Here is a 113,155-nt window from a genome sequence, read left to right as displayed (position 1 = left end):
ACAATCGCCTTCACTCGAACGCGGTTCCAATCGCTCATTTTCAGGCCTCCTGGATCTTGACGGGATTGCTCGCCGCCTGCTCGGCCTTATAAGCCTTCGCCACAAGCCATCTGAAGTATGAAAGGGCCGCATCCGCTCCGATCGGGATCATTTTGAAATCAGACGTCAGCTTCAACATGCGGTCTTGCGCATGAATCATGTCGCTGTCTTCTTCGAACGCGGTGATGACTTGGTCGTGAATCGCCTGCGTCACCGCTGGATCGTCGATAGCGAAGTTGTGAGGCTGCGAAAAGAAATAATGCGTGGATTCGTCCGTCTCTGGCGTGAGCGCCTGAGTGCTGCGGAACTCTGCCGCATTGACTCGATTTCCCTCCTTGGCATTGTGCCCACTGGGCTGCATGCCCGAATCCATCAGGAAGATGCTGGGCAACAGGAAATCGTAGATATTCCACCGATCAACCGGTCCCGGATAATTCTTAATCTTCTGCACGAAAGGCGCCGGTTTGATGCCTTCGCCCCAACGCGTCACCCGAACACCGTTTTCCAACTTTTCGACCTGAGGTATACAGGCCGCATAAGCCTCATCACCACCCAGCGTGTTTGGATGAACGTAGGGCAAATGGGCGAGGTCGAGCAGGTTGTCAGCGATCAGAAGATAGTGGGTGGTGTAATAGGTATACCCCTCCAGACTTCTCCACTGCGGGTCATCCAGCCAATGGGTATCGGGAATCTGCGACGGGTCCGCCAGGCTGGCATCACCCACCCAGATCCAGATCCACTTATGTTTCTCCACGACGGGGAATGTGCGTACCTTCGCTTGCGGCGGAATGCGTTCTTGTCCGGGTATTTCCACACATTGCCCGGCTGTATCAAACAGCAGGCCATGATACATACAGCGAAGCTGATCGCCCTCCAGGCGCCCTTTAGACAGCGGAGCCCCGCGGTGGCAGCAACGGTCCTCAAAGGCGACCACCGCTCCAGTACTGTCACGCCACAGCACTACAGGCACATTAAGAATCGTTCTTGCGAGAAGCTCGTCGACCGGAACCTCACTCGACCAGGCGGCTACATACCAGGCATTACGAAGAAGCATGACGTTATCCTCATTTCTTGTTTTTGTTTTTTCTCACTTGCTGACGCCATGCTAGGGGCGGATCATGTATGCGCCTAGATCATAGAGCTAATACAGATCATGCATACCCTTCATGGCAAGAAATTCGATTTGAACCTGCTACTTGCGTTCGATGCGCTTCTGCGAGAGCGCAACGTATCGCGGGCGGCGGAGCATCTTGGCTTGACGCAAAGCGCCATGAGCCATGCACTACGACGTCTACGGGAGTTCTATGAAGACCCCCTCTTCGTCCGTATTGGCGATTCGATGAAGCCGACGCCTTTCGCCGAGAAGATGGGGGATTCCGTTCTGGAGATCGTATCCGCCATACAGCACAAGCTGTTGGCGCAGGCCAGTTTCGACCCGATGACATCCACCAGAGTCTTCAGCCTTTGCATGACGGATATGGGTGAGTTGGTCTTTTTGCCCCGGCTGATTGAGAAACTTCAGGACGTGGCCCCCCATTGCCGAATACGGACGTCGCAGTTACCCACCGAGCATATTGCGAATTCACTGGAGAGGGGTGATACAGATCTGGCTATTGGGTCCCATTACATTCAGGACCCTAACCTTTTTCAACAAGCGCTGTTCATGCACTCTTTTTGCACCATTGTCAGTTGCACCTACCCTGGCGACGAAGTAAACCTTGAACAGTTCCTGGGCATGAAGCATGTTTCCGTCGTCCTGTCAGACCGTAGTACCCGCTACGACCAGTTCATCGATGAGTTGGGACATCGCCGAGAGATTTACCTTACAACCCCACACTTCATCACGGTGCCGATGATACTAGAGAAAAACCCGACTTTAATTGCTACCGTCCCCAGTGAACTGGGGAAAACTTTTCTACGCTACCATGCGGTCAAGGTGATAAAAACCCCGATCCTGTCTCCCAGCTTGCACCTGCGGCAGTATTGGCACCCGCGCTATCACCACGACCCTGGGAATAGATGGCTGCGCCAGTTGGTTAAGCTTCTTTTCGATAGGTATATGAGCTGAAAGGCCGGGTGTTGGCCACAAGGAAGTTCATCCCGTTACTGTTCGTTTCCAATCGCCGGGCAAAGGCCGGGTTGCGAAGAAAGAAAATCTATAAAGGTGCGAACCTTTGCGGATCTATTTCTTCGAGAAACTTATTTCTACGTACGCTTCCAGAGCGTAAACATATACGCTTAAGAAACGAACCCAACGTTTCATCAGGGTAGCTTTTTATTTTCACTGTTAACAGTCACTGAGGTCCGCCCTCTTGGAGAGGGCGGACAGACTATATTCCTAGTGGACGGACTCTATTAATTTTCATCACACTGGATTTAGAAAATCCCCTCCTCACTCCACCGTCACCGACTTCGCCAGATTCCGTGGCTGGTCCACATCCGTGCCCTTGAGCACCGCCACGTAGTACGACAGCAGTTGCAGTGGCAGGGTGTAAAGAATCGGTGCCAGGGTGTCGCTGATGTGCGGCATCGAGATGACGTGGGTGCCTTCGCCGTTGTGCAGATCGGCTTTTTCGTCAGCGAAGACGATCAGTTCGCCGCCACGGGCGCGCACTTCCTGCAGGTTGGACTTGAGCTTTTCCAGCAGTTCGTTGTTGGGGGCGACGGTGACCACCGGCATGTCGGCATCGACCAGCGCCAGCGGGCCGTGCTTGAGTTCGCCGGCCGGGTAGGCTTCGGCGTGGATGTAGGAGATTTCCTTGAGCTTCAGGGCGCCTTCCATTGCCACCGGGAATTGCGCGCCACGGCCCAGGAACAGGGTGTGGTGCTTCTCGGCGAACAGTTCGGCGACCTTCTCGACCACGGTGTCCATGGCCAGGGCTTCGCCCAGGCGCACCGGCAGGCGGCGCAGTTCTTCGACCAGACCGGCTTCGACGCCCTCTTCCAGGGTGCCCTTGACCTGGCCCAGCGACAGGGTCAGCAGCAGCAGGGCCACCAGTTGGGTGGTGAAGGCCTTGGTGGAGGCCACGCCGATTTCCGGGCCGGCCTGGGTCAGCAGGGTCAGGTCCGACTCACGCACCAGCGAGCTGGTGCCGACGTTGCAGATGGCAAGGCTGGCCAGGAAACCCAGTTGCTTGGCGTTGCGCAGCGCGGCCAGGGTGTCGGCGGTTTCGCCGGACTGGGAGATGGACACGAACAGGGTGTCGGGTTGCACCACCACCTTGCGGTAGCGGAATTCGCTGGCGACTTCGACTTGGCACGGAATGCCGGCCAGGCCTTCGAGCCAGTAACGGGCGACCATGCCGGCGTGGTAGCTGGTGCCACAGGCGACGATCTGCACGTTGCGCACCTTGGCGAACAACTCGGCGGCCTCGGGACCAAAGGCATGCACCAGCACCTGTTGCTGGCCCAAGCGGCCTTCCAGGGTGCGCTGCACGACCTTGGGCTGCTCGTGGATTTCCTTGAGCATGAAGTGCCGGTAGGCGCCCTTGTCGGCCGCTTCGGCGCTTTCGCGCACCTGCATGACTTCGCGCACCACCGGCTGGCCGTCGACGGTCCAGATCTGCACGCTGTCACGGCGGATCTCGGCGATGTCGCCTTCTTCGAGGTACACGAAACGGTCGGTGACCTGGCGCAGCGCCAACTGGTCGGAGGCCAGGAAGTTTTCCCCCAGGCCCAGGCCGATCACCAGCGGGCTGCCACTGCGGGCGGCGAGCAGGCGATCAGGCTGGCTGGCGCTGATCACGGCCAGGCCATAGGCGCCATGCAGCTCCTTGACCGCCGCTTTCAGGGCCACGGCCAGGTCGGGGGTGTCCTTGAGCTTGTGGTCGAGCAGGTGGACGATGGTCTCGGTGTCGGTGTCGGACTCGAACACATACCCCAGCGCCTTGAGCTGCACGCGCAAGGCTTCGTGGTTTTCGATGATGCCGTTGTGCACGACCGCCAGATCAGTGCCGGAAAAATGCGGGTGGGCGTTGCGCTCGCTCGGGGCACCGTGGGTGGCCCAGCGGGTGTGGGCAATGCCCAGGCGGCCGGTCAGCGGCTCACCGGCCAGCGCCTTTTCCAACTCGCTGACCTTGCCCAGGCGGCGGCGACGTTCAAGACGACCTTCATTGTTGAAGATGGCCACACCCGCGCTGTCGTAGCCGCGGTACTCCAGACGCTTGAGGCCTTCGATCAGGATGGCTGTAATGCTGCGCTCAGCAACGGCGCCAACGATTCCACACATGGTTCTACTCCTGGCTGGCAGCGGCACAAATCAATGTGATGCCGCGGGCTTTGATCTGTTCGCGTGCCTCGGTGGGCAGGCGTTCATCGGTAATGAGGGTGTGGATACTGCTCCAGGGCAGTTCCAGATTGGGGATTCTGCGACCGACCTTGTCGGCTTCGACCATCACCACCACTTCGCGTGCAACCTCGGCCATGACCCGGCTCAGGCCCAGCAGCTCGTTGAAGGTGGTGGTGCCGCGTTGCAGGTCGATACCGTCGGCACCGATGAACAACTGGTCGAAGTCATAGGAGCGCAGCACCAGTTCGGCGACCTGGCCCTGGAAGGATTCCGAATGCGGGTCCCAGGTGCCGCCGGTCATCAGCAGCACCGGTTCAGGCTCCAGTTCGTTCAGGGCACGGGCAACGTTCAGTGAGTTGGTCATGACCACCAGGCCGGGCTTGTTGCCCAGTTCCGGGATCAATGCCGCCGTGGTGCTGCCGCTGTCGACGATGATGCGGGCATGCTCACGGAGGCGCTGGGCAGCGGCGCGGGCGATGGCCTGTTTATAAGTCGAGGCCGGCTGGTTGTGCTCGACAATCAGCTCCTGGGGCACTGTGACAGCCCCGCCATAACGGCGCAGCAACAAGCCATTGCCTTCCAGCGCAGCCAGATCCTTTCGAATCGTAACCTCGGACGTTTCGAAACGGCGGGCCAGGTCGTCCACGGTCACCTCGCCCAATTCATTGAGCAGGCTGAGGATATTGTGGCGACGCTGGGGTGTATTACGTTTCGACATTTTTTAGTTAAGTTTCGTTTCGAAAGATAAGAACGCAATCAAAACCTATTCATGAGCAGGCGTCAAGCCTGTGAATAACCTGAAGGGGATAAACGGGCGGGATAACTCAATAATCACTGTATAACTCTACAGCCTGGTGGCAGCAGAGTTATACAGCCGGGCATTGTGGATAACTTCAGGCCTTTGGAACCTTGACCGGACGCTTCCAGCCTTCGATATTGCGCTGCCGTGCGCGGGCCACGCCCAGTTGTTCGACGGGCACATTTTGGGTGATGGTCGAACCCGCAGCCGTGGTGGCGCCGGAGGCGATATCCACAGGCGCCACCAACGAGTTGTTGGAACCGATAAAGACGTCTTCGCCCATGGTGGTCCTGAATTTGTTGGCGCCATCGTAATTGCAGGTGATGGTGCCGGCGCCGATATTGGTGCGTGCACCGATTTCGGCATCGCCCAGGTAGGTCAGGTGGCCGGCCTTGGCGTCCTCACCCAAACGAGCGTTCTTGAGTTCGACAAAGTTACCCACATGGGCGCGCGCACCCAGCTCGCTGCCGGGACGCAGACGGGCAAAGGGACCGGCATCGCTGCCCTCGCCCAATACCGCACCGTCGAGATGGCTGTTGGCCTTGATGATCACGCCCTTGCGCAGGGTGCTGTCCTTGATCACGCAGTTGGGGCCGATGACCACGTTGTCCTCGATCACTACACGGCCTTCGAGAATCACGTTGATGTCGATCATCACGTCGCGGCCGACGCTGACATCACCGCGCACATCGAAGCGTGCCGGGTCGCGCAGGGTCACGCCGGCGGCCATCAGGCGACGGGCTTCGCGCAGCTGGTAGTGACGCTCCAGTTCGGCCAGTTGGCGCCGGTCATTGGCGCCCTGCACTTCCATTGGATCGTGCGGCTGCTCGGTGGCGATGACCAGGCCGTCGTTGGCAGCCATGGCGATTACATCGGTCAGGTAGTACTCGCCCTGGGCGTTGTTGTTCGACAGCCGCCCCAGCCAGTCGGCCAGGCGCTTGCCGGGTACGGCGAGAATACCGGTGTTGCCTTCCTTGATGGCTTTCTGCGCGTCGCTGGCGTCCTTGTGCTCGACGATAGCGCTGACCTGACCCTGCGCGTCACGCACGATGCGGCCATAGCCGGTGGGGTCGTCGAGGGTGACGGTCAGCAGGCCCAGTTGCTCGGGGGTTACGCGCGTGAGCAGGCGCTGCAGGGTGTCGACTTCGATCAGGGGTACATCGCCGTACAGGATCAATACGGTCTCGGCGCTCAGCACCGGCAAGGCCTGGGCCACCGCGTGGCCAGTGCCCAGTTGCTTGTCCTGCAGGACGAAATTGAGATCGTCGGCCGCCAGTTGCTCACGCACGGCATCGGCACCGTGGCCGATGACCACATGAATGCCTTGCGGCGCCAGTTGGCGGGCGCTGTGGATAACGTGACCGAGCATCGAGTTGCCGGCCACCGGGTGCAGCACCTTGGGCAGGGCCGAACGCATCCGCGTGCCCTGGCCTGCTGCAAGAATGACGATATCGAGAGACATGAAGGATTATCCACTGGGCGGTGCGGGAGCCGCAGAAACAGGAACCGCAGAAAAAGAAAAAGGGTAGCCGAGGCTACCCTTTTACTCAATCGCGCATGGAACGCGGCGGGATCAACCGCCGTATTTCTTGCGAATCTGCTGGACGGTGCGCAGCTGGGCTGTCGCTTCGGCCAGGCGTGCAGCCGCGGCGCTATAGTCGAAATCCGCGCCTTTTTCGTTCAGGGCCTTCTCGGCAGCCTTGACGGAATCCTGTGCGGAAGCCTCGTCCAGGTCGGCAGCACGTTGCACGGTATCGGCAAGCACCTTGACCATGTTCGGCTGCACTTCGAGGAAACCACCGGAGATGTAGAACACCTCGCGGTCACCGCCCTGCTTGGTCAGCGTGATCGGACCTGGCTTGAGATTGGTGATCAGTGGCGCGTGGCCCGGGGCGATACCAAGATCACCCAGGTTGCCGTGCGCAACTACCATCTCGACCAGACCGGAAAAGATTTCTCCTTCCGCGCTGACGATATCGCAATGGACTGTTATAGCCATGTGCTTGCCTCAACCTGATTGGCGCCCCTTGCGGGGCACCGGGATTACAGTTTCTTGGCTTTCTCGATCGCTTCTTCGATGCCGCCGACCATGTAGAACGCTTGTTCTGGCAGGTGGTCGTAGTCACCGTTGAGGATGCCTTTGAAGCCAGCAATGGTGTCTTTCAGGGAAACGTATTTGCCTGGAGAACCGGTGAAGACTTCAGCCACGAAGAACGGCTGGGACAGGAAACGCTGGATCTTGCGAGCGCGGGATACCAGTTGCTTGTCGGTTTCGGACAGTTCGTCCATACCCAGGATCGCAATGATGTCCTTCAGCTCTTTGTAGCGCTGCAGCACGTACTGAACACCGCGAGCGGTTTCGTAGTGCTCGTTGCCGATCACGTTCGGGTCCAGCTGGCGCGAAGTCGAGTCCAGTGGATCGACCGCCGGGTAGATACCCAGGGAGGCGATGTCACGGGACAGTACGACGGTGGCGTCCAGGTGGGCGAAGGTGGTCGCCGGCGACGGGTCGGTCAGGTCGTCCGCAGGTACGTAGACGGCCTGGATCGAAGTGATCGAGCCGTGCTTGGTGGAGGTAATACGCTCCTGCAGCACGCCCATCTCTTCAGCCAGGGTCGGCTGGTAACCTACTGCCGAAGGCATACGGCCCAGCAGTGCGGATACTTCGGTACCGGCCAGGGTGTAACGATAGATGTTGTCGACGAACAGCAGAACGTCGTTACCTTCGTCACGGAACTTCTCGGCCATGGTCAGACCGGTCAGCGCTACGCGCAGACGGTTTCCCGGTGGCTCGTTCATCTGACCGTAGACCAGGGCTACCTTGTCGAGAACGTTGGAGTCCTTCATCTCGTGGTAGAAGTCGTTACCCTCACGGGTACGCTCGCCCACACCGGCGAACACGGAATAACCGCTGTGCTCGATGGCGATGTTACGGATCAGTTCCATCATGTTTACGGTCTTGCCGACACCGGCACCACCGAACAGACCGACTTTACCGCCCTTGGCAAACGGGCACACCAGGTCGATAACCTTGATGCCGGTTTCCAGCAGGTCGTTGCCGCCTGCCTGCTCTGCGAACGAAGGCGCGGCGCGGTGAATGCCCCAACGCTCTTCTTCGCCGATTGGACCGGCTTCGTCGATCGGGTTGCCCAGGACGTCCATGATGCGGCCCAGGGTCGCTTTACCGACCGGGACAGCAATGGCAGCGCCACTGTCGACAACATCCAGACCGCGCTTGAGGCCTTCGGTGGAGCCCATCGCAATGGTACGCACCACGCCGTCGCCCAGCTGCTGCTGGACTTCCAGGGTGGTTTCCGCGCCTTGTACTTTCAGCGCGTTGTAGACACTCGGTACCGCGTCACGTGGGAATTCCACGTCGATGACGGCGCCGATGATTTGAACGATACGTCCGCTACTCATAGCTGGATCCTCTGAATATGTGAACCGTTAAACCGCGGCAGCGCCGCCGACGATTTCCGAGATCTCCTGGGTGATCGCAGCCTGACGCGCCTTGTTGTAGATCAGCTGGAGGTCGCTGATCAGGTCACCGGCGTTGTCTGTGGCGTTTTTCATGGCGATCATCCGGGCAGCCTGTTCGGCCGCATTGTTCTCGACCACCGCCTGGTAGACCTGCGATTCCACGTAGCGAACCATCAAGCCGTCGAGCAGCTCCTTGGCGTCGGGTTCGTAGAGGTAGTCCCAGTGATGCTTGAGGCCTTGATCCGGGGTTGCCACCAACGGTACCAGTTGCTCGACCGTCGGCTGTTGCGTCATGGTGTTGATGAACTTGTTCGAGACAACCGACAGGCGATCGATACGACCGTCCAGGTAGGCATCGAGCATGACCTTGACGCTGCCGATCAGATCATTGATCGATGGCTCTTCGCCCAGGTGGCTGACGGCTGCCACGACGTTGCCGCCGAAGCTGCGGAAAAACGCCGCGCCCTTGCTGCCGATCACGCACAGGTCGATTTCAACGCCCTGTCCGCGAGTCTCGTTCATGTCCTTGACCAGCGCCTTGAACAGGTTGGTGTTCAAGCCACCGCACAGACCACGGTCACTGCTCACGACCACATAACCGGCGCGCTTTACAGGGCGTTCGATCATGAAGGGGTGGCGGTATTCCGGGTTGGCGTTGGCCAGATGACCGATCACCTGGCGGATACGCTCCGCGTAAGGACGGCTAGCAGCCATGCGCAGTTGAGCCTTGCGCATCTTGCTGACCGCCACTTTTTCCATGGCGCTGGTAATTTTTTGCGTGCTTTTGATGCTCGCAATCTTACTGCGAATCTCTTTTGCGCCTGCCATGTATCACCTATCAGGTTAGCAAGCGGGGGCATTGAGCCCCCGCTGCGGCTTACCAGGTTTGGGTGGCCTTGAACTTCTCGATACCGGCTTTCATGCCAGCGTCGATTTCGTCGTTGAAGTCACCCTTCACGTTGATCTTCGCCACCAGGGCGGCGTGATCGCGGTGGAAGTAGGCAATCAGCGCTTGTTCGAAGCTGCCGATCTTGGTGATTTCGACGTCGGTCAGGAACCCACGCTCGGCGGCATACAGCGACAGCGCCATGTCAGCGATCGACATCGGTGCGTATTGCTTCTGCTTCATCAGTTCGGTAACGCGCTGACCGTGCTCGAGCTGCTTGCGGGTGGCTTCGTCCAGGTCAGATGCGAACTGGGCGAATGCCGCCAGTTCACGGTACTGAGCCAGAGCGGTACGGATACCACCGGAAAGCTTCTTGATGATCTTGGTCTGGGCAGCACCACCGACACGCGATACCGAAACACCGGCGTTCACTGCAGGACGGATGCCCGAGTTGAACATGGCCGATTCCAGGAAGATCTGACCGTCGGTGATGGAAATCACGTTGGTCGGAACGAACGCGGAAACGTCGCCAGCCTGGGTTTCGATGATCGGCAGAGCGGTCAGGGAACCGGTTTTGCCGGTCACTGCGCCATTGGTGAACTTCTCTACGTACTCTTCGGAAACGCGCGATGCACGCTCCAGCAGACGGGAGTGGAGATAGAACACGTCACCTGGGTAAGCTTCGCGGCCCGGTGGACGGCGCAGCAGCAGGGAGATCTGACGATAAGCCACGGCCTGCTTGGACAGGTCGTCGTACACGATCAGGGCATCTTCGCCGCGGTCGCGGAAGAATTCACCCATGGTGCAACCGGCGTACGGAGCCAGGAACTGCAGAGCAGCCGATTCCGATGCGCTTGCCGCGACGATGATGGTGTTGGCCAGTGCGCCGTTTTCTTCCAGCTTGCGAACCACGTTGGCGATGGTCGATTGCTTCTGACCAATGGCAACGTAGACGCAGAAAATGCCGCTGTCTTTCTGGTTGATGATCGCGTCGATCGCCAGAGCGGTCTTGCCGATCTGACGGTCACCGATGATCAGCTCGCGCTGGCCACGGCCGACAGGGATCATGGCATCGACAGCCTTGTAGCCAGTCTGTACAGGCTGGTCTACCGACTTACGCCAGATCACGCCCGGAGCAACTTTCTCGACCGCGTCGGTCTCGGTGTTGTTCAGCGGGCCCTTGCCGTCGATCGGGTTGCCCAGTGCGTCGACAACGCGACCCAGCAGTTCCTTACCTACAGGAACTTCCAGGATGCGGCCGGTGCACTTGGCGCTCATGCCTTCGGCCAGGGTGGTGTACGCACCCAGGACCACTGCACCCACGGAGTCTTGCTCCAGGTTCAGGGCCATGCCGTAGACGCCGCCAGGGAACTCGATCATTTCGCCGTACATAACGTCGGCCAGACCGTGAATCCGCACGATACCGTCAGACACGCTGACGACAGTGCCTTCATTGCGGGCTTGGGAGGCTACATCGAGTTTATCGATGCGGCCCTTGATGATTTCACTTATTTCGGAAGGATTGAGTTGCTGCATTGCTCTGCTGCCCCTTCAAACTCAAGATTTCAATGCTTCGGCCAGCTTCGCGAGTTTGCCGCGAACTGAGCCATCGATAACCAGGTCGCCGGCGCGGATAACGACGCCACCGATAAGGCTGGCATCCTCCGCAGCATGCAGGCGCACTTCCCGGCCGAGCCGTGCACTGAGAACCTTGGCGAGTTTGTCTTGCTGTTCTTGGTTCAATGCGAATGCACTGGTCACATCAACGTCTACCGATTTTTCCTGTTCAGCCTTGTACAGCTCGAACAGGGCGGCAATCTCCGGCAACAGCAGGAGACGGTCGTTTTCGGCTACGACATTGATGAAATTCTGTGCCTTCTCATCAACCTTGTCGCCGCACACTTCGATAAAAGTGGCGGCCTTTTGTGCGCTCGTCAGTCGCGGGGCCTTGAGCAGGCGCTGCATGGTGTCATCTTGTGACACCGCACCAGCCAGGCCGAGCATGGCTGACCAATTGGCCAGTTGCTGGTGAGCCTGAGCGTGCTCGAAGGCCGCCTTCGCGTAAGGTCGGGCCAACGTGGTCAGTTCTGCCATGATCGCCCTCGCTTAAATTTCAGCAGCCAGTTTATTGACCAGCTCTGCGTGCGCGTTTTGATCGATTGTGGAGCCCAGGATCTTCTCGGCGCCACTGACGGCCAGGGTACCCAGTTGGGCACGCAGCGCGTCCTTGACACTGTTCAGTTCTTGCTCGATCTCGGCCTGAGCCTGAGCCTTCACACGGTCCGCCTCGACACGAGCCTGTTCACGGGCCTCGTCGACGATCTGGTTGCCGCGCTTCTTGGCTTGCTCAATGATCTCGGCTGCTTGAGCCTTGGCTTCGCGCAACTGGTTACCGGCCTTTTCTTGGGCCAGCTCCAGGTCGCGAGCAGCTCGAGAGGCAGCGTCCAATCCATCCGCGATCTTCTTCTGACGTTCGCGCAAAGCCGTGATGACCGGAGGCCACACATACTTCATGCAAAACAGTACAAAGATCGCGAACGCAATGCTCTGGCCAATCAAGGTTGCATTAATGTTCACGCCAACACCTCGCTCTTACGTTGTCCATCCCACCCATCAACTCGAAGACTCGAGTGATTAGCCAGCGAGTTGACCAACGAAGGGGTTTGCGAAGGTGAAGAACAGAGCGATACCAACACCGATCATGGTCACGGCGTCGAGCAGGCCTGCGACGATGAACATCTTGACTTGCAGCATTGGAACCATTTCTGGCTGGCGAGCTGCGCCTTCCAGGAATTTACCGCCCAACAGACCGAAGCCGATTGCAGTACCCAGTGCGCCCAGGCCGATCAGCAGTGCAACAGCGATAGCGGTAAGACCAACTACAGTTTCCATCTTTCCTCCCGACTTTTACGTCGTATTGGTTAGGTTTTTTAGTTTGAAGCGATAAAACGAATCGTCAGTACATCAGCCCTCGCGGGCACCCTCTCACCGCAGCGAGAGGGTTCAGAAACGCCGCGAGGCGATCTTAGTGGTTATCTTCGTGAGCCATCGACAGGTAGACGATGGTCAGCATCATGAAGATAAAGGCTTGCAGGGTGATGATCAGGATGTGGAACACCGCCCAGGCCCATTGCAGCACGACACCCAGGCCGCTCAGCCACAACAGGCCGGCGCCGAACATCACGGCAATGAGGATGAAGACCAGTTCGCCGGCGTACATGTTACCGAACAGACGCAGTGCCAGAGAGATTGGCTTGGCGATCAGGGTCACGAACTCCAGCAGGAAGTTCACCGGGATCAGCAGCGCCTGAACGAAGACGTTCTTGCTGCCGAACGGGTGCAGGGTCAGTTCGCCGATGAAGCCGCCGATGCCCTTGATCTTGATGCTGTAGAAAATGATCAGTGCGAAGACCGACAGGGCCATGCCCAGGGTCGCGTTCGGGTCAGTGGTCGGTACGGCACGGAAGAAGATGTGCTCGTTGCCGCTGATCTTGGCCGCCAGGACCGGAATCCAGTCCACCGGCACCAGGTCGATGGCGTTCATCATGAACACCCAGGCGAAGATGGTCAGGGCCAGGGGCGCGATCACGGCACTGCGGCCATGGAAGCTGTCCCTCACGCTGCCATCGACGAACTCGACCAGCACTTCGACGAAGTTCTGCAAGGCACCCGGCTGGCCGGATGTGGCCTTCTTGGCGGCCATGCGGAAAATGAGAATGAAAAGGGCGCCCAAAGCGACCGACCAGCCGAGTGTATCGACGTGGAAGGCCCAAAAGCCCATTTCCTTTGCTTCTGCTGCGGTGTGGGCAAAGCCCCAGTTGCCATCAGCGAGCCGACCGAAGGTCAGGTTCTGCAAGTGGTGCTGGATATAGCCCGAAGCGGTTTCTGCTGCCATGGTTGCCTCAAACGCCCTTAGGTCTGGAAAGTCTTGTTCTCATCAGCAGGGGTGCGAACCAGTTGACCGCCTGGATCAACATGAACACGCCAAATACAGCCAGTGGCGCCAATGGTTTCACCCCTGCGAACGTCAGTGCGAAAAGCACCGCCGTCAAAATCAGTTTGCCTGCCTCGCCGGCATAAAAAGACCGGACGATGGCTCTGGCGGCTCGGGCCCCGGTGAACCGGAATGCCTTGTGAGCAAAATACACATTGGGCAGCCACGCTATCAGGCCCCCACAAAGCCCCGAATATCCGGCTACGACTCCCTTCCACTGCCACAGCGCCAAGGCAGCCAGCAGAACGACGATCAACTGCGCCAAAAGAACCGGGAAAACCGCAAGGCGGTGGAACGGCAGGCGGTCTGGCTTGCGTGATTCCATCGCAATAGCTCCTCGGTTGTCGGTCGCCATCATCGTTAACTTGGCATAATTTGTGCCGACAAAATGCGCGCAGAGTATAGGGGCGGTTCAGCCCTCGTTCAACTCCAAGGAACTGATTTCCGACTACACGCTACAACGCAATTGTTTCAGCGGATGTGGGCAAGGACACCCTGCAGCTCATCCAGCGAGTTGTACCGGATCACCAGTTGACCCTTGCCCTTCTGCCCGTGGCGGATCTGCACCGAAGACCCCAGACGCTCTGCCAGACGCTGTTCCAGTCGACTTATATCGGGATCGGGGCGTGTCGCTTCGACCGGCTCCGGGGCACTGCTCAACCACTGCCTGACCAGCGCTTCGGTCTGGCGTACTGTCAGACCCCGTGCGACAACGTGTCGCGCCCCCTCGACCTGCCGTTCTTCAGGCAAACCGAGCAATGCACGGGCATGTCCCATCTCCAGGTCGCCATGCGACAGCATGGTCTTGATGACGTCCGGCAAGGTGGTCAGGCGCAGCAGGTTGGCCACGCTGACCCGCGACTTGCCGACCGCATCGGCCACCTGTTGCTGGGTCAGCTGGAATTCCTGCTGCAACCGCTGCAGTGCCATCGCCTCGTCGACCGAATTGAGGTTCTCGCGCTGGATGTTCTCGATCAGCGCCATGGCGATGGCCGTTTCGTCGGGCACGTCGCGGACCATGGCCGGAATCGTCTCGACTCCGGCCTGCTGGCTCGCGCGCCAGCGGCGTTCACCGGCGATGATTTCAAAGCGGTCGTCGCCGATCGGACGGATCACGATCGGCTGCATCACGCCCTGGGCACGGATCGACTGGGCCAGTTCTTCCAGCGCCACAGGATCCATGTCACGACGCGGCTGGTACTTGCCGCGCTGGATCTTGTCCAGGGGCACGTGCTGCAGCTCGCGCTGATCGATCTGGCTGGCCTGTTCTTCCAGCAACGGGATGGTCGGTATGCTGTTCGGACTGCTCAGCAGTGCGTCCAGCCCGCGTCCGAGACCTCTTTTCTTGACGGCCATGGTTTCCTCAGGCGGGCTTGGCAGCTTTTGGACTGCGACGTTGACGACGGACCAGCTCACCGGCAAAGGCCAGGTAGGCCAGCGCGCCACGTGACGACTTGTCGTAACTGAGTACCGGCATGCCGAAACTCGGCGCTTCGGCCAGACGGACGTTGCGCGGTATCACGGTGTCGTAGAGCAGGTCACCGAAATGTTCCTTGAGCTGGGCCGAGACATCGTTGCTCAGGCTCAGGCGCGGATCGTACATGGTGCGCAGCAGCCCTTCGACCTTCAGGTTCGGGTTGAGCAGCTCGCCGATACGCTTGATGTTATCCACAAGGTCGCTCAGGCCTTCAAGGGCAAAGTACTCGCACTGCATGGGGATGATCACGCCATCGGCGGCCACCAGGGCGTTGAGCGTCAGCATCGACAGCGACGGCGGGCAGTCGATGAGAATGAAGTCGTAGTTCTCGCGGATCGGCGCCAGCGCATTGCGCAGGCGACTTTCCTTCATCTGCATTTCCAGCAGGACCACTTCACCGGCCGTCAGGTCGCGGTTGGCGGGCAGCAACTGGTAGCCACCGTGCTCGGAAAACCGCATGGCCTGGGCCAGGTCGCATTCGCCGATCAACAGATCGTAGACCGAATGCTCCAGCGTGTGTTTATCCACACCGCTGCCCATGGTGGCATTGCCTTGTGGATCGAGATCGATCAACAGCACGCGGCGCTTGGTCGCGACCAATGACGCGGCGAGGTTGATGCAGGTGGTGGTCTTGCCCACTCCACCCTTCTGGTTCGCTATTGCGAATACCTTAGCCATTCTTGCTTGTGTTCCCAATCATGCCGTGCGGCGCAGTATCAGCAGATGGCGCTGGCCTTGGCAACCTGGAACGGCCAGGGCCCGAGCGCTATCGAGACGAAAATCTGTCGGCAATGCTAACAGTTCCTCACTTGGATGCAGCCCTTTCATTGCCAGCCAGCGTGTTTGGGTGTCACCCATGTGACGTGTCCACCCGGCAAAATCCTCAAGACTGCTGAACGCCCGGGAAATGATCCCGGTGTACGGCGCCGCAGGCTGCCAGGTTTCGGCACGGCTGTGGATAACCTCGAGGTTGTCCAGCTTCAGCTCCAGCTTGACCTGGGTCTGGAAACGACTTTTCTTGCCGTTGCTGTCGAGCAACGCAATGTGCGCCTGCGGAAACAGGATCGCCAGTGGAATGCCCGGCATGCCGCCGCCGCTACCGACATCCAGCCAGCGCGAGCCGTCGATGGTGGCCGTATCGCCGGACGATGCGATGACAGACGGCACCACGCTGAGGCTGTCGAGCAGGTGTCTGGACACCATTTCGTCAGGGTTGCGCACCGCCGTGAGGTTGTAGGCCTTGTTCCATTTGATCAACAGGGCCAGATAGGCCAGCAACTGGCTGTGCTGACTGTCACTGAGCTCGATGCCCAGTTCACGTGCCCCTGTGGATAATTCTTCGGCGTGTTGCGGTGTCACCATGGCACTCAAGCGCTTTGCTCCAGCTCACGGCCTGCGCCGCGTTTTTTCAGGTGAATCAGCAGCAGGGAAATCGCTGCCGGCGTGACGCCGGGAATACGCGAAGCCTGGCCCAGGGTCTCAGGACGAGTTATCCCCAGCTTGGACTGGATTTCCTTGGACAATCCGGAAATCGACACGTAGTCGATATCCACAGGCAGGCGCGTGTCTTCGCTGGCGCGCAGCCGGGCGATTTCGTCTTGTTGCCGTTCGATGTAACCGGCGTATTTGGTCTTGATCTCGACCTGCTCGGCCACTTGTGGATCGCTGCAACCTTCCCCGGTCAGCGCCACCAGGCTGGCGTAGTCGATTTCCGGGCGGGTCAGCAGGTTGAGCAGGTTGTATTCGTGGGTCAACGGTGTGCCGAAACGTTCGGCAATCGCATCACCGCGCTCGGTACCAGGGCGTACCCAGGTACTTTTCAGGCGCTGTTCTTCGCGCTCGATGCTTTCGCGCTTGGTGCAGAACGCCGCCCAGCGGGCATCGTCGATCAAACCCAGCTCACGCCCTTTTTCGGTCAGGCGCAGGTCGGCGTTGTCTTCGCGCAGGATCAGGCGGTACTCGGCCCGGGAGGTGAACATCCGGTACGGTTCCTGGGTGCCCAGGGTAATCAGGTCATCGACCAGCACGCCCAGGTACGCCTCGTCGCGGCGCGGGCACCAGCTTTCCTTGCCCTGCGCACGCAAGGCGGCGTTGGTTCCGGCCAGCAGGCCCTGGGCGCCAGCTTCTTCGTAGCCGGTGGTGCCGTTGATCTGCCCGGCGAAGAACAGGCCGCCGATGACTTTGGTTTCCAGGCTGTACTTGAGGTCACGCGGATCGAAGTAGTCGTACTCGATCGCATAGCCGGGACGCACGATATGGGCGTTTTCCATGCCCTGGATCGAACGCACCACCTGCAATTGCACGTCAAACGGCAAGGACGTCGAGATACCGTTGGGGTACAGCTCGTGGGTGTTCAGGCCTTCGGGCTCGATGAACACCTGGTGGCTCTGCTTGTCGGCAAAGCGATGGATCTTGTCTTCGATCGACGGACAATAGCGCGGGCCGACACCTTCGATCACACCGGAATACATCGGCGAGCGATCCAGGTTGGCGGCGATGATCTCGTGGGTCCGCGTATTGGTGTGCGTGATCCAGCAACTGACCTGCCGCGGGTGCTGTTCCTTGTTGCCGATGAACGACATCACTGGAATCGGCGTGTCGCCCGGCTGTTCGCTCATGACCGAAAAGTCGACCGAGCGGCCATCGATACGCGGTGGCGTACCGGTCTTCAGGCGCCCGACGCGCAGCGGCAGTTCACGCATGCGGTGGGCCAGGGCAATCGACGGTGGATCACCGGCACGGCCACCGGAATGGTTCTGCAAACCGATATGAATCAGCCCGCCCAGAAAGGTGCCGGTGGTCAGCACCACTGAATCGGCAAGAAAACGCAGGCCCATCTGGGTCACGACGCCACGCACCTGGTCCTGCTCGACGATCAGGTCGTCGCAGGACTGCTGGAAAATCCACAGGTTGGGCTGGTTTTCCAGGATTTCGCGGATGACGGCCTTGTAGATGGCCCGGTCGGCCTGGGCGCGGGTGGCACGTACGGCTGGACCCTTGCGACTGTTGAGCACACGGAACTGAATACCGGCCATGTCCGTGGCCACAGCCATCGAGCCGCCGAGGGCATCGATTTCCTTGACCAGATGGCTTTTACCGATGCCACCAATGGCAGGGTTGCAGCTCATGTGCCCAAGGGTTTCCACGTTGTGCGTCAACAGCAGCGTTTTAACGCCCATGCGTGCCGAGGCCAGTGCCGCCTCGGTACCGGCATGACCGCCACCGATGACGATCACTTCAAAACGGGAAGGGAAATCCACCACGCACCTCGTGCCTGTTGTAGATGAAAAATCGGGATAGCTGACAAGTATAGGGACTTCACCCACCTGAATGAAACCCGTTGAACAAAAAATGACCAGCTGTGCAAAAAGGCGGGATGTGTAAAAAAATTAGAAAGAAAGAAATCTTTTAAAACCTTGTTTTTAATGCTTATGTTACTGAGGCACCTTTCTGTGGATAGATCTCTGTAAGCCACGTTTTACAATGTGTACAGCGTTTCAAAAGTCTGTGTTCATGTACCTCTGGGGGCTTTGGATAACTCTGTTTGGCCTGTGGATTAAAGTACGATTTGTCCACAGGGGCAGTTGTGCCCAGTTTTCGAGCCTGCTTATCAACCGGGCTGAAGGCGGGTTATGCACAGGGCTTATTTATGCATGCACAGGCAGCTGAAATACTCTGTTCATGCTTCTCAAGTGCCCGGAAACAGGCGCTTTCGATGATTTTTTTCCATGTGGATAACTTTTTTTGAAGAACATCACGAAAATCTGTGAGCTCGTCATGAAAAAGGACCCTTGTCGTAGCCCCGGTCGTGAATGAATAATAGCGATTATCATTCACTGGCTCAGAATCCCCCTCATGCCCTCTCCTTCCCATACGGCAGCGGTTCAGTCGATCTATGAACAGCACCACTCGTGGCTGTATGGCTGGCTCAAGGGCAAGCTGTCCAACACCTGCGATGCGGCTGATCTGGCCCATGACACCTTTGTGCGCATCCTGGCTGCCCGCAATGCAGCCGATATTCGTGAGCCCCGCGATTACCTGACGACCATTGCCCGCGGCCTGGTCATTGATCGCTATCGACGCCGCACCATCGAGCAGGCGTGGCTGCAAAGCATGGCGGCCCGACCCGAAGCAGTAGCGATCAGCGAAGAAGACAAGGCGGTGATCATTGAAACCCTGATGGCTGTGGACAAGACCCTGGCTGGCCTGGGCGCACGCACGCGCAGGATTTTCATGATGACCCAGGTCGACGGCCTGACTTACCAACAGGTGGCCGATCAGTTGGGGCTGTCCCTGAGCAGCATCAAGAAGCACATGATCCGTGCCTTGACCGAATGCTCCGTACTGATGGCAACGCTGTAATGGCCAGTCCGGTCGAGCGTCGGGTGCTTGAAGCGGCGGCCACCTGGTACGTGCAGTTTCAGTCCGAGCCGCCTGACAATGCGCAGCGCCAGGCCTGGCTGCGCTGGCTGGCCAGCGATCCGGCGCATCAGGTCGCCTGGCAGCAGATGGAGCTTTTGCAGCGCAGCCTGGGCACCCTGCCCGGCCAGGCAACCCGCCAGGCCTTGTCGGCCAGTGGCCAACGCCGTCAGGTGCTCAAGTTGTTGTTGCTGCTTCCCGCTGCAGGCCTTGTTGGCTGGCAGGCACAAGACGCGGTGGATAACTGGGCCGACTACCGCACCGGCACAGGCCAGCAACGCCGGATCGAGCTGGCCGACGGTAGCCGGGTCGACCTCAATACCGACACGGCGCTCGATATACGCTTCGATGCCAGGCAGCGGCTGATGCATCTGCGCAGCGGGGAGATCCTGGTGCGCACCGGCAAACGCGGTGATCAGCGGCCTTTGCGGGTGGTGACGCAACACGGATCCATTCAGGCCCTGGGCACGCTCTTCAGTGTGCGCCAGCGTTCGGCGCGGACCGAGGTGGGCGTGCTGGAGGACAGTGTGCGCATCCATCCCGAGGCGGCGGTGGATAAAGTCGCCGTGCTCAAGGCCGGAGAATGCACGGCATTCGATACTCGCACCATCGGGGCTGTGGACAAGTATCAGCCTGCGCAGGTGGCCTGGGTCGAAGGCCGCTTGATCGTGCTCGATGCCCGGCTGGGGGATGTGCTGGCCGAACTGGGCCGTTACCGTCATGGCGTCATGCGCTGTGACGAGCGCGCTGCCAGTCTGCGGGTGTCCGGTACCTTTCGCCTGGATGCGCTTGAGGCGGTACTGGCCAACCTGCAGGCCAGCCAGCCCATCACCGTGCGCTGGTTTACACCTTATTGGGTATCGGTCAGTTACAGCGCTTGAGCGTCCCTGAACATTTTTTGCAAGCAGGGTGATCTTTTTTGAACCTGACACGGCCCTGCTGATAATCGCGATCAACGCGAATCCTTGCCATTTTCAGGGTCACACGTCATGCGCTTCGCTCCGATTCCGTCCTATGTTCGCCAACCGCTGTCCAGGCACTGTATCGCTTACAGCCTGTTGATCGGCGGCGCCGTGATTTATCCACTGCTGGCCTGCCAGGTCCAGGCTCAGCCTGCAATGACCGTGCAACGCTTTGCTGTGGCCGCAGGGCCTGTGGATAACGCCTTGAGCCAGTTTGCAGCCCAGGCCAATGTCATCCTGTCATTCTCTCCGGCCCAGACCGCAGGCCGTCGTACAGCAGGTCTGCAAGGCGAGTTCTCGGTGGACCAGGGCTTTGCCCGGTTGCTGCAGGGTTCGGGGCTGCAGGCCGTGTCTCAGGCGCCTGGCAGCTATACGCTGCAGGCGCTGCCAGCCACCGGCGCGATGACGCTGGACGAGACCCGTATCAGTGGCAGCGGTGTCGACCCGTTTGTCCGGGACAGCGCCAGCGACAGCGGTTACAAGGCCGGCGCCAGCCGTGCCGGGACCAAGACCAGCACACTGTTGAGCGAGACACCGCGCTCGGTATCGGTGGTGACCGAACAGCGCATCAAGGACCAGAAAGCCCAGACGCTTACCGAAGTGCTCGGCTATGTGCCAGGCATTTTCGCCCCGCCTTTTGCGGCCGGCGATGGCCTGGCGGGCGACCTGTTCTTCATCCGCGGCTTTAACGCCACCGACTACGGCTATGGCTTGCTGCGCGACGGGCTGCGTGTGCAAGGCAATCGCTATGACACCACCACCGACACGTATGGGCTGGAGCGGGTAGAAATCTTCCGCGGGCCGTCCTCGATCCTGTACGGCGAGAATGCGCCCGGCGGTCTGGTGAACCTGGTCAGCAAGCGCCCCACCGCTACCCCCAAAGGTGAGGTACAACTGAGTTACGGCTCCAATAACCGGCGGCAACTGGCTGTGGATATCTCCGGTCCCCTTAACGACAGTGCCACGGTCCAGGGCCGGGTGGTGATGCTGGGGCGCAAGGCGGATACCCAGACTGACCATGTGCCGGATGATCGCCTGTACATCGCGCCGTCCCTGACCCTCAATTTCGACGACGCCAACCAGTTGACCCTGCTCAGCCATTACCAGAAAGACCACACCAATATGGAACTGGGCTTGCCGGCCGCCGGCACCCTGCTGGATAACCCCAATGGCAAGCTCGACAAGGACACCATGCTGGGCGTCCCCGGCTGGAACACCTTCGAGCGCGAAACCTGGAGCCTGGGCTATGAATTTATCCACAGCTTCAACGAAGACTGGCAATTCCGGCAGAACTCGCGTTATCAACAATCGCGTATCAATCGCCATGAGACCTGGCCGGGCAGTCTGAACAACGCAGGCTTCGGCACCCAGTTGAATGTCACTGCCTACGACCGGGGCAACAAGTCGATGGTGTACTCGCTGGATAACCAGCTGGAAGGCAAATTCAGCACCGGCGCTGTGGATAACACCTGGCTGGTGGGCGCCAGCTACGACCGTACTTCATTCAGCCAGGACTGGGACGCCGGTTTTGCCGGGCAGATCAACATTTTCGATCCGGTCTATGCAGGTGATCCGATAACCGCCATTGCCGTGCAGAACACGTTGCTCGGTCAGCAGATGCAGGGTGTCTACACCCAGATGCAAAGCACCTGGAACAACTGGATCTTCCTGCTGGGCGGTCGCCAGGACTGGGTTGAAAGCGATTTTCGCAACAAGCTGGCGCCTACCGGCGATATCAATGGCCATGACCACAAGTTCACCTGGCAGACCGGCCTGATGTACCGCTTCGACAATGGCCTGACCCCTTATGCCAGCTATTCGACCGCCTTTGTACCGGTGCAGCAGATCTCCAATGGCGGCGCGCCGCTGGACCCGATCACCAGCTCGCAGATCGAAGTGGGTGTGAAATACGAGCCGGCCGGCTGGAATACAGCGATGACCGCGTCCGTTTTCGACCTGCGCAAGGAAGATGACACCTATCTGGACGCCACCACGTCCACCTACCGGCAAATCGGCGAAAGCCGGGCCAAGGGCGTGGAGCTGGAGATCAACAGCGATATCACCCGCCACCTGAACCTCACCGCCGCCTACACCTACACCGATGCCCGGGTGACCAAGGATGCTCCAGGCTCGCTGATCGAGGATCATCAGGTGACCGGGGTACCACGCAACCAGGCTTCGGTCTGGACCAAGTACCGCTTCCTGGACGGCGCATTGAACGGCCTGTCGATCGCCGGCGGCGTGCGCTACTTCGACAGTACTTTCGCCTACACGCAACCGAGCCTGTACGGCCGGCTCGATTCCGGCGACGTCACGCTGGTGGATGCCGCCATTGGTTATCAGGTCGACCGCCACTGGTCGGTGGATCTGAACGCCCGCAACCTGTTCGACAAGGAGTACGTGTCAGGTTGCAACGACGCCGGTCGCTGCTACTGGGGTGACAGCCGCACCGTGTTGGGGACGGTTTCGTATAACTGGTAGGCCTGTGCCTGAGAGGTCGGAGTGCTAAGTTAATGACACCCCGACCTGCTCAGGAGCTGTTGTGTTTATCCACAGATCTCGATTCAAACGCCTGCTCGCAGCGGTGCTGCTGACGCTGACGCCCATTGCTCTCGCCGCCGAACAGGCGGCACATGTCTATATCGTCCATGGCTATCGCGCCACGCCCGACGACCACTGGTTTGCCTGGTTGAAGCAACGCCTCGAAGAAACCGGCACCCGTGTGTCGATCGTCGAGCTGTCTCCCGCCGTCAACCCACAGCCACAACAGTGGCAACAGGCTCTGCAGGCGCAGATACCGCACCCGGACGAACATTCGTGGTTTGTGACACACAGTCTGGGCAGCATTGCGCTGTTGCAGTACCTGGCGACGTGCAAGGACTTATCCACAGTGGGCGGCTATGTGCTGGTATCCGGTTTCAATGACCGCCTGCCGAACATTCCACAAATCGACGGCTTTATCCGGCCTGACCTGGATTACCGCAAGCTGATTCAACTTACCCACAACCGTGTGGTGATTGCCGCACGAAATGACGTGGTGGTGCCGCATGCGGTAAGCGCAGCCTTGGCGAAAAGACTCGAAGCGCGGTTTGTTTCACTGCCGGAGGGCGGGCATTTTCTGGAAGCCGAGGGCTTCAAGACCTTTCCACGGGTGCTGGAAGAGCTGAAAAAGGAGATGTCAGTCCGGTAAATGCCTGAGAGCCCCGTTATCCGGGGGCTGACGGGCTTGTGGGTAACTTGGAATGAGCGGTATTAAATTGTGTCAAAGAAAATTAACTAGCTGAATTTAAAGGATTATCCACAAAATTCATGTCTTTTCGGTCAAATTCACAAAGCGCACGCTCATCAAAGACAAAATAACTTATTGATTTTATTTAGTTTAATCCCCATGCCTTGTGGGAGGCGGCTTGCCGGCGATTGAGCGCGGAGCGCTCAAGGCAATTGATGAAACACATCTGCTGCGCAACCGATCACCGGCAAGCGGGCCCCGGCAAGCCGTCTCCCACCGGTCCCAGGTTTGCTGCGTGACAGTGCTCCGCCCTGGAGCGTCGTCAAGGCGGCAGACAGGATTTCTGTCCACAGCGCTTCGCCGGCAGAACCTGCTGCCGGTGTGCAAGAAGAGATCGGATGATAATCGTGGGGCTGTGGACAATTTCTGTTGTGAAACAACGGCCGTTGCGGCCGCTGTTTATCCACACACCGTCTGGGTGTGGTCGCGTACGGCTACTTGCCGATGCAGAAACTGGAAAAGATCCTGCCCAGCAAGTCATCGGAGCTGAACGCTCCGGTGATCTCGCCCAAGGCTTGCTGTGCATGGCGCAGGTCTTCGGCCAGTAGTTCGCCGGCGCCCGCCAGGGTCAGCTGTGCACGGCCGTGCTCCAGGAAGCGGCTGGCGCGGTGCAGCGCATCCAGGTGGCGGCGACGGGCGCTGAAGCTGCTTTCCGATGTCTGTTGATAACCCATGCAGGCCTTGAGGTGCTCTCGCAGCAGATCCAGGCCGGTGCCTGCCGCCTTGGCGCTGAGGCTGATGGTGACATGACCGTCGTCGCTGGTTTCAAGCCTGACCGCATCGCCGCTCAGGTCTGCCTTGTTACGGATCAGGGTAACTTTGGCCGGGTCTGGACGCTCTTCGAGAAATTCCGGCCACAGGGCAAACGGGTCGCTCGCTTCGGGTGCCGTCGCGTCGACCACCAGCAGGATGCGGTCAGCCTCGCCAATCGCCTTGAGGGCACGCTGCACACCGATCATCTCCACCTGATCCTCGGTGTTGCGCAAACCGGCGGTGTCGACCACGTGCAGTGGCATGCCGTCGATGTGGATATGTTCACGCAACACATCGCGAGTCGTTCCGGCAATGTCGGTCACGATCGCCGCTTCACGCCCGGCCAGCGCATTAAGCAGGCTGGACTTGCCGGCATTTGGCCGACCGGCGATCACCACGTTCATGCCGTCCCGCAGCAAGGCACCCTGCCCGGCTTCGCGCACGACTGTGGATAACATCTCGCGCACGCCATCAAGCTTGCCCAGCACAACGCCATCGGCCAGGAAGTCGATTTCCTCCTCGGGAAAGTCGATGGCTGCTTCCACGTACATGCGCAGGCCGATCAACAGCTCGGTGAGTTTATCCACACGCTGGGAGAATGCCCCCTGCAGCGAGCGCAGCGCATTGCGGGCAGCCTGGGCCGAGCTGGCCTCGATCAGGTCGGCGATGGCTTCAGCCTGTGCCAGGTCAAGCTTGTCGTTGAGGAATGCCCGTTCGCTGAATTCACCGGGTCGTGCCAGGCGGCACCCCAGTTGCACACAGCGTTGCAGCAGCATGTCCAGCACCACAGGCCCGCCGTGGCCTTGGAGCTCCAGTACATCTTCACCGGTGAATGAATTCGGGCCGGGAAAATACAGGGCGATGCCTTCGTCCAGCACCTGCCCGTGTGCGTCTTCGAACGGACCGTAATGGGCATAGCGTGGCTTGAGTTCGCGGCCGGTGATGGCGCGTGCGGCCTTGCCGGCCAGCGGACCGGACACACGCACGATGCCGACGCCTCCCCGGCCCTGGGCAGTGGCGATGGCAGCGATGGTCTCACGAGGGGCGTTCATGGCGACTCCTGAAAAACTGACAGATAGCAAAACGCCCCACGAGGGGGCGTCTTGTACAACTTGTTCACAAGGTTAGATCAGACGACTGCTTTCTTGGAAGCCGCTTCGATCTTACGTGTGATGTAGGCCTGTTGCAGGATCGACAGGGTGTTGTTCACAACCCAGTACAGCACCAGACCGGCCGGGAACCAGAGGAAGAAGAAGGTGAAGATGATCGGCATCATTTTCATCACCTTGGCCTGCATCGGGTCCGGTGGTGTCGGGTTCAGACGCTGCTGGATGAACATGGTCGCGCCCATGATGATCGGCAGGATGAAGAACGGATCCTTGATCGACAGGTCGGTGATCCACAGGATCCACGGGGCCTGGCGCATCTCGACGCTTTCCAGCAGTACCCAGTAGAGCGCCAGGAACACTGGCATCTGCACGAGAATCGGCAAGCATCCACCCAGCGGATTGATCTTCTCTTTCTTGTACAGCTCCATCATCGCCTGGGACATCTTCTGGCGATCGTCACCGAACTGTTCTTTCAGCGCAGCCAGCTTCGGTGCCACGGTGCGCATGCGCGCCATGGACTTGTAGCTGGCGGCCGACAGCGGGAAGAACAGACCCTTGATGAGCATGGTCAGGACAATGATCGACCAGCCCCAGTTACCGAGCACGGCGTGGATATGTTGCAGCAGCCAGAAGATCGGCTGGGCAATGAACCACAGAATGCCGTAGTCGACTGTCAGTTCCAGGCCTGGGGATAACTCTTTGAGCACCGCCTGGCTTTTCGGACCGGCATACAGCGTGGCGCCGGTCTGGCCTTGCGCACCAGGCGCTACGGTCACAGTCGGGCTGGTGAAGCCGATGATGTAGTTGCCTTGGCTGTCCTTGCGGGTCTGCATGGCATTGCTGACATTGGACTCGGGGATCCAGGCAGTCACGAAGTAGTGCTGCAGCCAGGCCACCCAGCCGCCTTGCACGGTTTCACGCACCTGACCCTTGTCGATGTCCTTCATCGACACTTTCTTGTACGGCTCCGAAGGTGTCCACAGGGCAGCGCCCAGGTAAGTGGCGGTGCCGGTGGCGGTCGTCGACGATGGATCCGAGCTGGCATCACGCTTCAACTGGCCAAACAGGTTACCCGACCAGGGCTGTGCGCTCTGGTTATCCACAAGGTAGGTGACCTTCAGATCGTAAAGGCCGCGGTCCAGAGTAAAACGCTTGGTGTAATTGACGCCGTTTTCCGAGAATTTCAGGTCGACGACCAGTTCATTCTGGCCGTCAGCCAGTTGATAACTCTTCTGGGTCGACGAATAAACCGGACGACCGGTAGCACGTGCATCCGGACCGTTGGTGCCGGTCAGGCCACTTTGTGCCAGAAAAAGACGTTCGCCCCCGTTATCGAACAGTTGAAACGGGATTTCCGGACGGTCCTGACGACGTGGGTACAGCGGCAAACGCAGCTGGACAACGTCACCACCGACTGGATCGATGGCCAGATCGAGCACGTCTGTGCTGATTTTGATCAGATCCTTGCTGACTGCAACAGGGGTTTCGACAGGCGCCGCAGTGGCTCCGGCCGCAGTCGGTACATCAGCGTTCGCGGCACCATCGGTGGCGGCAGCCGGTACATCGGCATTGGTAGTGGTAGCAGCAACAGTCGGGGTCGGCAAAGCAGCCTGGCCGTAGTCTTCGTTCCATTTCAGAACGCCGACATAGGTCACGATTGCCAGGGCGCCGATCAGGATCGTGCGTTTAATATCCATGATTACTCGGCCATCGAAGAAGATCGGGAGGGAACGGGTGGAACCGGATCATAGCCACCGGGATTCCACGGATGACAGCGACCTAATCGTCTGAGGGTCAGCCAGCCGCCGCGCAGAACGCCATGATGTTCAATGGCTTCCAGGGCGTAGCAGGAGCAAGTGGGGTAGAAACGACAATGACTGGCCATCAATGGGCTGATGGCATAGCGATAGAACTGGATCGGAACGAGTGCCAGTTTACGCATCAGGATTGTCCACCCCTGCAGGTTCGGTTTTCTCTGGAGTCACAGGCCGGCTGCGTGCCAGACGCTTCCAGAGCTTGCCAAAATGCTGGGTCAGTTCTGGATTACCCAGGTCACCCAGCCCTTTACGCGCGACGATCACGATGTCCCAGCCGACCAGGTTGTCCTGGTGCAGGCGAAACGATTCGCGGATCAGGCGTTTCAGGCGATTGCGCTCAACCGAGAGCTTGACGCTCTTCTTACCGATCACAAGCCCGAGACGGGGATGATCAAGGTCGTTGTCGCGTGCAAGGATCAGGAGATTTTTTCCCGGAACCTTGCCGGTGGGGGAGTCAAAGACTGCCTTGAAATGCCGGGGGGTAAGCAGACGCTTTTCCCGACCGTAGTCCTGACTCACCACCTGTACCGGAGAATCAGACGGCCAGACGCTTACGGCCTTTGGCACGACGACGCGACAGAACGGCGCGGCCGTTTTTGGTGGCCATGCGGGCACGGAAACCGTGAGTGCGGGCGCGCTTGATAGTGCTGGGTTGGAAAGTACGTTTCATGGCGTGTTACCTGGTTCGTCGACAACGGGCCGGAATGGCCCCCGTTTTAAGAGACCGGCGATTCTAGAGAAAGCAAGCGGATAGGTCAATTTCCAACCAGCGTTTACTTCAACGAGTTCTCTATAAAGATGCTGCGTGCTGTCCACCAGGTTTCAGCGGTGAGCTGTAAAGCCTGCGTCGTTATAGAAACAAGAAGTCTTTTTATAAAGCTTTTTTGATACAGCTGTTACTCTTACGCACCCCCTTATCTGTGGATAACCTCCTGTAAGCCTTTTGTTACGTGGTGTACAGCGTTTCAAAAGGTTGTCGAGAAGCGGTGCTCTGGCTGTGCTGCGCCTCCGGATAAGCTGTGTATTAAAGTGATTTTTATCCACAGGCAGGTTATGCACAGGCTTGACCCCCTACTTATGCAAAGACCTGAAGGGCGGTTATCCACAGGGCTTAAGTGTTGAGATTTTCAGCAATCGAAGGGGATAAATTTTTTGGATAAAAGACGGTGCGGCCACCTACATGTGGATAAGTCGGTCGGTGATCGCTACAATGGCCGCTGTTTTTGCCTTAGCGGCTTTCAACTCAGGGGATATCCGTGTCAGTGGAACTTTGGCAGCAGTGCGTGGAGCTTTTGCGCGATGAGCTGCCGGCCCAGCAATTCAACACCTGGATCCGCCCGCTACAGGTCGAAGCCGAAGGCAGCGAGTTGCGCGTCTATGCACCCAACCGCTTCGTGCTCGACTGGGTCAATGAAAAGTACCTGGGCCGCCTGCTCGAACTCATTGGCGAGCACGGTCAGGGCATGGCGCCTGCGCTTTCCTTATTAATAGGCAGCAAGCGCAGCTCGGCGCCCCGTGCGGCACCCAACGCGCCTCTGGCCGCGGCGGCTGCAGCGGCCCAGGGCTCGCCAGCCAGCCCTGCACCGGTCAACAGTGCACCGGCGGTGATCACCACGCCGGCACCGGCACCGGTGCGCCAGGCTGAAAGCGACGAGCCTTCGCGTGACAGCTTCGATCCCCTGGCCGGCGCCGCCAGCCAGCAGGCGCCTGTGCGCGCCGAAGGGCGTACCGTGCAGGTCGAGGGTGCGCTCAAGCACACCAGCTACCTGAACCGCACCTTTACCTTCGAGAACTTCGTCGAGGGCAAGTCGAACCAACTGGCCCGGGCCGCGGCCTGGCAGGTGGCCGACAACCCCAAGCATGGCTACAACCCGCTGTTTCTTTATGGCGGCGTGGGCCTGGGCAAGACGCACTTGATGCACGCGGTGGGCAATCACCTGCTCAAGAAGAACCCGAACGCCAAGGTCGTGTACCTGCACTCCGAGCGCTTCGTGGCCGACATGGTCAAGGCGTTGCAGCTCAACGCGATCAACGAGTTCAAGCGCTTCTATCGTTCGGTCGATGCGCTGCTGATCGATGACATCCAGTTCTTCGCCCGTAAAGAGCGTTCCCAGGAAGAGTTTTTCCATACCTTCAACGCACTGCTTGAAGGCGGCCAGCAGGTCATTCTTACCAGTGACCGCTATCCCAAGGAAATCGAAGGCCTGGAAGAACGTCTCAAGTCGCGTTTCGGCTGGGGCCTGACCGTTGCGGTCGAGCCGCCCGAGCTTGAGACCCGCGTGGCGATCCTGATGAAAAAAGCCGACCAGGCCAAGGTCGAGCTGCCGCACGATGCGGCCTTCTTCATCGCCCAGCGTATTCGCTCCAACGTTCGTGAACTGGAAGGCGCGCTCAAGCGGGTCATTGCCCACTCGCACTTCATGGGCCGCGACATCACCATCGAGCTGATCCGTGAATCGCTCAAGGACCTGCTGGCCTTGCAGGACAAGCTGGTGAGTGTCGACAACATCCAGCGCACGGTGGCCGAGTACTACAAGATCAAGATCTCCGATCTGTTGTCCAAGCGTCGTTCCCGTTCGGTCGCCCGCCCCCGTCAGGTGGCCATGGCACTGTCCAAGGAACTGACCAACCACAGTCTGCCGGAGATCGGCGACGTGTTTGGCGGGCGTGACCACACCACGGTGTTGCACGCTTGCCGCAAGATCAACGAACTCAAGGAATCCGACGCGGATATCCGCGAGGACTACAAGAACCTGCTGCGTACATTGACCACATGATGATGCCAGTGCAGTTTATCGAGGCAAGGGACTAGACCATGCATTTCACCATTCAACGCGAAGCCCTGTTGAAACCCCTGCAATTGGTCGCCGGCGTAGTCGAACGCCGCCAGACCTTGCCGGTGCTTTCCAACGTGCTGCTGGTCGTTCAGGGTCAGCAACTGTCGCTGACCGGCACCGACCTTGAAGTGGAACTGGTTGGCCGCGTCCAACTGGAAGAGCCTGCCGAGCCCGGTGAAATCACCGTGCCGGCGCGCAAGCTGATGGACATCTGCAAAAGCCTGCCCAACGACGTTCTGATCGACATCAAGCTCGAAGAGTCGAAGTTGCTGGTCAAGGCCGGTCGCAGCCGTTTCACCCTGTCGACCTTGCCGGCCAACGACTTTCCGACCGTCGAAGAAGGCCCGGGCTCGCTGACCTTCGACCTGGTGCAAAGCAAGCTGCGTCGCCTGATCGAGCGCACCAGTTTCGCCATGGCCCAGCAGGATGTGCGCTATTACCTCAACGGCATGTTGCTGGAGGTCAACAGCGGTGTACTGCGTGCCGTCGCCACTGATGGTCACCGTCTGGCCATGTGCTCGATGGCTGCCGAGATCGGCCAGGCCGATCGTCACCAGGTCATCGTACCGCGCAAGGGCATTCTGGAGATGGCCCGCCTGCTCACCGAGCAGGACGGCATTGTCAGCATCGTGCTGGGCCAGCACCACATTCGCGCCACCACCGGTGAATTCACCTTCACCTCCAAACTGGTCGACGGCAAATTCCCGGACTACGAGCGTGTGCTGCCCAAGGGTGGCGACAAGCTGGTACTGGGCGACCGTCAGGCGTTGCGTGAAGCGTTCAGCCGCACCGCGATCCTGTCCAACGAAAAGTACCGTGGCATTCGTCTGCAACTGGCCAGTGGTCAGCTGAAGATCCAGGCCAACAACCCCGAACAGGAAGAAGCCGAAGAAGAAATCGGTGTCGAGTACAACGGCGACTCACTGGAAATCGGCTTCAACGTCAGTTACCTGCTGGACGTACTGGGTGTGATGACCACCGAGCAGGTGCGTCTGATCCTGTCCGACTCCAACAGCAGCGCCCTGGTGCAAGAGTCCGACAATGACGACTCGGCCTATGTCGTCATGCCGATGCGCCTGTGACCCTCTGATGCATAGCGCAGCCTGATGTCTCTCAGTCGCGTCTCGGTCACCGGGGTGCGCAATCTGCACCCGGTGACCTTCTCCCCCTCTCCGCGTATCAACATACTCCACGGCGCCAACGGCAGTGGCAAAACCAGCGTGCTGGAAGCCGTGCACCTGTTGGGGCTGGCACGTTCGTTTCGCAGTAACCGGCTGCTGCCCGTCATCCAGTATGAACAGCCCAGTTGCACGGTATTCGGTCAGGTCGAACTGATTGAAGGCGGCCATAGCAACCTGGGCATTTCTCGTGACCGTCAGGGTGAATTCCAGATTCGTATCGATGGTCAGAATGCACGAGGCACGGCCCAACTCGCCGAAACCCTGCCACTGCAGTTGATCAACCCGGACAGCTTCCGGTTGCTGGAAGGGGCTCCCAAGATCCGCAGGCAGTTTCTGGACTGGGGTGTGTTCCACGTGGAACCTCGCTTCATGGCCACTTGGCAGCGCCTGCAGAAAGCCCTGCGGCAGCGAAACTCATGGCTGCGGCATGGTACACTTGACACCGCTTCGCAAGTGGCATGGGACCGGGAATTGTGCCTGGCCAGCAACGAAATCGACGAATTCCGGCGCGCTTACATCAAGGCCCTGAAACCGGTTTTTGAAAAGACATTAAGCGAACTGGTCGACCTCGAAGGTCTGACCCTGAGCTACTACCGCGGCTGGGACAAGGAGAAAGAGCTGGGCACGGTGCTCGCCTCCTCCTTGCAGCGCGATCGGCAGATAGGCCATACCCAGGCCGGGCCCCAACGCGCAGATCTGCGCCTGAGACTCGGAGCCCACAACGCGGCCGACATCTTGTCCCGCGGTCAGCAGAAGCTGGTGGTCTGTGCCCTGCGCATTGCGCAAGGCCACCTCGTCAGCCAGGCGCGTCGAGGACAGTGCATCTACCTGGTGGATGACCTGCCCTCCGAACTGGATGACCACCACCGCCGCGCGCTTTGTCGCTTGCTTGAAGACTTACGCTGCCAGGTGTTCATCACCTGTGTAGATCACGAATTATTGATCGATGACTGGCAGACGGAAACGCCAGTTGCCGTGTTCCACGTGGAACATGGCCGTATCACCCAGACCCACGACCATCGGGAGTGATTGCATGAGCGAAAACCAAACGTACGACTCCTCCAGCATCAAGGTGCTGAAAGGACTGGATGCCGTACGCAAGCGTCCCGGGATGTACATCGGCGATACAGACGATGGCAGCGGTCTGCACCACATGGTGTTCGAGGTGGTTGATAACTCGATCGACGAAGCTCTGGCCGGCCATTGCGACGACATCAGTATCATCATCCACCCAGACGAATCGATTACCGTGCGCGACAACGGCCGCGGTATTCCGGTAGACGTCCATAAAGAAGAAGGCGTTTCGGCAGCCGAAGTCATCATGACCGTGCTGCACGCCGGCGGTAAATTTGACGACAACTCCTACAAGGTTTCTGGCGGCCTGCACGGCGTCGGTGTGTCGGTGGTCAACGCCCTGTCCGAACAGCTGCAACTGACCGTGCGTCGCAGCGGCAAGCTCTGGGAACAGACCTACGTGCACGGCGTGCCGCAAGAGCCGATGAAAATCGTTGGCGAGAGCGAAACCACCGGTACCCAGATCCACTTCAAGCCTTCGGCCGAAACCTTCAAGAACATCCACTTCAGCTGGGACATCCTGGCCAAGCGGATTCGTGAGCTGTCGTTCCTCAACTCTGGCGTCGGCATCCTGCTCAAGGACGAACGCTCCGGCAAAGAGGAAATGTTCAAGTACGAAGGCGGCCTGCGTGCCTTCGTCGAATACCTGAACACCAACAAGACGGCCGTGAACCAGATTTTCCACTTCAACGTCCAGCGTGACGACGGCGTGGGTGTCGAGATTGCCCTGCAGTGGAACGACAGCTTCAACGAGAACCTGTTGTGTTTCACCAACAACATTCCACAGCGCGATGGCGGTACGCACCTGGTGGGCTTCCGCTCCGCCCTGACGCGTAACCTGAACAACTACATCGAGCAGGAAGGTTTGGCCAAGAAGCACAAGGTCGCTACCACCGGTGACGATGCTCGTGAAGGCCTGACCGCGATCATTTCGGTCAAGGTTCCGGACCCCAAGTTCAGCTCGCAGACCAAGGACAAGCTGGTCTCGTCCGAGGTCAAGACCGCTGTGGAACAGGAGATGGGCAAGTACTTCTCCGACTTCCTGCTGGAAAACCCGAACGAAGCCAAGGCCGTGGTCGGCAAGATGCTCGACGCTGCCCGTGCCCGTGAAGCCGCGCGCAAGGCCCGTGAGATGACCCGCCGCAAAGGCGCGCTGGACATCGCCGGCCTGCCGGGCAAACTGGCCGACTGCCAGGAAAAGGACCCTGCCCTTTCCGAACTGTACCTGGTCGAGGGTGATTCTGCGGGTGGGTCGGCCAAGCAAGGCCGCAACCGCCGGACCCAGGCCATCCTGCCGCTCAAGGGCAAGATCCTCAACGTCGAGAAGGCCCGCTTCGACAAGATGATCTCGTCCCAGGAGGTCGGCACGCTGATCACCGCGCTGGGCTGCGGTATCGGTCGCGAAGAGTACAACATCGACAAGCTGCGCTATCACAACATCATCATCATGACCGATGCTGACGTCGACGGCTCGCACATCCGTACCCTGCTGCTGACCTTCTTCTTCCGTCAGTTGCCGGAGTTGATCGAGCGCGGCTACATCTACATCGCCCAGCCGCCGCTGTACAAGGTCAAGAAGGGCAAGCAGGAGCAGTACATCAAGGACGACGAGGCCATGGAAGAATACATGACCCAGTCGGCCCTGGAAGACGCCAGCCTGCACCTGAGCGAATCGGCCCCGAGCATCTCAGGTGAAGCTTTGGAGCGCCTGGTCAACGAGTTCCGTACCGTGATGAAGACGCTCAAGCGCCTGTCGCGCCTGTACCCTCAGGAGCTGACCGAGCACTTCGTCTACCTGCCGGCGGTGACGCTGGAGCAACTGTCCGACCACGCCGCCATGCAAGACTGGCTGGCCAGGTTCGAAGTGCGCCTGCGCACGGTCGAGAAGTCGGGCCTGACCTACAAGGCCAGCCTGCGTGAAGACCGCGAGCGTAACGTCTGGCTGCCGGAAGTCGAACTGATCTCCCACGGCCTCTCCAGCTACGTGACCTTCAACCGCGACTTCTTCGGCAGTAACGACTACCGGACGGTCACCGTGCTCGGTGCCCAGATCAGTTCGTTGCTCGAAGAAGGTGCCTACGTCCAGCGTGGCGAGCGCAAGAAGCCGGTCACCGAGTTCAAGCAGGCGCTTGAATGGCTGATGACCGAAAGCACCAAGCGCCACACCATCCAGCGCTACAAAGGGCTGGGCGAGATGAACCCGGACCAGCTGTGGGAAACCACCATGGACCCGAGCGTGCGCCGCATGCTCAAGGTGACGATCGAAGACGCCATTGGCGCCGACCAGATCTTCAACACCTTGATGGGCGACGCCGTAGAACCGCGCCGCGACTTCATCGAAAGCAACGCACTGGCCGTGTCCAACCTGGACTTCTGATGTAAGCGCAACAATGAAAAGCCCCTGCCAGCCTCGCGCCAGGGGCTTTTTCATGCCAGCGCACCGTAGGATCGGCTTCAGCCGCGAACACCCGCCTCCACCATCCCCCGCTCGATCCATCCCGCCAGATCCCGTGGCGCCGGCGAATCGGCATACCCCTGCGCAATCTCGAAAGGATCAACCATTACACCCTGCGGCTCGGCAAACGAAAAGTCCCCTACCCCATACCGGGCAAAGGTCGGCGACCCTGGCACGGTGTCCACCTGCCAACAACCCTGGTAGCGACAGACCAGATACTCGCCGATGAAATAGCCGATGCGTGTAATGAACCAGGTTCTGTTCTGCTCGCTGATGTGCGCGTGACAAAAGCCGTCATCCAATAGCGGCAAGAACCTCTCCGGCCGGATCAGGACCTCATGCGGCTCGGCAAAGCCCAGGCTGGTGCAGAACTCATGCAGCACCGGCAAGCGCTCAGAGCGGAAGGCATCGAACCCGGCGATGCGCCGTGCAAGCAATGCCTCTGGCGTTTCTTCTGGAGCGTTCATGGCGGTTTGCCCTTCTTCAAGAAATACCTATGAGGGTTTGGGTCTACAGTCTGTAGACGTGATACGCGTGTTCAAGAATGGGCTCAGACGAACCTGAGCTTCCAGTAGTCCACACCCTTGGCCCAGTACCGATGCGTATCCGGTATGAGGTAATTGAAATCTGCACACTTGGCCAACCAGCCTGGGTGGGCCAGCGATTCGTGAAACCGGTCCTGATTCATGTGCAGGAAAATCTCACGATCAAAGTTGATGTAGAACAGTGGTAACCGTGAGGCCAGGACATTGGCAAGACAGAAATCTTCACGGCTCAGCGCCACCCCGGACAGATAATGGTCTTCGACTCGTGCCAGCAAGGCCTTGGGGTCGCACTTTGTCGACGGTATGAAAAAATGTTCAAGGCGCTCGCAGACGGCGGCGGTCCCCTGTGGATCATTCAGGTACTGCAGAAAGGTATCGGCCGTAAGCTGTAGCACGCCATTCCTGAATTCCCCGCAGGACCGGGTGTATTGCTCAGGCGTGATATCGCCCTTCTCCAGATAGGCGCTGTAGTCTTTTTCGGCATCAAGGTCGAAATTGTAGGTATGGTCCAGCACCCAATAACACCTGCCTTGATGCACGAAAAAGCAGAGGCTTTTTTCGTGGATAAACAGGTCGGTGAGACAGGACTCATCCAGTTCAGCGGCTGATACCGTGCGAGGGTTCATTGAGGGCTCCTGCTGTTGATCACGATGGTCCCGCCCAGCATGTCGCCCAGGCGCCGACGATGACCAAAGAACACGAAGATCGCGTCCAGCACGCTGAACAGGATTTTCGGGAAATTGCGCAGCAATGATCTGAAAGGCGTGCAGTAGGTCTCGAATGGAAACCCCACGACTGAAATTCGCATCACGCGTTTGCCCGGACTTTGTCCGCGCGGCAGTGCGTCAGCGAACAAAAGATACAGGTAAGGCACCAGAAAAGTGATCGTGAACAGGGTCACTTCGAGTGAGTGTGAAATCGAGACGAAGAACCAGGCTGCCAATAATCCCACTACCTTCTCGGTGACAATGAAAAGAATATGAGCTATCGATACATCAATCATGACCGCGTAAAAACGCTTCATGGGCGTGGCCAGATCATAGGTTGAAGGAGGATAGTCATGCGTATACGTTTTCATCGATAACACCGGATAGAGTGACTGACGCCGCTACACAAGCGGCTCAGACGGCTTGTTGCCGTGATGGTTCCTGCGAACGACCAAAACTGTGGAGCAATACCCATTCTTCAACCGGTGGTGGGATGGGGCCAGACGACCGATTTCCCTACCCGATTTAATCGCGTCCTGCACCGGGATGAACCTTCTTGCCGGTTTGACCCGATGCCAAGTGCGATACGACACGGAGCCTGCCAGCCGATGAAGCTTCTGATTTACTCCGACCTGCACCTGGAATTCGTCGACTTCCAGCCCCCTGCTGTCCAGGCCGATCTGGTGGTGCTGGCCGGGGATATCTCGGTGCGCAGCCGTGGGGTGACCTGGGCGAACGAAACCTTCAACGCTCCGGTGATCTATGCCTGCGGCAATCATGAGTTCTACAAAGGACACATCGATAAGACACTGATCAAGATGCGAGAGACCGCCGCCGGGCATGTGCATGTCCTGGACAACCAGACCCTGATCATTGGCGACACCCGCTTTCTGGTGGCTACGGCCTGGACAGACTTCACCGCCACCGGAAACTATCAGGTCGCAATGGGTGTATGTGCCGAGCGGATGAACGACTTCAAGCGCATTCGGATCGGAGAGCGCTACAGCAAGCTGCGCCCTGTCGACCTCATCGCCCGCAACATCGCTACGCGCCGTTTCCTGGCCGATGAACTTGGTAAGGCATTCGAGGGCAAGACAGTGGTGATCACGCATCACTGCCCGATTCAGGAGGTCGCAGGTAATGATCATGACGGTCACCTGGGCGCGGCCTACTTCAACCAATGGCATGACCTGGTGGCCCAGGCGGATGCCTGGATTTTCGGCCACACCCATCATGCCATCGACACCGTTGTCTCGGGCTGCCGGCTTGTTTCAAATCCGCGAGGCTATCCCGGCGAATGCACGGGGTTTATCCCGGACCTCTTGATTGAAGTCTGAGGCGGTGCGTCTTGAGTCTTTCATGACGCAACGTGTGTGAAACGCGGCTGGCTCATAGGAACCCAGGCCAGCCGGTGTGCAGAGAGAATTAGACCGAGTGTTCCACGTGGAACATATGAGAAATGACCGGGGTGAACAGCATGGCTTTCAGCCTCAGAACGAATACTTCAGCGACAGGATCAGATTCCTCGGCTCGCCATACACGCCGTTATCGGTGATCGAGGCATAGTACTTCTTATCGAGCAGGTTGCTGGCATTCAAGGTCGCTGACAGGTTCTGGTTGATGTCATAGCGGGTCATGGCGCTCAGCAACATGTAGCTGCCCTGTTCAGGGTAGCCTTCACCCTCGAAGCCATAGCGGCTTTTCCAGTTGAATCCGCCGCCGATTGTGAGCCGGTGCAAAGCCCCCGACAGACGATAGGTGGTGAAGCCTTTGACGTTATGCCGAGGTATGCGGCTCATGGCCCGGTTGCCCTGTGCGTCCTCGCTCAGGCTGTAGGCATAGCCGCCCGCAATGTTCCAGCCTTCGCTCAGTTCGCCATTGGCTTCCAGTTCTACGCCTTCGGTGGTGATGCCTTGCAGCGAGCGGTAGGCGCTGAGGGTGCCGTCGTACTCGGCCACGTTGTCCTGCTCGACCTTGAACAGGGCCAGGTTGGCATTGAGCCGGCCGTTGTTGAAGGCGGCCTTTATCCCGACTTCATAGGCGGTGCCTTCCTCCGGTTCAAGCGGACTGTTATTGATGTCGCGGACTGTGGCGCTTTGTGGATTGAATATCTGCGTGTAGCTGCCATACAGCGACCATGTGTCGTCCAGATCATAGATCAGGCCGGCAAAGGGTACGACCACACCGCTTTCAGTCTTGTCCTGCCGGCTGCGCACGCCTGTCGTGGAGACGGTGCGGGCATTGCGTTTCCAGTCCATGACTCGAGAACCGATGATGAGGTGAGTGGCATCGGTCAGGCTGAACCGTGAGGTCAGGTAGGCGCTGTACTGGGTTTCTTCGGTCGTGGTCTTGCCCGTGCGGTTGAAGTCCGGGCGGTTTGCACCGCGGCCATTCCAGTCCCACACATTGCCCAGCGTGCCGTCGTAGTTGCTGTTCCAGCTGTACAGCCAGCCATAGTTATCGGACTTGATATCGGTGTGCGACAAAGCCACGCCGGCGACCAGTTCATGCTCGCGGCCCAGGAACGAAAACGGGCCGGTGGCGTAGGCGTCCAGGCTGTTGACCGTATTGGTTTCAACCCACTTGGCCGGCGCAATACTGCTGCCCAGCCCGGTGGTGGCATCGATCTCGCCATACTGGTAGTAGGAGATCGCATCCTGCTCGTTGCGGCTGCGGCTGATTTCAACCTTGCCGTTCCAGCCGTTATCGAAGGCATGATCCAGCGACACGAAAAGGTTGCTCTGGCGGGTGTCGTAATAGCTCCAGTCCGGCGCATTGTTATACGAACGCGGCAGGTTGATGCGGGTGCCGGTACTGTAGTTATTGTCGTAAAACAATGGCACCCCGCTGCGCAGCGGCTGTTCATTGTCATTGCTCTGGTAGCTGAAACCGACGCTCAGCAAGGTCTGTTCGCTGAGGTCGAACTCAGTGATGCCATAAGCCAGGTCCGCACGGCTTTCATAGCGGTCCAGCCAACTGTTGCGGTCCTTGTGGTCGAGCACCAGGCGGCTGCGAATCGTGCCGGTGCTGTTGAGTGGGCCGGATACATCAGTGCCCACGCCGTACTGGTCCCAGCGCCCTGCCTCGGCACTGACGCTGGCCTGGTTCTGTGCCGTAGGACGCTTGCGAACCATGTTGATGGAGGCGCCCGGGCTGCCCATGCCGCTCATCAACCCGGTGGCGCCACGCACGACCTCGACCCGATCGAACATGGCGGTTGAGGCCTGCAGGCTGAACAGTTTGCTCGACGATTTCGGCAAGCCATCGACCAGATAATTGGAAATCATGAAACCGCGCGAATAGGGCTGGTCCAGGTCGGTGCCAATGCCCTGGTTGAAAGTGCTGATGCCCACCGTCGCCTCCAGCACGTCGGTGATGCTGGACAGCTTTTGATCATCAAGTCGCTGGCGGGTAATCACGGTGACCGATTGCGGTGTTTCCTTGAGGCTCAAGCCCAGTTTGGTGGCGCTGCTTGAGGGGCGTGTCGAAACATACGCGCCAGTCCCTTCACTTTGCAGCTCCAGGCCGGCGTCCTGAATGCGCGTCGCCCCCAGTTCCACCGCCTTTCCCGTCTCGACCGCCACCGCCAGCGCATAATTGCCCCCGGTATTGATCGCCTGCAAACCGGTACCCGCCAGCAGCCTGGCCAGGCCCTCACCCACCCCGTAATTGCCATTCAGCCCTGGGCTGCGTTTACCGGCCGTAAGCTGGGCATCGGCCGACAGCAGAATGCCCGCCTCACTGGCAAAGCGATTGAGCACCTGATCCAGGTTGCCGGCAGGAATGGCATAGCCACGGCTCTGCTCACGGCTGGCCGACGGTTCGCCGGCCGCCAGCACCGGCAGGCCCGGGACGGCAGCCAACAGGCCGGTGAACAGCGCGCTGCGCACGCAAAGACTGAGTCGGGAACGATATGGGATGAGTAGATGCGGCACGCTGGGGATCCTCTGACGAAGGCGGCAGGATGAGTTCAAGAGGTATCCCGAGCGAGCATGCAAAACCGACAAGGCCAATCAAAAAAATTGTTGAATAACTGATTCGCAGGAGCGGACGGGCGGCGATCCGCTTCGGCCGGGAAAGCCATTCCCGGCTGAAGCCGGTCCTGTAAGGTGGTTATTGCGGTGCGCTCACTGTTACCCAATAACGCGTCAGCCGGTGTACTTCGACCGGTAGCGACTGTTGCAACGCCAGCAGCACCCGGTCGGTATCGGCCAGTGGAAAGACTCCGGTCAGTGGCAGCCCGGCCACTGCCGGGTCGCAACGCAGCACGCCCGGCCGATGGCGCGACAGTTCATGGATGAAGCGCCCCAGCGGCATGCGTTCGGCCACCAGCCGGCCCTGGGTCCAGGCAATGGCATTGGTATCGGCTTCGATGACCTGCCCTGCCCGCTCGGTGCTGAACCAGCACTGCTGCCCGGCATACAGGCGTGTAGCCGCTGCCTTGAAGGGGCGCAGTTCCAGCTCACCCTCGAACAGCGTCACACGGCTGCCACCGTCGACCTCGTACACCGAAAAGCGCGTGCCCAGCGCCTGGATCTCACCAGCCGCTGTCTCGACGATCAAGGGTCTGCGGGCCGGATCATGGCCACTTTGTAGAAGGATTTCGCCACTCAATAACTGAATCCGCCGTTCGCCAGCGCTATAGCGAATATCCACCGCCGTGCCGCTGTTGAGGCTGAGCTGGCTGCCATCGACCAGGGTCTGGTTCATCGGCGTGCCGGCTCCACTGCGCAGGTCGGCCATGGCCTCGCGCCACGGCAGGCGGCTCCGGGCCAGGTAACCGGCACCACCGGCCACCGCCAGCAGGCCCAGCAGCTTGAGCGTCTGGCGCTTGTGGGTATCCGGTTGCTGACGCAACACTGCGCCGGCCATGTCGGCTGGCACGCCGCTCAAGGTGCCCTGCAACTGTTCGAAACGCTGCCAGGCCCTGCGGTGTTCGCTGTCGGCCGCCTGCCATGCATGGAAGCGGCGTTGCTGGTCGGCGTCCAGCTCGCCATTCCAGTGCAGCATCAGCCAGTGGCTGGCCTGCTCGACGACCGCCTCATCGATCGGGGCTTCGCGGGCCGGTTTCATTCGGCGTACAACACCTGGTAACAGGCGCTGATGGCACGCAGCATGTACTTCTGCACCGAGCTGACACTCACTTGCAGGCGCTCGGCAATCTGCGCGTAGTCCAGCCCTTCAAAACGCGACAGCAGGAAGGCTTCGCGCACCCGCGCCGGCATGGCGTCGAGCATGCTGTCGATCTGCAACAAGGTTTCGATGACCATGGCGCGGGTTTCCAGTGACGGCGTTTGCGGTTCCGGCAAGTGGGCCAGGCTGTCCAGGTAAGCCCGTTCGATGCGCTGGCGCCGCCACTGGTCGATCACCAGGTTGCGGGCAATCTGCGCCAGGTAGGTACGGCCCTCATCGATAGCGGGCAAGCGGCGGGTGATCAGCAAACGCAGGAAGGTGTCCTGAGCAACGTCGGCAGCGCGTTCATGGTCGCCCAAGCGTTTGCGCAGCCAGCCTTGCAGCCAGCCATGATGATCGCGGTAAAGCATGTCGATGGACGAGGTTTCGATAGGCACCGCGCGGTCCGCCCTGAATGCATTTAAGAATTAGTCGCAATTCTATGATGGCTAAATGCAGATGAGCAATCACGGTACAGATGTGCTGATGACCGGCATAAAAAAACCGGCCTCCGCAAAGGGCCGGTCCAGAGGCTCATGAAAACTTATGCACGTTTTCAGGGTGTTTTGGCCCTTATGAAATAAGTAACCAAATCAATCAGATAGAGCGATTATTTGTGTGTTTCAGAAAATTCGCACACAGGTTATCCACAATTTCACGCAGGGACTTTTTCGTCATTCGTCATCAAGATGGCCGGCGATCCCATGGCCCGTTGCGTGGCTTCGTTCCAGGCCTGGACCCGGTCATTGAGCGCAGCAATGGCGCGGGGTCCGGTGCCTTCAGCGAACATCGGCTCGCCGATCACCACCTCGATGGTGCCCGGCGTCTTGTGCCAGCCTTCCTTGGGCCAGTACTTGCCGGCGTTGTGGGCAATCGGCAGCACCGGCAGGTTGGCGTTCACGGCCAGGGCAGCACCGCCCCGGGAGAATTTGCCGACCTTGCCATAGGGCACGCGCGTGCCTTCCGGAAAGATCAGTACCCAGACGCCGTCCTTGAGCAACTGGTCACCCTTGCGGGCAATCTCCTTGAGTGCCGCCTTGGGGTTGGAGCGGTCGATGGCGATGGGCCGCAGCATGGCCATGGCCCAGCCAAAGAACGGCACATACAGCAGTTCACGCTTGAGCACCTGGCTGAGCGGCTCGAAGTACGCCGACAGAAAGAAGGTTTCCCAGGTGCTCTGGTGATTGGACACGATCACGCAAGGGGTAGTGGGCACGTTGTGCTCGCCCGTCACCTTGATGTTGATGCCCAGCAGCACCCGTGACAGCAACAGGGCAAACCGGCACCAGTTCACGTTGATGAAGCGGTAGCGGCTTTTGAACGATAAAAACGGTGCGATGAAAAAGCTCAGGGTGCACCAGGCGAAGGCGCTGGTGCCCAGCAGCAGGTAAAAGATAGAGATTCTGAGCGTCCGGATGATCGACATGCCTGCTTTTACCTAGGGGCGTGCGCCCGTTGATGGCCCGTGCCCGGAGTTCGCCGGTCAGGGCGTTACCGGTGACGGTTGTGGATAAGTTCTTCGGCAATGGCCGCCAGATCTTCGAAGATCAGCGTCCCGGCCGGTACCTGGCGGTCCATTGTCCGGCGACCTTTGCCGGTCAGCACCAGCACCGGCTGCGCCTCGACGGCCAGCGCCGCCTGCAGGTCGCCGGGGCTGTCACCCACAAACCATACACCGGCAAGGTCGGTGTGGTAATGCCGGGCGATGGTCTGCAGCATGCCCGGCAGCGGCTTGCGGCAGTCGCAGCCGGCATCGGGGCCGTGTGGACAATAAACGATCAGACCCACCTCGCCACCCTGCTCCGCCACTAACATGCACAACTGCGCATGCATGGCGTCCAGGGTGGCCAGGTCGTAATAACCTCGGGCAATGCCGGACTGGTTGGTGGCCACAGCCACCGTCCAGCCTGCCTTGCTCAATGCTGCGATGGCCTCGATGGAGCCGGGAATGGGAATCCACTCCTCCAGCGACTTGATGTAGGCGTCGGAGTCATGGTTGATCACCCCGTCCCGATCGAGAATCAGCAGCTTCACGCTCTACCCCTCAGCCCAGCAACGAGATGTCGGCCACGCCCAGGAACAGCCCGCGCAGACGTGCCAGCAGCGCATAGCGGTTGGCCCGTACGTTGGCGTCCTCGGCGTTGACCATCACCGCAGCGAAGAAGGCATCGACCGGCTCGCGCAGGCTGGCCAGACGCGCCAGCGACTCGGTGTACTTGCGCTCGGCGGCCAGTGGCTGCACGGCGTGGTCGGCCTGTTGCACGGCCGAATACAGCGAGAACTCGCTGGCGTTGTCGAAGTACTTGGGCTCGACGGTCTGGGCAACCTTGCCCTCGGCCTTGGCCAGCAGGTTCGAGACGCGCTTGTTCACGGCGGCCAGGGCCGCCGCCTGTGGCAGGGCACGGAAGGCCTGCACGGCCTGCACGCGCTGGTCGAAGTCCAGTGCCGAGGCCGGCTGCAGCGCACGCACCGAGAGGTACACGGCCACGTCGATGCCTTCGTCTTCGTAGCGTGCACGCAGGCGGTCGAAGATGAATTCCAGCACCTGGTCGGCCAAGCCGGCAGCCTTGACCTTGGCGCCGAACAGCGTGACCGCGAACTTCACGGTCTCGACCAGGTTGAGGTCGTACTTCTTGTCGATCAGGATGCGCAGGATGCCCAGTGCTGCACGACGCAGCGCGTAGGGGTCCTTGCTGCCGGTGGGCAGCATGCCGATGCCGAAGATGCCCACCAGGGTGTCGAGCTTGTCGGCGATGGCCACGGCGGCACCGGTAACGGTGGTCGGCAGTTCGGCGCCGGCACCGCGCGGCATGTACTGCTCGTTCAGCGCCAGGGCGACATCTTCAGGTTCGCCGTCGGCCTTGGCGTAGTAGTAACCGGCGATGCCCTGCATTTCAGGGAATTCGCCGACCATCTCGGTCGACAGGTCGCACTTGGACAGCAGGCCGGCCCGTGCGGCACGCCCGGCGTCGCCGCCGATGCGTGGCGCGATGTAGGCCGCCAGGGTCGAAACGCGCTCGGCCTTGTCGAACACGCTGCCCAACTGGGCCTGGAACACGACGTTCTTGAGGCGCTCGTTGAAGCTTTCGAGCTTCTGCTTCTTGTCCTGCTTGAAGAAGAACTCGGCGTCGGTCAGGCGCGGACGCACGACTTTCTCGTTACCCGAGACGATCTGCGCCGGGTCCTTGCTCTCGATGTTGGCCACGGTGATGAAGCGCGGCAGCAGCTTGCCCTCGGCGTCCAGCAGGCAGAAGTACTTCTGGTTGTCCTGCATGGTGGTGATCAGGGCTTCCTGCGGCACTTCCAGGAAGCGCTCCTCGAAAGAGCACACCAGCGGCACCGGCCATTCGACCAGGCCGGTCACCTCATCGAGCAACTCGGGCGGCACGATGGCGGTGCCCTGGTGCTGGGCGGCCAGTTCGTCGACGCGCTTGGCGATGATCTGCCGGCGCTCGTTGGCATCGGCCAGCACATGCGCGGCGCGCAGGTCGGTCAGGTAACCGGCCGGCGAGCTGATGCGCACGTCTTCAGGGTGATGGAAGCGGTGGCCACGCGAGTGACGGCCCGAGGTCTGGGCCAGGATCGTGCAATCGATGACCTGGTCGCCGAACAGCATGACCAGCCACTGGGTCGGACGCACGAACTCTTCCTTGCGCGCCGCCCAGCGCATGCGCTTGGCGATTGGCAGGTCGTTGAGCGAGTCTTCGACAATGGTCGGCAGCAGCGACGGGGTCGGCTTGCCGGCAATGCTCTGCACAAAACGCAGCTTGGGGCCGCTCTGGTCGATTTCGGCCAGGTCGACACCACACTTCTTGGCAAAGCCCAGGGCGGCCTGGGTCGGGTTGCCCTCGGCATCGAACGCGGCCTGGCGTGGCGGACCGTCGAGGGTCACGCTGCGGTCAGGCTGCTGGTCGGCCAGACCGGTCACCAGCACGGCCAGGCGGCGCGGTGCGGCATACACCTGGCTGGCGGTGTAGGTCAGGCCGGCGCCTTGCAGGCCCTTCTCGATGCCGGCACGAAAGGCTTCGGCCAGGCTGCCCAGGGTCTTGGGCGGCAGCTCTTCGGTGCCCAGTTCGACCAGAAAATCTTGAGCACTCATTGTGCAGCCTCCAGCTTGGCCAATACTTCGTCGCGTAGATCAGGCGCCGCCATCGGGAAGCCCAGGCGGGCGCGCGATTGCAGGTAGCTCTGGGCGACCGAGCGGGCCAGCGTGCGCACGCGCAGGATGTACTGCTGGCGGGCGGTCACGGAAATGGCGCGACGGGCGTCGAGCAGGTTGAAGGTGTGCGAGGCCTTGAGCACCATTTCATAGCTTGGCAACGGCAGGTTCAGCTCGATCAGGCGGGCTGCTTCGCTTTCGTAGAAATCGAACAGCTCGAACAGCTTGTCGACGTTGGCGTGTTCGAAGTTGTAGGTCGACTGTTCCACCTCGTTCTGGTGGAACACATCGCCATAGGTGACCTTGCCGAACGGGCCGTCGGCCCACACCAGGTCATAGACCGAGTCCACGCCCTGCTGGTACATGGCCAGGCGTTCCAGGCCGTAGGTGATTTCGCCGGTTACCGGGTAGCACTCGATGCCACCGACCTGCTGGAAGTAGGTGAACTGCGAGACTTCCATGCCGTTGAGCCAGATTTCCCAGCCCAGGCCCCAGGCGCCCAGGGTCGGCGATTCCCAGTTGTCTTCGACAAAGCGCACGTCATGCACCAGCGGGTCGAGCCCGATGCGCTTGAGCGAGCCCAGGTACAGCTCCTGGAAGTTGTCGGGGTTGGGCTTGAGCACCACCTGGAACTGGTAGTAGTGCTGCAGGCGGTTGGGGTTCTCGCCGTAGCGGCCGTCGGTAGGACGACGGCTGGGCTGGACGTAGGCGGCATTCCAGGTTTCCGGGCCGACGGCGCGCAGAAACGTGGCCGTGTGGAACGTGCCGGCGCCTACTTCCATATCGTAGGGCTGAAGGACCACACAACCCTGCTCGGCCCAGTATTGCTGGAGGGCGAGGATCAAGTCTTGGAAGGTACGCACGGCTGGCGTAGGCTGGCTCACAAAATTCACCTGTGCTGGGCTGCGATTCGAAAGGCGGGGAGTATACCCGATTCGGCCGCGCATCGACCCGTGGGAGGGCTATGACACGCTGCTTTTGGTGCAATGAAGATCCGCTGTACATCGCCTACCACGATCATGAGTGGGGCGTGCCGCTGCGCGATGCTCACCGGCTGTTCGAACTGCTGTTGCTCGAAGGGTTCCAGGCCGGGCTTTCCTGGATCACCATCCTCAAGCGCCGCGCCCGTTACCGCGAAGTGCTGTTCGGCTTCGACGCGCCACGGCTGGCGCAACTGACCGATGCCGAGATCGAGGCGCTGATGCAGGACGCCACGATCATCCGCAACCGCCTCAAGCTCAACGCCGTGCGCACCAACGCCCGTGCGTGGCTGGCGCTGCCGGACCCGGTCGGGCTGCTCTGGTCGTTCGTCGATGGCACACCGAAAATCAACCACTTCAAGGACCGCAGCGAAGTGCCGGCCATCACGCCTGAGGCCCAGGCCATGAGCAAGGCTTTGAAGAAAGCCGGCTTCACCTTTGTCGGCCCGACCATCTGCTACGCCTTCATGCAGGCCAGCGGCATGGTCATGGACCACACCATCGATTGTGATCGCTACCCGGTGCTCAGCCGCTGATTGGGTACAATGCCCGCCTTGAACATGAGGAACTGATTCGTGGAAAAATTCAAAGGCGCCTTGATGGTCGGGGCGTTGCGCCTGTTTGCCCTGCTGCCCTGGCGCGCCGTGCAGGCGGTGGGGTCGGCCATCGGCTGGCTGATGTGGAAGCTGCCCAATCGCTCGCGCGAGGTGGTGCGCATCAACCTGGCCAAGTGTTTCCCGGAGCTGAGCCCCGCCGAGCATGAAAAGCTGGTGGGCCGCAGCCTGATGGACATCGGCAAGACCCTGACCGAAAGCGCCTGCGCCTGGATCTGGCCGGCGCAGAAGTCCATCGACCTGGTGCGCGAGGTCGAAGGCCTGGACGTGCTCAAGGACGCGCTGGCCTCGGGCAAGGGCGTGGTCGGCATCACCAGCCACCTGGGCAACTGGGAAGTGCTCAACCACTTCTATTGCAGCCAGTGCAAACCGATCATTTTCTACCGTCCGCCCAAGCTCAAGGCGGTCGATGAGTTGCTGCGCAAACAGCGCGTGCAACTGGGCAACAAGGTGGCGGCTTCGACCAAGGAAGGCATCCTCAGCGTCATCAAGGAAGTGCGCCGTGGCGGCCAGGTGGGCATTCCTGCCGACCCGGAACCGGCCGAATCGGCCGGCATCTTCGTGCCCTTCTGCGCCACCATGGCCCTGACCAGTAAGTTCGTGCCCAACATGCTCGCCGGCGGCAAGGCAGTCGGCGTGTTCCTGCACGCCATGCGCCTGCCCGATGGCTCGGGCTACAAGGTGGTGCTAGAAGCGGCCCCGGAAGCGATGTACAGCACCGACACCGCGACCTCGGCCGCAGCCATGAGCCAGGTAGTAGAGAAATACGTACGCGCCTACCCCAGCCAGTACATGTGGAGCATGAAGCGCTTCAAGAAACGCCCCGCAGGCGAAGCGCGCTGGTACTGATGTCCATACAAACCCGGTAGGAGCGCGCTTGCCGGTATGCCGGACCACCGCGACCGAGTGCGTAGCGCTCGCAAAAATTGTGTAGACGCTGAAAATTTACGACTGTAAATCTGCGAAACGCTACAAATTTACGACTGTAAATCTGCGAAACGCTACAAATTTACGACTGCTACGCAGCCGGTCGCGGGCAAGCGCGCTCCTACACCAGGGCCCATGCAGGGCTCAGAAGAAGCTCAACCCCACCTGGAACAACCGCTCGGCATCGCGGATGTATTTCTTGTCGACCAGGAACATGATCACGTGGTCGCCCGATTCGATCATCGTGCTGTCATGGGCGATCAGCACTTCCTGGTCGCGGATGATCGCGCCGATGGTGGTGCCGCTGGGCAGGTTGATGTCCTTGAGCGGGCGGCCGATGACCTTGCTTGACTTGGCATCGCCATGCGCCACCAGTTCGATGGCCTCGGCCGCACCCCGGCGCAGCGAGTGCACGCTGACCACATCGCCCCGGCGCACGTGGGCCAGCAGGGTGCCGATGGTCGCCAGTTGCGGGCTGACCGCAATGTCGATTTCACCGCCCTGCACCAGGTCGACATAGGCCGGGTTGTTGATCAGGGTGATGACCTTGCGCGCGCCCATACGCTTGGCCAGCAGGGATGACATGATGTTGGCTTCGTCGTCGTTGGTCAGCGCCAGGAACAGGTCGGTGTCGCCGATGTTCTCTTCCATCAGCAGGTCACGGTCCGAAGAGCTGCCCTGCAGCACCACGGCGCTGTTGAGGTTCTCCGACAGGTAGCGACAGCGCGCCGGGTTCATCTCGATGATCTTGACCTGGTAGCGGCTTTCGATGGCCTCGGCCAGCCGCTCGCCGATATTGCCGCCCCCGGCGATGACGATGCGCTTGTAGTTTTCGTCCAGGCGGCGCATTTCGCCCATCACTGCGCGGATATGCGCCTTGGCGGCGATGAAGAATACTTCGTCGTCGGCCTCGATCACGGTATCGCCCTGCGGCAGGATTGGCCGGTCGCGGCGGAAGATGGCCGCCACCCGCGTGTCGACGTTGGGCATGTGCGCCTTGAGCTGGCGCAATTGCTGACCCACCAGCGGTCCGCCGTAGTAGGCCTTGATCGCCACCAGTTGCGCCTTGCCTTCGCCGAAGTCGATGACCTGCAAGGCGCCGGGGTATTCGATCAGGCGCTTGATGTAGTTGGTCACTACCTGTTCAGGGCTGATCAGCACATCCACCGGAATGGCGTCGTTGGCGAACAGCTCATCTCGGGTCAGGTAGGCCGCCTCGCGCACCCGGGCAATCTTGGTCGGGGTGTGGAACAGTGTGTAGGCGACCTGGCAGGCGATCATGTTGGCTTCGTCGCTGTTGGTCACCGCCACCAGCATGTCGGCATCGTCGGCGCCGGCCTGGCGCAGCACGGTCGGGAACGAGCCCTTGCCCTGCACAGTGCGGATGTCCAGGCGGTCGCCCAGGTCGCGCAGGCGGTCGCCATCGGTGTCGACCACGGTGATGTCGTTGGCTTCGCTGGCCAGGTGCTCGGCCAGCGTACCGCCGACCTGCCCTGCACCGAGGATGATGATTTTCAACCTTTCACTCCAGAGAAAATGCCTTGCCGCAGGATCGGTCGGGCGGTGATCCGCTTTGGCCGCGAAACAGACGGCACCGAGATGCTGTCCTTCGCGGCTGAAGCCGCTCCTACGACGATTGCGACGATTGCGACGATTGTAGCGATGCGGCGATCTTGATCAGTTTGGCGTAGTAGAAGCCATCGTGCCCGTCTTGCCGGGGCAATAGCTGACGCCCGTGTGGCTGCTTGAGGCCGGCAGCAGGCTGGCCTTGCTGGCCGGCGATGTCCAGCTCGCGGGCGCCCGGTGTGCGCGCCAGGAAGGCTTCGATCACCTCGGTGTTTTCGGTCGGCAGCGCCGAGCAGGTGGCGTACAGCAGGATGCCGCCTACTTCCAGGGTCGGCCACAGCGCATCAAGCAGTTCGCCCTGCAGGCTGGCCAGCGCAGGGATGTCGTCGGCCTGGCGGGTCAGCTTGATGTCCGGGTGGCGGCGGATCACGCCGGTGGCCGAGCACGGGGCGTCGAGCAGGATGCGCTGGAACGGCGTGCCGTCCCACCATTGCGCGGTGTCGCGGCCGTCGGCGGCGATCAGCTCGGCCGCCAGGCCCAGACGCTCGAGGTTCTCACGCACCCGTACCAGGCGCTTGGCTTCCAGGTCCACGGCCACCACGGCGCTCAGCGCCGGCTGGATTTCCAGGATGTGGCAGGTCTTGCCGCCCGGTGCGCAGCAGGCGTCCAGCACCCGTTGGCCTGGTGCCAGGTCCAGCAGCTCGGCGGCCAGTTGCGCGGCCTCGTCCTGCACGCTGACCCAGCCTTCGGCAAAGCCAGGCAGCTCGCGCACGTCCTGCGCCTCGGCCAGCACGATGCCGTCCTGGCTGAACGGACTGGCCGAGGCCTCGATGCCGGCGCCTTTGAGGTGCTCAAGGTACTGGTCGCGGGTCTGATGGCGGCGGTTGATGCGCAGGATCATCGGCGGATGGGCATTGTTGGCGGCGCAAATGGCCTCCCAATGCTCGGGCCAGGCGGCCTTGAGGGCCTTTTGCAGCCAGCGCGGGTGCGCGGTGCGCACGACAGGGTCATGCTCCAGCTCGGCCAGCAGGCCTTCGCTTTCGCGTTGGGCGCGGCGCAGCACAGCGTTGAGCAGGGCCTTGGCCCAGGGTTTTTTAAGCTTGTCGGCACAGCCCACGGTTTCACCGATGGCGGCATGCGCCGGCATGCGGCTGTAGAGCAACTGGTACAGGCCGACCAGCAACAGGGCTTCGACATCGGCATCGGCGGCCTTGAACGGCTTTTGCAGCAATCTGGCTGCCAGTGCCGACAGGCGTGGCTGCCAGCGTGCGGTGCCAAAGGCCAGGTCCTGGGTCAGGCCGCGATCGCGCGCCTCGACCTTATCCAGTTGCGCCGGCAGCGAGCTATTGAGCGACGCCTTGCCACTGAGTACGGCAGCCAGGGCGCGGGCTGCGGCCAGGCGCGGGTTCATTGGCCCAATACCGTGCCGCTGGCGAATTTCTCGCGGCGGCTGTTGAACAGGTCGGCAAAGCCCAGGGCCTTGCCGCCGGGCAGTTGCAGGCGGGTCAGGCGCAGGGCCTGTTCGCCGCAGGCGACCAGCAGGCCGTCCCTGCTGGCGTCCAGGATGGTGCCGGGGGCGCCCTGCCCGTCGGCCAGCGTGGCCGCCAGCACCTTGAGCGCTTCGCCATTGAGGGTGCTGTGGCAGACCGGCCACGGATTGAAGGCACGGATGAGTCGCTCAAGCTCGTCGGCCGGGCGGCTCCAGTCCAGGCGCGCCTCGTCCTTGTTGAGCTTGTGGGCGTAGGTGGCCAGGCTGTCGTCCTGGACTTCACCGACCAGCGTGCCGTCGGCCAGTCCGGCGATGGCTTGCAGCACGGCAGGCGGGCCCAGTTCGGCGAGCCGGTCGTGCAGCGTGCCGCCGGTGTCCTGGGCGCTGATCGGGGTGATGGCCTTGAGCAGCATGGGGCCGGTGTCGAGCCCGGCTTCCATGCGCATCACGGTCACGCCGCTCTCGGCATCGCCGGCCTGCACGGCGCGCTGGATCGGCGCCGCCCCGCGCCAGCGTGGCAGCAGCGAGGCATGGCTGTTGATGCAGCCCAGGCGCGGAATATCCAGCACCACCTGGGGCAGGATCAGGCCGTAGGCGACCACCACCATCAGGTCGGGCTTGAGCGCCGCCAGTTCGGCCTGGGCCTCGGCGTCACGCAGGGTCGGCGGCTGCAGCACCGGAATGTCGTGTTGCAGCGCCAGTTGCTTGACCGGGCTGGGCATCAGCTTCTGCCCGCGACCGGCCGGACGGTCGGGCTGGGTGTAGACCGCCACGAGGGTGTGCGGGCTGTCGAGCAGGGCTTTCAGGTGTTCGGCGGCAAATTCCGGAGTGCCGGCGAAAACGATGCGCAGTGGCTCAGTCATGAATGTCTCGTTCAGTAAAAAAGCAAAAGGCCCGTGACAGGCCTTTTGGGGGTGATCGCGGATCAGGCGTTCTGCCTGTGCAGTTTTTCCAGCTTTTTCTTGATCCGGTCACGCTTGAGGGTCGACAGGTAATCGACAAACAGCTTGCCGTTGAGGTGATCGCACTCATGCTGGATGCACACCGCCAGCAGGCCTTCGGCAACCATTTCATAGGGCTGGCCTTCGCGGTCCAGCGCCTTGATGCGCACCTGCAGCGGGCGGTCGACGTTCTCGTAGAAGCCGGGCACCGACAGGCAGCCTTCCTGGTACTGGCCCATGTCCTGGGTCAGGGTTTCAAGCTCGGGGTTGATCAGCACCAGCGGCTCGCTGCGGTCTTCGCTGAGGTCCATGACCACCACGCGCTTGTGCACATTGACCTGGGTCGCGGCCAGGCCGATGCCCGGCGCCTCGTACATGGTTTCAAACATGTCGTCGACCAGCTGACGAATGGCATCGTCCACGACCGTCACCGGCTTGGCGATGGTGCGCAGGCGCGCATCGGGAAATTCGAGAATGTTGAGAATAGCCATATACGTAAGTGCTGCACTGTTAGGGTAAAGTCAGGAACGGCTGCCGGTTTGCGCAAGGCAATGCCCGCAGCCCCTTGAATACCACGCTGTCGGACGATTCGTAACAACTGCGATCTGGCGCACTGCTGCGATTTTCAAGCCGTCTTCTATTGTTGACGCGATGCCACATGATAAAGGGATTCACCGCATGAGGAAAACACTACTCGCCCTGCTGCTGTTGACCGCCAGTGGTCTTGCGCAGGCGCAAGTGCAGCTCAGGGAAGGTCATCCGCAGCGTTACACCGTGGTTGCCGGCGACACGCTGTGGGATATTTCCGGCAAATTCCTGCGCGAGCCCTGGCGCTGGAAGGAACTCTGGCGCGCCAACCCGTCGATCCGGGACCCGGACCTGATCTACCCCGGCGATACCCTGTCGCTGACCTACATCAACGGCGAGCCGCATGTGCAGCTGACGCGTGGCGAGTCACGCGGCACTATCAAGCTGTCGCCGCGCATCCGCAGCACGCCGACGGTCGAGGCCATCCCGAGCATTCCGCTGGGTGCGATCAACGCCTTTCTGATCAGCAACCGCATCGTCGACAGTCCCGAGCAGTTCCAGCAGGCGCCGTACATCGTCGCCGGCAATGCCGAGCGGGTGCTCAGCGGCCAGGGTGACCGCCTGTATGCGCGTGGCGACCTGGATTCTGTGAATCGGGTGTATGGCATTTTCCGCCAGGGCAAGACCTACACCGACCCGGTCACCCGGGAAGTGCTGGGCATCAATGCCGACGATATCGGCAGCGGCGAGGTGGTCGCCACCGAAGGCGATGTCTCGACCCTGGTGCTGCAACGCACCACCCAGGAAGTGCGCCTGGGCGACCGCCTGTTTGCCAGCGAAGAGCGGCCGGTCAATTCGACCTTCATGCCGACGCCGCCGGTCTCGAACATCGACGGGCTGATCATCGACGTGCCGCGCGGAGTGACCCAGGTCGCCGAGTACGACGTGGTGACCCTGGATCGCGGCCGCCGCGATGGCCTCGAAGAAGGCAACGTACTGGCCATCTACAAGACCGGTGAGCAGGTGCGCGACCGTGTCACCGGTGAGCAGGTGAAGATTCCTGACGAGCGCGCAGGGCTGCTGATGGTGTTTCGCACCTATGACAAGCTCAGTTACGCCTTGGTCCTGCACGCCACCCGATCCTTGGCCATTATGGACAAGGTCCGCAATCCATAAACGGGCGTGCCGCTGAGCTGTTTCAGTGGCAAAACCCTCAGTTATCAAATTGTTGTCAACAGAGTTATCCACAGGTTTTGCCGTTGTCGGAAATGCATCACAGATCAGGGACGATCGTATGCCATTGTTTGAAAATACCCCCGTTGCGCCTGCCGAACTGGAAGCGCGGTTGCGTCTGCACCGCCTGCCCGAGATCGGTCCTGCGCGTTTTATCCGGCTCATCGAAGCCTTCGGTTCAGCCTCGGCAGCCTTCAGTGCGCCGGCCAGTGCCTGGCGTTCATTGCGTATTCCGGCAGCGGCCAGCGAGGCGCGGCGCAGCCCTGAAGTGCGCGACGGCGCCAGTGCCGCACTGGCCTGGCTAGAGCGTCCGGGCCAGCATTTGCTGATGTGGGACGACCCGGGCTACCCGGCACTGCTGGCCGAAATTGCCGATCCGCCGCCTTTGTTGTTCATCGCCGGCAACCCTCAATTACTCGACCGGCCACAGCTGGCGATGGTCGGTAGCCGGCGCGCGTCCAGACCGGCGCTGGACACCGCCTGCGCGTTTTCGCGCAGCCTGGCGGCCAGCGGACTGGTGATCACCAGTGGCCTGGCGCTGGGCATCGATGGCGCCGCGCACCAGGCTGCGCTGGACGTCGGCGGGGCCACGATCGGGGTGCTTGGCACAGGGCTGGAAAATATTTATCCACAGAAGCACTGCACGCTGGCTGCGCACATGCGCGAGCAGGGCAGCGCGGTGGTTTCCGAGTTTCCACTGGATGCCGGCCCGCAGGCCGCCAACTTCCCCCGGCGTAACCGGATCATCAGCGGCCTGTCACTGGCCGTGCTGGTGGTGGAGGCCAGCGTGCGTAGCGGCTCGCTGATCACCGCCCGGCTGGCAGCCGAACAGGGGCGCGAGGTGTACGCGATTCCAGGCTCCATCCACCATCCGGGGGCGCGCGGATGTCACCAGTTGATTCGCGATGGCGCCATTCTGGTCGAAAGTGTCCAGCACATTCTCGAAGGCCTGCGCCACTGGCAAGTGACCAGCCCCGGACACCCCGCGCCCGAGGCCGCCCTGCCCGCACCGGCTGACCATCCCTTGCTGGCGCTGCTGCACGCCGCCCCGCAGACCAGCGAAGCATTGGCCCGGAGCAGCGGCTGGCCATTGCCCCGTGTGCTGGGCGAACTGACCGAGCTGGAGCTGGATGGACGCATCAACTGTGAAGCCGGACGATGGTTCGCGTGCGTGCGCTGAGGTTAAACTGCCGCGCATGACTTATCTGGCACGATCTGCACTGGAGAAACGGCAATGATCAGCAGCTGGCGTGTGCAACAAGCCGCCCGGGAAATCCGGGCAGGTGCGGTGATTGCCTACCCGACCGAGGCGGTCTGGGGGCTGGGATGCGACCCCTGGGATGAGGAGGCGGTGTACCGGTTGTTATTGATCAAGTCGCGGCCGCTGGACAAGGGGCTGATCCTGATTGCCGACAACATTCGTCAGTTCGATTTTCTGTTCGAGGATTTCCCCGAGCTGTGGATCGACCGCATGGCCAGCACCTGGCCGGGACCCAATACCTGGCTGGTGCCGCACCAGAACCTGCTGCCCGAGTGGATCACCGGCCAGCACGAAACCGTCGCCCTGCGCGTGACCGATCACCCGGTGGTACGCGAACTGTGCGCCCTCACCGGCCCTCTGGTGTCCACCTCGGCCAACCCGACCGGCCGCCCCGCGGCTCGCTCGCGGCTGCGGGTCGAGCAGTATTTCCGTGGCCAGGTCGACCTGGTGCTCGGCGGCAGCCTGGGCGGTCGTCGCAACCCGAGCGTGATCCGCGATATCGCTACCGGCCAGGTCGTGCGCGCCGGCTAGGCGCGTCATACCCTGGATATGAGCTCGGTACACCACTTGTAGGAGCGCGCTCTGCCCGCGACCGGCTGCGTTAGCAGTCGTAAAATTTCAGCGTTTCGCAGATTTTGCGGCTAACAATCATAAATTTGCAGCGTTTCCGAGATTTCTGCGAGCGCTCCGCACTCGGTCGCGGGCAAGCGCGCTCCTACCTGAGCCGGTGTTTGCGGCACGACAGCGCGCCGCCTTGGCGCGCCGCCTTGGCCCTGTGTCAGTGATACAGGGCGTGCTCCCACAGCGAAAGGCTACGGGATCAGGATCGCGGAACCGGTGGTCCTGCGCTCGGCCAGGTCGATCTGGGCCTGGGCGGCGTCCTGCAGGGGGTACTGCTGGATGTCGTTGACCTTGATCTTGCCGCTGATGAGCATGTCGAACAGCTCGTCGGCCATCGCCTGCAGGTTTTGCGGGTTATTGGCATAGCTGCCCAGGGTCGGGCGTGTCACATACAGCGAACCCTTCTGCGCCAGCAGCCCCAGGTGCACGCCGGTGACCGCGCCGGAGGCATTGCCAAAGCTGACCATCAGCCCGCGAGGTGCCACGCAGTCCAGCGAGGCCAGCCAGGTGTTCTTGCCGACGCCGTCATAGACCACCGCGCACTTCTTGCCGTCGGTCAGTTCCAGCACCCGCTTGGCCACGTCTTCATGGCTGTAGTCGATGGTCTCCCAGGCACCCAGTGCCCTGGCATGGGCGGCTTTTTCCGGCGAACTGACCGTGCCGATCAGGCGCGCCCCCAGGGCCTTGGCCCACTGGCAGGCAATCGAGCCCACGCCCCCGGCAGCGGCATGGAACAGGAAGATTTCGTTGGGCTTGATGGCATAGGTCTGGCGCAGCAGATACTGCACGGTCAGGCCCTTGAGCATCACCGCAGCGGCCTGCTCGAAGCTGATCGCGTCGGGCAGCTTGACCAGGTGCGCTTCGGGCAGCACGTGATAATTGCTGTAGGCGCCCAGGGGGCCGGTGCCATAGGCCACGCGGTCGCCGACCTGGAAGCGCGTCACGTCGCTGCCGACCGCCTCGACCACGCCGGCACCTTCGTTGCCCATGCCGCTGGGCAATGGCGAGGGGTACAGGCCGCTGCGGTAATAGGTGTCGATGAAGTTCAGGCCAATGGCCCGGTTGTGCACGCGCACTTCCTGCGGGCCGGGTTCGGCAGGTTGGTAATCGAGGTATTCAAGGACCTCAGGGCCGCCCGTGGTGCTGAACTGGATACGCTTAGCCATTGTTCTCTCCATGATAAGTGCGACACACAATAGGGTGCCTTTAAAAACGTAGGCGAGGCAGTCAGCGCAAGGCAAAAACAGGTGAGAAAGCGAAGTTTACAGTTGTAAATGAGCATTTCGAGCCTGTTTTTAACGCAGCGATGACAACGCAGGTAGTTTTTAGAGATGCCCAATAGCCCTATCGGACCTGTTCACAGGATGCCCGTCAACTGCGAAGGCGCCTGTCGCGATGGTATGCTACGCGGCACTTTGCCTGTGGCCCCGTATTGTCGGGCTTCAGGGCCGTTTCGAGGATTTTCATGAACAGCCATACCGAAGCCGTCAAAGCCTACCTGCTCGACCTTCAGGACCGCATCTGCGCCGCGCTGGAACACGAAGATGGCGGTGCCCGCTTCGTCGAGGACGCCTGGACCCGCCCTGCCGGTGGCGGTGGCCGCACGCGGGTGGTCGAGAACGGCAAGGTGATCGAAAAAGGCGGGGTCAACTTTTCCCATGTGTTCGGCACCAGCCTGCCGCCGTCGGCCAGTGCGCACCGGCCAGAGCTGGCCGGTCGCGGTTTCGAGGCGCTGGGCGTGTCGCTGGTGATTCACCCGCACAACCCGTATGTGCCGACCTCGCACGCCAACGTGCGCTTCTTCATTGCCGAAAAAGAAGGCGAAGAACCGGTCTGGTGGTTCGGGGGCGGCTTCGACCTGACGCCTTTCTATGGCGTCGAGGAAGACTGCATTCACTGGCATCAGGTGGCCGAACGCGCCTGCGCGCCCTTTGGCGCCGAGGTGTACCCGCGCTACAAGGCCTGGTGCGACACGTATTTCCACATCAAGCACCGCAACGAGCCGCGTGGCATCGGTGGCCTGTTTTTCGATGACCTGAACCAGTGGGACTTCGACACCAGCTTTGCTTTCATGCGCGCCATCGGCGACGCCTTCCTGGAGGCCTACCTGCCCATCGTGCGTCGCCGCAAGGCGGCTGCCTACAGCGTGCAACAGCGCGAATTCCAGGAGTTTCGCCGCGGGCGCTACGTCGAGTTCAACCTGGTCTACGACCGCGGCACGCTGTTTGGCCTGCAGTCGGGCGGGCGCACCGAGTCGATCCTCATGTCGCTACCCCCGCAAGTGCGCTGGGGCTATGACTGGAAAGCCGTGCCAGGCAGTGAAGAGGCGCGCCTGACCGAATACTTCTTGCAGGACCGCGACTGGCTGGGCCTCGCGGTCCATCCGTGATCAACAGGAACCTGTATGGACGCTTACGTTGTCTTCGGTAACCCCATCGGCCACAGCAAGTCGCCGTTGATTCATCGCCTGTTCGCCGAGCAGACCGGCCAACACCTGGACTACCGCACCGCACTGGCGCCGCTGGACGACTTCCCGGCTTTTGCCCGGGCCTTTTTCCGGGCAGGACGCGGCGCCAATGTCACCGTGCCGTTCAAGGAGCAGGCCTTCGCCCTGGCCGACAGCCTGACCGAGCGCGCCCGCCGCGCCGGTGCGGTCAACACCCTGGCCCGGCGCGACGACGGCACCCTGCTGGGCGACAACACCGACGGTGCCGGCCTGGTACGCGACCTGACGGTCAATTGCGGCCTTGAGTTGCGCGGCAAGCGCATCCTGTTGCTGGGCGCCGGCGGCGCGGTGCGCGGGGTGCTCGAACCCTTGCTGGCCGAGCAGCCCGAAGTGGTGGTGATCGCCAACCGCACGGTGGCAAAGGCCGAGCAGTTGGTGCATGAGTTCGCCGACCTGGGCCCGGTGTCGGCCAGTGGCTTCGACTGGCTCGAAGAGGCGGTGGACGTGATCATCAACGCCACCTCGGCCAGCCTGTCCGGCGAGCTGCCACCGATTGCGCCGAGCCTGATCGCCAGGGATCACACCTTCTGCTACGACATGATGTACGCCAAGGCGCCCACTGCGTTCTGCCACTGGGCCGGCGAGCACGGCGCCGTGCGCGCGGTGGACGGCCTGGGCATGCTCGTCGAGCAGGCCGCCGAAGCCTTCCTGCTGTGGCGCGGCGTCCGCCCCGACTCCGCCCCGGTACTGGCCGAGATGCGCCGACAGCTGGCGATGTCCTAGGCACCTCATCTGTGGGAGTCAACACAAAATAAACTACTGATTTTACTGGATATTAAATTCACCGCCTGTAGGAGCGCGCTCTGCCCGCGACCGAGTGCGTAGCGCTCGCAAAAATCTCGAAAACGCCACGAATTTACGACTGTAAATCTGCGAAACGCTGCAATTTTACGACTGCTACGCAGCCGGTCGCGGGCAAGCGCGCTCCTACAAGCCGGCGCCTACTGCACTTTCGAAGCGGATCGGGCAGCGCTCGGGCCCTTCGAGCTTGTGCAGTTCTTCGATCACATGGGGCCTGGCATGGCGCAGGGTCAGGCTGCGGCCTTGCTGGCCCAGCCGGCGGGCTTCCTGATGCAGCATCTCGACCCCTGAGTAGTCGATGAAGTTGATGTGTTGCGCCTCGATCACCACGTGCAGGCCTTCGCTGCGTTGCAGCCGGGTCTGCAAGTAGTGGCTGGCACCAAAGAAGATCGAGCCGCCCACCCGCAGGATTTCCTCGTCGCCTTCGCGCCATTGCTGTACGCGCGGCTGCGAGGTGCGCTTCAGATAAAAGAACAGCGACGCCAGCACACCGGCATAGATCGCCGCCTGCAACTCCAGCACCAGGGTGGCGGCGCAGGTCAGCAGCATGACGAAGAACTCGGCGCGGCTGACCCGGAACAGCGCCGCAATGCCTCGGCGGTCGATGAGCCCCCAGCAGATCAGCAAAATCGACGCAGCCATGGCCGGGATCGGAATGTGCGCGATCAGCGAGGCCCCGGCCACGGCGAACAGCGCCACCCACAGCGCCGAGAACACCCCGGCCAGTGGCGAGCGGGCGCCCGCCTCGAAGCTCAGGGCGGCACGGGTGAAGGAGCCGGCCGACAAGTAGCCGGAAAACAAGGCTCCGGCCATGTTCGACAGACCCTGGGCGCGCACTTCCTGGTTGGCGTTGAGCATCTGCTGCGAGCGGGTCGCCAGCGAGCGGGCAATCGACAGGCTGTTGACCAGCCCGAGCATGCCCACGGCCACGGCGGTGGGCAGCAGGCGAATGATCAGCTCGGCGTCCAGCGGCACCGGGCTGAACGGCGGCAGGTGACCGGCAAAGGCCTTGACCTGTTGCACATGGCCGAACATCGCAGGCCACAGCCAGACCAGCAGGCTGCTGGCCAGCAAGGTGATCATCAGGGTCGGCCACCTGGGCACCAGTGCCTTGAGCGCGATGCCCAGGCCCAGGGTCAGCAGGCCCAGGGTCAGGGATGCGGTATCGATCTGGTGACGGTGCTGGATCAGGGCGGTCAGGCTGTCCAGGGCGGTGCTTTGACTGGGCAGTTCCAGGCCCATCAGATTGGGCAATTGCCCCAGGGCGATGACCACGGCGGCACCCAGGGTGAAACCGATCACCACCGAATGCGAGACGAAGTTGACCAGCGCGCCGAAGCGCATCAGGCCGAGCAATAACTGGAAGGCGCCGGCAATGAAGGTCAGCAGCAGGATAAGGGTGATGTAGTCTTGGCTGGCCGGCACCGCCAGCGGGCTGACGCTGGCGTACAGCACCACGGAAATCGCCGCCGTCGGCCCACAGATCAGGTGCCAGGACGACCCCCACAGGCAGGCGATCAGCACCGGCACGATGGCCGCGTACAACCCGTATTCCGGTGGCAGGCCGGCGATCAGGGCATAGGCGATCGACTGCGGCAGTGCCAGGATCGCCCCGCTCAGCCCCACCAGCGCATCACGGCCGACGCTCTGGCGGGTCTGCTGGGGCAACCAGGCCAGGAAAGGAAAAAGTTTATGGCGCTTGAGCCGGGCCATGAGCCTCTCGTTGTCAATGAATGAGCAAGGTCAGCGTACAACACCCGGCCTGCTGCCCCTACCGGTCGATCAAGAACAACACGGCCCATGTGGGAGGCAGCAACTGCTGGCGATTGCGATTCAGGATGCCGTGCAAATGCGCCGGTATCACTGGCCCGTTCGCGAGCAGAGCTCCCTCCCACAACAATCGGACCCACGTTTGACAGGGCCCGCATCAGCCGTTACAGACTGGCCTTCACCGCCGCCAGCCCGTCCTTGTCGTCGATGGTCTTCACGCCGTCCAGCCATTGCTCCAGCACCGCCGGGTTGGCCTTGATCCAGGCCTTGGCCGCTTGCGGGTTGCTGGTCTTGTTATTGGCCACCTCGGCCATGATGCTGTTTTCCATGTCCAGGGTAAATGTCAGGTTGGTCAGCAGCCTGGCCGCGTTCGGGCAGGCGTCGGCGTAGCCTTTGCGGGTCACGGTGTACACCGAGCCGGTGTCGCCGAAGTACTTCTCGCCGCCCTTGAGGTAGCGCATGCCCTTGACCTGCACGTTCATCGGGTGCGGCGTCCAGCCCAGGAACACCACGAACGCCTTGCGCTTCACGTTGCGGTTGACCTCGGCCAGCATCGCCTGTTCGCTGGACTCGACCAGCTTCCATTGTCCGAGGTTGAATTCGTTGGCCTTGATGATCTCCTGCAACGACAGGTTGGCCGGCGCGCCGGCGCCGATGCCGTAGATCTTGTTATTGAACTTGTCGGCAAATTTCTGCAGGTCGGCAAAATCATGCACGCCGGCCTCCCAGACATAATCAGGCACGGCCAGGGTGAATTCGGTGCCTTGCAGGTTCTTGCTCAGTCGGGTGACGTCGCCGGTGGCGATGAACTTGTCATGAAAGCCCTGCTGGGCCGGCATCCAGTTGCCCAGGAACACGTCAAGCTGCCCGTCCTTGAGCCCGCCATAGGTGATCGGCACCGCCAGCGTATCGACCTTGGCGGTATAGCCCAGGCCCTCCAGCAGCAATCCGGCGATGGCGTTGGTGGCGCCGATGTCGCTCCAGCCGGGGTCGGCCATCTTCACGGTCTTGCAACTCTGCTCGGCGGCCTGCACGGTCAGGCCTGTGAGGGTCATGACACTGGCCACCAGCACTGCGGATAACGTCTTCATCGAGATGCCCTTTGTTGGTTTTCTGGGTTGGCAGGGTTCAAGGCTGTGGAAAGCGTGCGCGGCGCTCCAGGTCGTCCAGGTCAATGTGGTTGCGCATGTACTGCTGGCTGGCGTCGACCAGCGGCTGGTGATCCCAGCTCTTGAGTTTTCCGGTGGCCAGCGCCCGGGCCACCAGGCGGCGACGGCGCTGGCTGGCGAGCACTTGCTGATGAATGGCCGGGATGTCCCATTTGGCCCGGGCCTCGCCCAGCATCTGTTCGAACAGCGCCTGATGCGCCGGCGACTGGCTCAGCTCTTCGCGTTCCTGCGGGTCGTTGTGCACATCGAACAACAGGCAGGGGTCCGACTCGGAGTAGATGAATTTATAAGCACCGCGACGAATCATCATCAGCGGGCTGGTGGTGCCTTCGGCCATGTATTCACCGAACACTTCGTCATGCCCGCCCTCGCCGTTCAGGTGCGGCACCAGCGAGCGCCCGTCCAGCGCCAGGCCACTGTCGGTGTGGCCACCGGCCAGCTCGACCAGGGTCGGCAGCAGGTCGGCGGTGGACACCGCGGCGCTGACCCGCCTGGCTGCGAACTGCCCCGGCGCATGGATCACCAGCGGCACCCGTGCGGCCATTTCGAACCAGTGCATTTTGTACCAGAGGCCGCGCTCGCCGAGCATGTCACCGTGGTCGCCGGAGAAGACAATGATCGTGTCGTCGGCCAGGCCGGTTTCTTCCAGGGTCTGCAGCAGCCTGCCGATGTTGTGATCAATGTAGCTGCAGGCGCCGAAGTACGCGCGCCGCGCATCGCGAATCTTGTCGACGGGCAATGGCTTGTCCCACAGGTCGTAGACCTTGAGCAGGCGCTGCGAATGCGGGTCCAGCGCGTCCTGGTCGGCGTGGGCCACCGGCATCGGGATCTCGTCGTCGCGGTACAGGTCCCAGAACGGCTTGGGAATGGTGTACGGGTCGTGCGGGTGGGTCATCGACACGGTCAGGCAGAACGGCGCATTGCCGTCCTGGCGCACATGGTCGTACAGGTACTGCTGGGCCTTGAACACCACCTCTTCATCGAAATCGAGCTGGTTGGTGCGCACGCAGGGGCCGGCCTGCAGCACCGACGACATGTTGTGGTACCAGCTGGGGCGTACGTCCGGCGCGTCCCAGTTCACCGCCCAGCCGTAGTCGGCCGGATAAATGTCGCTGGTCAGGCGTTCTTCATAGCCGTGCAACTGGTCCGGGCCGCAAAAGTGCATCTTGCCGGCCAGGGCCGTGTGGTAGCCCAGGCTGCGCAGGTAGTGGGCGTAGGTCGGGATGTCGGCGGGAAAGTCCGCCGCGTTGTCATAGGCGCCGATCCGGCTCGGTAACTGGCCGCTGACCAGGGTAAAGCGCGACGGCGCACACAGCGGGCTGTTGCAGTAGGCGGCGTCGAACACCACCCCGCTGGCGGCCAGGCGGCTGAGGTTGGGCAGCTTGATCGGCGACTCGGCATAGATTGGCAGGATCGGCGCGGCCATCTGGTCGGCCATGATGAACAAAATGTTTTTACGCTTCATTGATCCTGCATCCCATTGCCAGGGTTTATGCGAAAGTGCTGCATTCGAGGATGAAGCCCACGCTTTTTCCGGTAAAGCCCATGCACTGCAATGACTAGGATAAGCACAGCTTATGTTTGAATGCCTTGGCACCCTGTCGCTGGATTTGCTGCGTGCCTTCGAGGCGGCCGCCCGCACGCGCAGCTTCACCGCCGCCGCCATTGAGCTGGGCACCACCCAGCCTGCCGTCAGCCAGCAGATCAAGCGCCTGGAAGAGCAACTGGCCACGCGCCTGTTCGACCGCATCTACCGCGGCATTGCCCTGACCGAAGCCGGCGAGGTGCTGTTTGAATATGTGCAGGCGGGTCTGCAGTCGCTTGACCTGGGCCTGGAAACCATCACCGGCCAGCACCAGCATGAGGTCTTGCAGGTCGCCACTGATTTTGCCTTTGCCGCCTACTGGCTGATGCCGCGTCTGCATCGCTTCCATGCCAGCCACCCGCACATCGATGTCAGCCTGGTGACCAGCGAGCGCAGCCACAGCATGCTGCGCAGCGATGTCGACGTGGCGGTCCTGTTCGGTGACGGACGTTTTCGCCAGGGTGAAAGCCGCTGGCTGTTCAGCGAAGAAGTATTCCCGGTGTGCAGCCCGCAACTGCTGGCGGGTCGCGAGCGGCCCTTGCCGCTGGAGGCGCTGAACGAACTGCCGTTGCTGCACCTGCGTGGCGAGGGCAGCCACCAGTGGTTCGACTGGGCCGGGGTGTTCCGCGCACTGGGCATCCAGCAGGCGCCGGTGCCGGGGCAACTGCGCTTTGACAACTACACCTTGCTGATCCAGGCCGCCATCGGTGGCCAGGGCGTGGCCATCGGCTGGCGGCACCTGGTCGACGATCTGCTGGCGCAAGGCTTGCTCTGCCGGCCCATCGAAGCCTGCGCGGTGTCGACTTCGGGATACTACGTGGTGTTGCCGCAGCGCAAGCGCCGGCTGCAACTGATTGAGCAGTTTGTCGACTGGCTGGCCAGTGAGCAGGCGCAAAGCGATCAGCCGTCGTCGTGCGCGACCTTGCCGTCGATTGCGGTGTAAAGCACTGGCATGGCATAACAGGCGCCTGTTCAGGTAGGGAGTACCGCAATGCCGACCATCCAGGGCTATCACGCCCACGTTTACTTCAACGAGCACACCCTCGAGCAGGGCCGCGCCTTGTGCGAGGCGGCCACCGCCGAGTTCGGCATCACGATGGGCCGTGTGCATGAGGGCCTGGTCGGCCCGCACCCGGACTGGAGCTGTCAGCTGTCGTTCGGGCATGAGCTGCTGGCCGACGTGGTGCTGTGGCTGGCGTTCAATCGCAAGGAGCTGGTGGTGTTCCTGCACCCACTGACCGGCGACGACCTGGTCGACCATACCGCCCACGCGATCTGGATGGGTGCGGTACGGCCATTGAATCTTGAGGTGTTCAGGCAGCCTTGACCGCCTTTCCTACAGGGTATTCAGCCCGTCCTGACAGAAGCGTTTCAGCATTGCGGTGAAACTGGATCCTTATTGAATAAGGACATTGCCATGCTGATACCAAAGACACCCGATTGGGCCCCGAGCAAGAAACGACTGGCCACCCTGGCGTTGCCCGTGGCCTTTCTGGTCGCCTCGCCCCTGCTGTTCAACAGCATGTTTTTCTACAACGAAGCCGGCTACATGACCCATGTGCGCACGATCTTCGGCGACGAGAAGATCGTCGATGATGTCGGCTACGCCACCAAGTGGTTCGGTCGCGCAACGGCGTGGAAAAAAGCCATCAGCGTGCAGTCCGTGCTGGTGCTCGACAAGAAGGACGACAACCCCGAGAACGACGCGCTGGGGGCGACCATCGAGACCTTTCCCATTGTCTTTCTGGGCAATGTCGACGCCAAGGTCGAGTCGTCCGCACGGTTTCGCCTGCCCGGTGGCGAAGCCTTCCTGACCATCGCGCAGGAATACCGCAACCCCGACAACTTCATCCGCAGCGCCCTGCTGCCGGCCATCAAGGAAACCCTGCAGGCCACCGCTTCGCTGATGACCGCCGATGATTACTACGCCGGGGCGCGCAGCGAGTTTGCCGCCGAGTTCGAGAACCAGCTCAACGACGGCCTGTACCTGATCAAGCGCCGGGAAATCCGCACCACCCAGGGCACGGTGCCGCGCCAGACCGCCATTCTCCAGGCCGGCACCGAACAGGGCAGTTTTGGTCATAACACCGGCAGCCAGTACGTGACCGAGAAGGTCACCGACGACAAGAACGTTCCTATCCGCAAGCAGCAACAGTTCCGCCGCTTCGGCGTCGAGGTGGTCGAGGCGCGCATTACCCATATCGACCCCAACCCGCAATACCGCGAGCGCATGGTCAAGGTCCAGCAGGCGCTGGCCGAATTGGCGGTGGCCCGGCAGAACCGCTTGAAGGAAGAGGAAGAAAAGCGCTTGGTGACCGCGCGCGGCGAAAAGGAGGTCGAGGCCAAGCGCCAGGAAACCCTGCGCGATCAGATCGAGCGCACCACCCAGGCCGAGACCGAGAAGCAACTGGCGGTGATCAACGCCGAGCGCGAGCGCAGCCGCGCCGAAATCGAGAAGCAGACCGCCGAACTGCTGCGCGACAAGGCCACCACCACAGCGCAAGCCACCCGCATCACCGCCGACGCCGAAGCCCACGCCCGCGAGGCGTCGATCAAGGCCGATGGCGCGCTGCAATCGAAGCTCGATGCGCTGATCGCGATCAACAAGGCCTGGGCCCAGGCAGCCGCCCAGGCCCCGGTGCCCGGCGTGATGATGGGCAGCGCCGGCTCATCCGCCACCGTAGGACGTCAGGATGAACTCAGCCAGTTCATGGGCATCCTGGCCACCAAGGCCGCCCGCGACCTGGCGCTGGACATGAAAATGAATCAATAACAGTTCACCTACCTGCCGTGCATGAAAACCACTGCGCAGAAGCGCCCAACGATCGCGAAGGCTGTCTCGTCTGGCAAGGATGGTATCCGGTTGTACGGCCTATGCCTTTCAAGAGCGGTCAATCGCTGATTGACCGTTTGCGGAACGGCGATTGCTTTTACAAAGGCACGCCGCTTTATAGCCATGGCGAAGATCAACCGTTTATGAATATAAGTGAACACTGCTTTATTAACCATGTGTATAGAGTTTGAGACACCGCTCACAACACGCTTACCTTCGGAATTATCCTACATCCTCATCAGGAAAAGTTTTCTGTCCTCGGGTCGTTAAAGCTAAAGAATTCATACGTCAGAGAACGTCGCCATGAACATCATCGGCATTGCACCTGCCCTCACGTCCATTCAAATGCTGTCCAAGCCCGTCGTGGCGGGCACTGATCAGGATTTACCCGGCACCCAGAAAGCCGAAGATCCCGGGCAGGCTCGGGCAAAAGCGTTTTACAGCCGTGAAGAGGAACCCTGGAAAGGGAAAATCTATTTTTATTCTGAGTTCGGAGGGCCCAAAGAAGAACGTCCACTGACCAAAGAAATGTACCTCGACGACCTTAAATCCTTTTCAAATCTGGAACTCAGGATCCAGCAATCCATCTACGCACGAATAGTGAATGAGTTGGGCGTCTTTAGGCCTGATCTGGCCAGTAAAAACTTCAGCTATACGTTGGGCGATAATGCCGAGATAAAGATTCTGAACCCTGACCGCTCGTTGAGTGAAGGCGATCTGCACGACCTGGAGAAAATATTTAACAGTCATAGAAAATTCAAAGGCAGTGTGAGTGCATACGCCAAGATGGCAATGACCTTGGTTGACCACGATGACAAGGCATTCGGCGGTAAGTATAAACTGGACCTTTCAAATATCCAGAACATCCTTGATTTCGGAAAGCTCATTATGGAAAAGCCGCAAGGTATGGGCGAAGCACTGGTGCGTCAGGTTCTTGAAAAGGGCGAAAAGCGTGATCAGGCGTTGGTTGATGTCATTGTGTGATTGTGAATGGAACGCTCTGCTGACACGCCACCAGCAGAGCGTTGTTAACCAGTCAGTTTCTTGACTAGTTGACCAACCATCGCTTGCAAACATGCCCAAAATCATAGCGATGAGGTTTATCAGCGAGGGCACCGGGCAATACATTAAGTGCTTGATAGGCACCCACCTTGTATCGAGTGGCCCACGTATTTCTGCCATTATTGATATGGACGAACGGTTCAGCGTATTCACCGCCTTCGCAGCGATTGAACTTTATAAGCGCTGCAATCTTTCCGTGACGGTCAGAACTGTACAGCGTTGTATCCGTGTTAACCTCGGCATTGGGACGAAAGGAAAAGGCGACTACCCCACCCTCAAGAGGATGCCCTTTACTGTCGGTAAAACTGACTTCCAGTAGCGCTTCGGTCAATGCCTGAGTGGCTAAAAAAGCCGGTGCGGTCAACCCATGAGGAATAGGCATGAATCCTTTTTCATGATGAAAGTCATAATACATGTGCGGGTAAGAACCGAACGCCAACGTGTAGCCCGCTTTGTCAAACTGGACGCCCCCGACAGCCATCACTCGTAAGCGCTCCATAAACCCCACCAGCTTCACGATGGGCGATGCGCTCAGCTAGGCGAGATGGGTGAGCAGTTCCAAGGCAGCAGCGCTTCGTAATCTTCAACCGATGTCGCCGTTGGCAGGCGTTCCAGTGCGTGGCGCAGCCACGCATAGGGCTCCTGGCCGTTGGCTTTGGCAGTCTCGACCAGGCTGTAAAGTTGAGCACTGGCCGTGGCACCCTTGGGCGTGTCGCTAAACAGCCAGTTCTTTCTTCCGATCACGAAGGGGCGGATCGCGCGTTCAGCGGCGTTGTTGTCGAGCGGTAAGTAGCCTTCCTCGACGTATCGCTCCAGCTTGCTCCAGTTACTTGTGAGGTAACTGATGGCTTTGCCCAAGGCGTTCTGCGCGGTGACCTGTGGCTGCGTCTTTTCGATCCAGCTTTTCAACTGAGCCAATATTGGCAGGCTATGTTCGTGACGGCCGATCTTGCGTTCAGCGTCGCCGCAAGCCTTTAGGTCGTGTTCGATGCCGTACAGCTTGTTGATCAGGTTCAGCGCGATATCGGCACGCCCCGTTTTACCTTTGGGCTGCACTTTCTGTGCTTCAACAAACTTGCGTCGAGCATGCGCCCAGCAACCTAAACGCTCGACTCCAGTTTGGGCGCCCAGCGCGTTGTAACCGGCGTAATCATCGGTCATCAGGTAGCCGCGATAACCTTCGAGCAGGCGCGACGGAACTTCCTGCGCCCGGCTAGTCGAGTAGTCAAAAAGGATCACCGGCTGATTCGGCGGCCCGCCGGTTTGCACCCACATCCAGGATTGGCTGCTCGGTTCTCGATCTGGTTCTTTCAGCACTTGCACGCGCGTTTCGTCGCAGTGGATGACGCGGCTTTCCAGTAGCCGGTCGCGCATCAAATTCAGCAAAGGTTGCAGATGTTCGCCGCACTGGATAACCCAGCGCGCCAAGGTCTGGCGTGGGATATCGATGCCGTGGCGACCCAGCACTTTTTCGAAGCGATGCAGTGGCAGGCCATCGACGTATTTGGTCGTCAGCAACATCGCCAAAACGCTGGGGCTGGCCATGCTTTTTTCAATCAGTTGAGCAGGCTTGTCCGCGGTGACTGGTGCGGTTTCGCACTCGCGGCAACCATAGACTTTGCGGACGTGTTTGATGACACGGATCTGCATCGGGACGATTTCAAGCTGCTCGCTGATCTCCTCGCCGATGGCGTGCTTGCGGCAGCCGCAGGTGCAAGTCAGCTCATGTTCGGGCAGTTCGTGGATGACCTCGACGCGCGGAAGGTCAGCAGGCAGCGGCTTGCGCTTGCCACGGCGCTTGGCGGGTGGGACAACCTCTTCTTCAGCAGTCTCGCACGCCAACTCGACCTCGTGCTCCGCTTCATTGAACAACGCCATTTGAGGCGTTGCCGGATCGATGGCCTGCTCTGATTTTCGGCCAAACAGGCGCTGCCTTAGCAGTGCGACTTGTTCTTCGAGCACGCCCATCCTGGACTGCATCTTCGCAAGCATCTGCTTGAGCAATTCAGGATCATCAGGAAGGTTGTCGGGCACGAAATTCATGCCCTGGATTATACCGAATCAGGCCACGAATCGCGGCGTCAAAACTTGATGGGGACGGTTACGCCAGAGGTCAAAACCGTCGAGCATCCAGTTGAGTTCCTGAACGGTCAGGACAATCGCTTCGTCCGTCACGTCAGGCGACGTTTTAAAACGCTCGGACTCCAGGCGCTTGAGCCAGAGGCAGAAGCCGTTGCGCTCCCAGTACAAGATTTTCACACGGTTGCGCGGTTTGTTGAGGAAGACAAAAAGCACCGGATCGAAGACGGCAACCTTGATGTCCAACTCGACCAGGGCAGCGAGGCCGTCGATGGACTTTCGGAAGTCGACGGGTTTGGGGTAGAGATAGACTTTTTCGACTTTTGCATCGGGTCGCATCATGGCGAACGGGCTCCTGAGAGAATCGGGAGCACAGCATCGAGCATCAGATAAGCGCTTGGAATGTGGGGTTCATGGAGCGCTTACCATCACTCGAACTTCAACGCTCGTTCCCGGTGACAGATTCTCTATTTTTTCAGGCCCATTCCAGTGCTTGGTATTCCATTCTCCACTCGCGATCCGGTAATCAAGTCGCCAGTGTTTGCCATAGGAGCTGGCATCCGGGATGGCCAGTAAGACAGTCTGGCCGCGTACGGCCGTAAAATGATAATGGTGAATCGCCGTCACGCTCTCCAGTTCATTTCTGATCAAGTGAACACGGTCCTCCAGTGTCGTTGCTACAGGCGCTTGAGACGGCGGCTGGTCGGTCGTATTCAACACGATTGCCTGAGCGAATGCCGGCAAGGCGATGACGACTAATACACACGCCAGTAATGCGCTAAAACAGTTTTTGTTTTTATTCATCATTGTAAAATTCCGCTTGATTAATTAGGTTGATCTTTGGCCATCTGGTTTTAATTCCAGAGCGTGGCTGACGTAATCACCTGCAAACCAAGTGTTCAACAACGATAAAGAAAAATCAGAAACGTCCTACAAGTCACCTCTAAACGCGTAGGCGAGACAGTCGAAAGCTGCCGACACGATCTTGCACACGCTTCGATCATGCCGGCCCTTTTGCGAGCAGAGCGCCCTCCCACTGGATCGGTGTCAGGCCAGAAGGCGATAACGGCCTCAGGATCACTCTCAATTCAACACGCCATCCAGAATTGCATACACGATTCCGGTGCCCACCGCGATCAGCACCACGTCGGTGCCCAGGCGGCGCCATTCGTAGCCGTCGTAACGCGGCAGTTGTTGCAGGGCACGGCTGTCCAGGCGCTTGCCGTAGCCCGGTGGCAGCGGCTTGCCCTTGACGATGCGTATGCCCGGCGGCAGCGGCTGGCCACGACCGATGATGTCGCGGTGTTGCTGGAAGGTCTGGCGCACCGGGCCGAAATCCTGCGGCGGACGGTTGCCGCCACGGTTGTCGTGCTGGGCGCCCTTGCCCGGGCCGTTGTCATGACCGCGTCCCGGATTATCGTCCTTGTGGCCCTGGTTGCCACCCTGCTGATGACCGCCGCGCTCGTCCTGGCCCTGATTGCCACGCCCTTCCGGGGGCGCAGCCTGCAACAGCGGGCTGGCGCTGATCATCAGGATACCCAGCCCGGCAATGAAGCGGTTCGGCAGTTTCATGGGTGATGCTCCTTGGTGTACCGCAATGAAAAAGGGTTCGCGACAATGGTCGCGAACCCTTTTGTGTCTTGCTGTATAGAGCGGTCTCAAGCTCCGGAATTCCTCTGTATCAGGAACTTTACCCAGGCTTACAAAACCGTTACCGGAGCGTGTGCGGCTGAAGTCGCACTCATCAAACACAACCTGTGACCGGCCTGAAAATCAACCCCGTAGGAGCGACCAGCGGTGGCGAAGAGGCCGGTTCAAGCCCAACCTCTTCTGTGCCTGGCAAATAGCCTTCGCGACCGTTGGTCGCTCCTGCGGTATACGGCGCAGCAGCGGTCGGCCTCAGCGGCGGGCGTTGCGCACGCCTTCGGCCAGTGCCGCGCACAGGCTCAGCACGCCATCCACTGCCTGCTCGGGCGATGTGGCCTTGGCGATCTGGTCGACCAGGGCCGAACCGACCACCACGCCATCGGCCAGCCGGGCAATCGCCGCGGCCTGTTCCGGGGTGCGGATGCCGAAGCCGACGCTGATCGGCAGCGATGTGTGCCGACGCAGGCGCTCGATGGCCTGGGTCACATGCTCGGTGGTGGCAGAGCCGGCACCGGTCACACCGGCCACCGACACGTAGTAGACGAAACCCGAGCTGCGTGCCAGCACCGTGGGCAAGCGTGCATCGTCGGTGGTCGGGGTGGTCAGGCGGATGAAGTCGATGCCGGCGGCTTGGGCGGGCGTGGCCAGTTCGCCATCGTGCTCCGGTGGCAAGTCGACGATGATCAGGCCATCGACGCCAGCCTCTTTGGCCTGGCTCACGAACGCCTCGACACCAAAGCGGTGGATGGGGTTGTAGTAACCCATCAGTACGATCGGCGTGGTGCTGTCGTCGACACGAAATTCACGCACCATCTGCAGTGTCTTGGCCAGGGTCTGGCCAGCGTCCAGGGCGCGCAGGGTCGCCAGCTGGATGGCCACGCCATCGGCCATCGGGTCGGTGAACGGCATGCCCAGTTCGATCACATCGGCGCCGGCAGCCGGCAGGCCCTTGAGGACCTTGAGCGAGGTGTCGTAGCCGGGGTCGCCGGCGGTGATGAAGGTCACCAGGGCGGCACGGCCTTCGGCCTTGAGCTGAGCGTAACGGTGTTCAAGACGGCTCATGCCAGTGTCTCCTGGGTCTTTTCAGTCGCGGCCATGTGGTTCATCACGGTTTGCATGTCTTTGTCGCCACGGCCCGAGAAGCACACCACCATCAGGTGGTCCTTGCTCAGGGTCGGCGCGCGGCGAATGGCTTCGGCCACGGCGTGTGCGGTTTCCAGCGCCGGAATGATGCCTTCCAGGCGGCAGCACTTGTGGAACGCATCCAGGGCTTCGTCGTCGGTGATGCTGACGTATTCGACGCGCTTCACTTCGTGCAGGAAGGCGTGTTCCGGGCCGATGCCAGGGTAGTCGAGACCGGCGGAAATCGAGTGCGCATCGGTGATCTGGCCGTCCTGGTCCTGCAGCAGGTAGGTGCGGTTGCCATGCAGTACACCCGGCACCCCGCCGTTGAGGCTGGCGGCGTGTTTGTCAGTGGTCACGCCATGGCCGCCGGCCTCGACGCCGATGATCTGCACGCTGGCGTCATCCAGAAACGGATGGAACAGGCCCATGGCGTTGGAGCCGCCACCGACGCAGGCGACCAGGCTGTCGGGCAGGCGCCCTTCCTTGTCGTGCATCTGCTCTTTGGTTTCTTTGCCGATCACCGACTGGAAGTCGCGGACCATGGCCGGATACGGGTGCGGGCCGGCTACGGTACCGATCAGGTAAAAGGTGTTGTCGACATTGGTGACCCAGTCGCGCAGGGCCTCGTTCATGGCGTCCTTGAGCGTGCCGGTGCCGGAGGTGACCGGGACGATCTCGGCGCCCAGCAGCTTCATGCGGAACACGTTGGCCTGCTGGCGCTCGATGTCGGTGGCGCCCATGTAGATCACGCACGGAATGCCGAAGCGCGCCGCGACCGTGGCGGTGGCCACGCCGTGCATGCCGGCACCGGTCTCGGCGATCAGGCGGGTCTTGCCCATGCGCTTGGCCAGCAGTACCTGGCCGATGCAGTTGTTGATCTTGTGCGCGCCGGTGTGGTTGAGCTCTTCGCGCTTGAAGTAGATACGCGCACCGCCCAGGGCATCGCTCAGGCGTTCGGCGTAGTACAGGGGGTTCGGACGGCCCACATAGTCACGCTGGAAATAGGCCATCTGCTCGGCGAATTCGGGGTCGGCCTTGGCCGCTTCGTATTCGCGGTTCAGGTCCAGCACCAGCGGCATCAGGGTTTCGGCGACATAACGACCGCCAAACGAGCCAAACAGGCCGTTGGCATCGGGGCCGCTGCGAAAGTGGGTCTGGGTCATGAACAAGCTCCAGGATCGGAAAGGGTTGAGCCGGATTCGGCAATGGGTTCACTTTACCCAGCGCAGGCCACGCTGAAAACCGATAAGATCGCGGCCACCTGTGAGAAAAACTCACATTTCCAAGCGAGGTCATCATGAGCCGCGACCTGCCCCCTCTCAATGCCCTGCGGGCCTTTGAAGCCGTTGCCCGGTTAGGCAGCGTCAGCCAGGCAGCGGAACAGCTGCATGTGACCCACGGCGCGGTCAGCCGTCAGCTCAAGGCGCTTGAAGCGCATCTGGGCATACGTTTGTTCGACAAGGACGGACGCGGCCTGAAACTCACAGATGCCGGCAGCCGTCTGCGTGAGGTCTCCAGTGATGCCTTTGATCGCCTGCGCGGGGTGTGCGCCGAGTTGAGCCAGGACAGCCATGAGGCGCCTTTTGTGCTGGGCTGCTCGGGCAGCCTGCTGGCGCGCTGGTTCATCCCGCGCCTGGGGCGCCTGAACGCCGAATTGCCGGATTTGCGCCTGCACCTGTCGGCCGGTGAAGGCGACCTCGACCCACGTCGTCCGGGGCTGGATGCGTTACTGGTGTTCGCCGAGCCGCCGTGGCCGGCCGACATGCAAGTGCTGGAACTGGCAAGTGAGCGCATCGGCCCGGTGCTGAGCCCGCACTTTTCGCGTTTCGAGGCCTTGCACCAGGCACCTGCGCAAGCGCTGCTCGATGAATCCCTGCTGCACACCACCTCGCGGCCCCAGGCCTGGCCCAGCTGGGCGCGCCACAACGGGATCGACCCGCAAGCACTGCGCTACGGGCAAGGGTTCGAGCATTTGTATTATTTACTGGAGGCGGCCGTGGCTGGCCTGGGGGTGGCCATTGCGCCCGAGCCGCTGGTCAGTGACGACCTGCGGGCCGGGCGCCTGGCGGCGCCATGGGGCTTCAGTGAAACCCCGGCGCAGCTGGCGCTATGGGTGCCCCGGCGGGCCGCTGACGGGCGTGCCCGGCAGTTGGCCCACTGGCTCAGGAACGAGCTGAAGGGCACCGCCTGAACAGGGCGGGCTGATCAGTCGCCGCGCTTGCACAGCAGGTAGGCGGCCAACAGGCCCAGCGCGCCCACGGCGACACCGGCGGTGGTCCATGGATGGTCCTGCGCGTAGTCGCGGGTAGCGATGGCATTTTCCCGGGTCTTGACCTTCACGTCTTCATAGACTTCGCCCAGGTCGCTGAGCAGACCGCGCGAGTGGCCCAGTGCACGTTCGGCGCTGGCCTTGAGGCTCTTGAGGGTCTTGTTCGACTCCTCGGAAGCATCGTTTTTCAAGCCTTCAAGAGACTTGAGCAGACTTTCGATCTCTGCTTCCATGCTTTGCAGCGAAGCCTTGCGGAGTGACGAACTGGCCATGGTGTATCTCCTGCAGTGATGAATGGGGTGTGTTGTGTCCGACTACAGGGTTGGCGGAAAGTGCAGTGGCATTTGCAGCGAGGTGCGCAGTGACATGCACGGTGCGCTGAACTTTTGCCCGGCTTTTCCACACAGATGCAGGGAGCGGCACGACTGCTACGCTCGTCAATGACCTTTGCACGGAGAACTGCCATGAGTGACCATCACACGTACAAGAAAGTCGAGCTGGTTGGCTCGTCGACCACCTCCATCGAGGACGCGATCAACAATGCCATCGATGAAGCGAGTAAAAGTCTGAACCACCTGGAGTGGTTCGAAGTGACCGAGACCCGTGGCCATATCGAAGACGGCAAGGTGGCGCACTTCCAGGTCACGCTCAAGGTCGGCTTTCGCATTGCCAAGAGCTGATTGCCGATAATGGCCAGGTGAGCCCGCGACTGAACCTTCAGACCGGCTCACTGCTCTACCTGTTTGTGTCACCCCCCTCATTTGATCAGCCCCGCATGCCGGTATCGCCCAGGCGACCTCATGCATGGCGCCTGTACCAGGAGATGTACTCATGAAGCGTTTCATGCTGGCGGTAGGGTTGTTGAGCCTGGCAGGCACTGCCATGGCGGCAGGCAAGCCTTGCGAAGAACTGAAGGCGGAAATCGACGCCAAGCTGCAGGCCAAGGGCGTGACGTCCTACACCCTGGAAGTGGTCGAGAAAGGCAGCACCGCCACCCACCAGGTGGTCGGCAGCTGTGAAGGCGACACCAAGGAAATCGTGTATTCGCGTGACTGAGCCTGACGCACGGCAGGCACAGACGCCGGGCCCGGCTGCTACAGAGCCGCTGGGCCGGACGGCATGAAACCGCGGGCCCGGACGGCGCGAAACCGCTGGCCCGTACGGCGCGAAAACGCTGGCCCGTACGATACGAAACCGCTGGCCCGGACGGCGCGAAACCGCGGGTGGCGTAGGAGCGCGCTTGCCCGCGACCGAGTGCGAAGCGCTCGCAAAAATCTGTGAAACGCTGAAAATTTACGGCTGCTACGCAGCCGGTCGCGGGCAAGCGCGCTCCTACAGGGCACCAGCCTCGACGGTGTTGATCAGTTTTTGGCCACTTCGGCCAGGATCTCGAACGAGCGCAGGCGGTCGGCATGTTCATACAGGTCGCAGGTGAAGATCAGTTCATCGGCGCCGGTCTGTTCCAGCAGCACTTCCAGCCGGGCCTTGACCTTCTCCGGGCCGCCTATCACCGCAAGCCCCAGAAAACTCGCCACCGCTTCACGCTCGTGCGGCAGCCACAGGTCGTCCATCGATTTCACCGGCGGTCGTTGCACCAGGCTGTGGCCGCGCATCAGCGCCAGGATGCGTTGCTGCACCGACGTCGCCAGGTACTCGGCCTGCTCATCGGTATCGGCCGCCACCAGTGGCACGCCCAGCATCACATAAGGCTGGTCGAGGACCTCGGACGGCTTGAAGTGATTACGGTACACGCGAATCGCCTCATGCATGTAGCGCGGTGCAAAGTGCGAGGCAAAGGCGTACGGCAACCCACGCATCCCCGCCAATTGCGCGCTGAACAGGCTCGAACCCAGCAGCCAGATCGGCACCTCGGTGCCGTACCCCGGCACGGCGATCACCCGCTGGTCGGGGGTGCGTGGGCCCAGGTAGCTCACCAGTTCCTCGACATCATCCGGAAAATCATCGGCACTGCCGGAACGCTCGCGGCGCAGCGCCCGGGCGGTCATCTGGTCCGAGCCCGGCGCACGTCCCAGGCCCAGGTCGATACGGCCCGGGTACAGGCTGGCCAGGGTGCCGAACTGCTCGGCGATCACCAGCGGTGCATGGTTGGGCAGCATGATGCCACCGGCGCCGACGCGAATGGTCGAGGTGCCGCCGGCCAGGTAGCCCAGCAGCACCGAGGTGGCCGAACTGGCGATGCCGTCCATGTTGTGGTGCTCGGCCACCCAGAAGCGGTTGTAGCCGAGTTTCTCGACGTGCCGGGCCAGGTCCAGTGAGCGGTGCAGCGCGTCGGCAGGGCCCTTGTCCTGGCGCACCGGCACCAGGTCGAGGGTGGAAATCTTGATATCGGACAAGCGTTTCATAGGCGGCAACAGCTCCTTGAAAGGGTCGGGTGCATCCCCGTAATGACTACAGGTGTAAGGCCGGACCGAGCACTTTTCAATGCTTGGTGCTGAAATTTCCTACTTTGGTAGTAGGAATTAAACCGTTGAACTTTCCATCCCCGGCTATTCTCAGAATCCCTGTCACTGCATAAAACATTGATCCGTCCACGAGGAGACACCATGAGCATCGTCAAGAAAGCATCCGCCCACTGGGCAGGTGATCTGAAAAGCGGTATCGGCAGTATTTCCACCGAAACTGGCGTGTTGCGCGAAGCGCCCTACGGCTTCAAGGCCCGTTTCGAAGGCGGCAAGGGCACCAACCCGGAAGAACTGATCGGCGCGGCGCACGCGGGCTGCTTCTCCATGGCCCTGTCGATGATTCTGGGTGATGCAGGCTTTACCGCCGACAGTATCGACACCGAGGCGCAGGTCACCCTCGATCAGGTAGACGGTGGTTTTGCCATCACCGATATCCATCTGGTCCTCAAGGCCAAAATTCCGAACATCGACGCCAGCAAGTTTGAAGAACTGACCACGAAGGCCAAAGAAGGCTGCCCGGTGTCCAAGGTGCTTAACGCCAATATCACCCTGGAAGCCACCTTGCTCTGATCGCCTCGTGCTGCGACCCGGTTCACGTCCGGGTCGTGTGCTGGCGAACTGCCGCAGAGGATGCAGGTCAAACGGTCATCGGCACAGTTCCTGTGCCTTGCCGTAGCGAAGGAATCTAAGATGAAACGTCTGATTGTCGCACTGACCTGCACCCTCATGGCCACCGGCGCCCTGGCTGCGCCCAAGTCCTGCGATGAGCTCAAGGATGAAATCGAGGCCAGCATCCAGGCCAATAATGTCACCTCCTACACGCTCGAAATCGTCACCAACGACGAGGTTCGCGACCAGAACATGGTCGTGGGCAGTTGCGAGTACGGCAGCAAGAAAATCATCTACCAGAACAACGACCGCTGATCAGATGCACTGGATATGCCCTTCCCGGGCCACCACCTGGCGCTGGGCGTCATAGAGCCTGGCTTCGATGTCATTGGTGAGCGAGCGCACCTCAAGCCGATAGCGCTGGCCGGCCTGGAAATGGTCGTAGTCGACCTCGATAAAGCAGGTGATCTCGGTGAAGTCGTCGCTGAACATGCCCAGCGCCGTGCCGGAACGGTATTCATAGTCGAAACGCACCTGCAACTCGTGCTTGCCGGGCGCGACCTGGAAATAACGCCCGTCCCAGGTGCGCTGGCCGTCGAGCTTGTCGGCCATCACCATCTTGCCGGTCGGGGTCGCAAGATCGACCCAGGCCTGTCCCGGATCATGGTTGGGCAAGGGACCGGCGCATCCGGCCAGCAGGCCGAGGGCAAGAATCGATACGGTCAGGCGCATGGCAGACTCCGGTTGAATGGGGTGCGATGATAGTGACGTCTTGCGTCAATGTCCTGCCGGACATGTCTTCTTCCTGTTTCAAGGCCGTTTATGCCCGCACTCGATGTTGTGCGCCTGTGGCGCGTCGTGCCCGTCCTGGCGTTGTTGTTGCTCGGCGGTTGTTCCAGTCTCTCCTACTACAGCCAGTTGGCTTCAGGGCAATGGCAACTGTTGCAGGCGCGCACGCCGGTGGCCGAGGTGCTGGCCGACCCGGGCCGCGATCCCCGGCTGCGCCAGCACCTGGCCCTTGCGCAGCAGGCCCGGCGCTTTGCCAGCGAGCAGTTGCACCTGCCGGACAACCAGAGCTACCGGTTGTACGCCGACATCGGCCGCCCCTACGTGGTATGGAACGTATTTGCCACCGAGGAGTTCTCGCTCACACCCGTGACCCACTGTTTTCCGATTGCCGGTTGCGTGGCCTACCGTGGCTATTACAGCCAGGGGCGTGCGCGGGGGGCGGCGGCCTTGCAGAAGCAGGCTGGCCAGGATGTGTACGTGGCCGGGATCGAGGCCTATTCGACCCTGGGCTGGTTCAGCGACCCGATCCTCAACACCATGCTTGGCTGGGGCGATGAGCGCCTGGCCGCGCTGATCTTTCATGAGCTGGCGCACCAGCGCTTCTACGTGCAGGACGACACGGCCTTCAACGAATCCTACGCCAGCTTCGTCGAGCAGCAAGGCGCGCGCCAATGGCGAGCGGCGCGAGGCCTGCCGGCCCAGGATGACATTCGCAGCGCCCAGCGCGACGCCCTGACCGCCCTGGTGCTGGAGGCCCGCCAGCGGCTGCAGGCGCTGTATGCCCAGCCGTTGCCGGCATCGGTGATGCGCGAGCGCAAGGCCGTCGAATTCGAACGCCTGCGGCGTGAATATCGCACGCTGCGCGACCGGCGCTGGCCGGGCGACACCCGCTTTGACGCCTGGATCAACGCCCCGTTGAACAACGCCCGGCTGCTGCCGTTCGGGCTTTACGAGCATTGGGTGCCGGCGTTTGCGGCAGTGTTTGCACAGGTCGGCGGCGATTGGCCCAGGTTTTACGCACGCGTCGAGCACCTGGGCAAACTGACCCCGGCCGAGCGCACGGCGGCCTTGCAGGCACTGATGCCCGCCGTGCAGCATCCGTAGGAGATCATCCTGTGCCACTGGCACAGCGCCAAGGCGCACGCTTTCGCGCAGCCAACATGGACCCGGTGTAGGAGCGCGCTTGCCCGCGACCGAGTGCGCAGCGCTCGCAGAAATCTCGAAAACGCTGAAAATTTACGACTGCTACGCAGCCGGTCGCGGGCAAGCGCGCTCCTACAAGGCCATAAACGCCTCATGTAACTGCGCCACCGTCGCAAACCGGTACTCCGGTGCCTCGGCGTCCAGTTCCTGGGCGCTGCCAAAGCCATACTCCACGGCTGCCACCTGCAGCCCGTTGCGCCGGCCACCGATCAAGTCGTGCTTGCGGTCGCCGATCATCAGGGTCTGCTGCGGGTCGAGCCCTTCCTCGGCCAGCAGATGGGCAATCAGCTCGACCTTGTCGGTGCGTGTGCCGTCCAGCTCGCTGCCGTAGATCACTTTGAAGTGCCGGGCAAAGTCGAAATGCCGGGCGATTTCCCGGGCGAATTCCCACGGCTTGGAGGTGGCGACATACAAGGTGCGGCCCTGCCCGCTCAGGGTGTCGAGCAATTGCGGGATGCCTTCGAACACCTGGTTTTCATACAGGCCGGTGACCTTGAAGCGCTCGCGGTAGAACCCCACCGCTTCCCAGGCCCGGGCTTCATCCATGGCATAGAACTGCATGAATGCCTGCAACAGCGGCGGGCCGATGAAGTGCTCAAGCCGGGTAATGTCCGGCTCATCGATGCCCAGCTTGCCCAGGGCAAACTGGATCGAGCGGGTGATGCCCAGGCGCGGGTCGGTCAGGGTGCCGTCGAGGTCGAACAGAATGTTTTGCTGATGCATGCGATGAATGCCTTGGGGTCATGGGCGGTGCGGATTCAGACCTGATCGTAACCCTCGGCCAGGTGCTGGTCCTTGAGCTTCACGTAGTTGGCGGCGCTGTAGGGAAAGAAGGCAATCTCCTTTTCGGTCAGGGCCCGCACCTGCTTCACCGGGCGGCCCACGTACAGAAAGCCGCTTTCCAGCACCTTGCCAGGCGGCACCAGGCTGCCGGCGCCGATGATCACTTCATCCTCGACCACCGCGCCGTCCATGACCGTGGTGCCCATGCCCACCAGAATGCGATTGCCGATGGTGCAGCCGTGCAGCATGCACTGGTGGCCGATGGTCACCTCGTCGCCGATCAGCAGCGGGAAGCCGTCCGGGTTGAACGGCCCGGCGTGGGTGATGTGCAGCACGCTGGCGTCCTGCACGCTGGTGCGCGCGCCGATGCGGATGCGGTGCATGTCGCCGCGGATCACGGTCAGCGGCCACACCGAGCTGTCGGCGCCCAGCTCGACGTCACCGAGCACCACCGCCGAGGCGTCGACGAAGGCCCGCTCGCCAAGGTGCGGGGTGTGGTTCTGAAACTTGCGAATGGCCACGATAGCCTCCTTCTTTAGCGGTGATAGGGTGTCAATCAAGGTTTCGGGGCTGCGCGAGGCGGTGATTGTAATTAAGATGGCTCAGTGTTTCTTCCTGCCAAGGTGCAAAACGTGAGCGCGAACAACCCTCTTGTGCAACCGTACGACCTGCCGCCCTTCTCGGCGATCCGTGCCGAACATGTCAAACCGGCCATCGAGCAGATCCTGGCGGACAACCGTGTTGCCATCGCCGATATCCTTGCTCGCCAAGGCAATACCCCCGACTGGGCCGGCCTGATCCTGGCCATGGACGAACTCGACAGCCGCCTGGGCGCGGCCTGGAGCCCGGTGCGTCACCTCAATTCGGTGTGCAACAGCCCGCAGCTGCGCGAAGCCTATGAATCGTGCCTGCCGGCCCTGAGCGCCTACTCCACCGAAATGGGCCAGAACCGCGCTCTGTTCCAGGCATACGAAGCGCTGGCCGCCAGTCCGCAAGCCGCCGGCTTCGACATTGGCCAGAAGACCATTCTGGAAAACGCCCTGCGTGATTTTCGTCTGTCGGGCATCGACTTGCCGCCCGAACAGCAACAGCGCTATGCCGAAGTGCAGAGCAAGCTGTCGGAGCTGGGCAGCCAGTTCTCCAACCAGTTGCTCGACGCCACCCAGGCCTGGACCAAGCTCGTGGCCGATGCCTCGGCGCTGGATGGCCTGCCCGAGTCGGCCATCGCGCAGATGGCCGCCGCCGCCCAGGCCAAGGACCTGGAAGGCTACCTGATCACCCTGGAATTCCCCAGCTACTACGCGGTGATGACCTACGCCAACGACCGTGCGCTGCGTGAAGAGCTGTACACCGCCTACTGCACCCGTGCCTCCGACCAGGGCCCCAACGCCGGGCAGAACGACAACGGCCCGGTCATGGAGCAGATCCTTGATTTGCGCCAGGAGCTGGCCGCCCTGCTGGGCTTTGCCAACTTTGCCGAGCTGAGCCTGGCGACCAAGATGGCCGAGTCCAGCGACCAGGTGCTGAGCTTCCTGCGCGATCTGGCCACACGCAGCAAGCCGTTCGCCGCCCAGGACCTGGAGCAGCTCAAGGCGTATGCCGCCGAACAGGGCTGTCCGGACCTGAAAAGCTGGGACACCGGTTACTACGGCGAAAAACTGCGCGAGCAGCGTTATAGCGTGTCGCAGGAAGTGCTGCGCGTGTACTTCCCGATCGACAAGGTGCTGGGCGGCCTGTTCGCCATCGTGCAGCGCCTGTACGGCATCGAGATTGCCGAGCTGACCGGCTTCGACACCTGGCACCCGGACGTGCGCCTGTTTGAAATCAAGGAAAACGGCCAGCACGTCGGCCGCTTCTATTTCGACCTGTACGCGCGCGCCAACAAGCGTGGCGGTGCCTGGATGGACGGCGCCCGCGACCGTCGCCGCACCGCAGGCGGCCAGTTGCAGAGCCCGGTGGCCAACCTGGTGTGCAACTTCACCCCGGCCTCGCCCGGCAAGCCGGCGCTGTTGACCCACGATGAAGTGACTACCCTGTTCCACGAGTTCGGCCACGGTCTGCACCACTTGCTGACCCGCATCGAGCATGCCGGTGTGTCGGGGATCAATGGCGTGGCCTGGGACGCGGTCGAGCTGCCGAGCCAGTTCATGGAAAACTGGTGCTGGGAGCCTGAAGGGCTGGCGCTCATCTCCGGCCACTATGAAACCGGCGAACCGCTGCCGCAGGATCTGCTGGAAAAAATGCTGGCCGCCAAGAACTTCCAGTCCGGGTTGATGATGGTCCGCCAGCTGGAATTCTCGCTGTTCGACTTCGAGCTGCACGCCACCCACGGCGACGGCCGCAGCGTGCTGCAAGTGATCGAGGGCATACGCGACGAAGTCTCGGTGCTGCGCCCGCCCGCCTACAACCGCTTCGCCAACGGCTTTGCGCACATCTTCGCCGGCGGTTATGCCGCCGGTTACTACAGCTACAAGTGGGCTGAAGTGCTGTCGGCCGATGCCTTCTCGAAGTTCGAGGAAGACGGCGTGCTCAATGCCGAGACCGGCCGGGCCTTCCGCGAAGCCATCCTGGCCCGTGGCGGTTCGCAGGCGCCCATGGTGTTGTTCGTCGATTTCCGTGGCCGCGAGCCGTCGATCGACGCACTGCTGCGCCATAGCGGGCTGAGTGAGGAGGCGGCATGAGCGACACCCCGCTGATCACCCCGAAGCGCTTCATCGCCGGCGCCGTGTGCCCGGCCTGCAGCGAGCCGGACAAGCTCAAGATGTGGAGCGAGGACGGCGTGCCGCACCGCGAGTGCGTGAACTGCGGCTACAGCGACACGCTCAATGAGCAGGGGCTTTCGATCCCCAAAGAGCTGGGCACGCGGGTCAACCAACCGGTGGTCAAGCCGGCCAACCCCAAGGTTCAGGGTGTGCAGTTCTTCCCGAATCCGAAGTTGAAAAAGCCGGTCGATCCGCACTGAGTGCATGCTTGGTCCGGGGCCTTGAGATCAGGCTCCGGATCGCGCAGCGTTCAATCAAGGCAGCTCATGAACGTGGTCGCCAACTGCAGCAACACATCGTCTTCCGGAATGAAAGCCGGATTGATTTCTTCCTTGTCCACCACTTCATCAAACTCGTTGTCATCGTTCGAACTGGCGACCAGTAGCCAGCAGGTCAACTCACTGTCCTCGAAACACTCGATCAACACTTCAGGACGTTTGCGCCGATTAAAGTTCTCGATCGCCAAACGAATTTCAAGCGTCGCCATGTTTCACCTCGTTTATGTAAATGAACGCGATGACCGTTAGCTGCGTTTGTGTCGATTGAAGAACGGGATGTTCACGAAAGCATTGGCCCGCGCCAGAAGAATCCGCCGGTCCTCATCGCTATCACCTTCCTGCCCATCTATACCCACTGCCCGACGGACCCGGTTGAACGGTTTGTTTCTTCCGAACCCTGAGGCGTGTAATGCGTACCGGCTCATCGTTCACTTTATCTCGGGTCAGGCAGGCAATTGATCCTGACTGCCGTCTGACGTTATGCCCCTGTAAGGCCGGGTGTCTACTGACAGAAATGACAGGGCGCAGGCTTTGTCGATAAGGGGCTTATCAGGTCGATCAATACAACGCTGGCCAGGCAGGATGCCAGCAGATGATCGACTTGGTATTGCAGGCGTGTCGTGCATGGTTTTTTGTCTCCAGGTCGAGGCAGGAACCCACTGACGAACATGACATCGCCTGTCGATTGATACCGTCGCTAATCAAGCGCCCGGATGTTCCTTGGGCGTTGTATCAGCGGCCTCATTCTTTTCGCCAAGATGGATCCGGACAAAGGCATTGGCCAGGTCCCGCAGAATATTATTGTCCTGCCGGTCACCGTAATCGCCATCGCCATCGGCATCGGCCCCCACGGTAACCTTGTCGTAGACGCCGTCGTTCTGCGAAGAGGACACGAAGGCGGCGTAATCCAGTTTATGGATCACGTAGTCTCGATCGATAAACGCAGGGCGCTCCTGGCGAACGTGAAATTCAATCGTTACTTCAGGGTTGTCATCACCGTCCTGATCTTCCAGCGTCAGGATCAAATCATATCTGGCCATCATTCACCTCATTGCGTGCGTCCGTTGAATCGCCCGGGTATCGGGCCTGCTTGCCCACCTGACGTTAGGTCCGGATGCCTATAGCGTCTACTGGCAGAAATGACAGTCAGGCCTGGGTCCGGCTGGGTTTTCTATAAACGGTCAGTGGCACAACGAGACGGGTGGTGTACTGTATATAAAAACAGTTAAAGGCCTTTCTACATGTCCCCTCCTCCGATTCGCGGGCGCGGCACGGTCAGCAATCCGCACAATCGCTTCGCCCCGCAGCGCTCGGTGGTCGAGGACGATGGCTGGTATCAGGAAGCCCCGCTGACCCAGGGCACCGAGGTCATCTTCGAGACCGCCAAGAGCATCATTACCCGCAACACGTCGCCGGACATTCCCTTCGATCGCTCCATCAATCCTTATCGCGGCTGCGAACATGGCTGTATCTACTGCTACGCCCGGCCCAGCCATGCGTACTGGGATATGTCGCCGGGGCTGGATTTTGAAACAAAGCTGATCGCCAAGACCAACGCTGCCGCCCTGCTGGAGCAGCAATTGTCGAAACCGGGGTATCGCTGCGCGCCCATCACGCTGGGGGCCAACACCGACCCGTACCAGCCCATCGAGCGCGAGCAGCGCCTGACCCGTGCCACGCTGGAGGTGCTGCTGCGTTATCGCCATCCAGTGACCATCATTACCAAGGGCTCGCTGATCCTGCGCGACCTGGACCTGCTGGCCGAACTGGCGCGCCAGCGGCTGGTGTCGGTGTTCATCAGCCTCACCACACTGGATGACGCGCTCAAGTGCACGCTGGAGCCACGGGCCGCTTCGCCCAAGGCGCGGCTGCGGGCCATCCGGGTGTTGCGCCAGGCCGGCGTGCCGGTCGGGGTGCTGTGCGCGCCCATGATCCCGATGATCAACGACCACGAACTGGAAGCCTTGATGACCGAGGCCCGGGACGCCGGCGCCCTGAGCGCCAGCTATATTCTGTTGCGCCTGCCGCTGGAGGTCGCACCACTGTTCGAGGCGTGGCTGGCGACGCATTACCCGCAACGTGCCGCCCATGTCATGAGCCTGATCCGCCAGAGCCGCGACGGCGCCACCAACGACAGCCGCTTCGGTTCGCGGATGCGTGGCGAGGGTCCGTTTGCCGATCTGCTGGCGCAGCGCTACAGGCTGGCCATCAAGCGCCTGGGGCTCGATGGCCGAGAAAGTTTTGTGCTCGACTGTGACTCTTTTTGCCCGCCCGGCGGTCAGATGTCATTGCTCTAGATTGCAAAGATGGCACTGGGCTATTGACAAGGCCCGATCTAGAGCGGTCGCATTCAGTTTCACTTAAGGTTTGACAGCTAGTCTGCAGTCAGGAATGTCCTTCGCAGGCACGTGCAACGGATCTGTACGTTTTTTCGAGTTGTTTCAGGGCATTGCCGCCATACGAACAAGCATGAAAATCCACACCAATCCGCCAGAGAGGATTCGACATGAGTGACAGGGAAAATCAGCCCTCGGCCAGTCCCCACCCCGAGGTGGAGACGGCCCAAGAGGCTTTCAAGCATATCGTGGACGGCTTCGTGCAGTTTCGTCATGAAGTGTTTCCACAGCAGGAAGAGCTGTTCAAGAAGCTGGCCACCGCGCAGAAGCCACGCGCCATGTTCATCACCTGCGCCGACTCGCGCATCGTGCCTGAGCTGATCACCCAAAGCTCCCCAGGCGACCTGTTCGTCACCCGTAACGTTGGCAACGTCGTGCCGCCCTACGGTCAGATGAACGGCGGCGTCTCCACCGCCATCGAGTACGCCGTGGTGGCTTTGGGTGTGCAGCACATCATCATTTGCGGTCACTCCGATTGCGGCGCCATGCGTGCGGTACTCAATCCGCACACCCTGGACAAGATGCCCACGGTCAAGGTCTGGCTGCGCCATGCCGAAGTAGCGCGCACCGTGGTCGAAGACAACTGCACCTGCGGCGACGAACACGAGAACATGCGTGTGCTGACCCAGGAAAACGTCATCGCCCAGTTGCAGCACCTGCGCACCCACCCTTCGGTGGCCTCGAAGCTGGCCAGCGGTCAGTTGTCGATCCACGGCTGGGTCTACAGCATCGAGACCAGTGAAATCCTGGCCTACGACGCCGAGCAGGACAACTTCCGTCCGCTCGACGGCGACGGCCCGGCCCCGATGGCAACGCCCAAGGCCCGCTTCTTCTGACACCGATGGCCTGCAGGGGCGCGCCTGGCCCAGGCCAGGCGCCCCCTGCAGCAGGCATAAGTCAGTACGACCCGTTTAGTCACCCTTAAAAACAGCCATGACCGCTGCGCCTTGTGCGCACCGGCAGGCTTTGTCACGTCTGAAGAAAACCTGGAGAGAGCAGTCATGGATGCATCGGCCACCAAAGGCAGTGCCTCAATCAAATCTGTGCTGCCACGGGAGCTGCTGGCTTCCGTGGTCGTGTTTCTGGTCGCCCTGCCGCTGTGCATGGGCATCGCCATCGCCTCGGGCATGCCACCGGCCAAGGGCCTGATCACCGGCATCATCGGCGGGCTGGTGGTGGGCTTCATTGCCGGCTCGCCGCTACAGGTCAGTGGCCCGGCAGCGGGTCTGGCGGTGCTGGTGTTCGAGCTGGTGCGCGAACACGGCATGGCCATGCTGGGCCCGATCCTGTTGCTGGCCGGCCTGTTGCAGGTGCTGGCCGGACGTTTCAAGCTCGGTTGCTGGTTCCGCGTCACCGCGCCGGCAGTGGTCTACGGCATGCTGGCCGGTATCGGTGTGCTGATCGTGCTGTCACAGTTGCATGTGATGTTCGACAGCGGACCCAAGCCGTCCGGGTTGGATAACCTGATTGGTTTCCCGGCAACCCTGGTGCAGGCCATCGGGCCGGGCACGGGCCTGCAGGCCGGGCTGTTGGGCCTGGGGACCATCGCCATCATGTGGGCCTGGGAAAAGCTGCGCCCGCACTCGCTGCGCTTTGTACCCGGCGCCTTGCTGGGCGTGGGCATCGCGACGGCGGTCAGCCTGTTCATGGCCTTGCAGGTCAAGCGCGTGCAAGTACCGGCCGACCTGAGCGAAGCCATCGACTGGCTGCGCCCGGCTGATCTGGTCAACCTGGCCGATCCGGCCATCCTGATCGCCGCCTTTGCTGTGGCCTTCATCGCCAGCGCCGAGACCCTGTTGTCGGCCGCCGCGGTCGATCGTATGCATAACGGTGTGCGTTCGGACTTCGACAAGGAACTGAGCGCCCAAGGTGTGGGCAACATGCTCTGCGGCTTGCTGGGTGCCTTGCCGATGACCGGCGTGATCGTGCGCAGCTCGGCCAACGTGCAGGCGGGGGCCACCACGCGGATGTCGACGATTTTTCACGGCCTGTGGCTGCTGGCCTTCGTGCTGCTGCTGTCGAGCGTGCTGCAGAGCATTCCGGTGGCCAGCCTGGCAGGCGTGCTGGTGTACACGGGGCTGAAACTGGTCGACCTCAAGGCCTTCCGCGGCCTGGGTCGCTACGGGCGGATGCCGATGTTCACCTATGCGGCTACGGCAGCGGCGATCATCTTCACCGACCTGCTGACCGGTGTGCTGATCGGGTTCGCCCTGACCCTGGTCAAGCTGGCCTTCAAGGCGGCGCGCCTGAAGATCAGCCTGGTGCAGATGCCAGACAGCGAAGAGCTGGAACTGCGTCTGGTCGGTGCGGCCACCTTCCTCAAGGTGCCGGCCCTGACCCAGGTGCTGGGCACTATCCCGGCGGGCAGCACCGTGCATGTGCCGCTGAGCAACCTGACCTACATCGACCATGCGTGCCTGGAGCTGCTCGAACAGTGGGGGCGGGCCAATGCCGCCCATGGCACGCGGCTGATCATCGAGCCGCGCGGCTTGAAGCGCCGGCTTGAAGGCCGGGTGCGCACCACCACAGGCATCGGGGCGGGTGCGCTGTAGCCACCGCCCTCTGCTACCCCTCCCGCAGGAGCGGCTTCAGCCGCGATCCGCTTTGGCCCCGTAAGGCTGCCCGTCCGGGCAGCCTTACGGGGCCAGGCCTTCCAGGTCCAGGCTGACCCCCAGCTGCATCGACAGGCACGGCCAGCGCTTCCAGGCCGCCTGGGTGCCGGGGCTGGCCAGTTGTTCGCGGTAGGCCTCGACCGATTCCAGGGCAAAGATTTCTTCATCGAGCAGCGTGTGCACCGCGTGGTGCACCGCTTCATCGAGCTGGTTGGCGAAGCTTTCGCCGATCAACTGGTGAGCAATGACGTTGGCCACCGTCGAGTCCGAAGGAATCAGCGGCTGGCCCAGGTGGCGGATGTACAGGTCGTTGATTTCCTCGACCAGCCGGTGGGCCAGGTAAGCCTCGTCCAGCAGGCTGTCCAGGCCTTCGTGGCCGTCCATGATCGATGGCGGGCTGGTGAAGAACTGGGCGGCAATGCGCAGCACCGGTTTGATCTGCGCTTCGATACCGGCCTCGATCGAGGCATTGTGGGCGGCTTCGAGCAGGTCAGGCACGTGTTCGATATACGCCGAGACAAACCGGGTCAAGACGCTATGGGCATCGCCCTCGGGTAGCGCGATGGCGGGGTGCAGGTGCTGCAGTTGGCTTTCCAGCCGCTGAAACAGTTGGCCGGTCCGGGCTTCATGTTGCTGGGCACGCTGGATCTGCTCACGCAAGGCAGCGATGTTCATGGCGACTCCTGAGGCATAGGCCTGGGTATTTTCTAATGATCAAATGCAAGAAACGGCCTGCCCTCTTCAGACCGTCTTTGCGGCTTCTGGCCTGCAAATACTGGGTCGAACAAAGTTTGACGAATTTTCCTACCTGTATGGGATGACATACATTAGCTCGGTTGACACATTGGCTAAGACCGATTTGTCATAACAGATTCTTTTTTATATGGCTGGGCGGTCAAAAAAGAGCCGACCAGTCATGCTTTTACGCTTTTGCCACTGAGCCGATGCGGCCTGGCGAGCCAATACGCCTGTCTATACTGCTGAGCAGGAAGCAGCTGATGGCCTTCGGGCCCGAGTCAGCCGTCCGCAAGCCGCTCCCTTGAGCGCAGGCTTTTACTGCCTGCGCAGGCTCATGAGTCTGGGGGGTAAACCCGAATGAGGCGTCAGCCCGGGATAGGCGTATTAACGATGCTGTGGGCGAGCGGCGGCCCGGTGCAGGCGGCCTGGACCCTGAACATGGCACCCGGTGTCACCGAGGTCAGCCAGGCGGTGCATGGCCTGCACATGACCATCTTCTGGATCTGCGTGGTCATCGGTCTCGTGGTGTTTGCCGCCATGGCCTGGAGCATGTTTGCCCATCACCGCTCGCGCCATGCGCAGCCTGCCAGCTTTCATGAAAACACCCGCATCGAAATTCTCTGGACCGTGGTGCCCTTGCTGATTCTGGTAGGCATGGCCATTCCGGCCACCCGCACGCTGATCCACATGTACGACACCCGTGAATCGCAGGTCGATGTGCAGATCACCGGCTACCAATGGAAATGGCATTACCGTTACCTGGGTCAGGACGTCGAGTTCTTCAGCAACCTCGCCACCCCGACCGAGCAGGTCCATAACCGCGACGACAAGGGTGAGCATTACCTGCTGGAGGTCGACCAGCCACTGGTGCTGCCGGTGGGCGAGAAAATCCGTTTTCTGGTGACTGGCGCCGACGTGATTCATTCCTGGTGGGTGCCGGCCTTTGCGGTCAAGCGCGACGCCATTCCGGGGTTCGTCAACGAAGCCTGGACGCGCATCGACACGCCGGGCATCTACCGTGGCCAGTGCACCGAACTGTGCGGCAAGGACCACGGCTTCATGCCGGTGGTGGTCGATGCACGGCCCCAGGCCGAGTACCAGGCCTGGCTGAACGAGCGCAAGCAGGAAAGCGCCCGGCTCAGGGAGCTGACCCGCAAGGCGTGGATCCGGGAAGAACTGATCGCGCAGGGTGAAAAGGTCTATCGCAGTACCTGTGTGGCCTGTCACCAGGCCGAGGGTCAGGGCCTGCCGCCGATGTTTCCGGCGCTCAAGGGCTCGAAGGTCGCCACCGGCCCGATCGAGGCGCACCTCGACATCGTGTTCAACGGCAAGCCGGGCACCGCCATGGCGGCGTTCGGCAAGCAATTGAGCGAAGTCGACATCGCCGCGGTGGTGACCTACGAACGCAACGTCTGGGGCAACAACAAGGGCGACATGCTCCTGCCCAAGGATGTAGCGACCTACAAGCAGGCCCAGAAATGACACACACCAGACTGTGCGGGAAATCCCCCGTCGCCCTGGCGCCGCGCTGTCGCGCAGCCAGCATCAGGCTGTGGCACAGGCCCGCACAGTGGCGCGGTCTTGCCGGCCTTTCGCGACCGTTGGTCGCTCCTACGGGGTTGGCGGCAGACCCCGAATCCGCTTGTGTGGGCGGCGGCTTGCCGGCGATGGCTGCCGTGCAGGCCCGCACGATGGCGCGGTCTTGCCGGCCTTTCGCGACCGTTGGTCGCTCCTACGGGGCTGGCGGCATGCCCCGAATCCGCTTGTGTGGGAGGCGGCTTGCCGGCGATGGCTGCCGTGCAGGCCCGCACGATGGCACGGTCTTGCCGGCCTTTCGCGACCGTTGGTCGCTCCTGCGGGATGGACGGTGTGCCCTGAAATTGGACCCGGCCCACTTTCCGTGGCAAGCGCCCACACTCATCGCGTGTTGACCAGAGGACGCCCCTGATGAGCACCGTCATCGAAGACATCGACCACGATCACGCCCATGGCCCGGCCAAGGGCCTGATGCGCTGGGTGCTGACCACCAACCACAAGGACATCGGCACGCTGTACCTGCTGTTCAGCTTCAGCATGTTCCTGCTCGGTGGCACCTTCGCCATGGTGATCCGCGCCGAACTGTTCCAGCCGGGCCTGCAGATCGTGCAGCCGGAATTCTTCAACCAGATGACCACCCTGCACGGCCTGATCATGGTCTTCGGTGCGGTCATGCCGGCCTTTGTCGGGCTGGCCAACTGGATGATCCCGCTGATGATCGGCGCCCCTGACATGGCCCTGCCGCGCATGAACAACTTCAGTTTCTGGATTTTGCCAGCCGCCTTCCTGATGCTGGTCTCGACCCTGTTCATGCCCGGCGGCGGGCCCAACTTCGGCTGGACCTTCTATGCGCCGCTGTCGACCACCTACGCGCCGCAAAGCGTGACCTTCTTTATCTTTGCCATCCACATGCTGGGCATCAGTTCGATCATGGGCGCGATCAATGTCATCGCCACCATTCTCAACCTGCGCGCCCCGGGCATGACCCTGATGAAGATGCCGCTGTTCGTCTGGACCTGGCTGATCACCGCCTTCCTGCTGATCGCGGTGATGCCGGTGCTGGCCGGCTGCGTGACCATGATGCTGCTGGACATCCACTTCGGCACCAGCTTCTTCGATGCCGGCGGCGGCGGCGACCCGCTGTTGTTCCAGCATGTGTTCTGGTTCTTCGGCCACCCGGAGGTGTACATCATGATCCTGCCGGCGTTTGGCGCGATCAGCTCGATCATCCCGGCGTTCTCGCGCAAGCCGTTGTTCGGCTATGCCTCGATGGTCTACGCCACGGCGGCCATCGCCCTGCTGTCGTTCCTGGTCTGGGCGCACCACATGTTCGTGGTTGGCATCCCGCTGATCGGCGAGCTGTTCTTCATGTACGCCACCATGCTGATCGCGGTGCCCACCGGGGTAAAGGTATTCAACTGGGTCAGCACGATGTGGCGCGGCTCGCTGACCTTCGAGACACCGATGCTGTTTGCCGTGGCGTTCGTGATCCTGTTCACCATCGGCGGCTTCTCGGGGCTGATGCTGGCCATCGCGCCTTCGGATTTTCAGTACCAGGACACCTATTTTGTGGTCGCGCACTTTCACTACGTGCTGGTGCCGGGGGCGATCTTCGGTATCTATGCCTCGGCCTATTACTGGCTGCCCAAGTGGACCGGGCACCTGTATGACGAAACCCTGGGCAAGCTGCATTTCTGGCTGTCGTTCGTGGGCATGAACCTGGCCTTCTTTCCCATGCACTTCATTGGTCTTGCCGGCATGCCGCGCCGGGTGCCGGACTACAACCTGCAGTTTGCCGACTTCAACATGGTGTCCTCGATCGGGGCCTTTACCTTCGGAGTCACTCAGTTGCTGTTCCTGTTCATTGTCATCAAGACCATCCGGGGCGGTGCACCGGCCCCGGCCAAACCCTGGGATGGCGCTGAAGGGCTGGAATGGAGCGTGCCGTCGCCGGCGCCCTATCACACGTTCAGCACCCCGCCGGTGATCAAGTGATGCGCCGGCCAGCAGCGGTGAACCGCGTGGTCATCCGGCTCGTGATGGTCGTGGTGGCGATGTTCGGCTTCGGCTTTGCCCTGGTGCCGTTGTACGAGGTCATGTGCCAGGCCTTCGGCATCAACGGCAAGACCGGTGGGCAGTACCGCGGCGAACAGGTGGTCGACGAGGCGCGCGAAGTGCGGGTGCAGTTCGTCACCAGCAACGCGGCCGGCATGAGCTGGGCGTTCTACCCCGGCAGCAGCGAACTGCGGGTGCACCCGGGGGCGGTCAACGAGATGCTGTTTGTCGCGCACAACCCCACCGGACAGACCATGACCGCCCAGGCCGTGCCCAGCGTGGCACCGGGCACGGCAGCAGCCTGGTTCCACAAGACCGAATGCTTCTGCTTTACCCAACAGGTGTTGCAACCGGGCGAGCGTATCGAAATGCCGGTGCGTTTCATCGTCGACCGCCAGTTGCCGGCCGAGATCAAGCAACTGACCCTGGCCTACACCCTGTTCGACATCACCCAACGCCGGCCCAGGGCGGCACGGGTCGAGACCCTCGCCGCCGGCAACGGCCCGACGGAGGCGCCATGAACACTGATCATTACTACGTCCCGGCCCAGAGCAAATGGCCCATCGTCGGCACGCTGGCGCTGTTGGTGTCCATGTTCGGCCTGGCCACCTGGTTCAACGACCTCAAGACTGGGCACGCCGGTTCCTACGGGCCCTGGCTGGTGCTGGCCGGCGCCCTGCTGGTGGCCTGGATGATGGTCGGCTGGTTCGGTGCGGTGGTGCGCGAGAGCCGCGCCGGGTTGTACAGCGCCCAGCTGGATCGTTCGTTTCGCTGGGGCATGGGCTGGTTCATCTTTTCCGAGGTGATGTTCTTTGCCGCCCTCTTCGGCATGCTGTTCTATATCCGCTACTGGACCGGTCCCTGGCTGGGCGGCGAAGGCAGCAACGGCATTTCCAACATGCTCTGGCCGGAGTTTCGCTACCAGTGGCCGCTGCTCGACAACCCCGACCCCAAGCGCTACCCGGCGCCGGCCGGCACCATCGACCCCTGGACCCTGCCGCTGATCAACACCGTGCTGCTGGTGACCTCCAGCGTCACCCTGGCCCTGGCGCACCACGCCTTGAAGCACGACCGGCGCCGGGCGCTCACGCGGTGGCTGGCCATCACCGTGCTGCTGGGCGCGGCCTTTCTGGCCCTGCAAATCACCGAATACCTGCACGCCTACCACGAGCTGGGGCTGACCCTGGGGTCAGGCATCTACGGCGCGACGTTTTTCATGCTCACCGGCTTTCATGGTCTGCATGTCACCATCGGCGCCCTGATTCTGCTGGTGGTGTTGTTGCGCATCCTGCGCGGGCATTTCGATGCCCGGCATCAGTTTGGTTTTGAAGCGGCGAGCTGGTACTGGCACTTCGTCGATGTGGTATGGATCGGCCTGTTTGTCTTTGTCTATGTGATCTGAATGTAGGGCTTGTAGGACCTGTAGGACCGACTTCAGTCGGGAAGCCGGCACTCTCAAGGGATTGGACGCAACATGAAACGCTTCACGCTGCACCCGCTGCCTACCGTGCTGCTGGTGTTGGTGCTGCCGGTGCTGCTGTTGCTCGGGCTGTGGCAGTTGCACCGGGCGCAGGACAAATACAACCTGCTGACCTTGCAGGCCGAGCAGCAGGTCATGGCGCCCCGTGCGCTGGATGAGCTGTTGCCCGTGGCTGACCCGGCCTGGCGACGGGTGCGGTTGCAAGGGTTGCTGGATGCCGAACACACGCTGTTGCTGGACAACAGCAGCCGCGATGGCCGGGCCGGCGTCGAACTGCTGCAACCGTTGCAGGATCAGCTCAGCGGCCTTTGGGTGCTGCTCAACCGCGGCTGGTTGCCCTGGCCTGATCGGCGTGAGCCACCGGTGTTCACCACCCCCGACACGCGTCTGGATGTTGAGGCCTGGATTTACGTGCCCCCCGGCCCTGGCTTTCATCTGCAAGCCGACGTGCCTTCTGCGTACTGGCCGCAACTGGTCACCCAGGTCGAGCCTGCGCAGCTCTGGCGTGAACTGGGGCGCGCCGGCTATGCCCATCAATTGCGCCTGCTGCCGGGGCCGGCGACCTATCGGGTCGACTGGCCGGTGGTGAACATGGCGCCGGCCACGCATCGCGGCTATGCCGTGCAGTGGTTCAGCCTGGCCGCCGCCTTGCTGGTGCTCTATGTGTACCTGGGCTTCCATGTGCCAACGGGGCGACGGGCATGAGTGCCGTGTTGCCGCCGCGTACCCGACGCCTGGGGCGTGTGCAACTGGTGCTGCTGGTGGCCGGGTGCATCCTGCCGATGATCCTGGCGACCAGCATGTACCGCTGGCAATTCTGGGTGCCGGACAGCCGTACCTGGCACGGTGAGCTGATCGCCAATGGCCAGGGCCGCCTTGAGCTGGGCGTGGCAACCACCGATGCGCGCTGGCAGCTGTTGGTGACCGACAGCGGGTCGTGTGCCAGTGCATGCCGGCAACTGGTGTACCTGGCCAGGCAGGTCAATGTCGGACTGGGCCGTGAGGCCAGCCGGGCCAGCCATGCCCTGGCCAGTGCCACGCCGCCCGACAGCGACTATGCCGCGACCCTGGCGAGCGAGTACCCGCAGTTGCAGCGCTACCCGCTCGACCTGCAGCGCTATCGGCCTGTTGCACCGGCCACTGCACCTGCCTGGCTGTGGATCGTCGACCCGCACGGCAATCTGGTGCTGCGTTATGGCGCAGGCGTCAGCGGCCAGGATGTGCTGCGCGACCTGAGGCACTTGCTCAAGCTGTCGAAGATCGGTTGAAAGGAGGCTGCCATGCGCCGCTACGGTTATCGCCTGGCCCTGTTTGCCACCGTCCTGGCGCTGCTGGTGGTGCTGCTCGGCGCCTGGACCCGGCTGACCCATGCCGGGCTCGGCTGCCCGGACTGGCCGGGCTGCTATGGCTTGCTTATCGTGCCCACCGGCGAGGTACAGAGGGCCCAGGCTGCGCTGGATTTTCCTCATGCGCCGTTGCACCCGGACAAGGGCTGGAACGAGATGATCCATCGCTATGGCGCCGGGCTGCTGGGCCTGATCATCAGCGTCCTGGCCTGGCAGGCCTGGTGCCAGCGCCATCAGGCCCGGCAACCGTTGGTGCTGGCGCTGCTGTTAGTGGCGCTGGTATGTGCCCAGGCGTTGTTCGGCATGTGGACCGTGACCCTCAGGCTCTGGCCACCGGTGGTCACCGTGCACCTCTTGGGCGGGCTGGCAACCCTGAGCCTGCTGCTGGTGCTGACCTTGCGCCTGAGCGGCACGGCACCACCCTCCGTCTGCCCGACAGTCACCGTACGGCGCCTGGCATGGCTGGCCGTGGCCGTTGTGGTGGGGCAGATCGTGCTTGGTGGCTGGGTCAGCACCCATTACGCGGCGATGGCCTGCCCGGACCTGCCGACCTGTCAGGGCCAATGGTGGCCGGCCACCGACTTTGCCAGCGCCTTTCTCTGGCACCCGCCGATCGGCCCCGATTACCTGGGTGGCCTGCACGGCAGCGAAGCCCGCACCGCCATTCATATGGCTCATCGCCTGGGCGCGCTGCTGGTGAGCCTGGTGGTGCTTGCGCTGTGTTGGCAACTCAAGCGCGCCGGCTGGTATCGGCTGGCGCTGCTACTGGGTGCCGCTTTGCTGCTGCAAGTGACGCTGGGGCTGGGCAACGTGCTGGCACAAGTGCCGCCCTGGCTGGCGCTGGCCCACAGTGCGGGTGCGGCGCTGCTGTTACAGGTTATGACCCTGGTGCATTACCGCCTGTGGCAGGCCGGTCATGTCACACGGGGCGGTATTTGTTAGGCTTGCCCTTCTCGCCGGCCGAGCGTAGGCACCTGAGCCGCTCAGCCGTTCAGCGCACTGCATGGACCCGATGATGACCCGCACCCAGAAAACCGCCTTTATCCTTGTGGCCATTGTGGCCGTGATTCTTGGCCTGACCGTGCAGCGCGTGCTGTCGGGCCGCAGCGGCGCCGACCAGGCCGCGCTGGTGGACGCCGGCATTATCCTGCTACCGCAGGCCCGCACCGTTCCCGGCCTGAAAATGACCGACCAGAACGGCGAGCCGGTGGCGGTCGATCAACTCAAGGACAAATGGACGCTGGTGTTTCTGGGCTACACCTATTGCCCGGACATCTGCCCCGCCACCCTGGCCCAGCTGCGCCAGATCAAGGGCGAACTGCCCAAGGACGTCGCCGGCCGGTTGCGCGTGGTGCTGGTCAGCGTCGACCCGGATCGCGACACGCCCGAGCAGTTGAAAAAGTACCTGGCGTATTTCGACAAGGACTTCATCGGCCTGAACGCGCCGGTCAACCAGTTGAAAACGCTTGCCAATGCCCTGAGCATTCCGTTCATCCCCGCCGACACCCGCAAGCCAGGCTACACCGTGGACCACAGCGGCAACCTGGCCCTGCTGGGACCGGACGGCAAGCAACACGGTTTTATCCGTGCGCCATTGAACGTCAAGAAGCTGAGCGAGCGGCTGCCGGGGTTGTTGGCGTTGTAGGGCTGCGTGTGCTGGTCGGATAGCCGGCAGGGAATTTTTGAACAGAAACTTGATAAAAAGCGCACGCAATGCGAACGTAACGACAAATGTCTTTACAGGAGCCGTGTCCCATGGCCTCGATCAATATCCGTGTCGATGATGATTTGAAAACCCGCGCTTACCGCGAACTGGAGCGCCTGGGAGTAACACCATCAGAACTCATGCGCCAGGCACTGCAGTACGTTGCCGAGCGTGGCCAGCTTCCCTTTCGACCGGTATTGATGACCGAGGAGGATGAGGCGCTCATGAAAACCGTGCGTGAGCGCCTCGCTTCACCTCAGCGTGTCAAGGTATCGCTGGATGATCTATAGCCTTGAATTTGATCAACGCGCGCTGAAGGAATGGCACAAGCTGGGGGACACAGTCCGACAGCAATTCAAGAAGAAGCTGGCTGAAATCCTGGAGAGCCCGCGCATTGAGGCCAACCGCCTGCGCGAGCTGCCCGATTGCTACAAGATAAAACTGCGCAGCGCGGGTTATCGCTTGATCTACCAAGTGATAGACCGGGAGATCGTGGTGTTCGTGGTGGCTATCGATAAGCGTGAACATGAAGCTGCGTATCGAAAAGCGTCAGAACGAACAAAATGATCCAAGGGCGACTTCACTGAAAAAGTGCCCTCAGGACCCGCCCGGCCGCTTCTGCAAATGATTCTGGCGTGTACCAATCAGAACGCCGGCACGACCGCGCCTTTGTATTTCTCGGCGATGAAGGCTTTGACTTCCGGGCTGTTCAGTGCGGCGGCCAGTTTCTTGATGGCGTCGGCGTCCTTGTTGTCCGGGCGGGCGACCAGGAGGTTGGCGTACGGCGACTCGGCGCCTTCGATGGCCAGGGCGTCCTTGGTCGGGTCCAGCTTGGCGCCCAGCGCGTAGTTGGTGTTGATCAGCGCCAGGTCGACCTGGGTCAGTACGCGCGGCAGGGTGGCGGCTTCCAGCTCACGGAACTTCAGGTTTTTCGGGTTCTCGGCCACATCCTTGGGGGTCGCCAGGATATTGGTCGGGTCCTTGAGGGTGATCAGGCCGGCCTTGGCCAGCAGCAGGAAAGCACGGCCTTCGTTGGTGGCGTCGTTGGGCAGGGCCACGGTGGCGCCGTTGGGCAGGTCGTCGAGCTTCTTGAATTTCTCGGAGTAGGCGCCGAACGGCTCGACGTGCACCTTGGTCACGCTCACCAGGTTGGTGCCCTTGCCCTTGTTGAACTCATCCAGGTACGGCTGGTGCTGGAAGAAGTTGGCGTCCAGGCGCTTTTCGGCCACTTGCACGTTGGGCTGCACGTAATCGGTGAAGACCTTGATCTTCAGGTCCACGCCTTCCTTGGCCAGGGTCGGCTTGAGGAATTCCAGGATCTCGGCCTGCGGAATGGCGGTGGCGGCGATGCTCAGGGTTTCATTGGCCTGGGCAGACAGCGCGGTCATGGCAGCAAATACGGCAACCAGCTTTTTCATGCAACAGCTCCTTGATTGGGCCCGCATCCGGCGGGCTACGACTAACGCAATGCAATTAACGGTGTGAAAAATACGCCACCAGGCGGTCGCCGACGGTTTGCAGGATCTGCACCAGCACCAGCAGCAGTACGACCGTGACGAACATGACATCGTTCTGGAAACGCTGGTAACCGTAGCGGATCGCCAGGTCCCCCAGCCCGCCGGCACCCACGGCGCCGGCCATGGCGGTGAACGACACCAGGGCAATGGCAGTGACGGTGATGGCCGCCAGGATGCCGGGCCGTGCCTCGGGCAGCAGCGCCTTGACCACGATCTGCGTGGTGCTGGCGCCCATGGCTTGGGTCGCCTCGATGATGCCCTTGTCGACCTCGCGCAGCGCGGTCTCGACCAGCCGGGCAAAGAACGGCGTGGCGCCGGCGATCAGCGGCGGCAAGGTGCCGAGGATGCCCAGCGAGGTGCCGGTGATGATCTGCGTCAGCGGCATCATCACGATCAGCAGGATGATGAACGGCAGGGCCCGCAGCATGTTCACGATCAGCCCGACCGTGGCGTACAGCGGCTTGTTCTCCAGCAGCTGACGCGGCGAGGTGAGAAACATCAGCACGCCCAGCGGCAGGCCCAGCAGCACGGTAAAGCCCAGCGACACGCCCAGCATGATCAGGGTGTCGCCGGTGGCCAGCCAGATTTCATACCAGTCGACGTTGGAAAACAGGTTCACGAAAGCGTCCATCAGCGCAGCACCTCCATATGGACATCAGCGGCGCTGAAGCGGGCAAAGGCGGCGTCCATGTCGCCGCCGGTGATGGCCAGGGTCAACTGGCCGTAAGGTACATCCTTGATGCGGTCGATCCGCCCGGCCAGGATGCTGTAGTCGACGCCGGTCTCGCGCGCCACGGTGCCCAGCAGCGGCGCGTAGGTGGCCTCGCCCTGGAAGGTCAGGCGCACGATGCGGCCCTGCACATGGGCGAAATCTTCGCGCTGCTCGTTCTCGTCGAGGTGCTCGTCTTCCTGCACGAAGCGCTTGGTGGTCGGGTGCTGCGGATGCAGGAACACATCGGCCACCCGGCCCTGCTCGACGATGACGCCGGCGTCCATCACCGCGACCTGGTCGCAGACCCGGCGGATCACGTCCATTTCATGGGTGATCAGCACGATGGTCAGTTTCAACTCGCGGTTGATCTCGGCCAGCAGTTGCAGCACCTGCGCAGTGGTCTGCGGGTCCAGGGCGCTGGTGGCTTCGTCGCACAACAGAATCTTCGGGCGGGTGGCCAGGGCGCGGGCGATGCCGACGCGCTGCTTCTGGCCGCCGGACAATTGCGCCGGGTATTTCTTTGCATGGGCGCTCAGGCCCACGCGCTCGAGCAACTCGGCAACGCGCTGGTCGATCTGCTCGCGCGGCAGGTCGCCGGCCAGCGTCAGCGGCATGGCGACGTTGTCGGCCACAGTGCGCGAAGACAATAGGTTGAAGTGCTGGAAGATCATCCCGACCTGGCGGCGAAAGCGCCGCAGGCCATTGGCGTCCAGCGCGGTCACGTCTTCACCGTCGACGGTGATACGCCCGCCGCTGGGATTTTCCAGGCGATTGATCAGGCGCAACAGGGTGCTTTTACCGGCACCGGAGTGGCCGATCAGGCCATACACCTGGCCGGCCTCGATGCGCAGGCGGGTGGGGTGCAGGGCCGGGATGTCCTTACCGGCGACCCGGTAGGTTTTCTGGACGTCAAGAAACTCGATCACTAACCAAACCTTTTAGGGCGAACCTTGTGGGTGCGTGTACAGGGGGCGCATGGGCGACGATCCGCTCTGGCCGCCAATGGCAGCGCCACGCTGCCGTGCCCGGCCGGATAAGCCGGGCGCGCATTTTAGCCTGTCAGCGCCGTGCGGCTTAGCATTTATTTCCAGTACAAGCTGCTCAATGGCTATAACGCGACCGGTGGGAATATCCACAGTCAAATTCAGTGAACGGCTTCGTTTGCTCCCGGTCACTCCTTGTACACCGTGATTCATACCTCGCTGACAGGGCCGCCATGTGACGGGTTCTGCGCGACTGACGCCACGATCGAGGAGCTGTATCGATGAGCAACAAGACCCAGAACCCCGTCACCCCGACGCCTGCCAGCGAACTGGCCGGTACCGACACGCTTGACCGGGGTAACCGCAACGCCAAGCTCGACAGCCTGGAGGCCGTGCGTTCCGACGCCACCGGCCAGGCGCTGCGCACTAACCAGGGTGTGAAGATCGCCGACAACCAGAACACCCTCAAGGCCGGCAGCCGGGGTCCGTCGCTGCTGGAAGACTTCATCATGCGCGAAAAAATCACGCATTTTGACCACGAGCGCATTCCAGAGCGCATCGTCCATGCCCGTGGCACCGGCGCGCACGGTTACTTCCAGACTTACGAGAACCACAGCGCGCTGAGCAAGGCCGGCTTTCTGCGCGACCCGGGCAAAAAGACCCCGGTGTTCGTGCGCTTCTCCACCGTGCAGGGCCCACGTGGTTCGGGCGACACCGTGCGCGATGTGCGTGGCTTTGCTGTGAAGTTCTACACCGACGAAGGCAACTTCGACCTGGTGGGCAACAACATGCCAGTGTTCTTCATCCAGGACGCGATCAAGTTCCCGGATTTCGTGCATGCGGTCAAACCCGAGCCGCACAACGAGATTCCTACCGGCGGCTCGGCCCATGACACTTTCTGGGATTTCGTCTCGCTGGTGCCGGAGTCGGCGCACATGGTGATCTGGGCCATGTCCGACCGCGCCATCCCCAAAAGCCTGCGCAGCATGCAAGGCTTTGGCGTGCACACCTTTCGCCTGATCAACACCGAAGGCAAGGCCAGCTTCGTCAAGTTCCACTGGAAGCCCAAGTTCGGCGTGTGCTCGCTGGTCTGGGACGAAGCCCAGAAGCTGGCAGGCAAGGACACCGATTTCCACCGCCGTGACCTGTGGGAGTCCATCGAGATGGGCGACTACCCGGAATGGGAATTGGGCGTGCAGATCGTTGCCGAGGAAGACGAGCACAAATTCGACTTCGACCTGCTCGACCCGACCAAGATCATCCCTGAAGAACTGGTGCCGGTGACGCCGCTGGGCAAGATGGTCCTGGACCGCAACCCGGACAACTTCTTTGCCGAAGTCGAGCAGGTTGCCTTCTGCCCGGGCCATATCGTGCCCGGCATCGACTTCTCCAACGACCCGCTGCTGCAGGGCCGGCTGTTTTCCTACACCGACACGCAGATCAGCCGCCTGGGCGGGCCGAACTTCCATGAAGTGCCGATCAACCGCCCGGTGGCGCCGAACCACAACAACCAGCGCGACGCCCAGCACCGCAGCACCATCCACAAGGGCCGTGCGGCCTACGAGCCGAACTCCATCGATGGCGGCTGGCCGAAGGAGACCCCGGCCGGTCCGCAGGATGGCGGCTTCGAGAGTTATCAAGAGCGTATTGAAGCGCACAAGGTGCGTGAGCGCAGCGAGTCGTTTGGCGATCACTTTTCGCAAGCCACGCTGTTCTTCAACAGCATGAGCGAGCACGAAAAAGAGCACATCATCGCCGCCTACAGCTTCGAGTTGGGCAAGGTCGAGCGCGAGCACATCCGTGCACGCCAGGTGAACGAGATCCTGGCCAATATCGACCTGGCCCTGGCTGCCCGCGTGGCCGCCAACCTGGGCCTGCCGGCGCCGAAGGCCGGCACGGTCGCGGCGGTCAAGACTTCGCTGAAGCAATCCCCGGCCCTGAGTCAGGCCAACCTGTTGCCGGGCGATATCGTCTCGCGCAAGGTGGCGGTGCTGGTGGCCAACGGGGTCGACGGCAAGGCGGTCGAAGCCATCAAGGCCGCGCTGATGGCCAAGGGCGCGCACGCCAAGGTGCTGGGGCCGACCTCGGCACCGGTGACCACCGCCGATGGCCAGACCCTGCCAGTGGATGCGTCAGCCGAGGGCTTGCCGTCGGTGGCCTTCGATACGGTGTTCGTGCCCGGTGGCGCCGAGTCGGTGAAAGCGCTGAGCACTGACGGCGTGGCTTTGCACTACCTGCTCGAAGCCTACAAGCACCTCAAGGCCATTGCGGTTGTGGGTGAAGCCAAGGAGCTGCTGACCCAGCTGCGTCTGGAGCAAGACGCCGGGCTGCTGGTGGTGTCCGACGGTGCGTCGACCGAGGCGTTCCTGAACGCCATCGCGCAACACCGGGTCTGGGCGCGTGAGCCCAAGGCCAAGGCTGTGCCGGCGTAATTGAGTCGCGCGCCTGGGTGAACGTTGTTGAAGGGCGTCCCCAGGCGACGGGGCCAGACGGGGCGATGCAGAGCTGTGCCTGTCCGTCATCGCGGCAAGCCGCCTCCCAGAGGTGTCCAGTCGGACACCGACACTGTGGGAGGCGGCTTGCCGGCGATAAGGTCAGTTCAGACTGGCACGTCCGCTTGGTCGAGCGGCTTGTTCAGAGGCGGGCAGGCGTCAGGACAATCCGGGCCGGCTGGTGGCGGTCGATCTGCCGATGCAGGTCGAGCTCGAAATTCGGATTGATCCGGGTCACCCGTTTGCCCAGCAGGTTCGCCAGCCACGGGTAGTCGGCCGTGCGTGGCACTTCGATCAGCACATCGCAATTGAAGTTGACGATGTCGCTGGCAATCGCGTCCAGTTGCTTGCGCATCCGGGCGATGTCCGTGGTGTTCAACTCGATGACCGTGCTCGGTGCGTCCAGGTCGACCAGCCGGGCAACGCGCCGTGCCTCGGCGGCGCGCAGCTCGGCCTCGGCTTTTTCCAGCTCAGCCTTGCGCGCCTGCGCGATGGCGCCGTTGACGCCGCTGGTCAGGGCCGGTGCCGTGGGCATCAGCGCCCGGGCACGGCTCAGGGCGGTGGTGGCGGCATTCACATCACCCTTTTGCAGACCGATCTGGCTGCGGCTCAGGTAGGCCTCGGCCAGTTGGCGTTGCAGTTGCTCCAGGCGCGGATCGTTCGGCGTGGCGGCTTGCAGCGCCGTCAACTGGTCTTCGGCCGTGGCCAGTTCGTTGCCGGCAATGCTCTGCTCCAACTGGACGAAGCTGTCCGTCTGCTGCGCCGCAGGGGCGCCGGCGTCTGCCGGTGGCATGCTTTGGCAAGCACCCAGCAGCACGGAAAATGCGACTAGCAGCAGATGACGGGAGGTGGGCAGCTTCATTCCTGCGATTCTCTTGATTGCGCAAAAAACGAGCAAGTCTACACCGACCGCCGGGGGAGAACAAAACTGAGCAGAAACAGGGCCGCTGCCGCGACCACGATCGAGGGGCCGGCCGGGGTGTCCTTGAGCCAGGAAAGCGCCAGCCCGGCGCACACCGCGACCACCCCCAGCACACTGGCGCCCAGGGCCATCTGCTCCGGCGAGCGGGCATGACGCTGGGCGGCGGCGGCCGGAATGATCAGCAGCGAGGTGATCAACAGCACCCCGACGATCTTCATCGCCACGGCAATCACCACGGCCATCAACAGCATCATGGTCAGGCGCAGGGTCAGCACCGGCAGGCCTTCGACCCGGGCCAGTTCCTCGTGCACGGTCACGGCCAGCAACGGTCGCCACAGCGCGATGATCAACGCCAGCACCAGCGCACTGCCGCCCAGGATCCACGCCAGGTCGGTCGGGCTGATCGCCAGCAGGTCGCCGAACAGGTAGGCCATCAGGTCGATGCGCACCTCATGCATGAAGCTCAGCACCACCAGCCCCAGCGACAGGGTGCTGGGCGCCAGGATGCCCAGTAACGTATCGCTGGCCAGCGGCTGGCGCTGTTGCAGGGTCACCAGCAGGATGGCCAGCAGCAGGCAGCCGACGGTCACGGCCAGCGTGGGGCTGATGTCGAGCAGAAAACCCAGCGCCACCCCGAGCAGGGCGGCATGCGACAAGGTGTCGCCAAAATAAGCCATGCGCCGCCACACCACGAAAGAACCCAGGGGACCTGCAACCAGGGCCAGGGCAATGCCGGCGAGCAAGGCGTACATAAGAAAATCAGCCATGCTTGCAGCCGTCTCCATGAACGTGTGGAACGTGGGGTTTGAAACGCGGGGCGCCTGCTGCCGCCTCGTCGACCACCTCGCCATGCAGGTCGTGGGCATGGTCGTGGTGATGGTGATAGATCGCCAGGCTCGGGGCGTTGTGGCCGAACAGCTCGACGAACGCCGGGTCATGGCTGACCTGCTCGGGGTGTCCGGAGCAGCATACATGGCGGTTCAGGCACACCACCTGGTCGGTGGTGCTCATCACCAGGTGCAGGTCATGCGAGACCATCAGCACGCCACAGCCATGGCGGTCGCGCAGGCGGGTGATCAGGCTGTACAGCTCGGCTTGCCCGGCGACATCCACGCCTTGCACCGGCTCGTCGAGCACCAGCAGCTCCGGCTCGCGCAGCAGCGCCCGGGCCAGCAGCACGCGCTGCATCTCACCCCCGGAAATGCCCTGCAACGGGCTGTCGATGACTTTGCCGGCGCCGACTTCTTCCAGTGCGGCCATGGCCTTGGCGCGGTCGACGCCCGGCACCAGGCGCAGGAAGCGCAGCACCGACAGCGGCAGGGTCTGGTCGACGTGCAGTTTTTGCGGCATGTAGCCCACGCGCAGTTTCGGCTTGCGCCAGACGCTGCCGGAGGTGGGCTTCAGCAGGCCGAGCACGGCCCGCACCAGCGTGGTCTTGCCGGCGCCGTTGGGGCCGATCAGGGTGACGATCTCGCCGGGGCTGACGCTCAGCGCAATGTTGTCCAGCACGCTCTGCCCGGAGAGGGTGACCGCCACCTGTTCCAGGCGGATCAGGGGTGTGCTCATCAGGCCACCTTGCACCCGGCGCACACGCCGACGATCTCGATGGTCTGGCCTTCGACCGCAAAGCCCACTTCGGTGGCGGCATTGACCACCGCGTCACTGATGGCCGGGTGTTGCAGCTCGATGGCGGCATGGCACTGGCGGCAGATCAGGAACTGGCCCTGGTGTGCGTGGGTCGGGTGGTTGCAGCCGGTAAAGGCGTTGAGTGAAGAGATGCGGTGCACCAGGCCATGCTCGAGCAGGAAATCCAGTGCCCGGTAAACGGTCGGCGGTGCGGCGCGGCGGCCGTCTTCTTCGCTGAGCACGCCCAGAATGTCATAGGCGCCCAGCGGTTTGTGGCTTTGCCAGACCAGTTCCAGCACGCGACGGCGCAGGGCGGTCAGGCGCAGGCCCTTGCCGGCGCACAGTGTGTCGGCCACGGTCAGGGCGTCGTGCACGCAATGGGAGTGATCGTGAGGGCGACTGGCCAGGGGAGTAATAGGCATGGGCGGCGACGATATTGGCTGGAGACGTTATTATGTTACCTGTTCCTGCCCGATATGAGTGTTTCTCGTGCGCCGACTTTTTACGTTTTTACTATTGGCTGCCGGCGTCTCGGCCGCTGCCAGCGCCCAGGCCGACGTCAAGGTCCTGACCAGCATCAAGCCGCTGCAGCTGATTGCTGCGGCGGTGCAGGACGGTGTCGGCCAGCCCGATGTGCTGTTGCCGCCCGGTGCATCGCCGCATCACTACGCCCTGCGTCCATCCGACGTACGGCGGGTGGGTGAGGTCGATCTGCTGTACTGGATCGGCCCGGACATGGAAGGCTTCCTGCCGCGAGTACTGGGCAATCGCAGCCTGCCCACCGTGGCGGTGCAGGATTTGCCCGGCATGAAGCTGAGGCATTTTGCCGCCGACCAGACCTCGCATGCCGATCATGACCATGAGCATGACGACCACGATCATCAGGACCCGGGTTATGAGGAGCACGACCACGATCATCGTCCCGGCAGCCTGGATTCGCACCTGTGGCTGTCGACGGTCAACGCGCGGGTGATCGCCGCGAAGATGGCCACCGACCTGAGTGCCGCCGACCCGGCCAATGCCGCCCGCTATGCCAGCAATGCCAAAGCCTTCGAGCAGCGCCTCGATGCACTGGATACACGCATCAAGGCGCGGGTCAGCGGTGTAGGCGACAAGCCGTGGTTCGTGTTTCACGAAGCCTATGACTACTTTGAACAGGCCTACGGCCTCAAGCACACCGGGGTGTTCAGTGTCGCCAGCGAAGTGCAGCCAGGCGCGAAGCATGTCGCCGCGATGCGTGAGCGCCTGAAAGAAGCGGGCACAACGTGCGTGTTCAGCGAACCGCCGCTGCGCCCGAAACTGGCCGAGACCCTGACCGCCGGGCTGCCGGTCAAACTGGCCGAACTCGACGCGCTGGGCGGCTACACCGAGGCCACCGCCCGGGGCTATGAGCAGTTGCTGGAAAAAATCGGCAACGACCTGGCCGGCTGCCTGGAAAGCCTCTAGTACTCACATGCCCTTTTCGCGACCGTGGGGCGCTGCCACAGCGTCAAGCCCCACAGCCAGGCGCCATACGACCTCGTAGGAGCGACCAACGGTCGCGAATGCAGTCTGCCAGGCAAAAAAAGCGGTTGAACGTACCTGCTTTTTCGCGACCGTGGGGCGCTCTCACAGGGTCACGTCCTGCAGCCAGTACCGGTTACAGCGCCATCGGCAACGCCAGGCTCACATCCTGGCGCTGTTGCAGGCGTTGTTCGAATTCGGCCGGGTCGTGGATCAGCACGTCCTGCCCGGCAAAGGTCTCGGCGGCGATCAGGCGTGACAGCCAGAAGCGCACGCAGGCAATGCGCAGCATCACCGGCCATAGCTGCGCTTCGGCGGCGGTGAACGGTCGACGGGCCGCGTAGGCGCCCAGGAAGGCCCGGGCGCGGGGCAGGTCCAGTTGGCCGTCAGCGTGGGAACACCAATCGTTCAGGGCAATGGCCAGGTCATACAGCATCGGCCCCGAGCAGGCATTGTAGAAATCGATCACCCCGGTCAGGTGCGTGCCTTCGAACAGCGCGTTGTCGCGGAACAGGTCGGCATGCAGGTTGGCGCGCGGCAGCGCCAGGATCGCGGCAAAGTGTGTTTCGATCTCTTGCAGCGTAGCGTCCAGCAAGGCGGCCTGCGCTGCGCCCAGGTGCGAAAGAAAGTTGCGTCCCTCGCTGAGCATCCACTCCAGACCCCGGTCGGTCTTGCGCTCCAGCACCTTGTCGCGGGTGGCCAGGTGCAGGCCGGCCTGCAGCTCGCCGATGGCGATGCAGTGCTGGGCGTTGGGTTGCTGGATGTGCTTGCCCGACAGGCGTGGCTGCAGCAACGCAGGCTTGCCCTTGAGCGCGCGCAGGGCCGTACCTTCTGTGGTGCGCAAGGCGTAGGGCACCGGCAGGTCGGCGTCATGCAGCACATCGAGCAGGTCGATGAAGAACGGCATTTCCTGCACCGGCCCGCGCTCGACCAGGGTCAGGACGAACTCGCCCTGCTCCAGGCTGATGAAGTAGTTGGTGTTCTCGCTACCGGCGGCGATGCCCTGATAGTCAAGCAGGCGACCAAGCCCGTAAGCCGAAAGAAAGGTTTCCAGCTCGGGCCGGGTCAGGGGGGTAAAGACGGACATATCAGCGACTGCCAGCTCAAATAATGAATGTAAGGGTTACCAGCTGAATATTTCCCACTGCGGGATCAGCATGTCCGGTTGGTCCGAACGAATGAAGTTGGGACTGGTGCCATCGGCACGGACCAGAAAATACGGCTTGCCGTGCTTGGGTGTGATCTTGACCGCATACAGAAAACCATTCTGGCGATACTCCTGAATGGTCCGGTCACCCTCGGTACGGATCGTCACTTCCGGGTCGGCGGACGGTGCTTCCTCTGCCGCCATCGCCATCAAGGGCGCGCTCAGCAGTACGCAGGTCACGAACAGGCGATTGAGCGTGCGCATGATAACCTTGTCCTTTTGTTGTCTACGGTCCACGCATTCTAGCGCCGACCCCGCCGAAAAGGTTGATTCTGCTCATGAGCCAAGCACCCCTCGTCCTGGTGGACGGTTCGTCCTACCTGTACCGCGCCTTTCACGCCCTGCCGCCACTGACCACCTCCAAGGGCTTGCCCACCGGGGCGGTCAAGGGTGTGCTGAACATGCTCAAGAGCCTGCGCAAGCAGTATCCGGGCAGTCCGTTCGCGGTGGTGTTCGACGCCAAGGGCGGGACCTTTCGCGACGAGCTGTTTGCCGACTACAAGGCCAACCGGCCGAGCATGCCCGATGACCTGCGGGTGCAGGTCGACCTGTTGCACGCCTGCGTGAAAGCCCTGAGCTACCCGTTGCTGTGCGTCGAAGGGGTCGAGGCCGACGACGTGATCGGCACCCTGGCGCGCAGCAGCGCCGCCGCCCAGCGCCCGGTGATCATCTCGACCGGCGACAAGGACATGGCGCAATTGGTCGACGGCCACATTACGCTGGTGAACACCATGACCGGTAGCGTGCTGGACGTGGCTGGCGTGAAAGAGAAATTCGGCGTCGGTCCCGAGCACATCATCGATTTCCTGGCGCTGATGGGCGACAAGGTCGACAACATTCCCGGCGTGCCGGGCGTGGGTGAGAAGACCGCCACTGCCCTGCTGACAGGCATCGGCGGCGGGCTGGCCGAGCTGTATGCCGACCTCGACGCCGTGGCCGCCCTGCCGATCCGCGGCGCCAAGACCCTGGGCGCCAAGCTGGCCGAGCACCGCGACATGGCGTTTCTGTCCTATGAGCTGGCGACCATCAAGATCGACGTGCCACTGGAGGTGAAACTCGATGAACTGGTGATCGGCGAGCCGGACCGCGAAAAGCTCATCGAGCTGTACACCGAGCTGGAGTTTAAGAGCTGGATCAACGATGTGGAGCGCGATGCGCGCCGCTCCGGCCAGGAAATCGTCCAGCCCGAGGTGGCGCCCAGCGACCACACCGGCTACGAAACCATCCTCGACCAGGCGCGCTTCGACGCCTGGCTGGAAAAACTGAACAAGGCCGAACTGATCGCCTTCGACACCGAGACTACCGGCCTTGATGCGCAGAAGGCGCAACTGGTCGGCCTGTCGTTTGCGGTCAAGCCCGGTGAAGCGGCCTATATCCCGCTGACCCACTCTTACATGGGCGTGCCCGACCAACTGGACCGCGACACCGTGCTGCGGGCGCTCAAGCCGCTGCTTGAGGACCCGGCCAAGGCCAAGGTCGGGCAGAACGCCAAGTACGACATCAATATCCTCGCCAACTGCGCCATCGGCGGTGACCACGCCAACGGCATCACCGTGCGTGGCGTGGCGTTCGACACCATGCTCGAGTCCTATGTGCTCAACTCGGTGGCCACCGCCCACGACATGGACAGCCTGGCGCTCAAGTACCTGGGCCAGAAGACCATCAGCTTCACCGAGATCGCCGGCAAGGGCAAAAAACAGCTGACTTTCGACCAGATCGCCCTGGAACAGGCCGGCCCCTATGCCGCCGAAGATGCCGACGTGACCCTGCGGCTGCACCAGGTGCTGTCTGAAAAACTCAAGGCCGAAGCCGGCCTGGGCACGGTGTTGAGCGACATCGAGATGCCGCTGGTGCCGGTGCTGGCGCAGATCGAGCGCGAGGGCGCGCGGGTCGACGCCAACCTGCTCGGCGTGCAGAGCGTCGAGCTGGGCAACAAGATGGTCGAGCTGGAGCGCCAGGCCTTCGAGCTGGCCGGCGAGGAATTCAACCTCGGCTCGCCGACCCAACTGGGCAAGATCCTCTACGACAAGCTGCAACTGCCGGTGCTGGGCAAGACGCCGACCGGCAAGCCGTCGACCTCCGAGGAGGTGCTGGTCAAATTGTCCGAGCAGGGCCATGAACTGCCCACGCTGCTGCTGCAGTACCGTTCGATCAGCAAGCTGAAAAGCACCTACACCGACACCCTGCCGGGGCAGATCAACCCGCGCACCGGGCGTGTGCACACCTCCTACAACCAGGCTGGCGCGGCCACCGGGCGTTTCTCGTCCAGCGAACCGAACCTGCAGAACATCCCGGTGCGCACCGCCGAAGGCCGGCGCATTCGCCAGGCCTTCATCGCCTCGCCGGGCTACAAGCTGCTGGCAGCGGACTATTCGCAGATCGAACTGCGGATCATGGCCCATCTGGCCAAGGACGAAGGCTTGCTGCACGCCTTCCAGAACGGCCTGGACGTGCACCGGGCCACTGCCGCCGAGGTCTTCGGTGTCGAGCTGGATCAGGTGACCAACGACCAGCGCCGCAGCGCCAAGGCGATCAACTTCGGTCTGATCTACGGCATGGGCGCCCAGGGCCTGGCGCGGCAGATCGGCGTCGACGGCAAGCAGGCCAAGGCCTACATCGACCGTTACTTCGCCCGCTACCCCGGCGTGCGCGAGTACATGGAACGCACCCGTGAGCAGGCCGCCGAGAAAGGCTATGTCGAAACCCTGTTCGGTCGACGCCTGTACCTGCCGGACATCAACTCCAACAAGCCGCAACTGCGCGCCGGTGCCGAGCGCACGGCGATCAACGCGCCGATGCAGGGCACGGCCGCCGACATCATCAAGAAAGCCATGGTGGCGGTGAACACCTGGCTCAACGAATCAGGCCTGGACGCCCGGGTAATCCTGCAGGTGCACGATGAACTGGTGCTGGAAGTGCGCGAGGACCTGGTCGAGCGCATCAGCGAAGAGATTCGCCCGCACATGAGCGGTGCCGCGCAACTGGACGTGCCGCTGGTGGTGGATGTGGGCGTGGGTGATAACTGGGACGAGGCACACTGATACAGATCAGCCTGCGGGAAGGCGCTCTGCTCGCGACAGGGCCGGTAAAGCCTGTGCATCTGTTGCGTGTGTAACACCGTAATCGCCGGCAAGGCCCATACACCTGCTGCGCCTGTTACATAGCCATCGCCAGCCGTTGCCGCCTCCCACAGGTCTTGTGCCTGGCACAAGATCCGGGATTTCATCGAACATTGCGGGAGGGCGCTCTGCTCGCGATGGGGATGAGGCAGGCGATAAAAATGCGGCAGGTTCGCTGCCGCTATCGCCAACAGAGCGGCCTCTCACCATGCCGAGCGGGCAACATGAACATTTGTTCATCTCAGGAACTTAGCGCCCCAGGGCCCGGTCAGAGTTCACGATTGGCTCGCAAGGCCTTTCATGCTCCTATGTTGTGTTAAGTGTTGGCAGATATCCGGACCCCTCCCTGAGGGTCTGGACCTTGAACCCCGAACTTCCCCCTCCCCATACGAAGTCCGGGGTTTTTTTTGCCTGCAGATCTATTCGGTGACGGCAACCGGCGCTTTGTCCGGCAGTTCGAGCCAACCGGCCAGCCTGGTATAGGCTTCTTCAAGGCCTGTGCGTTTGGGGGCCGAGAACAGCTGGATGGTCACGCTGTCGCCCCAGCCCTTGCGGATCTGTGCCTGGACCTTGAGCAGGGTGTTCTTGGCCGCGCCGTGGGTCAGCTTGTCGGCCTTGGTCAGCAGGATATGCATCGGCATGCCGCTGGCCACCGACCAGTCGAGCATCATGTTGTCGAAGTCGGTCATCGGGTGGCGCACGTCCATCAGCAGGATCACGCCCTTGAGGCTTTCGCGGCTGCCCAGATAGGCTTCCAGGTGACGCTGCCAGTGTTGCTTGAGCGGGATCGGCACCTTGGCGTAGCCATAACCGGGCAGGTCGACCAGGCGCCGCTCGTCGTCCAGGCGGAAGAAGTTCAGCAACTGGGTGCGCCCCGGGGTTTTCGAGGTGCGGGCCAGGCTGGCGTGGGTCAGGGTGTTCAGGGCGCTGGACTTGCCGGCGTTGGAGCGGCCGGCAAACGCCACTTCGAAGCCCGCATCATCGGGGCACTGGTCGACCTTGGCGGCGCTGAGCATGAACTTGGCTTGCTGGCAGAGGCCGAGGATGGGGTTCTTGAGTTGCATGTGATTTCCGGTAATGGCCCTGCTGCAAGGGGTGCGGCAAGAGGTGTCAGGTGCATTGAAGCGAGAAACGGACGTGTGCACCGCGTGCGCGCAGTTTTTACACATTCCGGTGCGCATTAGACCGCAGTCCGCTTTCAACCTGAAAGGTTTTTGCTGAGCAACCCGCCCAAGGGTGGGGCCGGCCGACGTGAAAATGGCCAAAGACGGCACTGACAGCGCGTGAGCCTGCACTGCCTGACGTTTCACTCTATAGCCGATGTGGATGACCCGATGAACACACTGCTTGCAAGTCTGCTGTTGGCCCTGGGAACCTGCGCCTCGGTGCAGGCGGCAGGCCTGGTGGGCAATGCCGAGGCCGGCCAGGACAAGATAGCCGTCTGCACGGCCTGTCATGGCCCGGACGGCAACAGCCCGCTGGCCAGTTTCCCCAGGCTCGCCGGTCAAGGCGAGCGCTACCTGCTCAAGCAACTGCGCGAGATCAAGAGTGGCCAGCGCGTGGTCCCGGAAATGACCGGCCTGCTCAATCCGTTGAACGACCAGGACCTCGCGGACATGGCTGCCTGGTACGCCCGCCAGAAACCCGCCGTAGGCGCCGCCGACCCCGCGCTGGTCGCCCGTGGCCAGGCACTGTTTCGCGGCGGCAAGCCGGAGCAGGGCGTGCCGGCTTGTACCGGCTGCCACCTGCCCGATGGCAGCGGCATTGTGTCGGCCGGCTTCCCGCGCCTGGGTGGCCAGCACGCCGACTACATCAAAAGGCAACTGATGGCCTTTCGCGAAGGCCAGCGCGTCAACGACGGTGACACGCAAGTCATGCGCACCATCGCCGGGCGCCTGAGCACCCAGGACA

112 protein-coding genes (2 of these 112 running past the window's edge) are annotated in these 113,155 nt (G+C 61.7%); 46 read left to right on the top strand and 66 right to left on the bottom strand.

From position 1 onward, the window contains the following. Positions 1-38 carry the beginning of a PDR/VanB family oxidoreductase gene (locus tag DGA31_RS17500; protein ID WP_056840934.1) on the bottom strand. 919 nt of this gene lie to the left of the window's left edge, so only the first 38 of its 957 coding nucleotides appear in the window; the start codon lies at positions 36-38; the stop codon falls past the left edge of the window. A gap of 2 nt (positions 39-40) precedes the next feature. Continuing rightward, positions 41-1,093 carry an aromatic ring-hydroxylating dioxygenase subunit alpha gene (locus DGA31_RS17495; RefSeq protein ID WP_056840935.1) on the bottom strand — a complete coding sequence of 351 codons (1,053 nt, stop codon included), beginning with the start codon at positions 1,091-1,093 and terminating at the stop codon, positions 41-43. A gap of 99 nt (positions 1,094-1,192) precedes the next feature. Between DGA31_RS17495 and DGA31_RS17490 the strand changes: the two genes are divergently transcribed. Continuing rightward, a complete protein-coding gene (locus DGA31_RS17490; protein WP_056840936.1) occupies positions 1,193-2,107 on the top strand; it encodes a LysR family transcriptional regulator in 915 nt (304 codons plus the stop codon). A gap of 324 nt (positions 2,108-2,431) precedes the next feature. Here DGA31_RS17490 and glmS read toward each other — a convergent pair whose 3' ends face one another. The 16 genes from glmS to mnmG form a co-directional block, all read right to left on the bottom strand. Continuing rightward, a complete protein-coding gene (glmS, locus tag DGA31_RS17485) occupies positions 2,432-4,267 on the bottom strand; it encodes a glutamine--fructose-6-phosphate transaminase (isomerizing) (RefSeq protein ID WP_109513391.1) in 1,836 nt (611 codons plus the stop codon). A 4-nt stretch (positions 4,268-4,271) separates the two neighbouring features. After that, positions 4,272-5,045, bottom strand: a complete 774-nt coding sequence (locus tag DGA31_RS17480; protein WP_056840947.1) for a DeoR/GlpR family DNA-binding transcription regulator — start codon at positions 5,043-5,045, stop codon at positions 4,272-4,274. 175 nt (positions 5,046-5,220) lie between these two features. Continuing rightward, the gene (glmU, locus tag DGA31_RS17475) at positions 5,221-6,588 is read right to left on the bottom strand and encodes a bifunctional UDP-N-acetylglucosamine diphosphorylase/glucosamine-1-phosphate N-acetyltransferase GlmU (protein ID WP_109513390.1); all 1,368 of its coding nucleotides are present in this window, start codon (positions 6,586-6,588) and stop codon (positions 5,221-5,223) included. 111 nt (positions 6,589-6,699) lie between these two features. Continuing rightward, the gene (locus tag DGA31_RS17470) at positions 6,700-7,125 is read right to left on the bottom strand and encodes a F0F1 ATP synthase subunit epsilon (protein ID WP_056840949.1); all 426 of its coding nucleotides are present in this window, start codon (positions 7,123-7,125) and stop codon (positions 6,700-6,702) included. A 44-nt stretch (positions 7,126-7,169) separates the two neighbouring features. Then, positions 7,170-8,546, bottom strand: coding sequence for a F0F1 ATP synthase subunit beta (gene atpD, locus DGA31_RS17465; protein ID WP_056840950.1), 1,377 nt, complete (start codon positions 8,544-8,546; stop codon positions 7,170-7,172). 27 nt (positions 8,547-8,573) lie between these two features. Then, positions 8,574-9,434, bottom strand: coding sequence for a F0F1 ATP synthase subunit gamma (gene atpG / locus DGA31_RS17460; protein WP_056840951.1), 861 nt, complete (start codon positions 9,432-9,434; stop codon positions 8,574-8,576). Positions 9,435-9,483: 49 nt separating this feature from the next. Beyond that, entirely contained in the window at positions 9,484-11,028 is a 1,545-nt protein-coding gene (gene atpA, locus DGA31_RS17455; RefSeq protein ID WP_056840952.1) for a F0F1 ATP synthase subunit alpha, read from the bottom strand. Between the two features lie 21 nt (positions 11,029-11,049). Further along, complete coding sequence (locus DGA31_RS17450) at positions 11,050-11,586, bottom strand: F0F1 ATP synthase subunit delta (RefSeq protein WP_056840953.1); 537 nt, start codon at positions 11,584-11,586, stop codon at positions 11,050-11,052. Positions 11,587-11,598: 12 nt separating this feature from the next. Continuing rightward, entirely contained in the window at positions 11,599-12,069 is a 471-nt protein-coding gene (locus DGA31_RS17445; protein ID WP_056840954.1) for a F0F1 ATP synthase subunit B, read from the bottom strand. 57 nt (positions 12,070-12,126) lie between these two features. Beyond that, positions 12,127-12,384, bottom strand: coding sequence for a F0F1 ATP synthase subunit C (gene atpE, locus DGA31_RS17440; RefSeq protein ID WP_002555987.1), 258 nt, complete (start codon positions 12,382-12,384; stop codon positions 12,127-12,129). A gap of 133 nt (positions 12,385-12,517) precedes the next feature. Continuing rightward, positions 12,518-13,387, bottom strand: a complete 870-nt coding sequence (atpB, locus tag DGA31_RS17435; RefSeq protein WP_056840955.1) for a F0F1 ATP synthase subunit A — start codon at positions 13,385-13,387, stop codon at positions 12,518-12,520. Between the two features lie 7 nt (positions 13,388-13,394). Continuing rightward, on the bottom strand, positions 13,395-13,811 hold the full coding sequence (locus DGA31_RS17430) for a F0F1 ATP synthase subunit I (protein ID WP_056840956.1): 417 nt from the start codon (positions 13,809-13,811) through the stop codon (positions 13,395-13,397). Positions 13,812-13,957: 146 nt separating this feature from the next. Next, the gene (locus tag DGA31_RS17425) at positions 13,958-14,842 is read right to left on the bottom strand and encodes a ParB/RepB/Spo0J family partition protein (protein ID WP_109513389.1); all 885 of its coding nucleotides are present in this window, start codon (positions 14,840-14,842) and stop codon (positions 13,958-13,960) included. Positions 14,843-14,849: 7 nt separating this feature from the next. Continuing rightward, positions 14,850-15,641, bottom strand: a complete 792-nt coding sequence (locus DGA31_RS17420; RefSeq protein WP_056840958.1) for a ParA family protein — start codon at positions 15,639-15,641, stop codon at positions 14,850-14,852. A gap of 18 nt (positions 15,642-15,659) precedes the next feature. Next, a complete protein-coding gene (gene rsmG / locus DGA31_RS17415; RefSeq protein ID WP_056840959.1) occupies positions 15,660-16,334 on the bottom strand; it encodes a 16S rRNA (guanine(527)-N(7))-methyltransferase RsmG in 675 nt (224 codons plus the stop codon). Next, a complete protein-coding gene (mnmG, locus tag DGA31_RS17410) occupies positions 16,331-18,223 on the bottom strand; it encodes a tRNA uridine-5-carboxymethylaminomethyl(34) synthesis enzyme MnmG (protein WP_109513414.1) in 1,893 nt (630 codons plus the stop codon). The genes rsmG and mnmG overlap by 4 nt, the downstream gene beginning before the upstream one ends. A 595-nt stretch (positions 18,224-18,818) precedes the next feature. Between mnmG and DGA31_RS17405 the strand changes: the two genes are divergently transcribed. From DGA31_RS17405 to DGA31_RS17390, 4 genes are all read left to right on the top strand, one after another. Then, on the top strand, positions 18,819-19,325 hold the full coding sequence (locus DGA31_RS17405; protein ID WP_056840960.1) for a sigma-70 family RNA polymerase sigma factor: 507 nt from the start codon (positions 18,819-18,821) through the stop codon (positions 19,323-19,325). Then, positions 19,325-20,263, top strand: a complete 939-nt coding sequence (locus DGA31_RS17400; RefSeq protein WP_109513388.1) for a FecR domain-containing protein — start codon at positions 19,325-19,327, stop codon at positions 20,261-20,263. The genes DGA31_RS17405 and DGA31_RS17400 overlap by 1 nt, the downstream gene beginning before the upstream one ends. A gap of 108 nt (positions 20,264-20,371) precedes the next feature. After that, positions 20,372-22,825 carry a TonB-dependent siderophore receptor gene (locus DGA31_RS17395; RefSeq protein WP_109513387.1) on the top strand — a complete coding sequence of 818 codons (2,454 nt, stop codon included), beginning with the start codon at positions 20,372-20,374 and terminating at the stop codon, positions 22,823-22,825. A gap of 61 nt (positions 22,826-22,886) precedes the next feature. After that, positions 22,887-23,534, top strand: coding sequence for an RBBP9/YdeN family alpha/beta hydrolase (locus tag DGA31_RS17390; RefSeq protein WP_109513386.1), 648 nt, complete (start codon positions 22,887-22,889; stop codon positions 23,532-23,534). 533 nt (positions 23,535-24,067) lie between these two features. Here DGA31_RS17390 and mnmE read toward each other — a convergent pair. The 5 genes from mnmE to rpmH all read right to left on the bottom strand — a co-directional run bounded on the left by mnmE (position 24,068) and on the right by rpmH (position 27,982). Continuing rightward, a complete protein-coding gene (gene mnmE / locus DGA31_RS17385; RefSeq protein ID WP_109513385.1) occupies positions 24,068-25,438 on the bottom strand; it encodes a tRNA uridine-5-carboxymethylaminomethyl(34) synthesis GTPase MnmE in 1,371 nt (456 codons plus the stop codon). Positions 25,439-25,515: 77 nt separating this feature from the next. Then, complete coding sequence (yidC, locus tag DGA31_RS17380; RefSeq protein WP_056840965.1) at positions 25,516-27,192, bottom strand: membrane protein insertase YidC; 1,677 nt, start codon at positions 27,190-27,192, stop codon at positions 25,516-25,518. Between the two features lie 2 nt (positions 27,193-27,194). Then, the gene (yidD, locus tag DGA31_RS17375) at positions 27,195-27,437 is read right to left on the bottom strand and encodes a membrane protein insertion efficiency factor YidD (protein ID WP_082481769.1); all 243 of its coding nucleotides are present in this window, start codon (positions 27,435-27,437) and stop codon (positions 27,195-27,197) included. Further along, on the bottom strand, positions 27,430-27,831 hold the full coding sequence (rnpA, locus tag DGA31_RS17370; protein WP_056841500.1) for a ribonuclease P protein component: 402 nt from the start codon (positions 27,829-27,831) through the stop codon (positions 27,430-27,432). Before rnpA ends, yidD begins: the two co-directional genes overlap by 8 nt. Before the next feature lie 16 nt (positions 27,832-27,847). Next, the gene (gene rpmH / locus DGA31_RS17365) at positions 27,848-27,982 is read right to left on the bottom strand and encodes a 50S ribosomal protein L34 (RefSeq protein ID WP_002551315.1); all 135 of its coding nucleotides are present in this window, start codon (positions 27,980-27,982) and stop codon (positions 27,848-27,850) included. Positions 27,983-28,568: 586 nt separating this feature from the next. Here rpmH and dnaA point away from each other — a divergent pair. Genes dnaA through gyrB form a run of 4 tightly spaced genes read left to right on the top strand, consistent with a single transcriptional unit; the run spans position 28,569 to position 34,781 of the window. After that, a complete protein-coding gene (gene dnaA, locus DGA31_RS17360) occupies positions 28,569-30,089 on the top strand; it encodes a chromosomal replication initiator protein DnaA (protein WP_056840966.1) in 1,521 nt (506 codons plus the stop codon). Positions 30,090-30,127: 38 nt separating this feature from the next. After that, a complete protein-coding gene (dnaN, locus tag DGA31_RS17355) occupies positions 30,128-31,231 on the top strand; it encodes a DNA polymerase III subunit beta (RefSeq protein ID WP_056840967.1) in 1,104 nt (367 codons plus the stop codon). Positions 31,232-31,255: 24 nt separating this feature from the next. Further along, complete coding sequence (gene recF / locus DGA31_RS17350) at positions 31,256-32,359, top strand: DNA replication/repair protein RecF (RefSeq protein WP_056840968.1); 1,104 nt, start codon at positions 31,256-31,258, stop codon at positions 32,357-32,359. A gap of 4 nt (positions 32,360-32,363) precedes the next feature. After that, entirely contained in the window at positions 32,364-34,781 is a 2,418-nt protein-coding gene (gene gyrB, locus DGA31_RS17345) for a DNA topoisomerase (ATP-hydrolyzing) subunit B (RefSeq protein WP_109513384.1), read from the top strand. Between the two features lie 77 nt (positions 34,782-34,858). Here gyrB and DGA31_RS17340 read toward each other — a convergent pair whose 3' ends face one another. From DGA31_RS17340 to DGA31_RS17330, 3 genes are all read right to left on the bottom strand, one after another. After that, a complete protein-coding gene (locus DGA31_RS17340) occupies positions 34,859-35,326 on the bottom strand; it encodes a hypothetical protein (RefSeq protein WP_109513383.1) in 468 nt (155 codons plus the stop codon). Between the two features lie 83 nt (positions 35,327-35,409). Further along, positions 35,410-36,030: a hypothetical protein gene (locus tag DGA31_RS17335; protein ID WP_109513382.1), complete on the bottom strand. Its 621-nt coding sequence runs from the start codon at positions 36,028-36,030 to the stop codon at positions 35,410-35,412. After that, a complete protein-coding gene (locus DGA31_RS17330) occupies positions 36,027-36,482 on the bottom strand; it encodes an RDD family protein (protein ID WP_109513381.1) in 456 nt (151 codons plus the stop codon). The genes DGA31_RS17335 and DGA31_RS17330 overlap by 4 nt, the downstream gene beginning before the upstream one ends. Positions 36,483-36,719: 237 nt before the next feature. On the opposite strand from DGA31_RS17330, the gene DGA31_RS17325 reads away from it, so the two are divergent. Continuing rightward, a complete protein-coding gene (locus DGA31_RS17325) occupies positions 36,720-37,448 on the top strand; it encodes a metallophosphoesterase (RefSeq protein WP_109513380.1) in 729 nt (242 codons plus the stop codon). Positions 37,449-37,601: 153 nt separating this feature from the next. Here the strand turns inward: DGA31_RS17325 and DGA31_RS17320 are convergent, their stop codons facing one another. From DGA31_RS17320 to glyQ, 7 genes are all read right to left on the bottom strand, one after another. Then, the gene (locus DGA31_RS17320; protein WP_109513379.1) at positions 37,602-40,046 is read right to left on the bottom strand and encodes a TonB-dependent siderophore receptor; all 2,445 of its coding nucleotides are present in this window, start codon (positions 40,044-40,046) and stop codon (positions 37,602-37,604) included. A gap of 178 nt (positions 40,047-40,224) precedes the next feature. Further along, positions 40,225-41,184: a FecR domain-containing protein gene (locus DGA31_RS17315; protein ID WP_109513378.1), complete on the bottom strand. Its 960-nt coding sequence runs from the start codon at positions 41,182-41,184 to the stop codon at positions 40,225-40,227. Next, entirely contained in the window at positions 41,181-41,681 is a 501-nt protein-coding gene (locus tag DGA31_RS17310) for a sigma-70 family RNA polymerase sigma factor (RefSeq protein ID WP_421957979.1), read from the bottom strand. Before DGA31_RS17310 ends, DGA31_RS17315 begins: the two co-directional genes overlap by 4 nt. 257 nt (positions 41,682-41,938) lie before the next feature. Further along, the gene (locus DGA31_RS17305) at positions 41,939-42,709 is read right to left on the bottom strand and encodes a lysophospholipid acyltransferase family protein (RefSeq protein ID WP_056840977.1); all 771 of its coding nucleotides are present in this window, start codon (positions 42,707-42,709) and stop codon (positions 41,939-41,941) included. 65 nt (positions 42,710-42,774) lie between these two features. Next, positions 42,775-43,317, bottom strand: a complete 543-nt coding sequence (gene gmhB / locus DGA31_RS17300) for a D-glycero-beta-D-manno-heptose 1,7-bisphosphate 7-phosphatase (RefSeq protein ID WP_109513377.1) — start codon at positions 43,315-43,317, stop codon at positions 42,775-42,777. Positions 43,318-43,327: 10 nt separating this feature from the next. Next, positions 43,328-45,382, bottom strand: a complete 2,055-nt coding sequence (gene glyS / locus DGA31_RS17295; protein WP_109513376.1) for a glycine--tRNA ligase subunit beta — start codon at positions 45,380-45,382, stop codon at positions 43,328-43,330. Further along, positions 45,379-46,326 carry a glycine--tRNA ligase subunit alpha gene (gene glyQ, locus DGA31_RS17290; RefSeq protein WP_056840980.1) on the bottom strand — a complete coding sequence of 316 codons (948 nt, stop codon included), beginning with the start codon at positions 46,324-46,326 and terminating at the stop codon, positions 45,379-45,381. Before glyQ ends, glyS begins: the two co-directional genes overlap by 4 nt. Positions 46,327-46,406: 80 nt before the next feature. Here glyQ and DGA31_RS17285 point away from each other — a divergent pair, with 80 nt between their 5' ends. Together DGA31_RS17285 and DGA31_RS17280 are read left to right on the top strand one after the other, a co-directional pair. Continuing rightward, the gene (locus DGA31_RS17285; protein ID WP_109513375.1) at positions 46,407-46,958 is read left to right on the top strand and encodes a DNA-3-methyladenine glycosylase I; all 552 of its coding nucleotides are present in this window, start codon (positions 46,407-46,409) and stop codon (positions 46,956-46,958) included. Between the two features lie 39 nt (positions 46,959-46,997). Then, positions 46,998-47,885, top strand: a complete 888-nt coding sequence (locus DGA31_RS17280; protein ID WP_056840982.1) for a lysophospholipid acyltransferase — start codon at positions 46,998-47,000, stop codon at positions 47,883-47,885. Between the two features lie 222 nt (positions 47,886-48,107). On the opposite strand, the gene trkA is transcribed toward DGA31_RS17280, so the two are convergent. The 4 genes from trkA to def all read right to left on the bottom strand — a co-directional run bounded on the left by trkA (position 48,108) and on the right by def (position 52,450). Further along, positions 48,108-49,481: a Trk system potassium transporter TrkA gene (trkA, locus tag DGA31_RS17275; RefSeq protein ID WP_056840983.1), complete on the bottom strand. Its 1,374-nt coding sequence runs from the start codon at positions 49,479-49,481 to the stop codon at positions 48,108-48,110. Between the two features lie 109 nt (positions 49,482-49,590). Continuing rightward, the gene (gene rsmB / locus DGA31_RS17270; protein WP_056840984.1) at positions 49,591-50,940 is read right to left on the bottom strand and encodes a 16S rRNA (cytosine(967)-C(5))-methyltransferase RsmB; all 1,350 of its coding nucleotides are present in this window, start codon (positions 50,938-50,940) and stop codon (positions 49,591-49,593) included. Next, complete coding sequence (fmt, locus tag DGA31_RS17265; protein WP_109513374.1) at positions 50,937-51,881, bottom strand: methionyl-tRNA formyltransferase; 945 nt, start codon at positions 51,879-51,881, stop codon at positions 50,937-50,939. The genes rsmB and fmt overlap by 4 nt, the downstream gene beginning before the upstream one ends. Before the next feature lie 62 nt (positions 51,882-51,943). Continuing rightward, positions 51,944-52,450: a peptide deformylase gene (gene def, locus DGA31_RS17260; RefSeq protein ID WP_056840986.1), complete on the bottom strand. Its 507-nt coding sequence runs from the start codon at positions 52,448-52,450 to the stop codon at positions 51,944-51,946. A 187-nt stretch (positions 52,451-52,637) separates the two neighbouring features. On the opposite strand from def, the gene DGA31_RS17255 reads away from it, so the two are divergent. From DGA31_RS17255 to tsaC, 3 genes are all read left to right on the top strand, one after another. Then, positions 52,638-53,663 (top strand): LysM peptidoglycan-binding domain-containing protein, encoded by a 1,026-nt coding sequence (locus DGA31_RS17255; protein WP_109513373.1) that lies wholly within the window; start codon positions 52,638-52,640, stop codon positions 53,661-53,663. 118 nt (positions 53,664-53,781) lie between these two features. Continuing rightward, on the top strand, positions 53,782-54,900 hold the full coding sequence (gene dprA, locus DGA31_RS17250) for a DNA-processing protein DprA (RefSeq protein ID WP_109513372.1): 1,119 nt from the start codon (positions 53,782-53,784) through the stop codon (positions 54,898-54,900). A 54-nt stretch (positions 54,901-54,954) separates the two neighbouring features. Next, positions 54,955-55,512 (top strand): L-threonylcarbamoyladenylate synthase type 1 TsaC, encoded by a 558-nt coding sequence (tsaC, locus tag DGA31_RS17245; RefSeq protein WP_056840989.1) that lies wholly within the window; start codon positions 54,955-54,957, stop codon positions 55,510-55,512. 281 nt (positions 55,513-55,793) lie between these two features. Here tsaC and DGA31_RS17240 read toward each other — a convergent pair whose 3' ends face one another. Beyond that, positions 55,794-56,768, bottom strand: coding sequence for an NADPH:quinone reductase (locus DGA31_RS17240; protein ID WP_056840990.1), 975 nt, complete (start codon positions 56,766-56,768; stop codon positions 55,794-55,796). A gap of 299 nt (positions 56,769-57,067) precedes the next feature. Here DGA31_RS17240 and hemF point away from each other — a divergent pair, with 299 nt between their 5' ends. Both hemF and aroE read left to right on the top strand, forming a co-directional pair. Then, positions 57,068-57,991 (top strand): oxygen-dependent coproporphyrinogen oxidase, encoded by a 924-nt coding sequence (hemF, locus tag DGA31_RS17230; RefSeq protein WP_056840991.1) that lies wholly within the window; start codon positions 57,068-57,070, stop codon positions 57,989-57,991. A 15-nt stretch (positions 57,992-58,006) separates the two neighbouring features. Further along, positions 58,007-58,831: a shikimate dehydrogenase gene (gene aroE, locus DGA31_RS17225; protein WP_109513371.1), complete on the top strand. Its 825-nt coding sequence runs from the start codon at positions 58,007-58,009 to the stop codon at positions 58,829-58,831. A 204-nt stretch (positions 58,832-59,035) separates the two neighbouring features. On the opposite strand, the gene DGA31_RS17220 is transcribed toward aroE, so the two are convergent. The 3 genes from DGA31_RS17220 to betC all read right to left on the bottom strand — a co-directional run bounded on the left by DGA31_RS17220 (position 59,036) and on the right by betC (position 63,313). After that, positions 59,036-60,622, bottom strand: coding sequence for a SulP family inorganic anion transporter (locus tag DGA31_RS17220; RefSeq protein ID WP_109513370.1), 1,587 nt, complete (start codon positions 60,620-60,622; stop codon positions 59,036-59,038). Between the two features lie 221 nt (positions 60,623-60,843). After that, positions 60,844-61,770: a choline ABC transporter substrate-binding protein gene (choX, locus tag DGA31_RS17215; protein ID WP_056840994.1), complete on the bottom strand. Its 927-nt coding sequence runs from the start codon at positions 61,768-61,770 to the stop codon at positions 60,844-60,846. Between the two features lie 37 nt (positions 61,771-61,807). Beyond that, positions 61,808-63,313, bottom strand: coding sequence for a choline-sulfatase (betC, locus tag DGA31_RS17210; RefSeq protein WP_109513369.1), 1,506 nt, complete (start codon positions 63,311-63,313; stop codon positions 61,808-61,810). 112 nt (positions 63,314-63,425) lie between these two features. Between betC and DGA31_RS17205 the strand changes: the two genes are divergently transcribed. The 4 genes from DGA31_RS17205 (at position 63,426) to DGA31_RS17190 (ending at position 67,250) form a co-directional block, all read left to right on the top strand. Then, positions 63,426-64,376, top strand: a complete 951-nt coding sequence (locus DGA31_RS17205) for a choline sulfate utilization transcriptional regulator (protein ID WP_109513368.1) — start codon at positions 63,426-63,428, stop codon at positions 64,374-64,376. A gap of 48 nt (positions 64,377-64,424) precedes the next feature. Next, positions 64,425-64,760 carry a DOPA 4,5-dioxygenase family protein gene (locus tag DGA31_RS17200; RefSeq protein ID WP_109513367.1) on the top strand — a complete coding sequence of 112 codons (336 nt, stop codon included), beginning with the start codon at positions 64,425-64,427 and terminating at the stop codon, positions 64,758-64,760. Between the two features lie 90 nt (positions 64,761-64,850). Next, the gene (locus DGA31_RS17195; RefSeq protein WP_082481774.1) at positions 64,851-66,206 is read left to right on the top strand and encodes an SPFH domain-containing protein; all 1,356 of its coding nucleotides are present in this window, start codon (positions 64,851-64,853) and stop codon (positions 66,204-66,206) included. Between the two features lie 363 nt (positions 66,207-66,569). Beyond that, positions 66,570-67,250, top strand: a complete 681-nt coding sequence (locus DGA31_RS17190; RefSeq protein WP_109513366.1) for a hypothetical protein — start codon at positions 66,570-66,572, stop codon at positions 67,248-67,250. 64 nt (positions 67,251-67,314) lie between these two features. Here the strand turns inward: DGA31_RS17190 and DGA31_RS29650 are convergent, their stop codons facing one another. The 7 genes from DGA31_RS29650 to trpB form a co-directional block, all read right to left on the bottom strand. Then, a complete protein-coding gene (locus tag DGA31_RS29650) occupies positions 67,315-67,827 on the bottom strand; it encodes a hypothetical protein (RefSeq protein WP_152035050.1) in 513 nt (170 codons plus the stop codon). Between the two features lie 32 nt (positions 67,828-67,859). Beyond that, positions 67,860-69,371 carry an IS66 family transposase gene (gene tnpC / locus DGA31_RS17180; RefSeq protein WP_109513364.1) on the bottom strand — a complete coding sequence of 504 codons (1,512 nt, stop codon included), beginning with the start codon at positions 69,369-69,371 and terminating at the stop codon, positions 67,860-67,862. Between the two features lie 18 nt (positions 69,372-69,389). Then, a complete protein-coding gene (gene tnpB, locus DGA31_RS17175; RefSeq protein WP_007247730.1) occupies positions 69,390-69,749 on the bottom strand; it encodes an IS66 family insertion sequence element accessory protein TnpB in 360 nt (119 codons plus the stop codon). Between the two features lie 69 nt (positions 69,750-69,818). Beyond that, on the bottom strand, positions 69,819-70,214 hold the full coding sequence (locus DGA31_RS29645; RefSeq protein WP_152035049.1) for a hypothetical protein: 396 nt from the start codon (positions 70,212-70,214) through the stop codon (positions 69,819-69,821). A gap of 276 nt (positions 70,215-70,490) precedes the next feature. Further along, the gene (locus DGA31_RS17170) at positions 70,491-70,979 is read right to left on the bottom strand and encodes an anti-virulence regulator CigR family protein (protein ID WP_056841000.1); all 489 of its coding nucleotides are present in this window, start codon (positions 70,977-70,979) and stop codon (positions 70,491-70,493) included. 327 nt (positions 70,980-71,306) lie between these two features. Further along, positions 71,307-72,116 carry a tryptophan synthase subunit alpha gene (gene trpA / locus DGA31_RS17165; RefSeq protein WP_056841001.1) on the bottom strand — a complete coding sequence of 270 codons (810 nt, stop codon included), beginning with the start codon at positions 72,114-72,116 and terminating at the stop codon, positions 71,307-71,309. Further along, positions 72,113-73,342 carry a tryptophan synthase subunit beta gene (gene trpB / locus DGA31_RS17160; protein WP_056841002.1) on the bottom strand — a complete coding sequence of 410 codons (1,230 nt, stop codon included), beginning with the start codon at positions 73,340-73,342 and terminating at the stop codon, positions 72,113-72,115. The genes trpA and trpB overlap by 4 nt, the downstream gene beginning before the upstream one ends. Positions 73,343-73,476: 134 nt before the next feature. Between trpB and DGA31_RS17155 the strand changes: the two genes are divergently transcribed. Continuing rightward, positions 73,477-74,370, top strand: coding sequence for a LysR family transcriptional regulator (locus tag DGA31_RS17155; protein WP_109513363.1), 894 nt, complete (start codon positions 73,477-73,479; stop codon positions 74,368-74,370). A 14-nt stretch (positions 74,371-74,384) separates the two neighbouring features. On the opposite strand, the gene DGA31_RS17150 is transcribed toward DGA31_RS17155, so the two are convergent. Beyond that, positions 74,385-74,720 carry an ElaB/YgaM/YqjD family protein gene (locus DGA31_RS17150; protein ID WP_056841004.1) on the bottom strand — a complete coding sequence of 112 codons (336 nt, stop codon included), beginning with the start codon at positions 74,718-74,720 and terminating at the stop codon, positions 74,385-74,387. A gap of 192 nt (positions 74,721-74,912) precedes the next feature. Between DGA31_RS17150 and DGA31_RS17145 the strand changes: the two genes are divergently transcribed. Together DGA31_RS17145 and DGA31_RS17140 are read left to right on the top strand one after the other, a co-directional pair. Further along, the gene (locus DGA31_RS17145; RefSeq protein ID WP_056841005.1) at positions 74,913-75,128 is read left to right on the top strand and encodes a dodecin; all 216 of its coding nucleotides are present in this window, start codon (positions 74,913-74,915) and stop codon (positions 75,126-75,128) included. 151 nt (positions 75,129-75,279) lie between these two features. Next, positions 75,280-75,504, top strand: coding sequence for a DUF1161 domain-containing protein (locus tag DGA31_RS17140; protein ID WP_056841006.1), 225 nt, complete (start codon positions 75,280-75,282; stop codon positions 75,502-75,504). Positions 75,505-75,809: 305 nt separating this feature from the next. On the opposite strand, the gene DGA31_RS17135 is transcribed toward DGA31_RS17140, so the two are convergent. After that, on the bottom strand, positions 75,810-76,811 hold the full coding sequence (locus tag DGA31_RS17135) for an LLM class flavin-dependent oxidoreductase (protein ID WP_056841007.1): 1,002 nt from the start codon (positions 76,809-76,811) through the stop codon (positions 75,810-75,812). 201 nt (positions 76,812-77,012) lie between these two features. Between DGA31_RS17135 and DGA31_RS17130 the strand changes: the two genes are divergently transcribed. Together DGA31_RS17130 and DGA31_RS17125 are read left to right on the top strand one after the other, a co-directional pair. Continuing rightward, positions 77,013-77,441 carry an OsmC family protein gene (locus tag DGA31_RS17130; protein ID WP_056841008.1) on the top strand — a complete coding sequence of 143 codons (429 nt, stop codon included), beginning with the start codon at positions 77,013-77,015 and terminating at the stop codon, positions 77,439-77,441. A gap of 120 nt (positions 77,442-77,561) precedes the next feature. After that, positions 77,562-77,795 carry a DUF1161 domain-containing protein gene (locus tag DGA31_RS17125; RefSeq protein ID WP_056841009.1) on the top strand — a complete coding sequence of 78 codons (234 nt, stop codon included), beginning with the start codon at positions 77,562-77,564 and terminating at the stop codon, positions 77,793-77,795. On the opposite strand, the gene DGA31_RS17120 is transcribed toward DGA31_RS17125, so the two are convergent. Continuing rightward, complete coding sequence (locus DGA31_RS17120; RefSeq protein WP_056841010.1) at positions 77,796-78,212, bottom strand: PA0061/PA0062 family lipoprotein; 417 nt, start codon at positions 78,210-78,212, stop codon at positions 77,796-77,798. 90 nt (positions 78,213-78,302) lie between these two features. On the opposite strand from DGA31_RS17120, the gene DGA31_RS17115 reads away from it, so the two are divergent. Continuing rightward, complete coding sequence (locus DGA31_RS17115) at positions 78,303-79,373, top strand: aminopeptidase (protein WP_109513362.1); 1,071 nt, start codon at positions 78,303-78,305, stop codon at positions 79,371-79,373. Positions 79,374-79,544: 171 nt separating this feature from the next. Here the strand turns inward: DGA31_RS17115 and DGA31_RS17110 are convergent, their stop codons facing one another. Next, positions 79,545-80,195: an HAD family hydrolase gene (locus DGA31_RS17110; protein ID WP_056841012.1), complete on the bottom strand. Its 651-nt coding sequence runs from the start codon at positions 80,193-80,195 to the stop codon at positions 79,545-79,547. 35 nt (positions 80,196-80,230) lie between these two features. Continuing rightward, positions 80,231-80,776, bottom strand: coding sequence for a gamma carbonic anhydrase family protein (locus tag DGA31_RS17105; protein ID WP_056841013.1), 546 nt, complete (start codon positions 80,774-80,776; stop codon positions 80,231-80,233). A 111-nt stretch (positions 80,777-80,887) separates the two neighbouring features. Between DGA31_RS17105 and prlC the strand changes: the two genes are divergently transcribed. Continuing rightward, complete coding sequence (gene prlC, locus DGA31_RS17100) at positions 80,888-82,936, top strand: oligopeptidase A (protein WP_109513361.1); 2,049 nt, start codon at positions 80,888-80,890, stop codon at positions 82,934-82,936. Further along, a complete protein-coding gene (locus DGA31_RS17095; RefSeq protein WP_109513360.1) occupies positions 82,933-83,217 on the top strand; it encodes a YheV family putative zinc ribbon protein in 285 nt (94 codons plus the stop codon). The genes prlC and DGA31_RS17095 overlap by 4 nt, the downstream gene beginning before the upstream one ends. Before the next feature lie 50 nt (positions 83,218-83,267). Here DGA31_RS17095 and DGA31_RS17090 read toward each other — a convergent pair whose 3' ends face one another. Both DGA31_RS17090 and DGA31_RS17085 read right to left on the bottom strand, forming a co-directional pair. Continuing rightward, entirely contained in the window at positions 83,268-83,504 is a 237-nt protein-coding gene (locus DGA31_RS17090) for a hypothetical protein (protein WP_109513359.1), read from the bottom strand. A 492-nt stretch (positions 83,505-83,996) separates the two neighbouring features. Then, on the bottom strand, positions 83,997-84,335 hold the full coding sequence (locus DGA31_RS17085) for a hypothetical protein (RefSeq protein WP_109513358.1): 339 nt from the start codon (positions 84,333-84,335) through the stop codon (positions 83,997-83,999). Between the two features lie 201 nt (positions 84,336-84,536). On the opposite strand from DGA31_RS17085, the gene DGA31_RS17080 reads away from it, so the two are divergent. From DGA31_RS17080 to DGA31_RS17070, 3 genes are all read left to right on the top strand, one after another. After that, on the top strand, positions 84,537-85,592 hold the full coding sequence (locus DGA31_RS17080; protein WP_109513357.1) for a PA0069 family radical SAM protein: 1,056 nt from the start codon (positions 84,537-84,539) through the stop codon (positions 85,590-85,592). Positions 85,593-85,801: 209 nt separating this feature from the next. Next, positions 85,802-86,527 (top strand): carbonic anhydrase, encoded by a 726-nt coding sequence (locus DGA31_RS17075; protein ID WP_056841018.1) that lies wholly within the window; start codon positions 85,802-85,804, stop codon positions 86,525-86,527. A gap of 165 nt (positions 86,528-86,692) precedes the next feature. Then, positions 86,693-88,243 carry a SulP family inorganic anion transporter gene (locus tag DGA31_RS17070; protein ID WP_056841019.1) on the top strand — a complete coding sequence of 517 codons (1,551 nt, stop codon included), beginning with the start codon at positions 86,693-86,695 and terminating at the stop codon, positions 88,241-88,243. A gap of 84 nt (positions 88,244-88,327) precedes the next feature. On the opposite strand, the gene DGA31_RS17065 is transcribed toward DGA31_RS17070, so the two are convergent. Then, on the bottom strand, positions 88,328-88,978 hold the full coding sequence (locus DGA31_RS17065) for a hypothetical protein (RefSeq protein ID WP_056841020.1): 651 nt from the start codon (positions 88,976-88,978) through the stop codon (positions 88,328-88,330). A 420-nt stretch (positions 88,979-89,398) separates the two neighbouring features. Here DGA31_RS17065 and coxB point away from each other — a divergent pair, with 420 nt between their 5' ends. The 10 genes from coxB (at position 89,399) to DGA31_RS17015 (ending at position 97,730) form a co-directional block, all read left to right on the top strand. Continuing rightward, on the top strand, positions 89,399-90,523 hold the full coding sequence (coxB, locus tag DGA31_RS17060) for a cytochrome c oxidase subunit II (RefSeq protein ID WP_109513356.1): 1,125 nt from the start codon (positions 89,399-89,401) through the stop codon (positions 90,521-90,523). 465 nt (positions 90,524-90,988) lie between these two features. Beyond that, entirely contained in the window at positions 90,989-92,572 is a 1,584-nt protein-coding gene (gene ctaD, locus DGA31_RS17055; RefSeq protein WP_056841022.1) for a cytochrome c oxidase subunit I, read from the top strand. Then, on the top strand, positions 92,572-93,153 hold the full coding sequence (locus DGA31_RS17050) for a cytochrome c oxidase assembly protein (RefSeq protein ID WP_109513355.1): 582 nt from the start codon (positions 92,572-92,574) through the stop codon (positions 93,151-93,153). Before ctaD ends, DGA31_RS17050 begins: the two co-directional genes overlap by 1 nt. Next, positions 93,150-94,034, top strand: coding sequence for a cytochrome c oxidase subunit 3 (locus tag DGA31_RS17045; RefSeq protein WP_109513354.1), 885 nt, complete (start codon positions 93,150-93,152; stop codon positions 94,032-94,034). Before DGA31_RS17050 ends, DGA31_RS17045 begins: the two co-directional genes overlap by 4 nt. A gap of 72 nt (positions 94,035-94,106) precedes the next feature. Continuing rightward, positions 94,107-94,817: an SURF1 family protein gene (locus DGA31_RS17040; protein ID WP_109513353.1), complete on the top strand. Its 711-nt coding sequence runs from the start codon at positions 94,107-94,109 to the stop codon at positions 94,815-94,817. Beyond that, entirely contained in the window at positions 94,814-95,380 is a 567-nt protein-coding gene (locus DGA31_RS17035; RefSeq protein WP_056841026.1) for a hypothetical protein, read from the top strand. Before DGA31_RS17040 ends, DGA31_RS17035 begins: the two co-directional genes overlap by 4 nt. Before the next feature lie 12 nt (positions 95,381-95,392). Continuing rightward, a complete protein-coding gene (locus tag DGA31_RS17030) occupies positions 95,393-96,400 on the top strand; it encodes a COX15/CtaA family protein (RefSeq protein WP_109513352.1) in 1,008 nt (335 codons plus the stop codon). 73 nt (positions 96,401-96,473) lie between these two features. Beyond that, the gene (locus DGA31_RS17025; RefSeq protein ID WP_109513351.1) at positions 96,474-97,103 is read left to right on the top strand and encodes an SCO family protein; all 630 of its coding nucleotides are present in this window, start codon (positions 96,474-96,476) and stop codon (positions 97,101-97,103) included. A 110-nt stretch (positions 97,104-97,213) separates the two neighbouring features. After that, positions 97,214-97,453 carry a type II toxin-antitoxin system RelB/DinJ family antitoxin gene (locus DGA31_RS17020; RefSeq protein WP_056841029.1) on the top strand — a complete coding sequence of 80 codons (240 nt, stop codon included), beginning with the start codon at positions 97,214-97,216 and terminating at the stop codon, positions 97,451-97,453. Then, a complete protein-coding gene (locus DGA31_RS17015) occupies positions 97,443-97,730 on the top strand; it encodes a type II toxin-antitoxin system RelE family toxin (RefSeq protein WP_109513350.1) in 288 nt (95 codons plus the stop codon). Before DGA31_RS17020 ends, DGA31_RS17015 begins: the two co-directional genes overlap by 11 nt. A 77-nt stretch (positions 97,731-97,807) precedes the next feature. Here the strand turns inward: DGA31_RS17015 and DGA31_RS17010 are convergent, their stop codons facing one another. From DGA31_RS17010 to DGA31_RS17000, 3 genes are read right to left on the bottom strand one after another with little or no spacing between them, the layout of a single operon-like run. After that, positions 97,808-98,581 carry a MetQ/NlpA family ABC transporter substrate-binding protein gene (locus tag DGA31_RS17010; RefSeq protein WP_056841031.1) on the bottom strand — a complete coding sequence of 258 codons (774 nt, stop codon included), beginning with the start codon at positions 98,579-98,581 and terminating at the stop codon, positions 97,808-97,810. A 55-nt stretch (positions 98,582-98,636) separates the two neighbouring features. Then, positions 98,637-99,311, bottom strand: a complete 675-nt coding sequence (locus tag DGA31_RS17005; protein WP_056841032.1) for a methionine ABC transporter permease — start codon at positions 99,309-99,311, stop codon at positions 98,637-98,639. Continuing rightward, entirely contained in the window at positions 99,311-100,318 is a 1,008-nt protein-coding gene (locus DGA31_RS17000; protein ID WP_056841033.1) for a methionine ABC transporter ATP-binding protein, read from the bottom strand. The genes DGA31_RS17005 and DGA31_RS17000 overlap by 1 nt, the downstream gene beginning before the upstream one ends. Positions 100,319-100,656: 338 nt before the next feature. Here DGA31_RS17000 and katE point away from each other — a divergent pair, with 338 nt between their 5' ends. Continuing rightward, on the top strand, positions 100,657-102,807 hold the full coding sequence (gene katE / locus DGA31_RS16995) for a catalase HPII (RefSeq protein WP_109513349.1): 2,151 nt from the start codon (positions 100,657-100,659) through the stop codon (positions 102,805-102,807). A gap of 202 nt (positions 102,808-103,009) precedes the next feature. Here katE and DGA31_RS16990 read toward each other — a convergent pair whose 3' ends face one another. Genes DGA31_RS16990 through DGA31_RS16975 form a run of 4 tightly spaced genes read right to left on the bottom strand, consistent with a single transcriptional unit; the run spans position 103,010 to position 105,837 of the window. Next, positions 103,010-103,729 (bottom strand): PA5502 family lipoprotein, encoded by a 720-nt coding sequence (locus tag DGA31_RS16990; RefSeq protein ID WP_056841035.1) that lies wholly within the window; start codon positions 103,727-103,729, stop codon positions 103,010-103,012. Positions 103,730-103,767: 38 nt separating this feature from the next. Then, positions 103,768-104,556 carry a zinc ABC transporter permease subunit ZnuB gene (gene znuB / locus DGA31_RS16985; protein WP_056841036.1) on the bottom strand — a complete coding sequence of 263 codons (789 nt, stop codon included), beginning with the start codon at positions 104,554-104,556 and terminating at the stop codon, positions 103,768-103,770. Continuing rightward, on the bottom strand, positions 104,549-105,355 hold the full coding sequence (gene znuC, locus DGA31_RS16980; RefSeq protein ID WP_056841037.1) for a zinc ABC transporter ATP-binding protein ZnuC: 807 nt from the start codon (positions 105,353-105,355) through the stop codon (positions 104,549-104,551). Before znuC ends, znuB begins: the two co-directional genes overlap by 8 nt. After that, positions 105,355-105,837, bottom strand: a complete 483-nt coding sequence (locus tag DGA31_RS16975) for a Fur family transcriptional regulator (protein WP_056841038.1) — start codon at positions 105,835-105,837, stop codon at positions 105,355-105,357. The genes znuC and DGA31_RS16975 overlap by 1 nt, the downstream gene beginning before the upstream one ends. Positions 105,838-105,904: 67 nt before the next feature. Here DGA31_RS16975 and znuA point away from each other — a divergent pair, with 67 nt between their 5' ends. Beyond that, positions 105,905-106,861: a zinc ABC transporter substrate-binding protein ZnuA gene (gene znuA / locus DGA31_RS16970; protein ID WP_109513412.1), complete on the top strand. Its 957-nt coding sequence runs from the start codon at positions 105,905-105,907 to the stop codon at positions 106,859-106,861. A 193-nt stretch (positions 106,862-107,054) separates the two neighbouring features. Here the strand turns inward: znuA and DGA31_RS16965 are convergent, their stop codons facing one another. Together DGA31_RS16965 and DGA31_RS16960 are read right to left on the bottom strand one after the other, a co-directional pair. After that, positions 107,055-108,005 (bottom strand): homoserine kinase, encoded by a 951-nt coding sequence (locus DGA31_RS16965; RefSeq protein WP_109513348.1) that lies wholly within the window; start codon positions 108,003-108,005, stop codon positions 107,055-107,057. A 36-nt stretch (positions 108,006-108,041) separates the two neighbouring features. Next, complete coding sequence (locus tag DGA31_RS16960) at positions 108,042-108,329, bottom strand: DUF2782 domain-containing protein (RefSeq protein ID WP_056841040.1); 288 nt, start codon at positions 108,327-108,329, stop codon at positions 108,042-108,044. A gap of 74 nt (positions 108,330-108,403) precedes the next feature. On the opposite strand from DGA31_RS16960, the gene polA reads away from it, so the two are divergent. Further along, positions 108,404-111,166: a DNA polymerase I gene (gene polA / locus DGA31_RS16955; protein WP_109513347.1), complete on the top strand. Its 2,763-nt coding sequence runs from the start codon at positions 108,404-108,406 to the stop codon at positions 111,164-111,166. 497 nt (positions 111,167-111,663) lie between these two features. Here the strand turns inward: polA and yihA are convergent, their stop codons facing one another. Next, positions 111,664-112,308: a ribosome biogenesis GTP-binding protein YihA/YsxC gene (gene yihA / locus DGA31_RS16950; protein ID WP_056841042.1), complete on the bottom strand. Its 645-nt coding sequence runs from the start codon at positions 112,306-112,308 to the stop codon at positions 111,664-111,666. A 270-nt stretch (positions 112,309-112,578) separates the two neighbouring features. Here yihA and DGA31_RS16945 point away from each other — a divergent pair, with 270 nt between their 5' ends. Further along, positions 112,579-113,155, top strand: partial view of a c-type cytochrome gene (locus tag DGA31_RS16945; protein WP_109513345.1) — the 5' portion only. The gene runs 38 nt beyond the window's last position; the window shows 577 of its 615 coding nt (coding positions 1-577); its start codon is at positions 112,579-112,581; its stop codon lies off the right edge, out of view.

This window comes from Pseudomonas ovata, from assembly GCF_003131185.1.
In the GTDB taxonomy this organism is placed as follows: domain Bacteria; phylum Pseudomonadota; class Gammaproteobacteria; order Pseudomonadales; family Pseudomonadaceae; genus Aquipseudomonas; species Aquipseudomonas ovata.
The sequence above is the reverse complement of the archived record's forward strand: the minus strand, read 5'-3'. Positions and strand labels throughout refer to the sequence as shown.

Bases quoted from the DNA above. Each gene is read 5' to 3' on its own strand.
- DGA31_RS17495 (WP_056840935.1), bottom strand. From the start codon at position 1,093: ATGCTTCTTCGTAATGCCTGGTATGTAGCCGCCTGGTCGAGTGAGGTT.
- DGA31_RS17490 (WP_056840936.1), top strand. From the start codon at position 1,193: ATGCATACCCTTCATGGCAAGAAATTCGATTTGAACCTGCTACTTGCG.
- glmS (WP_109513391.1), bottom strand. From the start codon at position 4,267: ATGTGTGGAATCGTTGGCGCCGTTGCTGAGCGCAGCATTACAGCCATC.
- DGA31_RS17480 (WP_056840947.1), bottom strand. From the start codon at position 5,045: ATGTCGAAACGTAATACACCCCAGCGTCGCCACAATATCCTCAGCCTG.
- glmU (WP_109513390.1), bottom strand. From the start codon at position 6,588: ATGTCTCTCGATATCGTCATTCTTGCAGCAGGCCAGGGCACGCGGATG.
- DGA31_RS17470 (WP_056840949.1), bottom strand. From the start codon at position 7,125: ATGGCTATAACAGTCCATTGCGATATCGTCAGCGCGGAAGGAGAAATC.
- atpD (WP_056840950.1), bottom strand. From the start codon at position 8,546: ATGAGTAGCGGACGTATCGTTCAAATCATCGGCGCCGTCATCGACGTG.
- atpG (WP_056840951.1), bottom strand. From the start codon at position 9,434: ATGGCAGGCGCAAAAGAGATTCGCAGTAAGATTGCGAGCATCAAAAGC.
- atpA (WP_056840952.1), bottom strand. From the start codon at position 11,028: ATGCAGCAACTCAATCCTTCCGAAATAAGTGAAATCATCAAGGGCCGC.
- DGA31_RS17450 (WP_056840953.1), bottom strand. From the start codon at position 11,586: ATGGCAGAACTGACCACGTTGGCCCGACCTTACGCGAAGGCGGCCTTC.
- atpE (WP_002555987.1), bottom strand. From the start codon at position 12,384: ATGGAAACTGTAGTTGGTCTTACCGCTATCGCTGTTGCACTGCTGATC.
- atpB (WP_056840955.1), bottom strand. From the start codon at position 13,387: ATGGCAGCAGAAACCGCTTCGGGCTATATCCAGCACCACTTGCAGAAC.
- DGA31_RS17430 (WP_056840956.1), bottom strand. From the start codon at position 13,811: ATGGAATCACGCAAGCCAGACCGCCTGCCGTTCCACCGCCTTGCGGTT.
- DGA31_RS17425 (WP_109513389.1), bottom strand. From the start codon at position 14,842: ATGGCCGTCAAGAAAAGAGGTCTCGGACGCGGGCTGGACGCACTGCTG.
- DGA31_RS17420 (WP_056840958.1), bottom strand. From the start codon at position 15,641: ATGGCTAAGGTATTCGCAATAGCGAACCAGAAGGGTGGAGTGGGCAAG.
- DGA31_RS17405 (WP_056840960.1), top strand. From the start codon at position 18,819: ATGCCCTCTCCTTCCCATACGGCAGCGGTTCAGTCGATCTATGAACAG.
- DGA31_RS17400 (WP_109513388.1), top strand. From the start codon at position 19,325: ATGGCCAGTCCGGTCGAGCGTCGGGTGCTTGAAGCGGCGGCCACCTGG.
- DGA31_RS17395 (WP_109513387.1), top strand. From the start codon at position 20,372: ATGCGCTTCGCTCCGATTCCGTCCTATGTTCGCCAACCGCTGTCCAGG.
- mnmE (WP_109513385.1), bottom strand. From the start codon at position 25,438: ATGAACGCCCCTCGTGAGACCATCGCTGCCATCGCCACTGCCCAGGGC.
- yidC (WP_056840965.1), bottom strand. From the start codon at position 27,192: ATGGATATTAAACGCACGATCCTGATCGGCGCCCTGGCAATCGTGACC.
- yidD (WP_082481769.1), bottom strand. From the start codon at position 27,437: ATGCGTAAACTGGCACTCGTTCCGATCCAGTTCTATCGCTATGCCATC.
- rpmH (WP_002551315.1), bottom strand. From the start codon at position 27,982: ATGAAACGTACTTTCCAACCCAGCACTATCAAGCGCGCCCGCACTCAC.
- dnaN (WP_056840967.1), top strand. From the start codon at position 30,128: ATGCATTTCACCATTCAACGCGAAGCCCTGTTGAAACCCCTGCAATTG.
- recF (WP_056840968.1), top strand. From the start codon at position 31,256: ATGTCTCTCAGTCGCGTCTCGGTCACCGGGGTGCGCAATCTGCACCCG.
- gyrB (WP_109513384.1), top strand. From the start codon at position 32,364: ATGAGCGAAAACCAAACGTACGACTCCTCCAGCATCAAGGTGCTGAAA.
- DGA31_RS17340 (WP_109513383.1), bottom strand. From the start codon at position 35,326: ATGAACGCTCCAGAAGAAACGCCAGAGGCATTGCTTGCACGGCGCATC.
- DGA31_RS17335 (WP_109513382.1), bottom strand. From the start codon at position 36,030: ATGAACCCTCGCACGGTATCAGCCGCTGAACTGGATGAGTCCTGTCTC.
- DGA31_RS17330 (WP_109513381.1), bottom strand. From the start codon at position 36,482: ATGAAAACGTATACGCATGACTATCCTCCTTCAACCTATGATCTGGCC.
- DGA31_RS17325 (WP_109513380.1), top strand. From the start codon at position 36,720: ATGAAGCTTCTGATTTACTCCGACCTGCACCTGGAATTCGTCGACTTC.
- DGA31_RS17315 (WP_109513378.1), bottom strand. From the start codon at position 41,184: ATGAAACCGGCCCGCGAAGCCCCGATCGATGAGGCGGTCGTCGAGCAG.
- DGA31_RS17305 (WP_056840977.1), bottom strand. From the start codon at position 42,709: ATGTCGATCATCCGGACGCTCAGAATCTCTATCTTTTACCTGCTGCTG.
- glyS (WP_109513376.1), bottom strand. From the start codon at position 45,382: ATGAGTGCTCAAGATTTTCTGGTCGAACTGGGCACCGAAGAGCTGCCG.
- DGA31_RS17285 (WP_109513375.1), top strand. From the start codon at position 46,407: ATGACACGCTGCTTTTGGTGCAATGAAGATCCGCTGTACATCGCCTAC.
- rsmB (WP_056840984.1), bottom strand. From the start codon at position 50,940: ATGAACCCGCGCCTGGCCGCAGCCCGCGCCCTGGCTGCCGTACTCAGT.
- fmt (WP_109513374.1), bottom strand. From the start codon at position 51,881: ATGACTGAGCCACTGCGCATCGTTTTCGCCGGCACTCCGGAATTTGCC.
- def (WP_056840986.1), bottom strand. From the start codon at position 52,450: ATGGCTATTCTCAACATTCTCGAATTTCCCGATGCGCGCCTGCGCACC.
- DGA31_RS17255 (WP_109513373.1), top strand. From the start codon at position 52,638: ATGAGGAAAACACTACTCGCCCTGCTGCTGTTGACCGCCAGTGGTCTT.
- dprA (WP_109513372.1), top strand. From the start codon at position 53,782: ATGCCATTGTTTGAAAATACCCCCGTTGCGCCTGCCGAACTGGAAGCG.
- tsaC (WP_056840989.1), top strand. From the start codon at position 54,955: ATGATCAGCAGCTGGCGTGTGCAACAAGCCGCCCGGGAAATCCGGGCA.
- DGA31_RS17240 (WP_056840990.1), bottom strand. From the start codon at position 56,768: ATGGCTAAGCGTATCCAGTTCAGCACCACGGGCGGCCCTGAGGTCCTT.
- hemF (WP_056840991.1), top strand. From the start codon at position 57,068: ATGAACAGCCATACCGAAGCCGTCAAAGCCTACCTGCTCGACCTTCAG.
- aroE (WP_109513371.1), top strand. From the start codon at position 58,007: ATGGACGCTTACGTTGTCTTCGGTAACCCCATCGGCCACAGCAAGTCG.
- DGA31_RS17220 (WP_109513370.1), bottom strand. From the start codon at position 60,622: ATGGCCCGGCTCAAGCGCCATAAACTTTTTCCTTTCCTGGCCTGGTTG.
- choX (WP_056840994.1), bottom strand. From the start codon at position 61,770: ATGAAGACGTTATCCGCAGTGCTGGTGGCCAGTGTCATGACCCTCACA.
- betC (WP_109513369.1), bottom strand. From the start codon at position 63,313: ATGAAGCGTAAAAACATTTTGTTCATCATGGCCGACCAGATGGCCGCG.
- DGA31_RS17205 (WP_109513368.1), top strand. From the start codon at position 63,426: ATGTTTGAATGCCTTGGCACCCTGTCGCTGGATTTGCTGCGTGCCTTC.
- DGA31_RS17200 (WP_109513367.1), top strand. From the start codon at position 64,425: ATGCCGACCATCCAGGGCTATCACGCCCACGTTTACTTCAACGAGCAC.
- DGA31_RS17195 (WP_082481774.1), top strand. From the start codon at position 64,851: ATGCTGATACCAAAGACACCCGATTGGGCCCCGAGCAAGAAACGACTG.
- DGA31_RS17190 (WP_109513366.1), top strand. From the start codon at position 66,570: ATGAACATCATCGGCATTGCACCTGCCCTCACGTCCATTCAAATGCTG.
- DGA31_RS29650 (WP_152035050.1), bottom strand. From the start codon at position 67,827: ATGGAGCGCTTACGAGTGATGGCTGTCGGGGGCGTCCAGTTTGACAAA.
- tnpC (WP_109513364.1), bottom strand. From the start codon at position 69,371: ATGAATTTCGTGCCCGACAACCTTCCTGATGATCCTGAATTGCTCAAG.
- tnpB (WP_007247730.1), bottom strand. From the start codon at position 69,749: ATGATGCGACCCGATGCAAAAGTCGAAAAAGTCTATCTCTACCCCAAA.
- DGA31_RS29645 (WP_152035049.1), bottom strand. From the start codon at position 70,214: ATGATGAATAAAAACAAAAACTGTTTTAGCGCATTACTGGCGTGTGTA.
- DGA31_RS17170 (WP_056841000.1), bottom strand. From the start codon at position 70,979: ATGAAACTGCCGAACCGCTTCATTGCCGGGCTGGGTATCCTGATGATC.
- trpA (WP_056841001.1), bottom strand. From the start codon at position 72,116: ATGAGCCGTCTTGAACACCGTTACGCTCAGCTCAAGGCCGAAGGCCGT.
- trpB (WP_056841002.1), bottom strand. From the start codon at position 73,342: ATGACCCAGACCCACTTTCGCAGCGGCCCCGATGCCAACGGCCTGTTT.
- DGA31_RS17155 (WP_109513363.1), top strand. From the start codon at position 73,477: ATGAGCCGCGACCTGCCCCCTCTCAATGCCCTGCGGGCCTTTGAAGCC.
- DGA31_RS17150 (WP_056841004.1), bottom strand. From the start codon at position 74,720: ATGGCCAGTTCGTCACTCCGCAAGGCTTCGCTGCAAAGCATGGAAGCA.
- DGA31_RS17145 (WP_056841005.1), top strand. From the start codon at position 74,913: ATGAGTGACCATCACACGTACAAGAAAGTCGAGCTGGTTGGCTCGTCG.
- DGA31_RS17140 (WP_056841006.1), top strand. From the start codon at position 75,280: ATGAAGCGTTTCATGCTGGCGGTAGGGTTGTTGAGCCTGGCAGGCACT.
- DGA31_RS17135 (WP_056841007.1), bottom strand. From the start codon at position 76,811: ATGAAACGCTTGTCCGATATCAAGATTTCCACCCTCGACCTGGTGCCG.
- DGA31_RS17130 (WP_056841008.1), top strand. From the start codon at position 77,013: ATGAGCATCGTCAAGAAAGCATCCGCCCACTGGGCAGGTGATCTGAAA.
- DGA31_RS17125 (WP_056841009.1), top strand. From the start codon at position 77,562: ATGAAACGTCTGATTGTCGCACTGACCTGCACCCTCATGGCCACCGGC.
- DGA31_RS17120 (WP_056841010.1), bottom strand. From the start codon at position 78,212: ATGCGCCTGACCGTATCGATTCTTGCCCTCGGCCTGCTGGCCGGATGC.
- DGA31_RS17115 (WP_109513362.1), top strand. From the start codon at position 78,303: ATGCCCGCACTCGATGTTGTGCGCCTGTGGCGCGTCGTGCCCGTCCTG.
- DGA31_RS17110 (WP_056841012.1), bottom strand. From the start codon at position 80,195: ATGCATCAGCAAAACATTCTGTTCGACCTCGACGGCACCCTGACCGAC.
- DGA31_RS17095 (WP_109513360.1), top strand. From the start codon at position 82,933: ATGAGCGACACCCCGCTGATCACCCCGAAGCGCTTCATCGCCGGCGCC.
- DGA31_RS17090 (WP_109513359.1), bottom strand. From the start codon at position 83,504: ATGGCGACGCTTGAAATTCGTTTGGCGATCGAGAACTTTAATCGGCGC.
- DGA31_RS17085 (WP_109513358.1), bottom strand. From the start codon at position 84,335: ATGGCCAGATATGATTTGATCCTGACGCTGGAAGATCAGGACGGTGAT.
- DGA31_RS17080 (WP_109513357.1), top strand. From the start codon at position 84,537: ATGTCCCCTCCTCCGATTCGCGGGCGCGGCACGGTCAGCAATCCGCAC.
- DGA31_RS17075 (WP_056841018.1), top strand. From the start codon at position 85,802: ATGAGTGACAGGGAAAATCAGCCCTCGGCCAGTCCCCACCCCGAGGTG.
- DGA31_RS17070 (WP_056841019.1), top strand. From the start codon at position 86,693: ATGGATGCATCGGCCACCAAAGGCAGTGCCTCAATCAAATCTGTGCTG.
- DGA31_RS17065 (WP_056841020.1), bottom strand. From the start codon at position 88,978: ATGAACATCGCTGCCTTGCGTGAGCAGATCCAGCGTGCCCAGCAACAT.
- coxB (WP_109513356.1), top strand. From the start codon at position 89,399: ATGAGGCGTCAGCCCGGGATAGGCGTATTAACGATGCTGTGGGCGAGC.
- ctaD (WP_056841022.1), top strand. From the start codon at position 90,989: ATGAGCACCGTCATCGAAGACATCGACCACGATCACGCCCATGGCCCG.
- DGA31_RS17050 (WP_109513355.1), top strand. From the start codon at position 92,572: ATGCGCCGGCCAGCAGCGGTGAACCGCGTGGTCATCCGGCTCGTGATG.
- DGA31_RS17045 (WP_109513354.1), top strand. From the start codon at position 93,150: ATGAACACTGATCATTACTACGTCCCGGCCCAGAGCAAATGGCCCATC.
- DGA31_RS17040 (WP_109513353.1), top strand. From the start codon at position 94,107: ATGAAACGCTTCACGCTGCACCCGCTGCCTACCGTGCTGCTGGTGTTG.
- DGA31_RS17035 (WP_056841026.1), top strand. From the start codon at position 94,814: ATGAGTGCCGTGTTGCCGCCGCGTACCCGACGCCTGGGGCGTGTGCAA.
- DGA31_RS17030 (WP_109513352.1), top strand. From the start codon at position 95,393: ATGCGCCGCTACGGTTATCGCCTGGCCCTGTTTGCCACCGTCCTGGCG.
- DGA31_RS17025 (WP_109513351.1), top strand. From the start codon at position 96,474: ATGACCCGCACCCAGAAAACCGCCTTTATCCTTGTGGCCATTGTGGCC.
- DGA31_RS17020 (WP_056841029.1), top strand. From the start codon at position 97,214: ATGGCCTCGATCAATATCCGTGTCGATGATGATTTGAAAACCCGCGCT.
- DGA31_RS17015 (WP_109513350.1), top strand. From the start codon at position 97,443: ATGATCTATAGCCTTGAATTTGATCAACGCGCGCTGAAGGAATGGCAC.
- DGA31_RS17010 (WP_056841031.1), bottom strand. From the start codon at position 98,581: ATGAAAAAGCTGGTTGCCGTATTTGCTGCCATGACCGCGCTGTCTGCC.
- DGA31_RS17005 (WP_056841032.1), bottom strand. From the start codon at position 99,311: ATGGACGCTTTCGTGAACCTGTTTTCCAACGTCGACTGGTATGAAATC.
- katE (WP_109513349.1), top strand. From the start codon at position 100,657: ATGAGCAACAAGACCCAGAACCCCGTCACCCCGACGCCTGCCAGCGAA.
- DGA31_RS16990 (WP_056841035.1), bottom strand. From the start codon at position 103,729: ATGAAGCTGCCCACCTCCCGTCATCTGCTGCTAGTCGCATTTTCCGTG.
- znuB (WP_056841036.1), bottom strand. From the start codon at position 104,556: ATGGCTGATTTTCTTATGTACGCCTTGCTCGCCGGCATTGCCCTGGCC.
- znuC (WP_056841037.1), bottom strand. From the start codon at position 105,355: ATGAGCACACCCCTGATCCGCCTGGAACAGGTGGCGGTCACCCTCTCC.
- DGA31_RS16975 (WP_056841038.1), bottom strand. From the start codon at position 105,837: ATGCCTATTACTCCCCTGGCCAGTCGCCCTCACGATCACTCCCATTGC.
- DGA31_RS16965 (WP_109513348.1), bottom strand. From the start codon at position 108,005: ATGTCCGTCTTTACCCCCCTGACCCGGCCCGAGCTGGAAACCTTTCTT.
- DGA31_RS16960 (WP_056841040.1), bottom strand. From the start codon at position 108,329: ATGCGCACGCTCAATCGCCTGTTCGTGACCTGCGTACTGCTGAGCGCG.
- polA (WP_109513347.1), top strand. From the start codon at position 108,404: ATGAGCCAAGCACCCCTCGTCCTGGTGGACGGTTCGTCCTACCTGTAC.
- yihA (WP_056841042.1), bottom strand. From the start codon at position 112,308: ATGCAACTCAAGAACCCCATCCTCGGCCTCTGCCAGCAAGCCAAGTTC.